Below are 109,513 nucleotides of genomic sequence, written 5' to 3'. Positions count from 1 at the left end.
CAATGATCCCACGTCGGCCGAACAGTCGGACGATGCGGTTTCCGACCCAACGACTTCCTGGCTTCTGCCTGCGCCTCCTCGGGGCGCTCTGGCGAGAGTGGGGATCATCGTCGCCGGGGCCGCTATCGCCCTTCTGTTCGCCATCGGGATCGTGACGGCGGGCATGGTGGTTCCATCCCTTTTCGACCGGCTCGCTCCCGCTGAAATGCGCTGACCAAAAGGCTTAACGGGAGACGAGCCAATGAAGAACATGCACGTCGGCGTCCGCGTGGCGCGGCAGGTCAGAACCGCAGAACACGCCGTCGATCAGGCAATGATCGAGGTCTGCCGGCTGGTCCAGACGGCGCTGGAAGGTCGGGTCGAGGCGCGCCTAGCGGCGGAAGTCGGACAAGACGCCCTGGCCAATATGGTTCGGGGCCTGAACCACCTTACCGAGGTTCGCGGCGCGGTCATCGCCAGTCACGGCGAGCTGGCCCAAGTCGCCGACGACCATCAGGTCGGCTGGCATATGGACGGTGCGCACGAAGACAAGACGGTCAAACCCACTGGGTTCGCACCGGTTCTCGCCGTCGCCGCTTGATCGCGGCCATCGGAATGGGGTCGCCGCTGTCCTTGTTTCTGATGTGCCTGACCTACGGCGTCATGGCGCTTCTGCTCTGGAAGGGTCGCATGCCGGAGCGGATCGCCTTGGTCGCTTTGGTCGTGCTCAACTGGGGCACGCCATTGGTCGACCACCTGTTCATCGGGCATTTCCGGTGGGGGGTGGCGATCCTTTCGGTGTCCATGTTCTGCCTGCTGGCCTGTCTGGCGCTCCGTTACGACCGATGGTGGCTGCTTCTTGCCGCCGGAGCCCAGCTTATCGCGGTCTCGACCCATCTGGCCGGCATCGCCGGTTCTGACGCCCTGCTGTGGTCGATCGTATCGACCCGAATGGTCGTCTGGTTCGAGCTTCTGCTTCTCGCCCTCTTCGGCGTCTGGGAGGCCCAGTGCGCCCCCTACGCCCATGTCAAACCAGCGCGGGGATCGATCCGCGCGCTGCAGAAAGTCTGAATGTCATGAATACCCAAACCACCCCCGCCTTCATGCCGCTGTTCCGCTCGTGGCTGGAAACAGCTAATCTGGCGAAACAGGTTGGATCGTCATCGCTGTCCGCCAGCGGCGAGAACCTGCTCGTCGAACTGGATCTGGCGCCGATGGAAGCGGCGGAAACCACGCTTCTCGATCACGCCCCGACCTCGGCCGTCGAGGCGGTCTGCATGATCGAGATTATCCGCCAAAGCCTGTCCGACGCCGGCCGCTCGGACGGACGAGATGCTCGCGCCTTGGATGCCATCCAGTCGTGGCTGGCAGGCGCGGCTCTCGAGGGCGCCGACCATCGCGATGAGGTTGAGCAGTTGCTGAAAAGCGCCAGCAACCGGGCCTGATCAGCCGCGCAGGCCCTTGGCCACGGTCAAAAGGGCGTCGCGCTGGGCGGCGTCCTTGATGCCGCGGAAAGCCGCCAGCAGTTCGGCGACCCCGGGAGCGGCCAGCGCCAGCTCGTCGCCCTCGGTCGTTTCCAGTTCGCCCAGCAGGGCCGCGCCGGTCGATTTCAGCACCGAAGCGATCTGCAGCAGGCGGGCGGCCGAGACGCGGTTCACGCCCCGCTCGTACTTCTGGATCTGCTGGAAGGTCACGCCTGCGCCGGCGGCCAACTGCGCCTGGGTGATGCGCAGTTCCTCACGACGGGTGCGGATGCGTCCGCCGATGGCGATGTCTACGGGATCAACTGCGTCGTTCATGTCGGCCTGCGGGCATAGATAATGCGGCGCCATGGCCCCAAAACACCGACTCCGTCAAGCCAAAGCTGCTTAGCTAGGGATTGCTACGTGCGTTGCAGGTGACGATTCAACCATGAGGATATATTTCGGCGATCTAGACGCCGCCTCCCGCGCGAACCGCGCTCGGAGAAGTGGTGCCGCTTAGGTGACTCGAACACCTGACCCCATCATTACGAAATTCACTCTAGCAGGGTGGTTAAACCCAGCGCCTGCATGGCTTTCTGACAGCCCTGGACTGGGTCTTTTCCGGCTTTCCCAGCCACCTCCCAAACTGGGCCGAGTTCGCCCCTGAGGCGCTTCCTAGTTAGCGCCCGTTAGCTTGGGAAAGGTGAAAATTTCGACCCGTGCCATACCGACTGAACGTGTCGGATTCAGAACGTCCGACGTTGGGCTTCCACCGTCGCAACATCAGGCGCTTCACCCGGCACGACGATGTTACGGATGTGGAGCTCACGGTCGCGCCTCCAGTGAAGATATTCGTCTAGCGTCTTGGCGAGTTTTGATCGGTTGCAGGCCCGGCAGCACAGGGTGAGGTTGCCCGGATTTCCGCTCCCTCCCCGGGCGACGGGGGTTAGGTGGTCTAGTTCTCCACCGCCTTTCAAGTCAGCCTCGCAATAGCGGCACTTGTCCCCGAGGAGCACTCGCAACCCCTGACTGAGCGGGTCACGGCGATGGCGGCCCGATTGCCGGAATGCCAGAACTGGCGCTCTGACTGCCCGCCGAGGCTCCGGTAGGTGAAGGTTTTCGGGTTGCCGTCATCGATCTTCACGCAACGGCATCAGGATTTCATCGCCTTCATCGCCTCAGTGCGGAGGGCGGCCGGCATCACTCAGGTCGAGCTCGCTGAGCGGCTGGGGAAGCCTCAGAGCTTCGTGTCAAAGGTGGAGCGGGGGGAACGCCGCCTGGACGTGATCGAGTTTTGCCAAGTTGCCGAGGCGCTGGGCAGGATCCGGCAGGGCTACTTCGTCAATTCGCCGGCAATGGTCGCCGATGACGATCCAGCTGCTAGGGCGCTAGACGCACCCCCTTGGCACACTTCCTGCGGCTTCGCGGCGAGCGACCCGGCACAGCCGGCTTAGATCGCCGTCGAGGCGTGAAGGTCAGTGAGAAATTCCGACCCCGGCGCTAGGCCTGTTACAAGTAGTCGATCTCGCGCGCGTGTCGCAGCGACGTAAAGCAGATAGCGCTCGGTTTCGTAGACGTCATCCAGGTCTGAGGCCTCGACGATTGAGTCGATGCGCTCGGGAAGTGGCAGTACGTCATCGTCACAGGCCATGACGATCACCCAACGAAACTCCAGACCCTTCGCCAGATGCATGGTTCCTATCGAGATGCGGCCCTCGATGTGTGCTTGCCTGTCGGAGATTTCGATACAGGCTAGGCCGGCTGCAGCCACGGCTTCGCGAGCACGCGTCAGCTCCTGACGCGAGCGGACAAAGACCCCGACTTGTTCGGCGGTAACGCCGGCTGCCAGCGCAGACTGGAGGTGCTCGGCGACAGCCGATTGCTCTTCCTGTTCCGAGCGGAACAGCCGGATTTCCGGTGCCGGGCCGTCGAAGACTGAGATCGTGCCGCGCCGGTCCTCGTCTCGTCCATCCACATCGCGCAGCACCGGCGGCAAGAGCGCGTCGGCTGCCTCCCGTATTTGCTGTGAGGTGCGGTAGTTGACCTTGAGCGTGGTCGAGCGGCCACGAATGTCGGCGCCCAGGTCCCTCCAGGAGTAAGGCTGCTGGAAGATGCGCTGGCCCAGATCACCGGCGAAGAACAGCCGATCCGCGCCCTCCGGCGGCACGATCGCGCACATCAGCCGCAACTCCGCGACACCCAAGTCCTGCGCCTCGTCGACAACGACATGGCCGAACGGCTTGTCGGCTCGATCGGCATAGTGGTCAGCCAAGCGGTTAAACGCCATGGGCCAGGTCAGCAGGGCCTGCTCCGTCAGCTTGCCGCGCGCACTCTCAAATATAGGCCAAAGAGCTTGCCGCTGGCGGGAACCCAAACGGCTCTTGCGGCCAAGGCGCGGGACGACGTCATAGTCGTCCGCAGATTTGACTTCGCGCGGGTCGATGACCTGAGACCATTCTACCAGCAAGAAGCGGGTTGAGAATCCCTTCAGGCCTAGTTCGGCAGCCGCCTCCGCCAACGCGGCCTCGACCTGCTGCTCTGAAGCGATCCTCGGCTTGCGGCCGAAGGCGAGTTGGAACAGCTCCATCGCCAGGGCTTGGAATGAGGCGACAGTGATCCGTGGGGCGACTGACCGATCGGGTCCCATCAGCACGGCCAGCTTGGCTTCGAGATGGCGGGCCAAAGGCTCGGAGAAAGTCGTCAGCAGGACGCGTGCATCGGCATCCGCTCGCGCGGCCTTCACGGCGCGGTGCAGGGCGACGACCGTCTTGCCCGTTCCAGCCGATCCCGCTACCCGGGCCGGGCCGTTGTATCGACGCTCGACCACCGCGCGCTGCGAGGGGTGCAGGAATACCGACCATTTGTCCCAAGGCGCATCCAAAGCGGTGGCCAGTTCGTCCGCATTCTCGAAGGCGACGAAACGGCGACGGGCGTCCGGATGCTGATATGGATCAGGAGAAACTGGTTCGAGCTGCGGCTCGGGCGGCTTGAACCGACCGGTCGAGGCGTATTCCAACAGCGCCTCGGCAGCCTCCCCGGGCAGGTGCTGCACCAGGTCGAAGAAGGCGTCCTCGGTGGTGCGGCGCACCGGCGCGGTCCAGTCGGCCGGCACGCCGACGGCCAGAAGCACCTCATCGTCCAGACCATCGAACAGGAACCGCGCCGGCGCTTCATGCACGGTCGCGATGGCGGGTTCGGGTTCCGCCCACATACGTGCCAGATCAGGCTGAGCCTCCTCGACCCGCTCCAGACTCTCGACGATCTGAACAGCGCCCGTGCGCGGGTGGGTTTCGATCCGCCGCCGCTCGGCCCAAGCGTAGGCTTCATCGTGATGATCGACATAGGCGACCAAGAGGCTCGCGCCTGTTTTGTGCAAGATCAGGCGGATGTCGCGATTGACCCGGGCCGACCAGAAGTTTGGATCCTTGGACTTGTCGATCCGATGCATCTGCAACCCCGGCGCAGACGGGTCGAGCTGCAGGTCCATGACGCTGACCTTCACTGCCTTCTGGTCTTGCGCCGGCAGGCGGGCGAGGGCGTCGGTGAAGCTAGCGGCGAGGCGGAAGTCCACCTAGATTACGATCCACGATCGGCCAGAAGTCCACAATGGATTTGGCGCTGCTTTCAACATAGCTCGAAGCTCGGCGAAGTTCGGATCGTTTGGTCGTATCACCTTATAGCTGAAAAAATTCTTTGCTCGCCTTCGCATCTGCAAAATCGCTGGCCTTGGCGGGTGGGCGTCCGTTACTTCAATCGTCAAATTGTGGTGATGACGCACGACGGACCTTTGAACCGCGACATTGGACGGGTCATTCTCATTGACTAATGTGAAACTTGGAAGCGAAACCTGATCATAATCTAAGCCAAAATAGCTTTCCCATACCGGTCGAGGCGGCTGAACTTGACTTTCTCGCCCCTTACCTTGTTCGAGGGTGAGTTCCATAACTAGAGTTTGTAGCTTTGACTGTTGGGCACCCTCTGCTGGCGGAATTTTTGGCGGTCGGTATTTGGAAGAGAGAAACTGGAGATCATCGAGAGACATCTCAGTTATGCACAGCGCCCTTACGGCAGCCCGGACTGCCTCCAAGCGTGTTTTCCCGTCGAATTTTACGATCGCCTCAATAAGGTGGTCACGCGAATTGATGGAGACGTTTGCAGAGCCCACGAACGCGCTTCGATCGAATGCGAACATCTTCGCGTGGAGCTTTCGCGCGCTAAAAATATGGACGCCGGCTTTCCTAAGCTCGGCCAGTGATGACGGGTGAGTTGCTCCGGATCTGACGGTTGGAATCGTTGCGTCAACAACTAGGAAGCTACCTGCTCGAAGAGGAAGCAGCTCATGCCCACCCCTTCCAAAGTAGGCGACTGCCGCCATGGAGGGCTCTTTCGCAGCCCGCGCTGCTTTCGTGATGGTGGCCCATACACGAGGAGTGACAAGTTCAATCTTACTCACACCCTGAACACCTTCATCACCTCGTCGCCGAAGTGGTTGATCACCTTCACCGCGATCCGGCCGCTGCTCGGCCGGTCGAACGGCCGCGACACGTCGCGATACAGCGTCGACCAGGCGATCTCGTCGATCTCGGCCTTCAGCGCGGTCTTCAACGACTTGTAGGGATCGTTGGCACCCAGGAAGTAGGCGTGGCGAACGAAGAAGCTTTCCTCGTCATAGTCGGTGTCGATGAACCAGGCGGCGATCGACTTGGTGTCGCCACTGCGGATGTCGCCGGTGTTGGGGTCGAACACGTCCACGCCCAGCACCTTCACCTGAAGCTGGTCGCCGGCCACTGTCTCGATCTCGACGTCGGGCTCGCCGAAGACGATGAACAGGTTGCCCTTGCCGGTGTTCTTCAGCTCCCCTGCCATATGCAGGTCAGGATTGATCTTGGCGCGCAGGATTGGCAGCGGGCCGAGGCGGTTCAGCTCCGACGCATGGGCCTCGAAGTTGAAGGCGGCGGCGATCATGACATCGAAGCGGGCGTCGGTCGCCTCGCGGGCGGCGGCGGTCAGGTCGGGGCGGCTGGTGGTGCCGAACTCCGGGCCGATGAAGATGGCGGCGCGGCGCTCGACCTGTTCGCCCTCAGGCCCTTCCAGGAACCGACCCTCAGCGGCGATGTATTCGCCGGGCCATGGGGTCAGGCTGGTGAATTCGATCCGGTCGGCCTTCGCCCCCTGCTGCACGCCACTGGTCTTCAGGTTCTCCAGCACGATCTGGGCGAAATCGGCGGGCGGGGCGCTGGCCAGGTTGCGGCGGCGCTTGCCCTCGCTGGCCTGAACCTCGTCCCAGGCGGCGTCGGCGTCCGAGGGCACCACGCGGTGCGGCGACAGGCTCTCGACCGTGAATGGCCCGGCGACCCGCACCCTGGCCTTGTCCTCATAGGGCCGGTCATAGAGCAGTTCGACATCGGCGCGCTTGGCGATGCTGGCGTCGATCTCCTTCTGCCGGGCGATGCGGGCGTTCCACCAGTCGCGGTGTAGCGTGATGGCGGGGTCGTCCCAGCCGATCTGCGCCTCGCGAGGGATTTCCCACTCTTCGTAAGTGCGCCCCGTCTGGCGGTTCAACGCCTCGCGCAGAGGCTCCAGCTTCGCCTGCCACTGCTCCCAGATCACGTCGATCTCGGCGTTGTTTGCGACCGCTCCCGACGTAACCGTCTTGGCACGCTCGTAGACAAACCCTTGGCGGATATCGCCTTGAGCATTCGTCATGGGCTGGGCGACGCCCGAAACCTCCTGTTCCTTTTTCCGGCCCTCCGGACTGTCAGCCATCAAGTAATATGGATATCGCGCGCTCATCAGCCGGGTCCGGGCCAAGGCCAAGGCGACGCGGCTGGTATCCATGGTGATCCAGCGGCGGCCCCAATGCTCGGCGACGTAAGCCGTGGTCCCTGATCCACAGGTGGGATCGAGCACTAAGTCGCCCGGATCAGTCGTCATCAGCAAACATCGCTTCACAAGCTCGACGTTTGTTTGCACCACATAAACTGGCGATGCAGCGCCTCCGATGCCGTCCCACCAGTTAGATATCTGTTTGATGGAGGGAGACGGCGAAAACCGAATGAAGCGGACATCCCGGTCTAGCGGAGCCAATCGTCCCGCCAAGCCTAACCGCGTCATACCCGGCGTCGCATCGTCGTCCTCAACAACAGTATGCTTCCAGCAATTTCCCGCCGTAATCGGGAAGATGCGGCCCTCATAATGGAAGGGATGTGACTGGTTCCGACGATGGCCGCCGCTCTTAAGCGGATTGAGGCCGTAAGCTCGGGCCGAAGGGTGGCGCTGACGGAAGCTCAGATAGTCGTTTCGGTAGTCGATACCGTCACGTTCAGACAGAGCGCCGATTGAAAGCCTTTCTCCAGAATTCAGCTCTACATATGGGAAATCATCGAATATTTCTCCGTCTTCTCTAACATCCCATATTGGTCGGAATTTTATTCTTTGAGCATTCTTTGCATAAAAAATAATGTAATCATTTACAGCGTTTATGGTATTGCTTGTTTGGCTGCCTTTTTTCTTTGCCAGAATTTCAGCAATAAAATTCTCATTTCCAAAGACTTCGTCCATAACCGCTCGCACGCGATGGACATTCTCGTCGCTGATCTGCACGAACACTGACCCCGTCTCGTGCAACAACTCCCGCATCACCGTCAGCCGGTCGCGCAGATAGGTGAGGTAGGAGTGGATGCCGTCCTTCCAGGTGTCGCGAAAGGCCTTCACCTGTTCCGGCTCTCGACTGATGTCGGTCTGTTTGCCGTCCTTGACGTCGCGGCTTTGGGTCGAGACCTGCCAGTTCGAGTTGAACTTGATGCCGTAGGGCGGGTCGAAATAGATGCACTGCACCTTACCGGCCAGACGCTCCCGCTCGGCCAGGGACGCCATGACCTGAAGGCTGTCGCCTAGAATCATCCGGTTCGACCAGTGTTGGTCGTGCTGATAGAATTCGGTCTTCGCCTCAGCGTCGATGCCGTTGAAGTCGGCGAACAGGTCGATGGTGTCGGGCTGGGCCGCCTCGCCCTTCGCCGCCTCCGACCGTCGCTTCAGGTCGTCGATGATCGCCTTGGGGTGGATCTTCTCCTGGATATACAGCGGCGGCGTCTGGACGATCAGGTCCGACCAATCCTGGGTGTCCTTGCCGCGCCAGACCAGTTGCGCGTCGCCCAGTTCGACCTCGCCGGTCGCGGCCAGTTGCTGAACTTGCGCCTTCGTCAGCCGGATGCGCGCGCCGTTCCAGACGATCTGGGGGTCCAGGTCCTCGTCCCGCTCGCGCCGCTCGCCCTCCGCCAACGGTCGCGCGCGCGGATAAGCCACCGGCTGGGCCGGATTCATCTCCTCCAGATACTCGGCCGTCGACTGCAACTCCGCCGTCGGAATATTCTTCCGCGTCGCATCGTCGTGAACCAGGGTCGAAACCTGTTTGGGGCCTTTGGGCGGACGGGCCATCAAGCGGCTTCCCTTGTTTGAGTGTTCTGGCGCGAGATGAAAAGCCGCTGACGCGAGGCCTCCATCAGTATCTTGTCTGTGTAGCGGAGCGCTCGCGGGCCCGCGCCGAAAACATCTGACAGAGCGGAGACAGCTTCATTGATCTGAATCGCCTGCTCCAATGTCGGGACGCGCCCAACCTTTTCATCGCACAGACCCAGTTCGCGGACCGACGCCGCCAGGTGGAGATCTGGTTTGACCGCCAGCCCGAGATCGGTGAGCAGATGTAGGACCGTGATGTGGCCCCATCCCCGCCCCAGCTCTCCCTGAAGCTTTGGTACCAGCCGTGAAAGCGGCACGGACCGGAGATGGCGCGCGGGCCGTTCGCGGTCAACCGAGACCCAATCCCGCAGAAGCTGGGCGGCGCTCTGAATTCGAAACAAGCGATGCATAGCCACGATGGGGCGCACGCGCGCCTTGTCGAACAGGTCGCCTTCGCCGCGATAGAAGTCTTTTCGGTCTTGGCGCCCCTCAAAGGACAGCTGCATCACCGTCGCATCCAGGCCGATGCGGGCCCAGGCGCCTGCCATGTGCGGTTCCAGCATGGCGATGTTGTTCTCGGCAGCCTTAACGCGCGTAGCTGCGTAGAGCGGCTTGTCCCAGACCACCCGCCAAACCTTCTCCGCGTCCGCCTCCGCCGGATCGACGACGGCGTCTCGCAGGCGTTCCGCCTCGCGATGCCCGGCTGAACCGCGCAAGGCGACTTCCCAGTCCTGAAGGCGTGACATCGCAGCGGCCATCGCGTGCGCGTCGGGCTTTATGACGGCGTCTCTCGCTCCGCTCACGACAGGCCCTCCAGAACATGCCGGACAGCGGCGGCATAAAGTGCGATCCGCTCGGCTAGCCAATCCGTCGCTCGATCCCAAGTGGAACGGTCCGCCAAATCGATTTCCAGGCGCGAGGCGAAGGGATATGCCGCTTCGCCCAATCCCACACCCAAGCGAGCCGCGAGTGCAGCGGCGTTGGGAATGAGCACCTGCTCCAAAGTGGCCTCGCCCCGACCGCGCCCGCCGCGCAAGAACACGCCGACACTGTGTTCGCCTACCCAGGCCGAGATGACGACATCGGCGACCCCCGTCGGAACCCAACGCCCCGGTGACGAGGCGGGGGTCAGCCCTGAGCCGGGATGCCGCTGAACGGCATGATCCCAAAACGCCTGTCGGCGCGCGCTGGCGGGCGATTGCTCGGCCACCTCATTGGCGACTTCCTGAAGGCGGCGATCCCAGTCGTTCGGCCGTTCCAGCACCTCGAACAGGGGCGCGAACGCCGAGTCTCCGATCCTGACGACCCTCAGCTTGACGGCGAAGAAGCTGGCTCCGTCGCTAGCGTGTTGGTTCAGCCAGCGAACCGCCGAAAGATGCTCGTCGCGAAACGCTGGCGCGACCCAGACGACCGTCTTGGCGTCCAAGCCCGTCAAATAGGTCAGTATCTGGCCAAGATGCCGATGGTCGCCTTCCTCGAGCTGGTTCTCGATCAGAACGCGGTCGTTCGTCCGGACGTCGCGCGCCAGAATGTCGGCCGCGAAGCGCCCCACACGGACCTCCTGCCCTTCCAGTTGCAACTCGAGACCAAGCTCTCGACCTAGGCGGTCGAGGTTTGACGCCAGCCACGGGGTGAACACGGTCGCCTCGTGCGTCCACGCCGCGCGCACGGCGACGTCCTCCAGCGTTCCGAAGATGACCTCGGTCATGGCTTTTGCATGCGCCCGACGAGCACATCGAACTGATCCTGCGCAGCGTATATGTCGCGGAACTCCTCGAACGCCCAGCGCCCCTGAGTGCCCAGGCCGTTCACACCCGGAACCCAAAGCGTCTTCATCGTTTCGGCCTTGAGCTGCGCGTCGACGCCCCGATAGCCCTTGGTCTCCAAGATCAGATTGAGCGGTTCGTCGCCGCCGTCGTCGATGCGCACGATGAAGTCGGGGACGTAACGGCGCGGCACGGCGCCATCGCGATAAGGCACCTCGAACTGCATGCCCTGGTTTTTCACATAGGCGATAACGCGCGGATGGCGCTCCAGCACTCTGGCCAGTTCCGCCTCCCAGTCGCTGTCGAGGACGACATGGCTGACATGGCTGCGATCCGGCTCGGTCGTCCAAACGCCCTTGGTCGTGTTGAAGTTGACGAAGCGGGTCGATCCACGCGGGTTGTAGGCGTCCAGGATCGCCTTGATCCGCTTCTCTCCCTGAACACCTCGCTGGCAGGCCAAGAAGATCAGTTCAGCCGCCTTGCCTTCCAGCTCCGGATAGCGGATCGCCCCGATCGGTACGCCCTTGGCCGTCAGGTAGCCCTCGCTGATCCAGCGCCGCGCGATCCGCTGGAGATCGCCGAACAGGTTCATCGGCGGGTCCTGCCCCTCGTCGCGATAGCGGGTGAACAGCAGCCGCTTGGCGATGTGGTAGGACAGCTCGCTGGGCCGGGTGGACTCGATGATCTCGGGCGTCAGTTCGACGCCTTCACCGACGATCCCCTCGTTTTGCACGATCGACGGGCCGACATTGCCGGGATTCAGTTCGAGCCGGCTGTCGTCCGTAAACTCGGCTGTGATCCGTTCATCCGGCAGGTCGTAGCGGTAACCCTCGACGCGCGGGAAGATGATTTCTAGCTCAGGCTTGTCGACCAACCGCTCTTTGACCGCCTGGACCCGCGTGGACTTCGCCGGCTTCTTGACCTTGGCGACCACAGGCTCGGCGGTGAAGTTGAACGGAATGCCGAGGATGTCGGCATACTCCACATCAAACAGACCTTGGGCGTTCAAGTCGTAGGACTGGCGACGGAGGCCCCGGCCTACGACCTGTTCGCAAAGAAGTTGGGTCCCGAAGGCGCGCACGCCCATGATGTGGGTGACCGTATTGGCGTCCCAGCCTTCGGTAAGCATTGACACCGAGACCACGCAGCGAATTTGCTCGCCCAGACGCCCCTTGCGGCCCACCGTGTTCATGACCTCGCGCAAAACGTCCGTGTCGGTCAGTCCTTCGCCAGCGCGCTGGTCACCGGTGCGTTCGATCAGTTCGCGTTTGAACTGCTCGATCTCCGAACCCATCAAGTCGCGGTAGCTTGCGTCCAGAGCCTCGCCCGCCTCGAGCGCCTCGGAGTCTACCAGCAGGGTGTTGAATCGCGTCAGGCGGTTGCCATGCTGGTCGTAGTTGCGGAACAGCTCAAGGTGACCGGCGTGGCGGAACCGCATCTCGCCATCCTCATCGGGCCGCTCGAAGCCCGAAATCCACTCATAGACCAGCTTGGACGTCGCGGTGTTGTTGCAGACGACGATGAAGACCGGCGGCGTCTCCAGTCCTGCTTTCTCCCACTCGTCGAAGGTCTTCACATAGTGGCTGTAGAGGGCGTAGAGCGCCGTCTGGAGTTCGGCCGGGAAGGTCGCCGCCAGTGGGTCCAGGTCGCCCGACTTGCCTGCGCCCTTCTTGGGCATCCGCTTACCGATATGCTCCCACAGCTCGCGATAGATGGGGGCGTCGCCCGTCACGGCGTTGTCAGCGACCGGGATGCGCGGAAGCTTCACGATCCCGCACTCGATGGCGTCCATCAGCGAGAAGTCGGATACCGTCCAGGGGAACAGCGTCCCTTCCCGATAGCCGGAGCCTCGCAGGAAGAAGGGCGTGGCGGAAAGGTCATAGACCATCTGCACGCCGACCTTGCGCTTTAGCGCTTCCAGGCCGGAAATCCAGAGGCGCGCCGCCTCGGTATTGCGCTTGGCTTCCTCTCGCTCCTCGGCGGTGACCGGCGTCTCGGCGTCGCCATCCGGTCGTTCGCGATAGCAGTGGTGCGCTTCGTCGTTAATCACCACGACGTTCTTGAAGCCGAGCAGTTCGCCGCAGGCGCGCTTCAGCATGGCGCCTTCTGTCTCTAGCGTCTGGACCGGCTCGCCACGTCCCTGCAGGAAGGCGCGCCCGACCTTGCTCAGCTCCATCGTCTCCTTGCGCTTGAACACGTGGTAGTTGGTCAGCACGACCTTGGCTTTGCCCATGTCCGCCAGAAGGTCCTGGGGGACGAGTTCCCGACGGGCGTAGTAGTTGTCCGGGTGACTGGGCAGCAGGATCTGAAGCCGATCCCGAATGGTGATGCCCGGAGCCACGATCAGGAAGGCGCGGCTGAAACGGTCGCTGTTGGGCACCCGGACGGCGTTGAGGGTCTGCCACGCGATAAGCATGGCCATGACCGTGGTCTTACCGGCGCCGGTCGCCAGCTTCAGCGCCATGCGCATCAGGTCTGGATTGGCGGACTTGTTGGCCTGCTCGATATTGCGCCAGATCGGTGCGTGCTGCTTCTGGCGCGGTGCGACCTCGGTCAGCCAGATGGCCGTCTCGACCGCTTCGAGCTGACAGAAGAACGGACGCACCGTCTCGAAGTTATGGTGACGCCAGAACTGGAGAAGGCGCTGGGTAACGGGCGAGACGCCCCAGTCTTGGGGGTTCGGCAGACGACGCCAGTTCGAGACGTGAGTCCGAATCTCGTTGATGTTCTGGAGGGTGTAGGCTTGCCCCTCTTCGTCCTCCTGGCTGAACAGGTCTTCCTGTTTGGCCTTCTTGCTCTGCTTCTTGGCTGCTGGGACCGGGGAGATGAGCTCAGAGCGACGCCGGCCGTCGATCGGCGGTAAGTTGAGAGGCTGCCCCTTATCGTCGAGCGCGTGATGCCGGTCCGGCTCCTTGTAAGGGGAGTTCAGAATCGGATTCTCGAAAAAGCCGTCAGCCAACTGGTAGTCCCCCTCGTCGCCAGCAGTTAGCCGGCCTCCCCAAGCGGGCGCAACCGGTCCGCGAGTATCCGCTTCAGAATGCTCTCACAAACCTCATCTTCAAAGATAGCGGCCCAAAGCCCTCCCACCGCATACCCAAGCAACTCCCCAGCGGAAGCACCTTCCGGCTTATCCCGGCCGGGCGTTAAAGCTAGCGCTGCTCTGGAAAGGTGGTGCCGCTTGCGTGACTCGAACACGCGACCCCCGCATTACGAATGACCCACCAAGGCTAGAGGCACTCTGGCGTGGGAACTCGATATAGACTGGGATTTGCGCGCTTTCGCCCGCTTCCGTCGTCCGATCCTGCTGGAAGTGGTGGTGCCGCTTAGGTGACTCGAACACCTGACCCCATCATTACGAATTCGACGGAAGCAAATCCGTCAAATTCAGCCAGCGCATGGCTTCTGGCACCATTTCGCTGACGGCAAAAGGCCCTTACCCACACACTACCCATTCTGGGCCGAGTGTTCAGCTTGGGCGCTTCCTAAGTTACGATCGTTAGCTCAGTCGGACTTCAAATTTCGACCTGCGCCATACCTGCAAGGCCCAACGGACCGGAAGCTCACTTCGGTGAGCGGTCGCGCTTCGGGGACGGCTTCGAGCCAGCCGCAGAAGGCGTAAATTTGCGCCCTTTCGCGCCAAGTCCAATCGACTTTGCCAACTCAGACCGACGGGCTGAGTAGGCGGGCGAGACCATCGGGTAGTCAGACGCTAGCCCGTAGCGATCGCGGTATTCATCAGGCGTGAGCCCGTTGGTCGACAAGTGACGCTTCAGCGACTTGTAGGTTCGGCCGTCCAAGAAACTGACCAAACCTTCGTCGGTGATCGACTTCCGGATCTGGCCAGCACTTGCACGAGCGTAGATTTCGACCGCTTCCGGTTCAGGCTGGCCGACGTTCGCAAGGGCAGCATGAGTGGAATAGATCAGGTCTCCGATCCGCTCGGGCGGAAGGTCATTGTTGGACACGTAGTTGGCTACGATCCCGACGGTCATGTCGAGAAGCGAGGGTGTCGGCTGATCGGTCATGTGGGGCTCCCCTCTAGGCGCTGGCCGAACCCCAGACGGATCGACACTCCAAGTCTACCGTAAGCCGACACTTTCAATGTCTGCAATGGGTGGAAAGCGGACCTGAGTGAGTGCAATGCTTCAAGCTATGCAGGCTACGCCGCTGCAACTCATTGGAGAATCTGCCGTGCGGAAATACCTGATTATCGGCACTGCCGCTTTTCTAGCCAACTGCGATCAAGCGCCGGAAGTTTCGACAGTGGCAGCACTACTGCGGGACGGCCTTCCGGCTGCCTGCTCACATCAGGCGACCATGGCGGCACTCACTTCCGAAACGAGCAAATATAAGGGCACCGTAAGCTCCATCACCTTCGCGGGGCGAGACGCGTCTCTTTCCCAAGTCACGTGCGACGCAACGATAGGGGATGTGTCGATAACCTATCAGGTCAGAGAGAACTTGGCTCTGCCGGGCACTGTCACGGTCATCGTCAACCATCCACCGGCTTCTCCTGTCTCTTCTCCTGCAAACAGCGCTCCACCGGCTCTGCAGCCACGCCCGACGTTGGTGTCGGCGCGGGGGTACACCTTCAACGTCCCTACCAATTATCCTGCGGCATACTCCCTCTGGCGTCAGCAGACGGCCAGCCTTCCAATTCAGGGCCGTCCTTGGGTTAGATCGCTGAGCGGGACCGCTGCGGAGGTTAGAAATGTGCGCGTGAACGGAGACGAGTATCTGTATGGGTGGGTCTGCGAGCCCCACAACTGTGGTGGGAACGAAGCCGCCCTGCTGTTGACTCGCGATCAAGGCAGAGTGATCGGCCTCGTGCGACTCACCAATGAAAGGCGCGAAATCAACGACTATCAAGTAGGAACGCCAACTGGGCCGGAAACCCGCTGTTTACAGTTCTTCCTTGAGGATCGTTCTGACGCCACAACTTGCTTCTGATCCGGATGAAGCGTGTAGAGCAGGCGAATCGGGACTAGTCCAAGCTGTCCGCCGTCTACCTTGTGGCCCGCCGCAAAAGGCGTTGTGGGGCCTCTACGGGTCGATTACAGCCTTTGGCATTGCCGCCCAAATCTGACGCTCAGCTTTGTGTAAGAGCTTGGCCTGGCCTCACACATCGGCATCGTCGTCGTGGGGGTAAGTTGCTTCGTAGTGCTCGGATATTGTGCGTCCATCGGCAGCCTTCCAGTAACGACCAGGCTGAACTGCATACGGTGCGCCCGAAACAATCTGCTGAGCTCGGGTGAGCGATACAACCTCGTCCCTCAAACGAACTTTCTTGGCCTCGACGATTTCGATCACGTCGCCAGTCTCGACGTGGATCAGTTCAGATCCGATCGCCAAGCCCATTTCCTCGAAATTGAGAGGGGGCCTGCGCTTCTTCTGTTCGAAGCTCCGTTCGGCTTCATAGGCGCGAGGCTCGTCCTTCTTTACCTCACGCTCTGCCGCAGCCTCGGCTTCCGGTGTCAGATCGGTGCCTGGAAATGCGTTGAGTAGTTCAATCAGCCGGAACGGCTCCACCGAGAAAAACTCACGAGCAGGATTCACCCTTTCGCGACCGAACGCGATGTGGAGAGCCTTCTCGACCTTCACGGCGTCATGCACTCGTCTCGCTACAGCAACGCGGAAAGGCAGGGGCACACCGGTGGCTCGGCTCAACTCGGCGACACGTCGTTCAACCGTATCACCGGAGGTTCTGCCGATCTTGACGATGCCCGGCATGGCCTCGTTGGTCAGAACGTACACGATGCCTTCGATCGTGAGAGAGATTGGTGTTTCGTACATCATGCCGCGATCATATGAAGGGGGTTCAAGCTATATCCATAGCTGTCTCGCAGTGAAATTAACGAGAAACCGTGAAGAGTGCGTCTCACGTAGACACACGTTGTGGCTGTGGTTAGTTTCCTAGCGTTCACCCTCAGTGGACCGGCGGCTCAGCAGCCTACCCAGCTTTTCCCGCAAGGGGTTGGGTCGCCATTTATCCCCCAATCATTGTGCTAGACTCACGCTAAGGCTGTGCTAGATCGCGGTCCTGCCGGGACAGAGGGTCCCGCCGCTTACCGATCTTGGGGGATCTCTTGAATAAGCTTCTCGCGCCCGTGGTGTGCGCTTCTCTTGCCGTGTCCGCTTGCGCAACAAGCTACTCCGTCAAGCCTGTCGCAGCTGAAGGCCAGACAATTCGTTATGTGTCCGGCCAGGCAACGACCTTTGCCGAAGGCCGCAACGGCTCCGTGCAGGTCACGCCCCTAGGGGTGAATGAGAAGGGTCGCCTAGTCTTTGGCGTTGCAGCGTTCAACAACGGCAAAGAATCCGCGACCCTGGGCGTCGAAAACATGACTGCCACGGCTGGTGGTGCGCCCCTTCGCATTTTTACCCATGCAGAGCTTGAGCGAATGGCGAAAAACGACGCCACGATCGCGATGGTCGCTATGGCCGTAGCAGGTGCTGCGTCTGCGTATGCGGCAACACAGGGTCCGACTTACACAAGCACGATGACGACGCCACGCGGGGTCTACACGTATCAAGCGACCGATCACCTGGCGCAGGCGGCGGTCGCTGGGGCGGCTGTCGCTGGTACAGCTCTCACAATGAAGCAGATCAACGACAACCTCGACGGCACGCTAGCCGCTCTACAGGGTCAGATTCTTCAGACCACCACCATCGATCCAGAAACGTCCTTTGGGGGGCAGGTCGTCACGGACCGGGTGGCGATCCCAAGCGAGGGGTCCTTGGACGCTCTTCTAACCGTCTCGTTCAACAGCGACGTCTATCAGTTCCGGTGGGATGTCTCGAAGGCTCAATAAGGCCGCTAGTGCCCTACTAAGTTTGGCTGGCTTAGCCTGCTCAGTTTGGCCCATGGCTGCCATCGCTCACTCCGGCGGCTTGAATGCCGAGGGTTGCCACAACGATCGCCGCAACGGTGGCTATCATTGCCATCGCGGAGGCGGAAGTAGATCAGCGCCCTCTAGTCGCCAGGGTTTCAGCTCGGCACCTTCTGGCGGCAGGGCGTTCGCAAACTGCTCTGCGGCTAGGGCGGCCGGAGCGACGCCGGTAAGACGAGGTGATCCTGGATACGGGCCTCACCTTGATCGAGATGGTGACGGCGTGGGGTGCGAGCGGGGCTAGAACGGCTAGAGCAACAAGCGGAGGTTCAGAATGGTACGACCTTTTTGAAATAAAAACCTCTAGGGCGCAGAGATAATCAACCTTTATTTCGCTGCAGAAGATAAAAACCTTATCAAACACAATTATCAAAAATCTGTACGTCGAATGTATCGGACGAGTCGTGAAACTAATCAACTTTCTTGTTTGAATTCGAGTTATAATTGTGGTTCGTTTTAGTGTTGTGATGCGGGCACTTGTATTTTTTGCCGTAGCTGTGATGGCTTGTGCTACTGAGGCTCAAGCTCAATCGTCATGGATCTATGTGATCGATGGAACCGACCACATAACTGGTTTGAACAATAATTCTCGGACGAAAGTTGGAGCCTATTACCGAGCTTGGTTCGTCCGCGTCGTGAAAGTAAGAGAACTCGGTTACGACTACACTTTGATGCATTATGAGGCCGATTGCTCGGCTAATCGCATGAGGCGTTTGGCGTTTGCCGCCTACAAGCTCGACGGATCGAATGAGTTTGGTTCTTCAGAGATTGAGCCTTGGGAAGCCATTTTCCCGGAGTCCATCGCCGAAGCGATGAAAGACGAGGTCTGCAATCCCGCCCTGCTCGAAGAGCCTGGGTTCGACAACGCTAAGGCCTTCGCTCAATGGGGGCGGGCAAGTCTGCTAGCCGACTAAGACTCTAGCTTCCGAAGCGATGGGCGAGATTTCGGCAGCCCCACGCGGTGTCTGATCCCGGCGTCGGCTTTCTACAAGTTCACCGACGCCGAGCTCGGCCAGAAATGAAAGGCCGAGCGGGCTGTCTCGATGACGGGGGAGGCCTGGATACAAACCGCGCTACTGACCGTAGCTAATAAGATCGAGGGGGGCTCACAGCACATGCCGGTCCTCGGGTCTTAGGTGCTTGCTTCCATTAGATCGCTAAACCGTGTCGTGTAGCGGGGCGACCGATTGTTAGCTCTGGTGGACCAAGCAGTTGTCTTGCTGATCCCGCCTGGGCGTACGGTGCCTCGGCCAAAGCGCGCGTTTACAGCATCCAACGCCGCCATCAGCCTCTCTGAACGCACAGGGTCGCTCGTCGGCAGCAAGTTGGAAGTCGCTTCAGCCACGGCCTGAAGGTCCAGCAGGATCACCCCACACTTGGCGTAGCGAAGGCATGGTCTCCACATCGAACGGCCCGCGCGGACGGCCTGACGGATGATGGCAAAGCTGTCGTTGGTCGGCTCAATCTCAAACGACCGCTGGCCGTTGTACCAAGGTTCGCCCGAGTGCGGGTTGGTGTGAAAGAACACCTGCATCGCCGTGGCGGCCAGACCGTGTGTCCGGCACTTTTCAGCGGCTCTTGACGCATGAGCAGTAAGCGCTTCCCTCATGTCTTCCCAGGTCTCTACAGGGCGTCCGAACATGCGAGTGACGGACACCGTCTGCTTCTTCGCCGGAGCCAGCGTCAGAGGCATGCAGGACACCCCATTGAGTTCTGCATGGGTTCGCTGGCCGGTGACGGTCATCAGCTTCCTGATCGACGCCGAGGGCAGGCTGGCGAACTGATCCACCGTGAAGATGCCGAGCCCGTTCAGCTTGGCCTGCGACGCTCCGCCGACGCCCCAGATTTCTGAGATAGGCATTTCGGTGAAGGCCTGACGACGGGTTTCTAAATCGCTGAAATCGGACACGCCGATGTCCGTGCCCTTGGCGTGTTTGTTGGCCAGCTTGGCGAGCGTTTTGGTCGGGCCGATACCGACGCAGGTGGGGATCTTGGCGATCTGTCGAACCCGGTCGCGGACACGCCGGCAGTAGTCCACCCGCGCGAACTGAGTCAGGTCCAGGAACATCTCGTCGATGGAGTAGGGCTCCACGCGCTGAAAATGCTCTGACAGCACCTCAAACACCCGCCGGCTCATGTCCCCATAGAGCGCGTAGTTGGACGATTTGGCGATGACGTTGCGGAACTCAGGCCTTCGTTTCGACAGGTGCCAGACCTCGCCCATCTTGATCCCGAGCGCCTTGGCCTCTGCTGATCGGGCTATGGCGCAGCCGTCGTTGTTGGAGAGCACGATGACCGGCTTGCCCCTCAGCGTCGGATCGAAAGCCCGTTCGCACGAGACATAGAAATTGTTGCCGTCGATCAGCCCGAACATCAGACGTCTGTTCGCACCAAGGCGGCGATCATGGCCCACACCTCGGTGTCCTCGCTGATCGGCTGGGGCGCGTAGTTGGATGGCTCTAGCCACCACTCGCCATCCTTCTCGGTCAGGATCGCCAAGACAACGTCACCGTGAACGAAGGCGACGCAGACCTTGCCGGACTTGGGCTCCCCGTCGGTGTTGACCACCAAGATGTCGCCGGAGTGGATGCCGCGCTTCCGCAGGCCGTCACCCTTCACCCGCACGGCGTAGCGCTGTGGGCGTCTCAGCTCCAATAGCTCGGCAAGGTCAGGGACGGCTTCAACGTGATCCTGGGCAGGACTCTGAAAGCCGGTGGTTTCGTCCCCTCTGTATGCCTTAGCGCCCATGACGAGAACATATGCAGAACATTACCTTGTGTGGAAAGGCGTCTTGATGATGACCTGTGGACGGAGCATCCAGTTCGGTTGAACAAATCCACTTGCGAAACCGCGTTATTGCGCAGTTAGTCCAAGCCATGAGCGAACACGAAAAGCAGCTGGACGTCGCCATTGGCAAGGCCATCGGAGACCGGCGTGAAGCGGTTGGAATGACACAGCGTCGGTTGGGGGACGCGATCGGCGTCACCTTCCAGCAGGTGCAGAAATACGAGGGCGGCAGGAACCGGATCGCCGCGTCGAAACTCGTGCTCGCCGCCAAGGCGCTGAAGTGTGACGTGGCCGAGCTTGTCGGAGAGGATCGCGGCGATCACCCCGGAAGCGCCCGCTTGATCAGAGCCTGGTCCAGCTTGAACGAGAAGCAGCGCGAAGCCGTCACCACCATGATCGAGGCCTTCGAATAGGAGGCGCACGGTGTGCAACAACTATGCTTCACACGTTCCTGCGTCGCAGATCGCCGATGCCTTCAGCCAGACGGCTTTCCCGCTTCGCTTTGACGGTGGCGCGATCCCGAACATCGAGCCGAACGACGACATAAAGATCGGCGACACAGCCTCGATCGTGACGTGGGATGAAGGCCCGCTGCTGACTTCGATGCGGTGGTCGTGGCGATCTCCGCAAGGTCGTCCGGTGTTCAACTTCCGAAGCGACGGGCGAGATTTCAGCAACACCGCTCGGTGTCTGATCCCGGCGTCGGCCTTCTACGAATTCACGGATGCTGAGCCTGGACAGAATCGGAAGACGAAGTGGTCGTTCTCTATGGTAGGCGACAGCTGGTTCTGGATCACCGGGATAGTGAAAGACGGCGGTTGGGCCATGCTGACCACGGAGCCCGGACCTGACGTGTCGCCCTACCATGATCGGCAGATCGTCGTGCTTCCGCCTCCGGCCGGTCTGGACTGGCTGACGTTAAAAGGCCCTGCGACCGAGATACTGACGCCGTCGTCTGCTGGCTCGCTACACGTTGTGAAGGCATTTCCCTAAGCGCTTACACCGCGCGCATCGGCTTCTGGCAAAGCATACAAATCCTAAACCAACGGCTGTCAGGTTCGGCGGATGCTCCGGATCGTGTTTGCTACTGTGGGTCTCTCGTTGCTGGCGGTATCAGCAGTTCGCGCAGATCCATGCGAGGGACGGCTTCCGACAAGACCTGGCGAGGTGTTCGCCGGGACGGTCCGGTATGTCGGAGACGGCGACAGCCTGTGTGTCGGTCGGACTGCTGACCCCAATGAATGGATCGAAGTCCGCCTGGCCGATTTTGACGCGCCGGAACTTCGCGAGCCAGATGGTCGGCGAGGTCATGAAATTCTGACACGTCTGACGCGGGGACGTCAGGTCAACTGCGTCGCCACAAGGGGCCGTAGCGGTCGAGTCAACTCGCACGACCGGGTTATCGCAACGTGTCGGTTGAACGGCCAAACCCTCGGCAATCTGCTTAGGTCACGAGGCGCCCCGCAAGGCGGCAACTAGAGACGTGGTCGCTTTTCGGGAACGGTCGCGGCCGAGCGTCCGTGAGAACGGACGGGATGGTGCCAATCCAGAAGCGTCGCTAATCACAGGTTGCGAGCCCCAGCATTTGATGCGACAGCGTTTATATAATCTGGAGAGCCGCCAATGACGCTGAAAACAATCTTCATCACGACGTTTGCCGCGCTCATCGCAACCTCGGCGTCGGCCCAGGTTGGTGTGAATGGGCACTATCGATCCAACGGGACGTATGTCGCCCCTCACCACCGAACAAATCCGAACAGCACCGTAAATGACAACTGGACGACGCGGCCGAACGTCAATCCATATACCGGACGCGCTGGGACACGGTCACCTAGCTACGGTTCGACGCCGTCTTATACCGCACCTAGAACAGCCTATGGCTCGTCTTACGGCTCTTCATCTTCGAGCTCGCGTAGCTCCAGTTGGGGTTCATCCTCGTCGCGCAGCTCATCCTACGGTTCTGGATACAATCCGCGCTACTGAGCGCGCGCGGTCTAATCCGAACAGTTGAGGTATTGTGTGGGTGTGCGACTTTTCAGGGCCGAGGCGAAGCGAATGCAGGCGCTTGCGGATGCCGAGCCAGAACCACAAGCCAAACGAGCCTATATTGATAAGGCCGAGGAAATGAATCAGTGGGCAGAGGTAGCTTCGCTCCAGCGCAAGCTCGAGAAGGCTATCAGAGAGCATAAGAAAGCTGGCGGCAAATAGGGTCCAAATCCTGGCGAGGAGACATCTCTCGGCCTACTCGGGCAAAAAAATAATAGATTCCGCCCCACGAACTAGCCGAAGCCAGCGCGCGGGGCGGGAGTGAGGTTTAGGTGATCTGCTTTGCCGCTCCGGCCTCTACGGCCTTCAGCAACGTGTCATTAGCCAAATGCGAGTAGCGCTGAGTTGATTGGTAACTGGCGTGACCCAGCACCTTACCGACGGCGAAGAGATCAACGCCGGAGTTGACCATGAACGACGCCGCTGAGTGGCGCAGGTCATGGAGCCGAAGACCCGGCAGCCTGGCCTCCCTGATCGCCCGCTGCCAGCCGTGCTTTATGGACACGAAGGGGAGGCGGGTTTCAGGGTTGGGCACAAGCCACGGGCAGTCCTTGAAGCGCGGCAACTGTTCGATGATCGCCAGCGCGGCCGTCGAGAGCGGCACGTGGCGCGGCTTGCCGGTCTTGCTGGTCGGGATCAGCCACGACTGACGTTTGATATCCACGTTCTCCCACTTGGCGTCCAGCAACTCCCGTAGCCTTGCTCCGGTGAGGAGGAGCAGGCCGACGATGTGCTGAAGTTGTGGGTTCTGCGACGCCGCCACCGCCTCCCTCAACCGGCTCGCTTCCTCGGCTGACAAGAAGCGTTCGCGACCGTTCGCTAGCGGCTTACGTGGAATGCCCCGTGTCGGGTTTCTCTCCGTGCCCGGTACGTCCCAACCGGCCCCCAGCACAAATGATCGGCCTAGGATGACCCTCAACTTCTCCACCGACGCCGGGGCCAGACCGGCCTTGCGCTTTTCGCTCAGCCACAAGCCGACGGACTGACTGGTCATGTCCGTCAAGCGAGTCTTTCCCCACCGTGGAACGATGTGGTTTCGCATTGAGGCTTCCTGATCGGCGTATGACTTTAGGTGGACCTTGGCGAAGGCGAGGTGCCGCTCCGCCAACTCGCCGTAGAAGGGAATTGATCTGGCCAACGCCTTCTTTGCGCCAGGGTCGCCACCCATCACCACTTCTGACCGAAGTTCTTGCGCCTTTTTGCGGGCTGCGGCGCAGGTGACGTCATCGACACCGCCGATCTTGTACTGCCGCTGACGGCCGCTCAGATCGGTGTAGCGAATGTGGTAAGTGCCTTTTCCATTGGCGCGACGTTCCAGGATAAAGCCCGAAATAACAGTGTCATACCAATCGGTTTTCTTCTTTCCGACCTCGCAGCCGGCGTTGGCGACGAAAGCCTGAGTCAGGTGAGCTTTGGGCATAGTGAGTTTCCTTGTTATGGGTTGGGTTCGGACGAGCGCCATCACGCGGTGCCAGCAGGGGCGCAGCGGGGGGCGGTTTGCGGTGGAGTAGGAAGCCTGGAGCGGGATGGGCCCGCGTTGCCCCAGGGTGGCCCGCCTGGGCGGGGGCTGGGGTGGTCGGATAGCCGGGCTATGGGATGCCCGGAGCGGGCCTCAGGGGCTCGCGTTCTGCGTCGGCGGTGGCGGCGAGCGGGCCATCAAAACCGGCAAAACAGGCCGCCTCTTTCACCTGTTTTAGCGGGCCGGTTGTCGGGCGTCGGCGACGCGATCACCGACACCTAGTCAGCGATGACCCGCCACGTATTGCGCTGCGAATTCGGGCCTGACTCGATCCTCAGACTATTAGCCCAGCGGCTCCGATTCAGTTTGAGGTACCAGCCGAGTCTCTTCGTATTAACGGTGGAGCCGTCCATCACGCCGATCTCCTCCAGCACGTCGGCAAATCGGGCGTCTCTGGCGGCATACGGGACCACCTCACGCACCATCATGGGGTCATCGCGAAATAGCCGGGACCAGTGCTGCAGAAATTCGCCCAGCGTGTCCTGATCTGAGTCGTCCTGGACTTGCTGGATCAGGCTCGTTGCAGGGTCCGGCTCGCCGAGCCACAGGAGCGGTTGCCGGCAGGTCAATGACCATTCCTCAAAACTGCCGATCGATGGGACGTCGGAAACCGGTCTACCGGCCAGACGGTGAGCCTCGATAATGGTGAGGGCGGCCTGGACGATATGTGATCGCCTTTTCCGAACGTGGGCCACAGGATTAAACGAGTACTGCTGAAGCGTGGGTGTCTCACTCCGTGGGGCAAGACGGATCGACAGCACGCGGCGGCGCATATCTTGGCCGGGTTCTACGTTGTTGCCGGTGCCCATGAAGAGCACGTTGGTGCGCGCGGTGGCGGTTCGGCTTCTGCTGAGCACGCGCTCAGTGATGCTGGTGCTCGTCAGCGCCTTGTTCATGGGTCCGAGCGACTTCCAACCCGTTTGTACCTGCATGTCATCAAACAGCACCACAGCGGGTTTCTCGAGCAGCATCGCCAACAGTACCTTGGCTGCTTCTTCGGGCGTAGTCGGATAGCTCGTGTTGTAAGGCTCGCCAGCAGCAGCTGCCAACGCGATCAGCGCTGCTAGAAAGCTTTTCCCGCCACCGGAGCGAGGGGCGTTGATGTTGATGGCTGGGGCCAGCGGAAGGGATGCTCTTACGGCGGCGGTGAGGATCGCGGCGAGGGCGGCAGCTTGGTCGGCTTTAGTGGCGAACTGAAACTCCCGCAGAAGCCATTTTATGTAGGTAAGCTCACGTTCGGCATCCTCTCTTGTCGGATTTACTAGATTGTAATCGGCCTCGTCAAACCCTGCATAAGTTCCGGTCGCTTCGTCGTAACCTGCCTTGGACACCAGGATCCCATCTGCCCCATAGAAGGGCTGCCGGGACAAGCCGGTCAGAGGCTGGAGGTGGTGTCGATCCTGATTGTACCGCAGACTTTGAATTATGCTGGCGGGTGGGTCGCAACGCTCCCACTGGTTGCTCTTGGCCTTCCGATAATAGTCGATCTTCGACGCGAGGAAGGCGCTGACGGTCTGGTCGTTGACGAGTTCGGTCGAAATGTCATTCGGTGAGGGCTTGATGATGCGGACGATCGGGCCTCGCGCGTCGAAGTAGCTGCCGTCCGCCGCCAGCACTCGTTCTGACGCGGCCGCAGCACGGTGTGTTTCACCAGTCTGCATGTAGATGACGGCCTTTGCGCGGGCGACCTCTGGCGTAATGCCAAGGTGATCGATCAGGCTTTCCGCGTCGCGCTTTTCTGAATGATTGTGGGTGCAACGGAACAGGCCGATTGGGTGTCCAAAGCAGGGTTCCAGATATCCCGCTTGAGCTTGAACCTCCGAAGGATGCTCTGAAGCCCAAGGACATGTCACCCGGTGAAATCCGTCGCCAGCATCCTCGATGTAAAGGCCGTTCGCTTTGAGCGCGCTCACCACCGGATTTGCAGCGGGGGCGGGCGTATAGACGTCGTCGGCGAAGTCCTTCTCTATTGAAAGGTAGAGCGGTGGCGCTTCGGTTGGGCTCGACAAAACGGGCGAAACGGGTCTTGGCAGTATTTGATTGCCCGTTTCACCCGTTTCCGGCGCGACGTCGGGGAGGGCATTTTCCGCGGGTTCAGGCTGGCCCTTATCTGTCGGTTGGTTCGGATCGGTCGGACGTTCTGCAGTCATGGTGTTGGTCCTCAAGCGTCATTGGGATGTTCAGCACACGCCGGGATTGGCGGGGCACTTCGCGATTCGAGACGGCCGCTGCAGTCGGTGTCGCGTTCTCGCTGGGGAGGTTGTGGTCCCTCCGCATGGCCTTTGGAAAGCCCTCCGGACCGACTACCGGTTGCGGGTTTGGAGAGGTGCTAGCAAACGATCTTCCGCTCAACGTTTCCAATTTGGAATATCGTCACGCGCCAGCGTAAAGGGGTCCATCGGCGTTCGCCGGGTCGATTCGGGAGGCGAGATTTGGGTGGCAGCACAGACAAATCGCAGTTTGGCAGTTTGCGGGTGGCGTGGTTGGAGGCCTTCGTCTTGTCCGTCCAGTACGGTAAGCAAACAGCTGCGGCGTCGGAGATGGGCGTTACTCAAGGCACCATTTCGAAGCACATCGAGAATCTCGAGCTTTGGTATGGAGGCGGCCAGCACCGCGTCCTATTGCTACCCAACATGTGGCCTCCAACCCTGACCGATGATGGGAAGGCGTTCTTTCCAGTCGCCGAACGGGCGGTGGCGGGGTTGAGCGAACTGAAGGCGTCCAGACCAAGCCTAGACGCCCCCAGAAGCCCTCAGCCTGAGCTCGAGCTAGACGACCTAGTAAATAACAACGGCCTAGAGTGAATACGGCGCTGTCGGCGGCCAAATCCCGCCAACGCGACCACCACGACCACCAACCCCACGAGGCAGGCTAGGGGGTGAGCCACCGTCAGAGCAGACAGGCTGAGTGTTCCCAGGAAGACCAACGTCTGTCTCGGTCGTGTGATGAAGCTGACGATCAAAGCCAGCACCGCCAAGGCCACGGCGGCGACGATGACCGCCCTGAGCACGGCGAGTGCGACGCACAGGACGATCAGAAGAAGGAACCGGCTCATCATCGACCACCCACCTCGGTCCAGAAGTGGGCAAGGCAGAGATAGTGTAGGCCCATCTCCGTCGCTGGGCTGTTCTCGACGAAGACCACGGTGTCCCGCCCGCACCTGCCCCGATACACGATCTCGAACCAAAGCCCGAAATCCTTCAGGCTGTCGTAGGTCGGCTCCTCGGCATAGTCGTCGGTGATAGGCCAGCCCAACGCCGTATTGATCACGTCGGGGGTGTCGCCGCCCTGGACGACGACGATCCGGGTGTCTTCGCTAAGGTGCGACGGATGATCGGCGTAGGCCTGCCATCCACGATGAGCGATCAGGGCGCGCAGGTCGTCGTCTAGATCGGAGTCGCTGATGATGCCGGCGACGTCGGCGAGGGTGTTCAGGCAGATCATATGGATGGTGTCCTTCGGGCACAAAAAAGCCCTCGCGACGGGGTGTCGGAGGGCGCGGGTCGGATGGGTGTTTGACGCCTAGGCAGCGTCGGAAGTCGGAGGGCGGTCGGCAAAGCCCAGGCAGTTGAAGCGGAGGGTGTGGTTGGTGTCGGGGTGGTCTGCGACGAAGACGAGCATCCCGAAATCGTCTGTCAGGACGTAGGCCAGTTCCATCCAAGGGCCGTGATCATTGAACCACTCCCAGCCGGGCTGCTCGGCCTGATCGTAGCAGATGCTGAAGCCGACGGCCTCGTGGATGATCTCGGGCGGATCGCTTGGCTGGATCACCACGATCTGGAGGATTTCGCCAAGGGGACGGCGACGATCGGTGTCCACCTGCCAAACACGAAGTCCGATAAGGGCGCGAAGGGCAGGGTCGAGGGTAGGGTCTGTGAGCGCGGCCGTGACGGCGTCTCGGTCGGTGAGCGAAAGCATGGTCAGGGTGTCCTTTCCGGGCACGAAAAAACCCCCGCAGCGGAAGGCCACGGGGGTCGGTTGATGGGTGTGTTGGAAGGCGTCAGGTCGCCCTAGTGATCGGCCTAGAAGTCGATGACGGGCCTCGGCTTTTCAGGCTTCTGACCGAGGGCGGAGACGATGGTGTCGAAGGCCTGACGCCGACCAGCCGAGGCGTGATCTACCGAGCTGACGGGACGCTTGGCGAAATAGCCGACGCGGCGTCGTTGAGCCGATCCTTCAGGCGCTTTGAACGAGCGATGCCAGAGAGGGGCATGGTGCCGCTGTGAGAGACGGTGAAGTAGAAGCCGTCCTGCACCGTCCCGTCAGCCTTCCGGCCTCTGGAGGGGACCATTGTGCCGACGATCTGGTGGCTGTCGAACAGGAACTTGATCGTGGCTTGATAGCCCTTGTTGGGGTGTTCGACGCGCACGATCGGACTGGTGCCGAACTCGGCGTTTATGGCGTCCACCAGGATCTGATCGGCCTGCGCTTCGGTGATTAGATAGACTGGCTCGCGCTGGCTGACGTAGGTGCCGGGCGTCCGCGCGGGCGCTGAGGCACAACCGGCGACGACAAGAGCGCCAGCGACGAGGGCGGCATAGACGAGGCGCTTCATTGGACCCCGCCTTTGGCCGACTGAGCCCTCTCCACGCGCTTTCGCTGGCGGGTCGCTACATAGACACCTCCGAAGGTCGCGATCCCGACGGTGCCCCACAGAAGGAGGGAGCCATACCGGCTGACTTTCGCCAGATTGTCGGTGTAGCTCAAGGCATCTGCCATGTTCCGAGACGTAAAGTCGGGATCATATTTTTCCGATTTTGCATTGGCCTCGACGTTCGCATTGAAGCGCTGCACGGGCAGGTAAGCCTGAAGAAATAGGCTTCCGAGGATAACGTAGAATGCAGCTACGGCCGCTATTAATATGCGCACGGTGTTGTTGTTCATCTGATACGATCTCATGTGGTGTTGAGACGCGCAGTTATTTGCGCATCATATAAGATGCCGAGATTTGCGCTCGGCTTGATATCAGGCTGCGTTGTCGATGCAGGGCCTCTGCGCGGGCAGCAGCATCGACCCCAAGCTGACACCCCTACTTGATATTCATTTAATGGAATAAACTTGACCGCGCCGCGCTGTCAACGCATACTTCATGGACATCAGAGCGGTGATCGGCCGGAATGTGCGGCGGTTCAGGGTGGCGAAGGGGCTTACCCAAGAAGAACTGTCAAACCGCTGTGATTTTGACCAGCGCTACATCAGCCAGGTCGAGACGGGGCAGCGCAATCTGACCGTCCTGAGCCTCTACGAGTTAGCACAAGCGCTGGAGACGACACCAGTTGCTCTCATAACCCCTGACCAACATGTCGCTGGAGAAGGCTGATGGCTGGTCGTTTGGACGACGTAGATTGCGTCTATAACGGAAGAGAAGCGAGTTGAAGCCACACTCAACCCTGTTTCGAGCGAATCCAGTTTCCTAAATGACCGACACTGCGTGCAATAGGTCCTAATGCAGCTATCAAACAAAGAAGTGCCACGAGCATAGAAAGACACAAAACGGATTGGTTTAACGCGCTCAATGTTCCTGAAGAAGCGTTCGCTGTTTCGTTATCTAAAAATGGCATCTTAATGTGCCCGCTTAACGCGTAGACTGTAGCTTGTAGTGCACTACCCAAAGCACCTAGCGCTAAAACGGCTAGCACGTACGCCCAAATATTGTCTTTCGGGCTCTTGAACGAGGCGAATGCGGAAAAGTCTTCAATCCACTTGCGGTCATCGGCAGACTCCAACTTGGGAGCATCCTCGCGCCACTGATAGATCAACATACGGTCGCCGACATCACTAGCCTTCTTCCCACTTATTCGCTCGCCCGTCGGCGCTAGGTATTTCTGCCAAATACCAGGCTCCAGCCGTCGAGTCCTTTTAAACTGAACGTGCTGAACCAGCAGCTCATACCTAAAATCACGAATTAGAAAATATAGAACACGAACTATTCGGAACTCAGAGTTTTCTGACCATTTTACTACAGTGTCCGGAAAGCTACGCCGTTCGTTTAGCCTAAATTCATTTAGTTCGGTTCTATAAAATCTACTCAATAACCAGCTGTCCGCCGGAGAAGCGTAACTATAAAAGATCTTCCCGTTTTCTCGGCTGAGATGCACGCGGACTCGAAGGTATGCCGCTCCGCCCGGTGCTTGACGTAAACGTTCGCAGAATTCCGAACTAAATGTAATCACAGAGCCGTTTTGGCTGGCAGAGATCGGCACATACTCGATGGCGAAATCACGATTGGGCTTTAGGTCAAATATTCTGAATGCAGATCCATTGCTTCTTTTGACATCAAAGCTACCTTGATTATGAGAGGTGATTTCAACTGTATCGTTGAAAACAGCAGAGAGCGTTTCTCCGAACTTCAAAACCTCGCTTAAGTCTTCAATATCTGATATATTAAGCGCGGCCGGAATGTATAGGAACATTCTATTAAGATCATCGGGCTGTGTGATTTGAAAGCCAAAATCGATAGAACTTCGATCCTTTGGTAGATCACGCCAGACGTTGATGTGGAGTTCCAGAATCGGCAACTTGCCAATGACCGGTTCCGAGACAGATTCTGCCCATACTCCTAGACTTCCCCTCATTTCATGCCTTCCCTCACGCACAACCGCAGGGGGCGAGCCATCTCACGTATCCAAGATATGCTCAATCAAAATAGCAAAACCAAAAACAAGCTTATGGTCATCCCCCAGCAAACCAACGCCAAATGGTCACATTAACGCATGGAAAATGCCTTCGGTGTAATGTATCCCGTTGGGGTGTGATTCGGAGGTGATGCCTTGACGAAGGTTCGCGGCAAGATATTTGAACCGCAGGTTGCGTCAGCCGCTGCCGATGGAGACCACGTAGGCCAAAGACTGCGTGAGTTTCGGGAACAGGCGGGCCTCACGCAGAAAGACCTTGCGACTAGGCTCGGCATCGGCCAACCGGCCTTAGCCCGGGTTGAGCATCGCAGCGACATTCTTGTCTCGACACTCCGCGACTATTTAGGCGCACTGGGTGCCACATTAAGAATTAACGCTCGCTTTAACAACTCATCTCAGACGATTGAAAGCTTCCACGAAGCGGAAGCGACCATAGATCCTGATGACGGTGACCAGATGGTTCTTCCTCTAATGGGAGACGCCTTCGTCAAGCCGTCACGGGATGTAGTCTTTAGTATCAAACCAGAATACAGCCGAAAAATTATTGGCGGATCGAAAACAATCGAGCTAAGACGCCGTTTTCCGAAGACCGTGTCCGAGGGAACAAGGGCGCTGATATATGAGACTAGTCCTACACGCGCACTAATTGGGATGGCCGAAATTAGTGGTGTCAGCAGGATGTCCCCAGATGAACTGTGGGCAGCGTACTCGGAAGAAGCGTGCATTGCACGCACAGACTTTGATAATTATTTTTCCGGTGTTGAAGTGGGGGTTGCAATACGACTTTGCCGCGCAAGGCCTCTGCGTAGAACCATAGAACTGCCGGAGCTGCGATCGCGGTTTAGTTTTGAGCCTCCACAGTCATTCCTTTACGCGAGTGCGCAGATGCGGGACGCGATGGTAGATGAGTACGCCTAACTACCTAATCGACACGAATATATTTATAGGTCTGGAAGATCCTAAAGAGGTCTCCGCGAATCTTGCCGCGTTATTGAAACTGACAGGTCGCCATAACGTCGGCGTATTCGTCCATGAGGCGGCAGTGGATGACATCGAGCGCGATAAGGACGTCGCGCGCAGGAAAATCTCTCGTAGCAAACTCGATAAATTTCAACGTATCGCAAAAGTACGGGGGCTCAAGAAAGAGACTTTAGCGGCTAGTTTTGGACCGTTACCTAAGCCTAACGACCTAGTCGATGCGACACTTTTGCATTCTCTTGATATCGGGGTCGCGGATTTCTTGGTCACCGAGGATCGAGGTCTGCATGAACGGGCAAGGCGTCACGCATCCCACCTAGTGGAGCGGATACTATATGCTGCAGATGCAGTATCCTTACTTAAGTCGACATATGAGCCTGTAAACGTTCCGCTTCGATATGTCGAAGAGGTTGAAGCTCACTCCATTTCCCCGACCGACCCAATCTTTGAAAGCCTACGGGATGGATATCCTGGCTTTGACACATGGTGGCGCGAGAAGTGCGTCAAGCCAATGAGAAAGTGCTGGGTTGTCGTTGATGACGGGCCAGAGCTGGCCGGTTTGGTTGTAAGAAAAGACGAAACGCAGGAAGATACGGACGCGCGCTTGCCGGGACGTAAGATTCTGAAGATCTGCACCTTCAAGGTCAGGCCGGAAAAGCGAGGAGTAAAACTGGGGGAATTGCTTCTAAAACAAGTAATGTGGTTTGCACAATCTAACCAATATGACTTGGTGTATCTCACAACCTACAGGGAGCAGGCGACATTAATTGATCTTCTTCAGTATTACGGATTCGTCATCTCTTACGAAAAGCCGGATGGGGAGCTCGTTCTTGAAAAGATGATGTCGTCGAAGCCCTTGCAGCCGGACGGTGACCGGACGCCATTTGAGGCAGCCCGGGAAAACTATCCGCGATTCCGGGTCGACGACAGCGTTTCGGCTTACACAATCCCTATAAGAGCAGCTTTCCACGACATCCTCTTCCCAGATCTAGCGCAGCAGAGGCAGATAGACCTTTTCAGCCCCTCCATGCCGAGGCGTGCAGGCAATACTATTCGTAAAGTCTATTTGTGCCGCGCACCTGCATTGATCAAGGATCCCGGTGCCGTTCTAATTTTCTACAAAGGCAAATCCGACGAGCAACCATCTCAGGCCGTTACAGCCGTCGGCATTTTCGAAGACATGACTCTTGCCTCATCTGCTGAGGAACTTCGACGACTCGCGGGCGGCAGGTCCGTCTATAGCGATGCACAGTTGCGCTCATTCGCTGCGTCCTCCACCCACCCGGTGAAGGTCATAAATTTTCTCCTCGCGAGCTACCTTGAGCCAGCGGTCAAGCTTCCGAACTTGATGTCTATCGGTGCCTTCTCAGGCCATCCGCCTCAATCGATTGCTCGCCTTGCTCCTTCCAAACTCCGGGCGGTGCTTAAATCGGGCCACCTGGGGTTTGTGTCGTAATGCCTGCGTTGGCTCTCGTTGGCCTGTCCGGAGTCGGGAAATCTACGTTGTTGGCGTCAAGCCAAGATAAATCTCAATTTCTCCATGTTCAGGCTAGTGAACTAATCAAACTTGAGCAGGCCGCTCGGGGGGCGGAGATTGCATCAAGCGAAGCTCTCCGGCTTGGGCCGGTGATCGACAATCAGAGGCTACTCGTCGCCGGTTTCCGTCGGGCAACTCGAGGCGAGACCCGTCCTATCGTGTTCGATGGACACACAATCATTGATGGTTCTTCGGGAATTATCGAGATCGGATCAGACGTATTTGGGGACCTTGGCGTAAAACACGTCGTGATGCTTGTCGCGGACCCTGAAGAGATTTTGCGACGGCGAGCGTCGGATACAGGCCGAACCCGTCCAATGAGATCCATCGAGCAGATCGCTGCTCATCAGGACCGCGCAACAGAAGTTGCTAAGCAAATTGCTGACGATCTAAAGGTCGAGTTCGGCCTGGTTACCCAGTCAGAGCCTGAACGTATTTGGCACGCGATTGAGTCCCTTCGAACCTGATGTGTGTCACACCGACTGATCTTATCCGCCGTAAAACTTGGACGCATCAGCCGATAGCGTCCCACATTGTACCCACAACGTGCTTCCAGTCGGCAGGGGCTTCGGTTTCTTCGCCACGTCTGCTTCAGCTAAGCGAGGAAGGAAGGTCGTTGTGCCTAAATGCCCAAACACGCGACCCAACGACCTAGCAAGGCTTGAGGCACTTTCACTTGGGACCGGGAATGGATTGGGATTTGCGCGGTTTCGCGCGCTTCCGTCGTCCGTTCCTACTGGAAGTGGTGGTGCCGCTTAGGTGACTCGAACACCTGACCCCATCATTACGAATGATGTGCTCTACCGGCTGAGCTAAAGCGGCCCGGTTGCGACGGACGAAGCTGTCCGCGCGAGACGGGGTCTTTATACGGCCGGATCGCGCTTGCCAAGCGCGGTGTTCAAGATCGTGAGTAATGAGGTCTCGTCGGGCGATTTTGCCACAACGGGCGTCAGGCCCAGCGCGGCGAGCGGGGCCGCGGCGGCGGGAGAGATGCAGGCGAGGACGGCCTGGGCCAAGGGGGCGTGATGAAGCTTGGTGAGGGCTTTTCCGGCGCGGGGGGAGTGGATCAGAACGGCGTCGAACAGTGCGGGCGCTGCGACTGACGTTTCGATGGCGCGATAGACTGTCAGCGAATGGACCGACACGTTACGGGCGCCGGCGGTGGTGAGGGCAGCGGTGAAATCGCCGGCGGGGGTTTCCGCTTGAGGGACCAGGACGGCGGCGTTGGCGATGGCGCCGGCGATCAGGCGGGCGAGATCGCGCAGGTCGCCGGATGCGGAGTGGACATCGGCGAAGCCCGCATCATGGGCGGCCTGGGCGGTCGCATCGCCGACGGCGAAGACCGGACGGTCGCGGCGGGGCGTCAGGGCGGCGAAGGCGGCCACGCCGTTGATGCTGGTGAAGGCCAGGGCGGCGAACGGCGCCAGATCGGGGACGGGCGGCGTCAAGTTCTCAATGGTCAGAAGGGGCGCGACGATCGGCTCGAACCCCATGTCGCGCAGGCGGGCGGCGGTGCGCGCGGCGCCCGGTTCGGCGCGGGTGATCCAGACGCGTGTCGGCGTGACGTTCATCCGTCCAGGGTCGCGGGATCGACTTCCTGATCGCCGGCCGAGGCGTGGACCTCGCCGCCCAGGCGTTGGCCCATAGCGCGCGCGTCGGCTTCGGTCGGTTGGAAAAGATCGCCGACGCGGCGCCAGCGGGCGGACCCATCCGGGCTGAGCATTTCGGTGGTCAGGTGCAGCGCATCGTTGGCGATCAGAGCATAGGCGCCGACGGCGGTGCGGCACGACCCTTCCAGCGCCGTCATGGCGCCGCGCTCTGCGGCGATGCACAGGGCGGTCTCGGGGTGGTTCAGGGCGGCGACCCAAGGCTCGTCGATGTCGGCGGCGCGGGTCTGGATGGCCAGGGCGCCCTGGCCCGGCGCGGGCAGGAAGGCGTCCAGCGACAGTTTCTCGCGGATATGGTCGGTGACGCCCAGGCGCGTCATGCCCGAGACGGCTAGCAAGATGGCGTCGAAATCGCCATCGGCCGCGCGACGCAGGCGGGTATCGATATTTCCGCGCAGCATCTCGACCTTCAGGTCCGGCCGCAGGGCCAGCGCCTGAGCCTGGCGTCTCAGGCTGGCGGTGCCCAGGCGCGCGCCGAAGGGCAAGGCGTCGAAACTGTCGAAGTCGCGGCTGATGAAGGCGTCGCGGGCGTCCTCGCGCTCGGGGATGGCGGCGATGCACAGGCCCTCGGGCTGTTCGGCAGGGACGTCCTTCATCGAATGGATGGCGATGTCGATCCGGCCGGCCAGCAGGGCCTCCTCAATCTCCTTGGTGAACAGGGCCTTGCCGCCGACCTCCAGCAGGCGGCGATCCTGGATGCGGTCGCCGGTGGTGACGATTTCGACCAGAGGAACGGCGGCCTCGATCTCGGCCTCGGGCACGTTCAGGGCGCGGCCGATGGCGCGTTGCATCATGCCGGATTGGGCGAGCGCCAGCTTGGAGCGCCGGGTGCCGATGCGGAGAGGAAAGGTCATGAGCGTTGCGCACCGGTCGCCGGGTCGCTACCTCGACCCGATGGAGATGTCCGCCGACTATAGCAGCGGCGCCAAGTCAGCAACTGGACGGGATGTCCGGCCGTTGACGGTGCTGGGCCTTGAGACCAGTTGCGACGAGACCGCCGCCTCGGTCGTGCGCCTTACGGGCGGTCGGGCGGAGGTGTTGTCCTCGGTCGTTCACAGCCAGATCGACGACCATGCGGCCTATGGCGGCGTGGTGCCCGAGATCGCGGCGCGCAGCCATGTCGAAATGATCGCCGAGGTCACGCGCCGCGCGATGGCCGAGGCCGATATGGGCTATGACGGGCTGGACGGGATCGCGGCGACGGCCGGGCCGGGTCTGGTCGGCGGGGTCATGGTGGGTCTCAGCTTCGGCAAGGCGGCGGCGCTGGCGCGCGGCCTGCCGCTGGTGGCGGTCAACCATCTTGAGGGGCATGCGGTGTCGGCCCGGCTGGGGGCGGAGGTGGCCTATCCCTTCCTGCTGCTGCTGGTGTCGGGCGGCCACTGCCAGCTTCTGGAGGTGCGCGGCGTCGGTGACATGAGCCGGATCGGCGCCACCATTGACGACGCGGCCGGCGAGGCCTTCGACAAGATCGCCAAGGCCTTGGGGCTAGGTTATCCGGGCGGCCCGGCGCTGGAGCGGTTGGCCATGCAGGGCGACGGGTCGAAGATCGATCTGCCGCGCGCCCTCTTGGGCCGCAAGGATTGCGATTTTTCCTTCTCGGGCCTGAAGACAGCGGCCTTCCGCATCGCCCAGACCTGCGAGACCGAGCAGGACAAGGCGGACCTGGCGGATGCGGTGCAGAACGCCATCGCGCGCCAGTTGTCGGATCGGTCGGAACGGGCGCTGGCGGCCTATGCCGAAACCCATGAGCATCGGCTCTTCGTCGTCGCGGGCGGCGTTGCGGCCAACAAGACCATTCGCGCGACCTTGCAGGCGACGGCGGCGAAACACGGCTTCGACTTCCTGGCGCCGCCCATGGCTTATTGCACCGACAATGCGGCGATGATCGCCCTGGCGGGGGCGGAACGGCTGGCGCTGGGCCTTACCAGCGACATCGACGTGGTCGCCCGGCCGCGATGGCCGCTGGACGAAGCGCGCGCACTGTCCGATCCTTCGCACAAGCCGGGCCGCAAGGGCGCCAAGGCGTGAACGATAAACAAGCCTCGGGAGGGCGCATGGAATTCCGCACGGCAGGGGTCATCGGCGCGGGCGCCTGGGGGACGGCTCTGGCGCAGGTGTGCGTTCGGGCCGGACTGGACACGACCTTGCAGGCGCGCGAGCAGCAGTTGGTCGAGACAATGCGGGCGACGCGCGCCAACGACCTTTATCTGCCCGGCGTGCCGCTGGCCGACGACCTGAAATTCACCGCCGACCTGGCTGATCTGGGCGACTGCGACGTGATCCTGGCGGTGCCGCCGGCCCAGCATATGCGCGCGACGCTGACGGCGTTTGCGCCCCACTATCGCGCCGGCGTGCCGGTGGTGCTGTGCTCCAAGGGCGTCGAGCGCGGCACGATGAAGCTGATGACCGAGGTGCTGGCCGAGACCCTGCCGGACGCCCCCGCCGCCGTCCTGTCCGGCCCCAGTTTCGCGGGCGAGGTGTCGCGCGGCCTGCCGACGGCCGTGACCCTGGCCTGCGCCGATCAGACGCTGGGCGAGGCCCTGCTGAACACCCTGTCGGCGCCGGGCTTCCGGCCCTATCTGGCGACCGATTTGGTGGGGGCCGAGGCGGGCGGGGCGCTGAAGAACGTCCTGGCCATCGCCTGCGGCATCTCCGAGGGGCGTCAGTTGGGACGCAGCGCACACGCCGCCCTGATCACGCGCGGCTTTGCGGAAATGACCCGCCTCGCCGTCGCCATGGGCGGACAGGCGGAGACGGTGGCGGGCCTGTGCGGCCTGGGCGACCTGGTTCTGACCTGTTCCAGCCCCCAGTCGCGCAACATGAGCCTGGGTCTGGCCCTGGGGCAGGGGCAGACGGTCGAGCAGGCCCTGGCCGGCAAACGATCGGTGGCCGAAGGTTATGAGAGCGCGCCGGCGGTGCGCGAACTGGCCGCGCGTCTGGGCGTGGAAATCCCGATCTCTGAAGGCGTTGCCGCCCTGCTGGCCGGCGAGATCGACGTGGACGGCCTGATCGATGGTTTGCTGTCGCGCCCGCTGAAGGCCGAACGTGTCTGAAGCGGCCGAGGCGCCGGGCGAGCGCAAAAGGGTCTGGAAGACGCCGCCTGGCGTGGCGCTGTGCGCCGAGGGCGATATCGCCGATCCCGGCTCACGCGGCTTCGTGCTGCAGATCGGCGAGGCCTTCTTTCACGGCTTCGTGGTCAGGAAGGATGGTCAGGTCGCGGGCTGGGTCGATCGCTGCCCGCACGCCGGTTTTCCGATCGCGATGGAGATCGACCGGTATCTGACACCGGACGGCGCGCTGATCCTGTGCGGCTGGCACGGGGCGGTGTTCGAGCCTCTGACCGGCGAATGCAAGGGCGGCCCCTGCGCGGGTGGGCGACTGACGCCCTGGCCGGTGGTGGCGACGGGCGGGATCATCCGCACCGCCTAAAAAGACAGTCAGCGCGCCAGTTTGCCCTTGGCCTTGCCGGCGCTGAACACGACGTCGGGATCCGGTTTCTTGATGTCGATGCTGGTGTGGCTCAGCACCGACAGGATGTAGCGGCCGATGTTCAGGCGCGCCGTCTTCTTGTCGTCGGTGGCGACGACGGTCCAGGGCGCATAGTCGCGGTCGGTCTCGTCCAGCATCCGGTCGCGGGCGTCGGAATAGGCGTCGAACCGCGCCTCCGCCTCGGCGTCCAGCGACGACAGCTTGAACTTCTTCAGCGGATCCTCGCGGCGTTCCTTCAGCCGCTTGGCCTGCTCCTTGCGCGAGATGTCCAGCCAGATCTTGATCAGGATGATCCCGTCGTCCGTGAGCATGCGCTCGAAGCGCGGCGCATCGGTCATGAACTGGGCGTACTGCTCGGGCGTGCAATAGCCCATGACCGGCTCGACCCCGGCGCGGTTGTACCAGGACCGGTTGAAGATCACCGTTTCGCCCGCCGCCGGCAGGTGCGGGACATAGCGCTGGAAATACCACTGGCTGGTTTCGCGGTCGCTCGGCTTGGGCAGGGCGATGACGCGGGTCTGGCGCGGCGACATATGTTCGGTCAGGCGCTTGATCGCGCCGTCCTTGCCGGCGGTGTCGCGCCCCTCCAGCACGATGACCACGCGCGAGCCATGCTCGATGCTCCAGGCCTGGGTCTGGACGATGGCCAGCTGGATCTGCTCCAGCTCGGCGTCATAGGCGTCGGATTTCTTTCCCATGGCAAGAGAGTGGGCCGAGGGCCGGCAGAGAGCAAGGGCGAGGGAGCCGACTGCGAAGCTGGGCGTTAAGGCGCAGGGCCCGTTCGGCCTGCGAGGGGCCGAATGAAGCGCGATCTGGCGGACATGTGGAATCTGGTGTGGGAGCTGGCGCTGCTGGTCTGCGCCGGCTTTGCCTTGCTGAACTTTTTCGCTCCGCCCCAGGACCTGCCGTGGAAGCCGCTGGATCTGGATCGTCCGCTGGGCCGCGCGACCACCGCAAAGGTCGCCGCCTTCGACGTGCCGACCGCCGCCACGCCCGAGGCAGTCGAGGGCGCGACCGAGGCCTGTATGCAGGCGCTGCGCAATGCGGGGGTTAAGGTCGAACGCGCGCCCGACCGCGACGACGGCGGCTTCTGCGTGGTGCGCGGGGCGGTGCGGATCACGGGCGGCGAGGTGACGCCGCTGGCGCCGGCCGATGTCGTCATGCAGTGCCCGCTGGCGGTCCGCTATGTCATCTGGGATCGCCAGGTGCTGCGCCCGGCCTCGCGCGACATTCTGAGCTCCGCGCCCGCGCGGGTGGAAAACTATGGCACCTATTCTTGCCGCCGCATCTACGGCTCGCAGGATGAGGCCGAGCGGCCCAGCGAACACGCCAAGGCCAATGCGCTGGATGTCGCAGCGGTGACCTTGAAGGACGGTCGGACCGTCAGCGTGCTGAACGACTGGCGCGGCGACGGGCCGGCGGGCGAGCCGGGCGGCCGCTTTCTGCACGCCTTGCGCGACGGGGCCTGCCAGCTGTTTTCGACGGTCCTGACGCCCGACTACAACGCCGCCCACGCCAACCATCTGCACATCGACGGGGCCGCGCGGGGTCTCTGTCGTTAAGCCTGAATGCGTCTGGTGCGACTCGCTTTGCTGTTGACCGTCTGGAAAAGCCGGGTGACAACATCGCTGCAGTCCGGATTTCGCGTGGGGTCCAAACCCGCGTTTCGCTCCTTCGCCTGAACGAGCTGTCCAGATGGACTGTCGGGTCACCTCGAGAGGGATCCGCCTGGAAAAGCGCGTTTACGGAGACGCAGACATGGCGACCGGCACGGTCAAGTGGTTCAACCCCACCAAGGGCTACGGCTTCATCCAGCCCGATAGCGGCGGCTCCGACGTGTTCGTTCACGTCACCGCCGTTCAGAAGGCCGGACTTCAGGGCCTCGATGAGAACGCCAAGGTCGAATACGAGCTGGAAAACCAGCGCGGCAAGACTTCGGCGATCGACCTCAAGGTTCTTTAAGTCGATCCAGCCTTCAAGGCTTAGAGGCGGGCGCGGGAGTTTCTCCCGCGCCCGTTTTCTTTTTGAGCTATCGCGCTTCGCGCTACTTGGGCCCGTTCGATGCGTCCTGCGGCTGGGGCTCGGCGGCGTGGGCGGTCTTGGCGCGTTGCGACCGCTGCGCCAGGACGATGGCGCCCAGCACCAGGGCGCCGCCCAGGGCCTGAGCCGGCGTCAGGGTTTCGCCGAAGATCCACCAGCCCAGCAGGCCCGCGACGACCGGCTGGATCAGGATGGTCACGGCCGTGACCGAGGCCGGCAGTTTGCCCAGCGCCCAGGCCACGCCGCCTTGGCCGAAGACGTGCATCACGCCCATGGCGACGCAGGCGGCCCAGCCGGCCGGCCCGGCGGGGATGACAGCCTCGCCCAGCGCCAGGGCGACGATCAACAGAAGAGGCGCGCCCAGCAGCGTCGCCCAGAAGGTCACCCGCATCGCGCCGGCCGTGCGCCGCGCCGCCTGCACCGCCAGAAAATAGCCCGAGTACCAGACCGCCACCGACAGGGAGAACAGGTCGCCCAGCATCGGATTGGTCCCTTGGCCGCCATCGGCGCCCGCAGCCATGGCGAAGGCGCCGCCCATGGCCAGGGCCAGGGCCAGGATGAACAGCCGGTGCGGCCGCTCCTTCAGCACAAACCAGCCGAACAGGGTCACGACGACCGGCGTCAGGTTGCACAGCACCGTCGCGTTCGCGACCGAGGTCATGACGATGCCGTAGTGCCAGAAGCTGAGGTCCAGGGCGAAGAACAGGCCCGCCAGCAGCGCCCATTTCGATGGGGTCGCGATCCCGCCCGGCTCGCGCGCCGCCAGGATCGTCAGCAGGGGCAGGGCGAACAGGAACCGCCAGAACCCCGCGGCCGCCGGCCCCGTCTCGGTCAATCGCACCAGAATGGGCGCCAGGCCCAGCACGCTGGCCGCGATCAGCAGAACGATCAGCGCAAAGGCGCGCGAGGAAGGGCGAAAGGCCAGGGCGGACATGGCCCGGCTCTTACGACGCCCTGCGACCTGACGCCACAGGCGCCGTCAGACCACGCTTTACACGAGGGGGTCGATCCGCGACCGCAACACGACGCTGAGGCCCGGCGCGCGGTCGCGATAGTCGATCGTTCCGTCCAGCTGACCGACCAGGCTCTTGATCATCATCGAGCCGAAACCCTTGCCGGCCAGATGCCCGCCGGCGCCCTCGTCCTCCACCGTCATGCGGAAGAAGGCGCCGTCTTCCTGGAAGGCGATCCGCAGCGGACCAGGCTTGCCGCCATAGGCGTATTTCTGGGCGTTGATGATCAGTTCCGTCAGGATCAGGCCGATGGTGATGGCGCGCCCCGGCTCGATGCAGACGGGGTCCAGATCGGTTTCGATGGCGGCGGCCCAGTCGGGCCCCATGCTGGAGCCCAGATCGCCAATCAACTCGCCGATGTAGCGGCTCATGTCGATGGTCGTGACCTGATCGCTCAGATACAGCCGACTGTGGACCGCAGAGACGGCGCGCACGCGACGTCGCGCCTCGTTCAGCGCGGTTGCGGCCGAGCCGCCCGCCTGCTCTCGTGCTTGCAGGCCCAGGAAGCTGGACACCAGCGTCAGGCTGTTCTGAACCCGGTGGTTCACCTCGCGGATCAGATACTGCTGCTGTTCCAGCCGCAGGTCGCGCTCGGACAGGCGGTCCTGCAGCGATCGGTTCAGCCGTCGGATCTGATGGACTGCGGCGTAGTCGGCCAGCGCGTCCCTCAGCCGGGCGGCGGACTCCACGGCGGCGGGGCCCCAGCGGTGCGCGCGGCCCGAGACGGTGTCCGACCAGCTTTCGAACGAGGCGCGGGGCGTCAGAATGGCCTTGGGGCCAGTCTTCTCCGCCGTTGCGGGATTGCCGGCCCAACGCACCGTTTCCAGCACCTCCGAGCGGAACCACAGCAGCGACACCGGCTGATCCAGAGGCAGGGTCACCGCCAGCAGACCGCTGGCGTGTGTCTTCCAGGCCTCGGCGGCGGGCAGAACCGAGGCCAGGTTGTGCGACGAGACGGGGCGCAGGCCCGGCCGTCCCGCAGCCCAGGCGGCGATGGCGCGTACGCCGTCTTCGGGCGGCGTATGGCCAAAGGTCTGGATGTCCCCGTCGCTGACGATGGCCAGACCGTCCGCGCTGGTCAGTTGCATCAGGGCGTCAGCCTTTTCGCCCAGCGTCTCTCGCATCGGCCGGTCTGGCGACAGCCGTGAAAGCAGTTCGTCCTCCATCCGGCGCAGGCGCGTGCGCTCGCGATAGAGGTCGGCGTCGGTCTTGGACTTCAGCTGTCGCGCCAGATTACGCGCCAGGGCCGTGCAGCCCACGCGCAACTCATAGGGCAGCAGCTTAGGTGAGGCGTTGTGGCAGGCCACCAGCCCCCACAGGGCGTCATCGACGATGATCGAAACCGAAGCCGAGGCCCGAACGTCCATGTTGCGCAGATATTGCAGGTGGATCGGGGACACCGAGCGCAGGCCGCTGTCGCTCATGTCCAGCGGCGCCTCGCCAGGCGCGATGGGGCGCAGAGGCTGGGGCGTATAGCGGCTGTCGGGAATGACCCGCACGGGGTTGCGCAGATAAAGGGCGCGCGCCTGCTGCGGGATGTCTGTGGCGGGGAAATGATGGTTGAGGAAGGACCCGGACCCTTCGGCGCGGCTTTCGGCCACGACCTGACCCGCCTCGTCGTCCTGGAAGCGATAGATCATCACCCGGTCGAAACCGGTCAGGCGACGGAAGGCGTCCGCCGCCCGCTCGCACACCGTCTGGATCGTCACCGCCCGTTCCAGCGCGGCGCCGGCGGCATCCAGGTTGGCGATCAGATCGACGCCGAGGCGGGCCTGCTGCGAGCTCTGCTCGACCTCGATGATCATCAGATCGTTGATCGTGCCGGAAGTCGTTCCCGGCGCACGATGCACCACGACGTCGTATTCCAGACGATTGGTCGCGCGCCAGCGACAGGCGAAGCCGGCCTCCTGATGCGCGGCCATGGCGCGTACGGCCCGGTCGGCGACATCGCCCAACACGTCGGCGACGGTGCGATCGATCCAGACCTTGCGGCCCGTCAACTCCTCTATTGCGCCCGCCCCCTGGCGGATGGTCAGGGATTGCAGATCCAGCACCAGCATGAAGCCGTGCGGTTGGATCGATTGAGGAATGTGGATCGGCTCGCGATCGCACTCGTTCAGCGCGGCGTCGGCCAGGTCGAGCGTCTCGGTCATGCCGCGGCCTCCTGCGGCTGGGGTTGCAAGGTGCGGTGGGCGAAGGCGAAACCGTCGACGCCGCCCTTCACCACCTGATCGATCGTGACGTGGCCGCTAACGCAGGCCCGGTCCAGCAGGTCCATAAAGGCGCGCCAGCGTGCGCCGGTCTCTTCGCCATAGGGATCCAGAAAGCCGAGGCCGTCCAGATCGCGACCCTCGGCGGCCAGCCGGCGTCGAATGATCCGACCGCCCAGCATCGACCCTTCGGTCACATAGACCCAGCCCAGGGCTTCGCCGGCCGAGGGGGGCGAAGCCGGACGCGCCGGCGGAGGAACGCGCTGGCCCAGTAGCGTCAGGTCCTGGGCGATCCTGTTCGCGCGTGATCGCGGTTCGAAGCTGGCTTCCAGTTCAGCATTCAACGCCGCCGCCAGCGGATGGCTGAGCGGCTCCAGTCCGGCATGGAAGCGGTAAAAGGCCGCGACGGTCTCCGCCCGAGTGGCGGGGTCCGACAGACGCGGCTCGATCCGGGCCTGGACTTCCAGGGTTTCGTGGGCTGAGGCGGTGGCTTCCCGAAGAGCGAGAAGGGCAGGGGAAGCGATCATGGGGCTCAGATTAACACACTGTCTTGTCTTGTCGATTTGCACAGGCCAGAAGGCGCGGACCACCACGGAACGGCCCAGACCGCGTGGCGTTCACCAGCAACCTTCTCATCTCCCTTTGATCGGCAGATTTTCATGAAACTGCGCGTCCGCGCCGAACTCGTCTATCGTTTCGATCCGCCGACGGACGCCATCTACAAGATCCAGGTCGCCCACTGGCCGGGCCAGGACATTCTGGAAGAAGCCCTGACCTTCGACCCGCCGGTCGATTTTCACGAAGACGAGGACGTCGACTTCGGCGCCCGCACCCTGCGTTGCCATGTCGAGGGCGAGGTCAAGCTGACCTATGAGGCGGTGGTCGAAAACGGCGTGCTGAAGGGCCTGCCGCCTAGCGTATCCCAGCATGACTGGGGCGAACTGCCTGCCGAGGTCCTGCCCTATCTCCAGCCCAGCCGCTATTGCCCGTCGGATCAGTTCGGCCGCTTCGTGACGCGCGAGTTCGGCGACACGGCAGGCGGCGCGCGCGTGCTGGCGATCCTGAACTGGATCACCGAGAACGTCGATTACGAGCACGGCGTGTCGGACACCGAAACCACGGCGGCGCGCACCTTCATCGACCGGGCCGGCGTGTGCCGCGACTTCACCCACCTGGGCATGACGCTATGCCGGGCGTCGGGCATTCCTGCGCGCGCGGTCAGCGCTTTCGCCCACCAACTCAGCCCGCCCGACTTTCACGCCATCTTCGAGGTCTGGCTGGATAACGGCTGGTGGCTGGTCGATCCGACGGGCCTGGCGCCGGTCGAAGGCCTGGTGCGGATCGCCTGCGGGCGCGATGCGGCAGACATCGCCTTCCTGACGACGCAGGAGCGCTGTCAGATGGTGCGCCAGTCGGTGACGGTGGCGGCGGCTTAACGATTTTTATGTCCGCTCATCCCCGCGAAAGCGGGGATCTAGAGTTTTGGGCGCTCAGATGCAGATCAGAGTAGGCGTTACTCAATCCGATTTGCGATGTGAAAGGACTGGGTCCCCGCTTTCGCGGGGATGAGCGGGTTCAATGCGCCGCCTTCTGCGCCGCCTTATAGGCCTGAAGCTCGTCGATCACGTCCATCTGGCGCAGCACCTTGTTCTGCGGATCGATCAGGACATGGGCGCCGGCCGGAACCGGGATCTGGCCCCGCCCGCCGGTCATGGCCACGGTCTGAACGCGCCCGTCGATCTCGACCTCCAGCGGCATGGGGAAGACGCCGCCGTCGCCCGTCGTCCACTCCAGCTTCAGCACATCGCCGTCGCGGGTCTGGGTCAGCACCGGCAGGGCGGCGTTGTAGAGATAGCCGCGGAAGAACCAGCCGTAGTCCCGGCCCGTAACGTCGTTGATGATCGCGAGGAAGTCGCCAGTCGAACGATAAAGCGGCGCGAAGTTGCCTGGTCTGGGGTCGGCTCGCCCATAAACCAGACGCGTGACCGCATCGTGGAAGGCGGCGTCGCCAATCAGCATCCGCAGCGAATGGCTGATTAGCGAACCCTTGGAATAGATGTCATTGCCCGGCCCAACGTCGCCTTTGTAGACCTCGTCTTCGGTCTTGGGCGTGCCTGAAACGACGGGATGTTTGTTGATCAGACCCTCGCGCTGATTGGCCAGTTCGCGCTGCATATAGCGGTCGCCCAGCAGCCAGCGCGCATAGAGCGGCTGCATGTAGCTGCCCAATCCCTCGTGCAGCCACATGTCGTCGGCGTTCTGATTGGTCAGCTGATTGCCGAACCATTCGTGGGCAAACTCGTGCTGCAACAGCCAGTCATAGCCTCGCCCGTCGATCTTGTAGCTGTTGCCGTAGGCGTTGATCGTCTGGTGCTCCATGCCCAGGTGCGGGGTCTCGACCACACCCATCTTCTCATCGCCGAAGGGGAAGGGGCCGACGGTGGCTTCGAAGAAGTCCAGCATCTTTGGGAACTGGGCGAACAGGCCCTGGACCTGTTCGGGGGTGTCCGATTTCAGATGCCAGTATCGCATCGGGATCGTGTTGCCGAACCGGCTGGCGTAGTCGCCCGACACCTCTTCGTATGGCCCCACGTTCAAGGCGATGGCGTAGGTGTTGGGCGATTTCGCCGACCAGTTCCAGGTGGTCCAGCCGTCGCCGTGATCGACCTTGCCCAGGAAGCGGCCATTGGACGGCACCGACAGGGCGGATGGCACGGTGATGTGCAGATCGACCCGGCCCGGTTCGCCGTGCGGGCTGTCGATGCAGGGCCAGAAGATGTCGCAGCCCTCGCCCTGAACCGCCGTGGCGATCCACGGCTCGCCCGACGGCGCGGTGGACCAGACGAAGCCGCCGTCCCAAGGCGCACGGGGCGCCACGCGCGGCTGGCCGGCGTAGGCGACGCGCAGGGCTACCGACCGGCCCGTGGCCAGGGTCTCTGGCAGCTGCACCTTCAGCCGGCCTTCGAGGTTGGACCAGCGATCGACGGCGACCTCGACCCCGTCGATCTGGACCGAGGAGATGGTCAGCAGGGTGTCCAGTTCGACGACCAGAGCGGTCAGGGGCGCCTTGGCGGTGAAGTCCAGCACGGCGACCGCGTCGATGGCCTTGTCTTCGGGCAGGACCTTGATCGACAAATCGGCCTTGTCGAACTGCATCGCCTGCTGTTCCGGCGTCAGCGGCTGATCGGTGGCCAGGGTGAAGGCGGTCGATTCGCGCGGCGTCGGCGTCGGCGCCGGCTGGGCGACGGTGGCGCAGGCCGACAGCGTCAGGGCGCTGGCTGCGGCCAAAAGCAAAATCTTGATGCGCATGAACCGCTCCCCGTCTGAGGCGACAGGCTAGCGCGAGCGGGCAATGGCGCAAAGAAAAAGGCCGGTGTTTCCACCGGCCCTCTTCCAGAAATCTATGTCGCGGTCGCTGATCAGGCGGCGGCTTGTTCGGCCAGCTTGGCGCGAATCTGGCGCTTGATGCGCTGAGCGGCGATCGACAGCTGCTCGTCGCGGGCCTTGACGATGAAGACGTCCAGGCCGCCCTTGTAGTCCAGGGTGCGCAGCGCGGCGTTCGAGATGCGCAGGCTGAACGTCTGGCCCAGGGCTTCCGACGTGACCTTGACCGTCTTCAGCGACGGCAGGAAGCGGCGCTTGGTCTTGATGTTCGAGTGGCTCACGTTGTGGCCGACCATGGGGCCGATACCGGTGAGTTCGCAACGACGCGACATCGTCAGATCCTTAAGGTGCGGCGTCCAGCCCGAGCGTGGGAGAGGACGCATGAAACAGTTGCGCGCGGGAACCAGCCCGCGCGAGAGGGGGCCGTATAAGGGAAGAGGCGGTTCGGCGTCAAGCCGAGTCTGGACGCATCGTCCCCACGCCTCGTTCAGCCGTCATTCAAATGCCGCCCTGTATGGCCCATATGATGACGACCTCAAAAGAGACCCAAGCAGAACAGAAGGCTTCCATGTCCCGTCCGTCCTTGATCGATCGCCTGCCCAAGCGCGCGCTCGCCGTCCTGGCCCCGGTGATGGCCGGCGGCTTCATGCTGGCCTCGCCCGCCATCGCCCCGGCCCAGACTGCGGCTCAGTCCGAAGTCCTGCCCGGCTATTGGGAATACACCACCAGCGCGGTGGGCCAACGCGACACCGAGCAGAAGTGCGTGCGGCCCAGCGAGATCAACCGATTCTTCGGCGGCCTGTCGACCAACAAGTGGCGCTGCACCTATCCGACCCGCGTGGTCGGCAACGGCAATGCCCGCTTCGAGGGAACCTGCCAGGACCGCAAGGGCCGTCGCATCGCTGTTCGCCTGAATGGGACCTACACGGAAACCAGCTTCAGCTTCCGTGGCGGCGCCCAGATCGTGCGCGGCACCCCCTATATCCCCGCCAGCATAACCGCGCGGCGCATCAGCGCCCAGTGCCCGGCCAACGCCGAATACTTCTGACCCCGGCTCTGCGACGCATCAAAAAAAGGCCCCGGATCGCTCCGGGGCCTTTTCTTTAGTCCGAGACTCGAAGCTTAGGCGGCTTCGGCGGTCGGGATCGGCTTTTTGGCGCTGAGCGACTTGGCGAGCAGCTCGACGGCGGCATCCTTGTCGATCTTGTTGGCGGCGGCGACTTCGCGCGCCATGCGGTCCAGGGCCGATTCATAGAGCTGGCGCTCCGAATAGGACTGTTCCGGCTGGGTGTCGGCGCGGTGCAGATCGCGAACCACTTCGGCGATGGAGATCAGGTCTCCCGAGTTGATCTTGGCTTCGTATTCCTGGGCGCGACGCGACCACATGGTGCGCTTGATGCGCGCGCGACCCTTCAGGGTGGTCAGTGCCTTGGTCACGACGTCGTCGGCGGCCAGCGAACGCAGGCCGGCCGTGACGGCCTTCTTGGTCGGGACGCGCAGGGTCATCTTCTCGTGGTCGAAGGTCACGACATAGACCTCCAGCGACATGCCCGCGACTTCCTGGGTCTCGATCGCCGCCACTTTGCCGACGCCGTGCGCCGGATAGACGACCGCGTCGCCAACCTTGAACTCCAGACCAGTCTTGCTCGTCATAATCGTCCTTTCCCGGTCAGGGCCGGGCGAAACGAAGGCGCAGGAAACGCAAACAGGATCTCATCCGCCGGATCGCTCCGTCGGAGGGGATGATGTTGGGCGTCAAAAGCGGAAACGGATCACCAAACCTCTGGCCGATCCCGTCTAGGGCGGGATTCTGTCGCAAACACGGGCGGCGCGAAGATTTCGCGGACCGCCCGATCCAATGAAACAGAACCTATCACAAATCTGCGGAATTTCAAAACGTCCACAGGGCGGACGTGCAAATACGGCAAGGCTTGAGCGCCGCCAGTCCTTAAATCAGGAACCCTTGCCCGGCTTGGGGCTGAAGTATTTCTCGTATTTGCCGGTTTCGCGCTCGTACTGCTCGCGGTCGGCGGGGGGCGTGCCCTTGACGGTGATGTTGGGCCAGACCTTGGCGTATTCGGCATTGACCTGAAGCCATTTGCCGTCGGGCTCGTCCTCGGTGTCCGGCACGATGGCGTCGACCGGGCATTCCGGCTCGCACACGCCGCAGTCGATGCATTCGTCCGGCGCGATCACCAGGAAGTTCTCGCCCTCGTAGAAGCAGTCCACCGGACACACCTCGACGCAGTCCATGAACTTACATTTCACGCAGGCGTCGGTGACGATGTAGGTCATTGGGCGAGAAACGGGTGTCGGTCTGTGGGCGGGAGGCCTGCGACATGGCGGCCACGCAACCAACTGTCAACAGCGCGGCTTAAGGCGAGAGCCATTCGCAGCGCCTTGACAGAACGGCGCCTAATCGCAACTGTATTGATTGCATATCCGCCCCATCGACAGGAACTCCCCATGCGCACCCCCTTCATGAAATACGCCGTCGCCGCCGCCGCCGCCCTCAGCCTGATCGCAGGCGGCGCGGTCGTGGCTCAGGCCGCTCTGACCAAGAACCCCGCCGAAGTCAGCGCCGGGAACTACGATCTCGATTCCGGCCACGGCAAGATCACCTGGTCGGTCAATCACTTCGGCCTTTCGACCTATACGGGCCAGTTCGTGAACGTGAAGGCGGTGCTGAAGCTGGACCCGGCCAACCCGTCGGCTTCGACCCTGACTGCGACGATCCCACTGACCGACGTGGCGCCCAACGACGACCGTCTGAAGGCCCACCTGCAAACCGCCGACTTCTTCGACACCGCCCAATATCCGACGGCGACCTTCGTCTCGCGCTCGGTCACCGTCGACGCCGATGACGCCAACGAGGCGACCGTGGTCGGCGATCTGACCCTGAAGGGCGTGACCAAGCCCGTCACCATCGAGGTCGAGTTCAACGGCGCCGGAACCGTCATGGGCGCCTACAAGGCCGGCTTCGACGGCGAGGCGACCATCAAGCGCTCGGACTTCGGCATCAACTACGCCCTGCCGGCCGTCTCCGACGAGGTGAAGCTGCACATCGAAGGCGAGTTCGTCATCCAGAAGTAGGCCTGCCGCGCTGCGCGCGACTTGAGGCCGTTTAGACCGTAAGAGAATACAGGGCGCGGGCCTCCTCGGCCGGTCCGCGCCTTTCGCCAAGCCCCTCGACCTTCAGGCTGGTGACGTGTCCGTTCTGGGCGAAGGTCAGCAGGTCGCCGACGTGAATGCACCGGCTGGGCTTGTCGAGCCGCGTCTCTCGTCCCTGATGCGTCAGCCGCACCGCCCCCCGCTCCACCAGACCAGCCGCCAGGCCGCGCGTCTTCACGAACCGCGCGCGCCACAGCCAGATGTCGATGCGACAGGCGTTCTCGTTCAAGCCTTCGCCTTTAGACGCGGCCGACGACGCTTGGGTCGCGCAGGCGGCGCTTCGGTCAGGGCGGCCAGCGCCGCGAAGGGCGAATCCTTGACGATCTTCGGCGCTGCGCCCGGCTTGTCGGGAAGGCGGGCGCGTTCGACCTTCAGGGCGGCGATGATCTGTTTGGCCTGATCGGCGCGCCAGCCCAGATCGGTCAGGGCCTCGTCGGACAGCCGGCCGTGATTGGCGGCCCGCAGCTCGGCCATCTTCTCCAGTGTCTCGACCGGCGCCAGCCACCGTCCCGCCAATCGCATTCCTTGCGCGGACAACAGACGCGCCGAGGGCGGTTCCACGGGCGCGGGGATCAGATCGGGCGTCGCCGGGATCAGCGGCGCGGCGACGAAGGCTTGGGCGAAATGGCGCGCGCGCGGCTTCTGAAGACCGGGCAGCCACACCGAATGCGCCCCTATGCGGATGGCGAAACTGCGCAGCGTACGGCGCTCGACCTGACTGAGCGCGGCCAGATCGCGCTCGACTTCGCGCCGGTCGATCACACCCCCGGCCTCGATCAGGCGAAAGGCGACGCCGCGCGGCAGGCCCTTCAATGCCCCCGACTCCACCGCCTGACGCAGCCGTCGCAGATCGCGCAGCGCACGGCCCGCTTCCGCCGCCAGCCACGCCTCGATCCGGCGCTGGGCGCGCTCGCGGGCGGGCGTCGGTCCCAGATCGCCCAACAGGCGCACGGAGGGCGTAAAGGGATCGACCCCCTGCGGCGTCGCATTGATCTGCGCCGTCAGCACGCCGCGCCACAGCACCGCCCCGTCCGGCGTGACCGAAAACCCGTCGTCGGTCTCGGCCGCCAGACGCCCCAGCCGTCGATTGATCTCGGGCGTCACCGCACGCACGGCCGCCTGGCGCAGGGTGCGGTCTTCCAGGGCCGAAGAGCCCTTCTCCATCTGAAAGCGCACGCCCTCCAGCTGGCCGACGACCTGGCCCTCGACCGTAACCTCGCCGTCTTCTGCGACGCCTGCAAACGTGTCTTCGCGCACGTTCAGCGCTCGCATCAGGGCGGTAGTTCGGCGATCCACAAACCGGGCGGTCAGCCGCTCGTGCAACACGTCGGACAGCCGATCTTCCAGCGCGCGGGTCTTGTCGCGCCAGCCTTGCGCGTCGTGGACCCAGTCCGGCCGGTTGGCGATGTAGGACAGGGTGCGCACCGCCGACAGCCGCGCCGACAGCTGGTCGATCTGACCGTCGTCACGATCCACGAAGGCGAAGCGCGGCGCCATCCAGTCGTCGGTCAGCCGGCCGCGCTTGCCGGTCAGGGCGTGGAAGACGTCCTTGGCGAGCCGGGCGTGTTCATCCAGCGTCGTCTTCTGGAAGTCCGGCAACTGGCACGCTTCCCACAGCCGCATGACCGCCCCGCGCGAGCGCCCCACGCGCGCGATCTCCTCGTCCTTGATCAGGCGACGCAGCAGGGTCTCGTCCAGCGCCTCCGCCGTCAGGCTCAGCCCCGATCGTTGGGGCGTCACCGTCAGCGAGCGCAGCAGATCGGGCAGGGTGTCGAAATCCAGCCGGGCGTTCCGCCACTCCGCCGCCTCGATCGGATCGAACCGATGCTCGACCACCTGTTCGACCAGATCGGGGTCCAGATCCTCGGCCTCGGCCGTGACGCCGAAGGTGCCGTCGCGCAGATGCCGGCCGGCCCGCCCGGCGATCTGGCCGATTTCATGGGCGTAAAGCCAGCGGGTGCGCCGCCCGTCGAACTTTCTCAGGCCCGCGAAGGCGACATGGTCCACATCCATGTTCAGCCCCATGCCGATGGCGTCGGTGGCGACGAGGAAATCGACCTCGCCCGACTGATACAGGGCCACCTGTGCGTTGCGGGTGCGAGGAGACAGACTGCCCATCACCACCGCCGCGCCGCCGCGCTGACGCCGGATCAGTTCGGCGATGGCGTAGACCCGATCGGTCGAGAAGGCGACGATGGCGCTGCGGCGGGGCAGGCGAGTCAGCTTCTTGGAGCCCGCGTAGGACAGGGTGGACAACCGGTCGCGCGTTATGATCTCCACGTCCGGGACTAGGCGGCGGATCAGCGGCTCCATGGTTCCGGCGCCTAGGAACATCGTCTCGAACCGACCGCGCGCGTGCAGCAGCCGCTGGGTGAAGACGTGGCCGCGTTCGGGATCGGCGACCAACTGGATTTCGTCGATGGCCAGAAACTCGACCGATCGCTCCAGCGGCATGGCCTCGACGGTGCAGACGAAATAGTGCGGGCGCGGCGGGACGATCTTTTCCTCGCCGGTGATCAGGGCGACGGCCGCCGCGCCGCGCTGTTTGACGATCCGCTCATAGATCTCGCGCGCCAGCAGGCGCAGCGGCAGGCCGATCATGCCCGAGGCGTGACCCAGCATCCGCTCGACCGCCAGATGGGTCTTGCCGGTGTTGGTGGGCCCCAGGACCGCAGTCACGCGGGACGGGGCGAGGCCTGCGGACCGGTCGCTCATGTCGCGACTAAGGTGGCGACGAATCTCTTCGGGCTCAAGCGTCGCCGGCGCGCATTCCGATCCGGACCAGGGTGGACAGGTTCGCAGCCTGCATTTTCGTCATCACCTTTGCGCGAAAGATTTCCACCGTGCGCGGGCTGATCTCCAGCCGTTGGGCGATCTCCTTATTGGAGCAGCCGTCGATCAGGGCGTCGAAGACCTGACGCTCGCGCGGGGTCAGGGTGTCCAGTCGGGCCTTGGCGTCCTCGCGCGCGATCCGCTCGGCCTCAAGACTGGTCAGGGAGGCCAGGCAGCTGGAAACCGCGTCCAGCATTCGCTGCGGATCAAATGGCTTTTCGACGAAATCCACGACGCCCGCCTTCATCAACTGAACCGCCAGCGTCACCTCGCCATGACCCGTGATGACGATCACCGGCCAGGTGTCGCCGCGCAGGGTTTTCAGACGCCCGACCAGCTCAGAACCCTGAAGCCCCGGCATCCGCACATCGGTGATGACGCAGGCGCTGCGGTCTTCGGGCAGATTGGTCAGGAAGTCGTCGGCGCTGAGGAAACTGCGCGCCCGATACCCAGCCCCGCGCAGCATCAGCACCAGGGCGTCACGCATGGCGGGGTCGTCGTCGATGATGAAAACGGAGTGCGGGCTCATCAGATTTCGGACTCCGTGGGACGCGGCAGACGAAACGAGAAGGTCGCTCCACCCTGAGAATTCCGGCTAACGACCAAGGTCGCGCCATGGCTTTCGACGATTGAACGCGTGACCGACAGCCCCAGACCCATGCCGCCGGCCTTGGTCGTCGCCATCGGATGAAAGATGCTGTCGATCCTGTCTTCGGGGATGCCGTCGCCATTGTCGCACACCGCGATCTCATAGCCGTCCGCGCCCAGCGTCCGGCCGGTCACCGTCACGCGCGCGCCCTCGCGTCCGATGACGGCGTCCACGGCGTTGCGCACCAGATTGGCCAGCGCCTGCTGAATCTGAATGCGGTCGGCCAGAACCTGATCGTCGTCCTCTTCCACATCCAGGGCGATGGTCGTGTCGGTGTCCTGTCCCGTCAGGGCGAAGACCGGCGCCAGGTCCAGGACGATCAGCGAGGCGCGCTCTTCGGTGAAGGACCGCGAACCTGTGGCGACCTGTTCGCGCATGCGCCGAATGATGTCGCCCGCGCGCAGCAACTGGGTCTTGGCCAGGTCGATGGTCTTGGCCGGCCCTTCCGCGACCGTTCCCAGCCGGGTCAGTTCGGCCTGGCCGGCATGCAGATAAACGGTGGCGGCGGTCAGCGGCTGGTTCAGTTCGTGGGCCAGGGTCGCGGCCATTTCGCCCATCGAGTTCAAACGCCAGACGCTGCTGAGCTTGTCGTTCAGGTCGCGCTCGCCCTTGCGGATCGTCTCGGCCTGGCTTTGATCGCCCAACGTCAGGACGATGTGTTCGGGAGCGATGTCGTCGGGCAGGACGTTTGCGTGAAGCGTCAGCGGCGGCCCGGGCGTGTCTAAACTCCCGCTCGTCCAAGGCCCGGAGGATGGACCCAGCACCTCGCCGCCCTGACGGGCCTTCGCCAAGGCGGCGTCGTCGAAGCCGGGCAGCAGCGATCCGAAAGGCTGCGCCATCGCCGCCTCTCGATCCACACGCAGAAGATCGGCGGCGGCCGGGGTCACGCGGCGCGTGCGTCCTTCACGGTCCAGGGTCACGATCGGCGTTGTGGCCACGATGGTGTCGAGCAGCATCTCGCGCAGCGCCAGATCGCGCGTCAGGGCGCGGGCCTGTTCCAACGAGTCGATCAGCCGACGACAGACCTCGGCGATGACCCAGGCGATGACCGCGAAAAGCGCGGCGTTGGTCGCCGCATCCAGCACGCTTTCGCGATGCACCAGCCACAGATTGGCCCCGATGGCCAACAGGATCGCCAGCACGACTGCCCCCCTTTGCGCCAGCAGAGCCGTAACAATCACCGCCGGGACCAGCGGCAGATAGTAGAAGTTTCCAAACGGTTCGAGCGCGCTGCGAACCAGCGTCGCCACAAGAACAGCCAGACACGCGATCAAGACCCCGCTCCACCATGTCCTGGACCTGAAGATCATATCTTCGTGCTGTTCCTGGGTCGCTGGATATATTTCACCGGAGTGTGAATTCGGATGCGAAAACTCGCCTGACCTTAAGTCAACGGGCGTCGCCGCTTTTTTGACAACTTTTGTATAGGCGCATTTCGACTACGTGAACATACGTATTCGCTCAAATTCGGTTTGGAGTGGCTCGCCCCCCTGCCACCGACGCGGCTTGGACGCCGCGCGATACACCTCATGGGTTACGCAATCCTACATACGCTCCGGTTCAGATTTAATATTAATCATCGCCTCATCCTTGGGCTTCAGAATGCAGAAGCTTCAGGGATCACCATGTTTCGTTCGTCAGCCTTTTTTGTTGTCGCGGCAGTAGGCCTCGCAGCACCGATCACGTCCCAGGCCCAATCGTTCGGCCTCGATGTCGGTGTCGCCAGCCAGTATGTCGGCAAAGGGCTGGGCAAGAGCAATCAGGACGTTGCGCCTTTCGCCAAGGCCGAAGCCAGCTTCGGAGAAGGCTACGCCAGCGTCTTCGTCTCTGACGCCGCCGGATCTCAAGGCTACGACCTGGAAATCGTCAGCATGGTCGGTTGGCGACCCAAGGCGGGCGGTTTCACCTTCGATCTGGGGGTCATGAACCGCGACCTGCCAGGGTCGCGCGCCGGCGTCGACAAAAACTACTGGGAATATCAGGCGGACGCTTCACGCAAGCTGGGCCCCGTGGCGACGCGCCTGCGCGTCAACTATTCGCCCGACGGCTTCGCGGCGACGAAAGAGGCCTGGTGGCTGGAGCTTCAAGGCACGGTCTCCGTCGCCGCCAAGACAAAGATTTCCGCCGCCGTCGCCAACCGCATGGCCGACGGCGGTGTCGACTACAACGCCTGGAACGTCGGCGCCAAACAGAAGCTGACCGACGCGTTGGCCTTCGATCTGCGCTGGTACGACACCGACCGCCACAGCGCAGGCGAACCCTATGAGGGCCGCCTCGTCGCCGCCGCCACCTATTCGTTCTGAGTTACCGATCCACCGGGGGATGCTGAGTTGAAGTTGATTGAAAATATGCCCGTCGGCCGCAAGCTGTTCGCGGCCTTTGGTCTCGTTTTGGCGGCGATCGCCGTCATGGGCGTCGTCGTCGTCACGAGCCTGCTCCAGCTGGAGAAGGCCGGCGAAGTGCGCACGGTGGAAAACCAGGTCAATCGCGACACGGCGACGGCTGAGTTCTACATGGCGCGCCAGGAGAACGCCTTCCGCGGCTACCTTCTGTCTCAGGATCCCTACTATATCGAACGCGTCGATGCGCACCGCGCCAAGTTCCTGGCGGCCATGGACGAGCTGCGCGGCGAACTGCCCGCCGACCGCGCCGCCTTGGTTGACAAGGCGGTGGAAAGCAATGCGACTTGGTACAAGAATGTCGTGGAAGCCGGTTCTGCGATGGTCCGCGACGGTCGCGCGGCCCAGGCCGTTCAGATGGTCGGCCGCAACGGAACGGCCGACAACTACGTCGCGCCGGTCGAAGACACGATCGACCAGATCAAGAGCGCCAATGATGTGGCGCGCAAGGCCTCGACCGAGGCTCAGGCCGCCGCCAGCCGCACCGCGCTGATCGCCACGATCGTGGGCCTGATCTCGGCCCTAGTGATCGCCCTCATCGCAGGCTTCGTCGCGACGCGCTCCATCGTGCGCCCGATCTTCACGATGATCGGCTATATGCAAAAGCTGATGGCCGGCGACACCGACATCAAGGTCGCTAGCGCCGAGCGCAAGGATGAGTTCGGCAAGATGGGTCAGGCCATCGTGGCCTTCCGCGACGCCGCGATCGAAAAGGTCCGCGTCGAACAGGACGCCTTGGCGCAGCGCTCGATGTCCGAGCAGGAACGCGCCGAACGCGAGGCCGACAAGGCGCGCGAAGCCGCCGAGGACGCTCAGGCCATCGGCGCTCTTGGCGAAGGTCTTTCGGCCATGGCGAACGGAGATTTGACCTACCGGATCGACATCGAGTTCAGCGCCAAGACCGCGCAGCTGAAGACGGACTTCAACGCCGCGATCTCGCAGCTGCAGCAGGCCGTCTCGGTCGTGGTCAACAATGTCTCGGGCATCCGCTCGGGCGCCGGCGAAATCTCGCAGGCCGCCGACGACCTGTCGCGCCGCACCGAACAGCAGGCCGCCTCGCTGGAGGAAACCGCCGCCGCCCTGGATGAAATTACCGCCACGGTGAACAAGACCGCCTCGGGCGCCCGCCAAGCGTCGGACGTGGTTCAGGCCGCGCGCGGCGACGCCGAGAAGAGCGGCGTGATCGTGCGCGACGCCGTCCAGGCCATGACCGCTATCGAAGGCTCGTCCACCCAGATCAATCAGATCATCGGCGTCATCGATGAGATCGCCTTCCAGACCAACCTTCTGGCCCTGAACGCTGGCGTCGAGGCCGCTCGTGCGGGCGAGGCCGGTCGCGGCTTTGCGGTGGTCGCGTCCGAAGTTCGCGCCCTGGCCCAGCGTTCGGCCGAAGCCGCCAAGGAGATCAAGACCCTGATCTCGGCCTCGACGGGTCAGGTCGGCTCGGGCGTCAAACTGGTCGGCGAGACCGGCGAGGCCCTGCAACGGATCGTGGACCGCGTCGCCGAGATCGACAGCCTGGTCACCGAAATCGCGGCCTCGGCCCAGGAACAGGCCGTCGGTCTGGCCCAGGTCAACACCGCCGTGAACCAGATGGACCAGGTCACTCAGCAGAACGCGGCCATGGTCGAGCAGTCGACCGCCGCCAGCCATTCGCTGGCCCAGGAGGCGGAGAGCCTGCAAGCCTCGGTCGCTCAGTTCCGCGTCGGGTCTTCGCCGTCGCGCGCCGCTGCGCCCGCGCCGGTTCGCACGCCTGCGCCCGTCGCCAAGCCCGCGGCTCGCTCCAGTCACATGGTCGCCGCCCTGAAGACCATCGGCCGTGGCGGCGCCGCGCCCAGGCCTCAAGTCACCGCCGCCGAAGACGGTTGGGAGGAGTTCTGATGACCGAAACCCTGATCCTCTCCGACGTGTTGGACCTGAATGCGGCCGAGCCTCTGAAGGCCGAACTGCTGGCCCTGCGCGGTCATCCGGTGGTCCTGGACGCCTCTGCGGTTCAGCGCCTGGGCGGCCTGTGCCTTCAGATCCTGCTGTCGGCGCGAAAGACGTGGGCGGCCGACGGCGTCAACCTAAGTTTAGGGTCTGTGTCCCAATATTGGACGGAACAATGGGCGGCCTATGGCGCGCCGGACTTCAACACCGAGGGGGCGTTGGCATGACCAAGACCGTTCTGACGATCGACGATTCACGCACCATGCGCGACATGCTGCTGATGGCGTTGGAAGACGCGGGCTATACCGTGATCCAGGCGGTGGACGGCGTGGACGGTCTGGAGACCCTGGCGTCCAAGGGCGCCGACGTCATTATCACCGACATCAACATGCCGCGCATGGACGGCTTCGGCGTCATCGAGGGCGTGCGCGCCGATCCGAACCACCGCACCACGCCGGTGCTGGTGCTGACGACCGAGAGCGATGTCGAGAAGAAGGCCCGTGCTCGCGCCGCCGGTGCCACCGGCTGGATCGTCAAGCCGTTCGACCCCGTCAAGCTGGTGGACGCCGTCCGCCGCGTCGCCGCCTGATCGCTGAAGCCCGCCGGACGCCGACCCAATGGACGCCTTCGAAGCCATCAAAGCCACCTTCTTCCAGGAGTGCGACGAACTGCTCGCGGACCTGGAAGCCAAGCTGATGCTGCTTGAACAGGGTCAGACCGATCTGGAGACGATCAACGCCGTCTTCCGCGCCGTCCATTCGGTCAAGGGTGGGGCAGGGGCCTTCGGGCTGGAGGCCCTGGTCCGGTTCGCCCACGTCTTCGAGACCCTGATGGACGAACTGCGCGCGGGCCGTAAGCCGTGCGACGCGATCACCATCAAGACCCTGCTGCGCGCCTCCGACGTGCTGGCCGATCATATCCAGGCCGCGCAAGGGTTGATCCCGCCGGTGGACGAGGCGCGGTCCGCCGCCCTGGTCGCCGAAATGCAGGTCCTGACCCACGGCGGCGAGGCGCCGGTCGAGATCGAGGAAGACGAAGACGACTTCGGCTTCACCCCCATGGCCTTCGACATGGCGCTGGACGAGCCTGCGTCCCTGCCCATCGTCGACCTGGGCGCAGACGCGCCGTCGGTCGGCTGGCGCATCGTGTTCAAGCCGATGGGCCGGATGTACGTCAACGCCAACGAGACCAGCCTGCTGCTGCGCGAACTGGGCCGCCTCGGCCCGGTCACGGTCGTCGTGGACGACAGCGAGACGCCGACGCTGGACGCGCTGTCGATTGAGGACGGCTGCCTGACTTGGACGATCGATCTGGCCGCAGCCGTCGATGAGGCGGCCGTGCGCGAGGTCTTCGACTTCGTCGAAAGCGACTGCGACCTGACCATCACGCCCCTGGGCGCCGGCGGCGCAACCGACATCGGCGCGTTCGACGACGAACCGGCCGCCGTCCTGCCCGCCAGCGACGATCTGGATATCGCCGCCCTGCTGGCCAAGGCCTCCGGCGCCGCCGTCGAGCCGGCGGCCGAGGTCGTGCCATTCGCCCCCTTGGAGCTGGAGCGCACGCCGGCCCCGATCGCGGCTGCACCTGCCGTAGAGCCGGTGGCCGCCTCTGTCGCCGCACCCGTGGCGGCGACCCCCGCGCCGGCTTCCGCTCCTGTCGCGCCCGCGCCGGTGACGATCCGTGTCGATCTGGATCGTGTGGATCGCCTGATCAACGTCGTCGGCGAACTGGTCATCCAGCAGGCGATGCTGTCGCAGCGCGTCTTGGAAAGCGGTCTGGCCCGCTCCTCGGGCATCGCGCTCGGCCTCGAAGACCTGGAACTGCTGACCCGCGAGATCCAGGACAGCGTCATGGCCATCCGCGCCCAGCCGGTGAAGTCGGTGTTCCAGCGTATGCCGCGCCTGGTGCGCGAAGTCGCCGACATGGTCTCCAAACAGGTCCGTTTAGTCACGGCCGGCGAGGACACAGAGGTCGACAAGACCGTGGTCGAACGCCTGGCCGAACCCATTACGCACATGCTGCGCAACGCCATCGACCACGGGCTGGAAACGCCCGAGGAGCGCGTCGCCGCCGGCAAGCCGGCCGAGGGCACGGTGCGTCTCGCAGCCCTGCACCGCTCGGGTCGGATCGTCATCGAAATCTCCGACGACGGCCGCGGCATCAACCGCGAACGCGTCAAGAAGATCGCTGTCGACAAGGGTCTGATCGCCGCCGACGCCCCCCTGACCGATGAACAGATCGACAATCTGATCTTTGCGCCTGGCTTCTCCACCGCCGCCGTCGTGTCCGACATCTCGGGCCGGGGCGTGGGCATGGACGTGGTCAAACGCTCGATCCAGGCTCTGGGCGGCCGCATCTCCATCAGCTCGGTGCCGGGCAAGGGCTCGACCTTCACCCTCAGCCTGCCGCTGACGCTGGCGGTGCTGGACGGCATGGTCGTCACCGCCGCTGAACAGACGCTAATCGCGCCGCTGCCGGCCATCGTCGAGAGCCTGACCCCGCAGGCCGTCGACCTGCACTTCGTCGGCGGCGTGGATCCCGTCATCCGCTTCCGCGATCGTTTCCTGCCGCTGATCGACGTGGCCCTGATCATGGGCTTCCGCGAACGGCCGATGAACCCTACCGAAGGCGTCGCCGTGGTCGTCGAAACCGAAGGCGGTCAGCAGGCGGCCCTTCTGTTCGACGCCATTCAGGGCCAGCGCCAGGTGGTCATCAAGAGCCTGGAAACCAACTACCAGCAGGTCGAGGGCGTCGCCGCCGCCACCATCCTGGGCGACGGGCGCGTGGCCCTGATCCTGGATGTCGACGTGCTGGTCACCGACATGCGCCGCAAATCCGTCCGTCCCGACTTCAAGCTCGCGAGCTGAACCATGACCGAAGCCAAAGATCTCCAGCGTGAACTGATCGCCTTCCGCATCGGCAGTCAGGAATTCTGCGTCGACATTATGTCTGTGCGCGAAATCCGCGGCTGGACGCCGGCGACGCCTCTGCCCCGTTCGCCGGGATACATGAAGGGCGTCATCAACCTGCGCGGCACGGTCCTGCCGATCATCGATCTGGGCGCGCGCTTCGGCCTGACGACCTCGGAACCGACGGCGCGCCACGTCATCATGGTCGCCCATATCGGCGGCCGGATGGTCGGCCTGCTGGTCGACGCCGTGTCCGACATCCTGCAGATGAGCGAGGCCTCGGTCCAGCCGACGCCCGACGTCGCCAGCGATCAGGTCAAGACCTTCGTCAAGGGCATCTTCTCGATCGACGGCCGCATGATCAGCCTGATCGAACTGGATTACATCCTGCCGCAAGTCGAGGCCGAAGCCGCATGACCGCCGCCGCCGGCCGGGGATCGATCGTCGAAGGCGAGTTCGTCTTCACCGCCGAGGATTTCCGCCATATAGCCCAGATGCTGCACGCCCACGCGGGCATCGCCCTGAACGAGGGCAAGGCCGCGCTCGTGTATTCGCGGCTGGCCAAGCGGTTGCGCACCCTGGGTCTGACCAGCTTCCGCGACTACTGCGCCCTGGTCGAGCGCGTGGACGGCGTGGACGAGCGTCAAAAGATGACGGCGGCCCTGACCACCAACGTCACCCGTTTCTATCGCGAGCCGCACCATTTCGACGACCTGCGCGACCGGGTCATGCCCGAACTGGCGGCGCGCGCCCGCGCCGGCGGCCGGGTCCGTCTGTGGTCGGCGGCCTGCTCGAACGGGCAGGAGCCCTATTCGATGGCCCTGACCGTGCTTCAGGCCCTGCCCGAAGCGGCCGAGCTGGATGTGCGAATCTTGGCCACCGACATCGATCCCAACATGGTCGCCCAAGGCCATGATGGCGTCTATTCCGAAGAGGCGCTGGAGCCCGCGCCCGTCACCCTGTGGCGCAAATATTTCGACCGCGCCGATCGCGGCCAGTGGGTCGCGGGCGCGCAGCTGAAGCGTCTGGTCAGCTTCAAGGAGCTGAACCTGATCGGCGACTGGCCGATGAAGGGCAAGTTCGACGTCATCTTCTGCCGCAACGTCGTCATCTACTTCGACGACGCGACTCAGGAGCGGGTGTGGAAGCGGTTCACTCCGCTGATGAACCCCGGCGCGACCCTTTACATCGGTCACTCCGAACGCGTCTCCGGCCCGGCGACCAGCCAGCTTCAGACCGCCGGCCTGACCACCTATCGCTTGGGGTCTGCATGAGCCGCGTCCGCGTCCTCGTCGTCGACGACAGCCTGACCATGCGCGGGCTGATCTCGGCCGCCCTGAAGTCGGACCCTGAGATCGAGGTCGTCGGCACCGCCGCCGATCCCATTGAAGCGCGCGCCGCGATCAAGGCCCTGAATCCCGATGTCCTCACCCTGGATGTCGAGATGCCCAATATGAACGGGCTGGAGTTCCTGGAAAAGATCATGCGGCTGCGGCCCATGCCGGTGGTCATGGTCTCGACCCTGACGGCGGCGGGCACGGACGTGACCCTGGCCGCGCTGGAAATCGGCGCCGTGGACGCGGTGGCCAAGCCGGCGGTCGCCAGCGTCGATGCTTTCCACGACCTGATCGGCAAGGTGAAGACCGCCGCCCGGTCGCGCGTCCGCGCCCGCGGCGACACGCCCGCCGCCGCCGAGGCGCCGCGCGCCTATCATGCCGATCCCAATCAGATTCTCGCCATCGGTTCGTCCACCGGGGGGGTCGAGGCTCTGCTGACCGTGCTCAGCGGCTTCCCTCTGGATTGCCCCGCGACCGTCATCACCCAGCATATGCCGGCGACCTTCACCGCCAGCTTCGCCGCCCGCCTGGACCGCGTCTGCGCCCCGACCGTGACCGAGGCGGTGGACGGCGCCCCGCTGAAGCCAGGCCACATCTATCTGGCCCCCGGCGGCGCGACCCATCTTGAGGTGTCCGGCGGCCTGACGCCCCGTTGCCGCCTGATCGCCAGCGATCCCGTCAACGGCCACCGTCCGTCAGTCGATGTGATGTTCGAATCCGTCGCCCGGCTGAAGCGTCCGATGACCGGCGTCATCCTGACCGGCATGGGCCGCGACGGCGCCAAGGGCTTGCTCGCCATGCGCCAGGTCGGCGGCCGCACCCTGGGCCAGGACGAGGCGACATGCGTCGTCTACGGCATGCCCAAGGCCGCCCATGAAATCGGCGCCGTGGAGCGGCAATTGCCGTTGCACCGCCTGTCCCCCGCCATTCTCGAACTGTGCGCCGATCCGGCTGCGCGGTCAGTCGCCTAATCGGGAGCGTAACCTATGCCCGCCGCCGCCTCACTTCACTGCCTGGTCGTCGATGATCAGATGACGATGCGCTCGCTTGTCCGCACCAGCTTGCAACAGCTTGGCGTGCGCGAGATCCGCGAGGCCGCCGACGGCGAAATCGCCTTGCGTGAGATCGTGTCCAAGCCCGCGCACCTGATCATCTCCGACTACAATATGCCGAACCTGGACGGCCTGGGCCTTCTGCGCGCCGTGCGCGCCCACCCGCCGACCTCCAAGACCGCCTTCATCATGCTGACGGGCCGCGCCGACCGCGAGCTGGTCCAACGTGCGGTGCAGTTCGGGGTCAACAACTATTTGGTCAAGCCCTTCACCGTCGCCCAGCTGAAGGGCAAGCTGGAAGCCGTTTTCGGTCCCCTGACATGAGTTTCGCCGCCCTGAAGGACACGGTCGAAAAGCGCGTTCACGTCGGTCAGGGCGAGCACTTCATCACGTCCGATCCCAATGTCGTGCTCAGCACCATCCTGGGGTCCTGCGTCGCCATGTGCGTGCGCGATCCGCTGGCGGGCGTTGGCGGCATGAATCACTTCCTGCTGCCCGAAGGCTCGGGCGCGGGCACCGACGCGGGACGTCGCTACGGCGCCTATGCGATGGAGCTTCTGATCAACGACATGCTCAAGGCCGGCGCCCGTCGCGATCGGCTGGAGGCCAAGCTGTTCGGCGGCGGCCGCATGTTCGACAGCCTGCGCGACGTCGGGCGCAGCAACGCCGACTTCGCCGAGAAATTCCTGCGCGACGAAGGCATTCCCGTCGTGGGCGGCAGTCTGCGCGGCGACGGCGGTCGGCGCCTGCACTACTGGCCCGTCACCGGCCGCGCCCTTCAACGCGCCGTCACCGACGTCGTCGCCCCCAAACCCGTGCCCGTCATGGCCCCGGTCGATACCGGCGCCCTGGAACTGTTCTGAGCATGAGCGCCCCTCCTGAACACGCCGATCTGCTGGCCGCCGTCGCCGACGAGCTGATGCTGGTGCGCGAAGGCATCGACGGGATCGAGGCCCTGGTCAGTGATCTGGTCCGCCGCGCCCCGCCCGAGGAACGTCCCAACGCCCTGACCCAGGCCCAGGCCCTGGACGCCCTGACCCAGCGCCTCGAGGCTCTGTCCGGCGTCCTGCGCATGCTGGGCGGCGGCGCCAGCCCGTCCGAGGCCGTCAGCCGCCTGTCGCTGGCCGACATGGCCGGCCGCCTTCGTCCCGCCGCCGGCGAGCATCGCCCGCAATCGAACGCCGACGCCGGCGACCTCATGCTGTTCTGACGCCATGGCCAAGAGCGATCGGGTCAATCTGGCGCACACGACGGTCCTTCTGATCGACGACCAGCCCACGTCGCTGGATATGCTGGGTTCCATCGTCCAAGGCTTCGGCTGCAAGGAGCAGATCAAGTGCGCCTCGGCCCAGGCGGCCGTCGAACTGCTGGCGCGCCGCTCGGTCGATCTGATCCTGATCGACTGCATCATGCCGGACATGGACGGCTATGACTTCGTGCGCTGGCTGCGGCGCGACGCCCCCACGCCGACCCGCTATGTGCCCGTTATCATGATCCTTGGTCACGCCTCCCAGGCCAAGGTCCACCAAGGCCGCGACTGTGGCGCCAGCTTTATCGTCGCCAAACCTCTGTCGCCGTCTCTGCTGTTGAAACGGATCATCTGGCTGGGCGGTGAGGACCGCGATTTCGTCGAGTCCGAACACTACATCGGCCCCGACCGCCGGGTGCACAACTACGGACCGCCTCCCGGCACCGATGGTCGTCGCGAAAGCGACCTGACCGGTGATCTGGGCGAGGCGGTCGAGGAAAACATGGATCAGGACGAGATCGACATGCTGATGAAGCCGATGAAGGTCAGCCTGTGACCGAGCCTGTCGCCGCGCCCAAACCCTCCACCGTCCGCCGCGTCCACACCTCGCTCCAGCGTCAGATGGCGCGGCCCGGCGGCCGTCTGATCATCGAGGCCGAATCCCGCGCCAACCAGGCGCTGGATGAACAGCGCGACCATGTCTTCACCCTCCTGACGGCCAATGTCGACGCCATCGAGGCCCTGTGCGCGACCCGCCCGCAGGATGCTCCGGCCCAAATCTACGCCTTCGCCTCCGCCATGGTCGACATGGCCGGCTACCTCGATGTCCCGACCTTCTTCGAGGCCGCCTTCAGCCTGTGCGAGATCGCCGACCGGATGAAGAGCGCCGGCAGCTGGTCCTGGCCGTCGGTCGAGGTTCACGTGCGCGCGCTTCGCCTGACCCTGGCCGCCCAGGGCCAGACCAGCGCCGACTCCGACCGCCTTCTGGAGGGCCTGCGCGCCCTGACCGCTCACATTCCGCCCGTCGGTTAACGACCGTTCCGTTCTCGCGGAACAAGGGCGAAACGAATCAGGACCGAATCGCTGACATCGCCCGTTTCGTCTTTTGTTCACCGCGATATCTTGTAGGTTAAGGCCCCTTAACCACAAACGCTCACCACCGCAGTCGACCGACCGCCGCCCGACTTTTTCGTCGCCCCGACTTCCCCCCGCCGCCCCGACCCGCTACGGCGTCGATCGTGGCCCCGTAGCTCAGCTGCATAGAGCAAGGCTTTCCTAAAGCCGAGGTCGGAGGTTGGAGTCCTCCCGGGGTCGCCATGGCACTGTCGGGTGCATTCTAATCGTCGAGGGGCAGCTCGCTCTCGAATGGAATCCGGTCAATCGCCTCCCACGGGCCGTCCAGGTAGCGCCAGACGAGCAGGCCTTCAGCGAGAATGTCGAACGGCTCGAACTCAAATTGAAGGTACTCAAGCAGCTGTTTGGCGTCTGCGGGCTCAACCTTGTTCTGGATCGTGATGTGCGGTCGGAACGGGGTCTGATCCTGGCGGGTCAGCCAGGGCGAAAAGGCCTCCGCGAGCTGTCTACGCAGTCGGTCCAGATCGGCGGACGCCAGGCGGTAGGCCACGCCACGCCCCAAAGACCACGGGCCGCATACATCGAGACGGATGGGCGCCTGGCGACGGCACGCCGACTTCAGCGTCTCCAACACGAAGCCTTCCTGCGCCCCAGGGAGCGCGTGGAACAGTGTCAGGTGGGCTGGGACGACGTTGCGGTGGCGGGGGAAGTGCGCCTGGCGCAAGCCGTCGAACCAGTCGAAGGCGCCGTCGTCCAGGGCTGCGGTGATAATGAGCGGCGCAGGATCTGCCACGATCAAGCCTCCCGCCTAGCCAGACCGCGCCGCCAGGCCTGGGCGGACGCGCGATGGAGCGTCGCATGGCGGCGCGCCAGACGATCAATGTCGTGGTCATATCCACCGCCGATGACTCCGACGAGCGGCGCGACCGCCAGACAGGTTTCCAGCACATAGGCGTCGCGCTCAGCCAATCCCTCGTCGCTCAGCGACAGCCGCCCGAGCCGGTCGCTTTCGTGCGGATCGACGCCGGCGATGTAGAAGACGAGATCCGGCGCAACGCGTTGAAGCAGGTCGGGCAGAACGTCTTTGAGCCGGGCGACATAGGCCGCGTCGCCTGTTCCGTCGGGCAGGTCGATATCCAGATCACTGGGCCCCCTGCGCACTGGAAAGTTCTTTTCGCCATGCATGGAAAAGGTGAAGACGCGGGGCTCGTGCTCGAAGATGAAGGCGGTCCCATCGCCTTGGTGGACGTCCAGATCGACCACCAGGACCTGTCCGACCTCGCCATTATCGATCAGGGCTCGCGCGGCCACGCCGACGTCGTTGAAGACGCAGAAACCGGCGCCGCCCATCGGGCCGGCGTGATGGCTGCCGCCGGCCGTGTTGCAGGCGAGGCCATGGCGAAGGGCGAGACGGGCTGCGGTCAGCGTGCCGCCGACGGCGGCCTGCGTGCGTTTGACGACGCTTTGGGTGATGGGCAGGCCGATGACCCGTTACACCTTCGGCGGAACACGGGCGTCCAGGACTTGGCGCACATAGTCGGGGTCATGCACGGCGGCGAGTAGTGAATAGTCCGCAGGTTCGGGCTCCCATAGTCCCTCCGGTCCGATCAGCCCTTCCGCTCTCAGCACCTCCACCAGGCGCGCATACTTCTGCATCGGAAAGCGATGACCCGAAGGCAGTTCGGCGTTGTACGCCGGGTGGTAAACGATCGGTGGGAAGGGGCCTGATTCAGACATGAGTTCCGCAGACAACGCGCCGGCCTTTATGAGGCTGCATTGGGAAAGGTAGTCGAACCCTCTCGCCGAAGGCCTCAGTCCGCCAGTCGGTACCCCACGCCCGGTTCGGTCACGAGCAGGACGGGCTGGGCCGGGTCGGCCTCGAGCTTGTGCCGGAGTTGGCCGACGACGACGCGTAGATACTGCACGTCGTCGGCGTGACCGGCGCCCCAGATGGTCTTGAGCAGGTCGGCGTGGCCCAGGACCTTGCCGGCGTTGCGGGCGAGGTAGGCCAGGACGTCGTATTCCTTGGGGCGCAGCTTCACCCGCTCGCCGGCGCGGGTGACGATGCGGCGGTCCAGGTCAATGACGACATCGCCGGCCGTAACTACCCCGCCCGCGACCGGCGTCAGCGCGCCCTGACGTAGACCCGCGCGGATGCGCGCCAGCAGTTCGCCGACGCCGAACGGCTTTTCGACATAGTCGTTGGCGCCCAGGTCCAGGGCCGTGATCTTCTCGGCCTCGCGGTCGCGGGCGGACAGGACGATGATCGGCCCCTGATAGAAGTCGCGCGCCCTCGTCAGAACGTCCTTGCCGTCCATGTCGGGCAGGCCGAGGTCCAGAACCACGGCGTCGGGGCTCCACAGGGCGATGGCGCGCAGGCCCTCCTGACCGCTGTCGGCGCGGCGCGGTTCATAGCCGGCGGCGTCCAGGGCGGGGGCCAGGAAGCGGTGGATCTGCGGCTCGTCGTCGATGACCAGAACCTGGGGGCGAACGGCGGACATCACAGCAGATCCGGGTGGGTGGCGATGGACTTGGGCAGGCTGATCAGGATGCGGGTGCCGCCTTTGCCGTCGTCGTCGTCCTGGATCGGGCTGGCGGCGGCGATACGGCCGCGCATGGCCTCGACGAAGCCCTTGGCGATGGCCAGGCCCAGGCCGGCCCCCTTGGCGCGGTCGGTGGATTCTTCCATGCGGCGGAACTTGTCGAACACCCGTTCCAACTCGGCGGTCGGGATGCCACGTCCCTCGTCCTCGATGGAGATGACGACGGCGCCGCGATCCTCATAGGCCGCCAGTTCGATGGTCGTGCCGTCGGGGCTATAGGCGATGGCGTTTTCCAGGATGTTGACCACCGCCTGTTCCAGCAGGCCTGGATCGGCCTCGACCATGCTGAGCTGGGCCGGAAAATCGCGCGTGACCTTGCGCCGGCCCAGGCGGCGCGACACCCGGTCGGCGGCGGCGTTCAGGATGTCGCGCACATCGGTCCAGTCGGTGCGCACGTTCAGGCCGCCGCCCTCCAGCCGGGTCATGTCCAGGAGATCGCCGACATAGCGCGACAGGCGTTCGGCCTCTTCGCGGATGCTGAGCAGCAGGTCGTCACGGACCTCGGGCTTCAGGGTCGCGCCATAGTCGATCAGGGTCGTCGCCGAGCCCAGGACGGTGGACAGGGGCGTGCGCAGGTCGTGGCTGACCGAGTTCATCAAGGCCGCGCGGAAACGATCGGCGCGGCGCAGGGTCTCGGTCTCCAGCGCCTGACCGGCCAGATCGGCGCGCTCCAGCGCCACGGCGCCCTGGTCCAGCAGGGCCATGGCCAGACGTTCCTCGTCCGACCCCGCCGCCACCGCCGAGGCGTCGACGCCCGCCACGCCGGCCCGGCCGCGCACGCCCTGCAGGGGCTGAAACCGCCAGTGGGTCTGCGGCAGTGTGCCCGTGCCGTGGCCCGTGACCTCGCCGTGGGTCCAGGCCCAGCGCGCGGCGGCCATGGCGTCGGGGGCCAGGGTCACGCCCTCGGGACTGGCCGCCGTCAGAACGATGTCCTCGCCGTCGGGTAGCAGGACGACGGCGCTTGCGCCGGCGGCGGCCGAGGCCTGTTCGGCCAGGCTGCGGGCCGTGGTCGCGCGATCCTGGCCCGCCGACAGGGTCTGGCTGGCGGCCAGCAGGGCCGAGACGGCGGCGGCGCGCCGCTGGGCGGCTCTGGCCTGTTCGCGCACCCGCCCCGCCAGGGCGCCTGTGCCTAGGGCCACGCCCCAGAAGAGCAGCAGCGTCAGGAAGTCAGTCGGTGAACCGATCAGGAAGCTGTAGCGCGGCTGAAGGAACAGGAAGTTGTAGGTCAGAAAGGCCAGGGTCGCCGCCGCCAGCGCGGGTCTGAGGCCGTTCAGCACCCCGGCCGCCACCACCGCCGCCAGATAGATGACCCCCAGATCGACCCGCTCGAACCGGGTGTCCAGCAACAGGGCCGCCCCCGTCGCCGCCAGGACGAACCCCGCCCCGGCCGGATAGCCGCGCCAGTCCATCGCCGCCCGGACGCCCGACTTGGCCGCCGGTTCGGGCGCGGCCAGATCGCCCTCGGTCACGACGTGGACGGCGACGCCCTGGGCCTTGCGCAGCAGTTCGGTCGCCAGGGCCCGGCCGGTCCATTCGGCGAACCGCCCGCCGCGCGTCTTGCCGATGACGATCTGGGTGACGTTGTTGCGGTGAGCGTGGTCCAGAACGGCGCGCACGACGTCGTCGCCGCTGATCGTCACGGGCCGTCCGCCCAGCTGCTCGGCCAGCTTGAAGGCCTCGGCCAGCCGTCCCGCCGACCGGGCGTCGGCGCGCGATCCGCTGGGCCGCTCGACATGGGCGACCGACCAGGGGGCGTCCATCATCATGTCGGACATTCGCCGCCCGGTGCGAACCAGCGAGGCGGTCATGGCGTCGCCGCCGACCAAGACCAGGATCCGCTCGTTCGCCGCCCACGGCCCCGACACACCCCGCTCGCGCAGGTGGGTCAGCAGCTGGTCGTCCACCGTCTGGGCCGCGCGCCGCAGGGCCAGTTCGCGCAGCGCCGTCAGGTTTTCGATTTTGAAGAAGTTCTCGGACGCCACCCGCGCCGTTTCGGGCACATAGACCTTGCCTTCAGCCAAACGCACCCGCAGGTCTTCGGGCGTGATGTCGATGACCTCGATGTCGTCGGCGCCGGTCAGGGCGCTGTCGGGCACCGCCTCGCGCTGGCGCACGCCGGTGATGCGCAGAATGACGTCGGACAGGCTTTCCAGGTGCTGGATGTTCAGCGTGGTCCAGACGTCGATGCCGGCGTCGCGCAGCTCCTCCACATCCTGCCAGCGCTTGGGATGGCGCGAACCGGGCGCGTTGGAATGGGCGTACTCGTCGACCAGCAGCAGTTCGGGCCGTCGCGCCAGGGCGCCGTCGAGGTCGAACTCCATCAAGGCGCGGTCGCGGTGCTCGATCGGCGCGCGCGGCATGACGTCGAGCCCGCGCAGCAGGCTCATCGTCTCCTTGCGGCCGTGGGTCTCGACCACGCCGACGACGACGTCCAGACCCTCGGCCTTTCGACGGCGCGCGGCGCGCAGCATCTCATAGGTCTTGCCCACGCCTGGCGACATGCCCAGAAACACCTTCAGTCGCCCGCGCTTGCGGCGCGGAGCGGCTGAAGTCGCGGGCGTTTCGGGCGCCGTTTCGGGCAATCAGCCCTCCGCGCCGAAGCGGGCGTCCAGCGCGCGGTTGGTCATCAGCACATTGACGTGCGGCTGGCCGATGAAGCCGAGGAAGGCCCCCTCGATGTGCGCGTCGATGATGCTCTGGACCTGCTGCACGGGAACGCCTCTGGCGCGGGCGATCCGCGCGGCCTGAAGCCGAGCGTAGGCCGGAGACACGTCCGGGTCGAGACCGGAACCCGAGGTCGTCACCGCATCGGCGGGGATGATACCCGGACCGTCCTCAGCGCGGATGGCCTGGGCGCTTTCGGCGACGCGAGCGATCAGGTCCGGGTTCAGCGGCCCCATGTTGGAGCCGGACGAGGCGGCGGCGTCATAGCCGTCGCCCGCCGCCGACGGGCGCGGATGCAGATAGGTCGCGCCGACGAAAGGCTGGCCGATCAGGGACGAGCCGACGACCCGCCCGCCGGCGTCGCGCACCAGGCTGCCGTTGGCCTGGTCCGGGAAGGCGACCTGGGCGATGCCGGTGACGGCCAGCGGATAGGCCAGGCCCAGCAGCAGGGTGAACAGGGCCGTCATGACGAGGGCCCGGCGAAGTTGGTTGACCATGGTCGTCGCCTCAGAAGGTCGCCTTCAGCGTGGCTACGGCGCGCGCGCCGTAGATGTCGCCGAAGTCGTGTTGGTCGGTGTCGTGATAGCGCAGGTCCAGCGCCAGAGTGTCGGTCAGCTGATAGGCCGCGCCCAGGTTCCAGGTGGTGTAATCCAGGTCCGACGACACCCACTGACGCCCGACGGCGCCCGAGACGGTCCATTTGTCGGCCGGACTGACCGCGCCGTTGACCTCGGCATAGGTCGCCTCGTCCTCGGCCGCGCCGAAGAAGTCGGGTGAGTAATAGACGGCGGCGCCCAGGGTGGCCGGACCCACGGCGCGTGAGGCGGCGGCTTTGAACTCGACATAGTCATAATCGGCGCCGTCCGGCTGACCGGCGTAGAGATAGCCGATCACGCCGAAGTCCAGCGCATAGCCGGCGACCTCGGGCCGATAGCCGGCATACAGATCGACCTCGGCGTCCGTGTCGTCGCCGAAATCGACGTTGGAGGCCCAGCCGCCGGCGTAGAAGCCGTTCCTGGTCAGATCGACGCCGGCCGAGATCGCGGGGTTTTCCTGGGTCTGGCTGACGCCGCGGAAGACATAGTCGGAGGTGACGGCGACGTTCGCCGACACGTCCTGGGCCTTGGCTTCGCTGCACAGGCCCAAACCGGCGAGCCCGACGATACAGGCGGCGGCGAACCAGGCGTCATTGCGGCCCGAGGCCCTGGAGAAGGATTTACGCATTGGATTTCTCTATTCGAACAGGATGAATGGCCATGGGATTGGAGCGGGTGCGCGGATCGGTCTGCTGCAGCGTCGCCACGCCCCACATCACGGCGATGACCAGCACCGCCACGACGAGTTGCAGGATGCGAGAGACCTCCCGACGCATCACGCCAGACCCAGGCCGGAGATGAGCAGGTCGATCAGTTTGATGCCGACGAACGGGGCGATCAGGCCGCCCAGGCCGTAGATCAGCAGATTGCGACCCAGAAGCGCGCCGGCGCCGATGGCCCGGTATTTGACGCCCTTCAGCGCCAGCGGGATCAGGGCGACGATGACCAGGGCGTTGAAGATCACCGCCGACAGGATGGCGCTCTCAGGGCTGTGCAGACGCATGACGTTCAGCGCGCCAAGCGACGGCAGGGCCACCACGAACATCGCCGGGATGATCGCGAAATATTTGGCCACGTCGTTGGCGACCGAGAAGGTCGTCAGGGCGCCGCGCGTGATCAACAGTTGCTTGCCGACCTCGACGATCTCGATGACCTTGGTCGGGTCGCTGTCCAGATCGACCATGTTGCCGGCCTCGCGTGCGGCCTGGGCGCCGGTCTGCATGGCCACGCCGACATCGGCCTGGGCCAGGGCCGGGGCGTCGTTGGCGCCGTCGCCGCACATGGCGACCAGGCGACCCTTGGCCTGTTCGGCCTTGATCAGGCGCATTTTGTCCTCAGGCGTGGCCTCGGCGAGGTAGTCGTCCACTCCCGCTTCCGAAGCGATGGCGGCGGCGGTCACCGGATTGTCGCCGGTGATCATGACGGTGCGCAGGCCCATCCGGCGCAGGTCGGCGAAGCGCGCCTTCACGCCCGGCTTGACCACGTCTTTCAGGTGGATGACGCCGACTAGGACGCCGTTCTGGGTCACGGCCAGGGGCGTGCCGCCCGAACGGGCGATCCGGTCCACGGCCTGGCGGAACTCGGCCGGGGCCGCGCCGTCGGTCAGGTTCAGATCCTTCAGTACCGCATCGACCGCGCCCTTCCTCCAGCTGTCCTTGCCGGCGTCCAGGCCCGACTGGCGGGTGACGGCGGTGAAGGGAATGGCGACGGCGCCGGCCGGCTGATCGACCGAGACACCGGCGTTGCGGCCCAGCTCGACGATGGAGCGGCCCTCGGGCGTCTCGTCGGCGAGCGACGCCATGACGGCGGCGGCCAAGGCGGCCTCGGGGCGCACGCCCGGAACCGGGATGACTTCGGTCGCCATGCGGTTGCCGAAGGTGATGGTGCCGGTCTTGTCGAGCAACAGGGTGTCGACGTCGCCTGCTGCCTCCACCGCACGGCCCGAGGTGGCCAGCACGTTCACCTTCAGCAACCGGTCCATGCCGGCGATGCCGACGGCGGAAAGCAGGCCCCCGATCGTGGTCGGGATCAGGGTGATGAACAGGGCGCCCAGCACCATCGGATCCAGATCGACGCCGGAATAGGCGCCCAGGCCCACCAGGGTCACGACCGCGATCAGGAAGATCAGGGTCAGGCCGGCCAGCAGCACGGCCAGGGCCAGCTCGTTCGGCGTCTTCCGGCGGTCCGCGCCCTCGACCATGGCGATCATGCGATCAAGGAAGGTCGAGCCGGGCTTGGCGGTGATGCGCACCTTGATCCAGTCCGAGACGACGGTCGTGCCGCCGGTGACGGCGGAACGGTCGCCGCCGCTTTCACGGATCACCGGGGCGCTCTCGCCGGTGATGGCGGCCTCGTTGACCGAGGCGACGCCCTCGATGATTTCGCCGTCCGAGGCGATCACATCGCCGGCCTCGACCAGAATGATCGACCCGACTTCAAGCTCAGAGGCGTTGGTCGGGACCACGCTGCCGGTCTTCGGATCGACGATCAGCTTGGCCTTGGTCGTGACGCGGGTGGTGCGCAAGGAATCGGCCGCCGCCTTGCCCCGCCCTTCAGCGATGCTTTCGGCGACGTTGGCGAACAGGACCGTGGCCCACAGCCACAGCGCCAGCTGCACCGCAAAGCCCGCCGACTGACCGCCCGCGATGGCCGCAGCCGCCGAGAGCGTGGACAGAAGCGCCACGATCCAGGTGGTGAAGATGACCGGATTGTTGATCAGCTTTACGGGGTTCAGCTTGACGAAGGCGTCGCCCACGGCGCGTCCGATCATCTGTCCCGAGAGGCCGCCCGCAAGAGGCGACGCACGGCCGCCCTCGCGGGGATCCAGAGTTACTTGTGTCATGTCAGGATGTCCGAAGGATCAGGCGCCGGCGACCGCCGCGAGCACCTGGAAGTGCTCGACGATCGGTCCCAGGGCGAGGGCGGGCAGGAACTGCAGGCCGCCGAGGATGAGGATCACGCCGATCAGCAGGCCGATGAACAGGCCGTTGTCGGTCGGCAGGGTGCCGGGGCTGGGCGCCAGCTTGGGCTTGACCACCAGGCTGCCGGCGATGGCCAGGACGGCGACGGCCGGAACGAACCGCCCGAACAGCATCCCCAGACCCAGGGTCGTGTTCCACCAGGGGGCGTTGGCGGTCAGGCCCGCAAAGGCTGAACCGTTGTTCGCCGCCGCCGAGGTGTAGGCGTACAGGATCTCGGAAAGCCCATGCGGTCCCTTGTTCAGCAGGCCCGCCAGCGCCGTCGGAAAGACGGCGGAGATCGCCGAGAACCCCAGCACCGCCAGCGGCAGGATCAGCACCGCGATCATGGCGAACTGGATCTCGCGCGCCTCGATCTTCTTGCCCAGATATTCCGGCGTCCGCCCGACCATGAGGCCGGCGACGAAGACCGACAGCAGGGCCATCACCACCATGATGGCGATGCCCGAACCGATCCCGCCCGGCAAGATCTCGCCAAGCTGCATCAGGAACATTTGCAAGGCTCCGCCCAGCGGCATGTAGCTGGCGTGCATCGAGTTGACCGAGCCGTTCGAGGCGCCGGTCGTGACGACGGACCAGACGGTGGAGGCCGGCGCGCCGAAGCGGACCTCCTTGCCCTCCATGTTCACCGAGGCGTCCACCTGGGCGGCGACCAGGGACGGGGCCGGCTGGGTCTCGATGAAATACATGGCGGCCGAAGACACGGTCAGGATGATCAGGGCCGCCGCCGCCAGGGCGCGGATGTCGCGTCCCGCCATGGCCGTGCGGCCGAAGGCGAAGAAGGCCGCCCAGCCCATGACGTTGATCGCCACGGCGGTCAGCAGATTGGTGATGGCGTTCGGGTTCTCGAACGGATGGGCGCCGTTGACGTTGAAGACGCCGCCGCCGTTGATGCCCAGCTGTTTGATCGCCACCTGGCTGGCCGCCGGGAACAGCGGCAAGGTCTGGGATCCGCCCTCGATGCCGGTCGCCGTCACATGGGCCGCCAGGCTCTGAACGATGCCGAGACCTGACAGGGCCACAGCCAGGATCAAAGCAGCGGGCAGCAGGACATACAGCGTCGTGCGCGTCAGATCGGCCCAGAAGTTGCCCACCCCCTCGCCGCGATTGGCCACAAAGGCGCGCGCCAGCGCCGCCGCGATTGTCGCGCCCGTCGCCGCCGAAACGAAGTTCTGCACCGTCAGGCCGACCATCTGGGTGAAGGTCGACAGGGTCGCCTCGCCGCCATAGCTCTGCCAGTTGGTGTTGGTCACGAAGCTGACGGCGGTGTTGAAGGCCAGATGCGGCGACACGCCTGCGAACCCTTGCGGGTTCAGCGGCAGCACGCCCTGCAGACGCAAGATCGCATACAGCAGGACAAAGCCCGCCAGATTGAAGGCCAAAAGGGCGCCGGCATATCCCAGCCAGCCCTGGCTGCGTTTCGGATCGACGCCGGCGGCGCCATAGAAGACGGCCTCGACCGGCTTCAGCACCGGGTCCAGCCAGGTCCGCTCGCCGTTCCAGACGCGCGACATATAAACGCCGATGGGCCAGCCGAGCATTACGGCCAGCCCAAGGGTCAGGGCGATCTCGCCCCATCCTTGCATGTTCATGAAATCCGTCCCGGTTCCTCAGAACCGCTCGGGCCGCAGCAGCGCCGCGACCATGTAAACGGCGACGACCAGCGCCCCCGCCCCCCAGAGCATGGCGATCATCGTCACACCCGTTTCAACGCTGTGGCCAGCAAGGCGAAGACGGCGAACGCCCCCGCACCCACCGCCAGAAAAATCACATCGGCCAATCCGGCCTCCTCGCTCAAGTTCGAGCGGGAACAGACCACCGGGCGGCATAATGGCGCGATGCGAGTCCGGGCCGCCGACCTAAAGGATTCATAAAACTAAGGAAGCTGGGTCGGTCGCAGCGCTGGCGACATTTGAAGCGCCCGCAACCCGACCTTCTGAAGCAAGGGCGTGCTTGAGGATGCGCCGCGCAGCGCCCGGCCGTTTGGCTTCAGATCAAATAAGAAAAGCGCGGCCTTGCGGCCGCGCTTCCAGGTGTCTTCGTCGAGATGATCAGCCCCGACGGTTGTCGTAATCGCGGCGTTCATAGCGGATCTGGGCCGAGAGGCGGTCGAAGCGACGGTCCAGGTCCTGGCGTTCCCAGGCGGTCAGGCCGCCGCGGCGGTAGTTGGCTTCCAGGCGCAGCAGGCTGTTGAACTCTCCGCGCAGACGGGTGGCTTCGCGGCGGCTCAGCTGGCCGTTGCGGACGCCCTGATCGATGCGGCGATCCAGGTTGGCCTGGCGGGCGTTGATCGACTGCCACGAGCCATAGCTGGCGTGATGGGGCGGGGCCGGGCGGTGGTGATAGGATTGGGCGAAGGACGGGGCGGCGACCGAGGCGGCGGCTAGGGCGATGGCGGGGACGATGAGCTTGCGCATGGCGATCTCCTCAAATGTTCTGCCGGTCAGGGTGACCAGCGATGAGGCGATTTGAGCACCCGGCGACTGAGCCGGTTCTGAACAGGATCGATCAGGTTTGGTTCATCTGGATGAAAAAGACGTCACACCGCCGTCTTCTGATTTGGTCTCCGGTTTGGAGCAGCGTTCGCTTTAAACTATACGACGTATTCAGCGCCCGTTCAGATGATCGGGACTAGATCGGTCGCCATGTTTCGTAAACCCGCCCCTCTCCTGATCGCCCCTCCGGCCCTGGCCCTGGCTCTCGGTCTGGCCTTCGCGCCCGTCATGACGACGTCGGCGCAGGCCCAGTCGCGCGATCAGGACCAGCGCTCGCAGGACCGTGGTCCACGCGTCAGTCCCGACGAGGCCCGTCGTCGTGGCGGCGAGGCCGGCGGCGGTCGCCCCATCGACACCCAACCGCGCCGCGACGGCAACTATTCCGTCCTGGTCGAACGCGACGGACGCGTGCGGGAGGTCGTGGTTGACGGCCAGACCGGACAGGCGCGTCCCGACAACAACAATCAACGTCGCAGGCCGAACTGATGCGCGTGCTTCTGGTCGAGGACGACGCAGATCTGTCGCGTCAGCTTAAGGCGGCGCTGGGCGACGCGGGCTATGCCGTGGACCATGCGCCGGACGGCGAGGAAGCCCACTATCTGGGCGAGAACGAGCCTTATGACGTCATCGTCCTTGATCTGGGCCTGCCCAAGATCGACGGCGTGTCGGTGCTGGAGCGCTGGCGGCGAGAGGGCAAGACGACGCCGGTTTTGATCCTGACGGCTCGCGGCGCCTGGTCGGACAAGGTGGCGGGCTTCGACGCCGGCGCCGACGACTATCTGACCAAGCCCTTCCATACCGAGGAGTTGTTGGCGCGTCTGCGGGCGCTGCTGCGCCGCTCGGCGGGCATCGCCTCGGCGACCCTGTCGTGCGGCGGCTTGCGGCTGGATCCCCGCGCGGCGCGGGCCAGCGTCAATGGCGAGCCCCTGCGCCTGACCTCGCTGGAATACCGGCTGCTGCACTACATGATGATGCATCAGGGCCGGGTCATCAGCCGCACCGAACTGGTCGAACACCTCTACGATCAGGACTTCGACCGCGATTCCAACACCATCGAGGTCTTCATCGGCCGGGTGCGCAAGAAGGTCGGATCGGACCGGATCGAGACCGTGCGCGGCCTCGGCTATCGGCTGACGCCGCTGGCGGGCGAATCCGACCCGGCGTGACCGAGGCGACGGCTTCGAAACCCAACGCCGACGCGCTCCACGACTGGGGCCGCTGGTTCGGTCGCCCCGGTCGCTCCCTGACGCGCCGGCTGATCTGGCTGGCTTCGGCCTGGATCGTGGTCGCTCTGGTCATTTCAGCGCTGGTGCTGACCCAGGCCTTTCAGGAATCCGCCCTGCGGCGTCTGGGCGCCATGCTCAACGAGACGATCGACGAGATCGTGGTCGGCGCCAGTCGCACGCCGCAGGGCGAAGCCATTCCGCAGATCCAGGACGCCAGAACTCTGCGGCTGCTGTCGGGCAAATACTGGCAGATCATGGAGGTGCGCCCCGACGGGCGGCTGGTCAGTCTGGCGCGTTCGACCTCGCTGTGGCGCTATGATCTGGCCCTGCCCGCCGACCTGCCCGCGCGCCTGGATGCGGCTTTCGGCGACGTCATCACCTTCAATACCACCGGCCCCAAGGACGACGCCGAGACGCGCGAGCCGCTGCGCGTCGCCGCCAGCATGAAGTCCATCCCCCGGCACGAACATCCGGTCATCTTCATCGCCGCGCTGGATCGCTCGGACGTCGATGCGGACACGCGTCAGTTCGCCCGCGTGACCTGGATCGCCCTCCTGATCTTGGGGCTCGGACTCGTATCGGCGGTCTTCATCCAGGTGCGGATCGGCCTGCGCCCCCTGTTCGACCTGCGCGATGAGATCGCGGATGTACGTAAGGGCAGGTCGGCGCGGATCGGCCGCTCCTATCCGCAGGAAATCCAGCCCCTGGCCGAGCAGGTGAACCGCCTGCTGGATCACAATCAGGAAGTCGTGGATCGACAGCGCACCCACGTCGGCAACCTGGCCCATGCGCTGAAGACGCCGATCTCCGTCATGCTGGCCGAGGCGGGGACGAGCGAGGGCGATCTGCCCGAGTTGGTGCGGCGCCAGACCAAGATCATGCAGGGCCAGGTCGATCACCACCTGCGCCGCGCCCGCGCCGCCGCCCGCGCCGCCCACGGTCTGGGCGAGACGACGCCCGTCGCCGAGGTGCTGGACGAGCTGGCGGTGATGATCGAACAGGTGTTCCGTGACAAGAACGTCGAGATCGACTGGCGCGCGCCCGACAGCCTGTCCTTCCTGGGCGAGCGTCAGGATTTGCAGGAAATCCTGGGCAATCTGATCGAGAACGCCGCCAAGTTCTCCAGGCGCCGGGTGCGCGTCTCGGCGGGTGGCAGCGGCTTGGGGCAGATGATCCTGGTGGTCGAGGACGATGGTGCGGGGCTGCCGGCGGATCAGCGAGACACGGTCATGCAGCGTGGCGCGCGGCTGGACGAGAGCGCGCCGGGTTCGGGCCTGGGCCTGTCGATCGTGGACGACCTGACGCGCGCCTACGGCGGGCGGTTGATGCTGTCGGACAGCGACATGGGCGGGCTGAAGGCGGTGCTCGAACTACCGGCCGCCCAGGTCGACTAGGGCTGCCGGTCTCCGCCCCGGCGGTAGCATTCGCAGGCCGCCCGCTCCAAGGCGGCGCGATCCAGCACCGTGATCCGGCCGCGCGAATAGGCGATGGCCCCCGCCTTCTGAAGCCCCTGCGCCGCCTCGTTCACCGTGGTCCGCTGCGAGCCCAGCATGGAGGCCAGATACTCCTGCGTCAGGTTCAGGGTGTCGCCCTCGACCCGGTCGTGGCAGCGCAGCAGCCATTTGGCGAACCGCTGGCCGGCGTGGTGCAGGGCGTTGCAGGCGGCCGACTGCTCCAACTCGCCCTGAAGCCGCGCCATGTATTCGGCGACGGCGTCGCGAACGCCCGGCCGTTGAGCCGACAGGGCGCGGAACTTGGCGGCGTCCACCCGGCGCGCCGTTCCGACGACCTGGGCCACGCTGCGGGTGTGGGCATGGTGCGGCACGACCGAGGCGACGACGCCCAGCACGCCTTCGCGCCCGATCATCACGGTCTCCACGGTCCGGCCGTCCTCCAGCACTGCGACCGAGGAGCAGAAGCCGCTGTCGATGAAATGCAGGTGTTCGATGGCGTCGTCAGGCTCGCTGAACACATGGCCGGGCGCGAATTCCACCGGAGTGGCGATGGCGAGGAGAGCGTCGCGATCGTCGGGGTTCAGCCCTTGGATCAATCGGTTGCCAGGCGAGAGGCGGTTCATAAGTTCGCGCATAAGGCGATCTGAGCGCGGCGTCTGTCGAAACTCGACACAGCGTTGCTATATGTCACGCGGCTTTCTGGGGAAAAGTCGTGTCTTTACCGCGTTGTGTACGCGATCGGGCAGAGCGCAGCCGAGGCTCAGCGGGTGACGCGGCCGACCAGGCGCCCGGCTTCCAGCACTTCGACGCCCACGCAGGAGGCATGGCGCGCCAGCTGCGACCGCGCGGCTTCCAACGCCGTGGCGTCGTCGGCGCCGTCGAAGAAGTCGAGCATCGGACGGCGATCCGCCTCGTCGAAGAAGTGAAACTCGTAAATGTTCAAGCGAACGGCTCCCAACGATGCGAACCGTAGCGGCATACGCCCGCCGGCGTCTGTCGGATGTCGACACAGGGTGGAAGCGGAGCCTTTGCCTCGGCCGGCGCGTTGAGGGCGGCCTGACGTGGGAGACATCATGAAAGCCGCCAAGACCCTTCGCCTGCCGCCGCTGGTGACCCTGATCGAATGGGCGGCGCGGGTCGGCTATGGGGCGCGAGGCTTCGTTTACCTGTCGGCTGGGGCGCTGACCCTGCTGGCGGCGACGGACCGGATCGGCGATGCGGTGGGGACCAGCGGGGCGGCGGGCTGGCTGGCCGAGCAGCCGTTCGGCAAGGTCTGGCTGGTGCTGCTGGGGCTGGGCCTGTGGGCCTTCGTCGGTTGGCGGGTCTTGCAGGCGGTGTTCGACGCGGATCACGAGGGCCGCGACCTGAAGGGCTGGACAACGCGCGCGGGCCAGGCGGTCAGCGGCCTGTTCTACGGCGTGCTGGCGTCGGGGGTGTTCGAATATCTGGACGAGTTCGGCGAGGCGACGAACGCCTCTGCGGCCCAGGCCGAGAGCGTAGCCGAGAACCAGGAGAAGGCGGCCATGCTGCTGGGGATGCCGTTCGGCGAGGTGCTGCTGATCGGGGCGGGGCTGGTGGTGCTGGGCGTCGGCGTCGGCAATATCGTCAGAGCCATCCGCGACGACTTCGACGACGCCCTGGCCTGCCCCAAGGCCTTCTGCGGCACGGCGACGGCGCTGGCGCGGGCGGGCTATGCGGCGCGCGGGTTCGCCTATCTGCCGCTGGGGGTGTTTGTGGTTCTGGCGGGGCTGCATGCGCGCTCGGGCGAGGTGACGACGACGGCGGCGGCGCTGGATGCGCTGGAGGCCCAGCCGGGCGGATCGTGGATCCTGGGGCTGACGGCGGCGGGGCTGATGGCCTTCGGCGCCTTCGCCTTCGTGGAGGCGCGCTGGCGCCGGATCCGCCCACCCAGGGATTTGAGCCTGGGCTGAGACTTGTCGCGCGGCGCGGCGTCGCCATATCCTTATGCAACACACGCTGTTCCAGAAGGCCGCGCCATGAACGCTCCGCTCAAGACCCTGAAGATCGACTTCGTCTCCGACGTCGTCTGCCCCTGGTGCGTGGTGGGGCTGGGCGGGCTGGACACGGCCCTGGACGCGCTGAAGGACGAGGGGATCGCCGCCGACATCGCCTTTCAGCCGTTCGAACTGAACCCCCAGATCGCGCCCGAGGGCGAGAACATCGTCGAACACATCGGCCGCAAATACGGCGCGTCGCCTGAGCAGTCCGCCGCCAACCGCGCCATGATCCGCGAGCGGGCGGGCGAGGTGGGCTTCGACATGCGCATGACCGACGACAGCCGCATCTGGAACACCTTCGACGCCCACCGCCTGCTGCATTGGGCGCACGAGACGGCGCCGGACAGGCAGAAGGCGCTGAAACAGGCGCTGTTCACCGCCCACTTCACCGAGAACCGCAACCTGACCGACGCCGGGGTTTTGACCGTCGCCGCCGAAAAGGCCGGGCTGGACCGGGCCGAGGCGGGCGAGGTGCTGGCCTCGGGCCGCTACGCCCAGGCCGTGCGCCAAGCCGAAGATCTGTGGCGCGCACGCGGCATCACCTCGGTCCCGGCCGTGGTCGTCGAGGGCAAATATCTGATCTCGGGCGGCCAGCCGGCCTCGGTGTTCGAAGAGGCCCTGCGCAAGATCGCGTCGGAGGTCTAGGCCGTCTCCTCCCTGCGCAGCGGGGAGGCGGCGCGGCGCCGCCTGGCGCCGTGACGGAGGGGTTCCTTCTGTAAAATCGACGTCTGTGAGGCCTCAACAGCCCCTCCACCCCGCCCAGAGGGCGCGGTCCCCCTCCCCATCGCAGGCGATGGGGAGGAGACGGTCAGTCCGGCGGTCGGGGGACAAAAACACCGTCTATTTCGTCTAATTCGTCTGATCTCGGGGCCGGTTTCAGGTCGTCGAGCGCTTCGAGGCGGGCCATCAGGGCGTCGCGGCCGGCGTAGTCGCCGCGGTTGAGGGCGCAGGCCTCGCGGGCGATCAGGCCGACCTGTTCGGCGACGGCGGCGGCGCGTTCGCCCAGGTCGGGTTCCTTGGGCGGCGCCGGGGGCGGCGCCGGCGGCTTCGGCGGGGGCTGAGACGAAGGTGCGGGCGGGGCGGCGGCCATGCGGGTCAGGTCGGCGTGCAGCCGCACCCAGCGCGCGGCCTCCAGCGCGCGCCCGGCCTGAAGCGCCCGGTTCAGCCGCACCAGGGCGTGGGCCGCCATGGCGCCATAGTTGGGCAAACCGTCGGCCGTCTCGGCCTCCAGGTCGATCGGCTCGCGCAACGGATCGGGCTGATCCTCGCGCCGCCAGCCCTCATCCTTGGCGCGGGCGCGAAAGGTGCTGACCGCCATGCCATAGACGGCGCTGACCTCCTCGGCCGTGGACCCGGCCAGATAGGCCGTGCCCGCCGCCTCCCACGCCTCTTTCGACAGGCGGCGATAGCCCCGGTTCTGCACCCGGTCGGCCGCGCGCGCGGCGGGGTCCGAGGTGACCAGATCCGGCAGCCGCAACAGATGCATCGGCAGGCCGTGCGCGCGCCAGAAGGCCGCCTCGGCCTCGGGCGAGGAATCGTGATGCAGGGCGTCGCGATACGTCTGCTCCAGACCCGCCTCGCGCAGGATGCGGATCTGATCCAGCGCCTGCTGGGTCATCGCATCGTAAAACGGATCGCGCGGCCCCTCGAACCCGCCGTCGTCATAGCTGTGGTCGTCGTCCATGCCATCCCCGGCCTGTCGCCCGCGCCCGACACAGGACGCCCCGCCAGTCTAAGGCCGCCCCGAAGCGCGATCGGGTAGAAGGCGGCGATTTCGTGAAAGGCGAGGGATTTCAACGGCCGGGGCAGGGACGTCGTGCATAGGTACGGGGGCTAGCTATGCATTGCCTTTCCCGTTGGGAGAGGGCTTGAAGCCCGCAGAGCGTCAGCGATGCGCCTTGGCTGACCCGCAGGGCGGCGCGAAGCCGCCAAAGGGTGAGGGTCGTGCGTTACCGGCGAGGTCCAACCCTCACCCTTTCGCGCAAGTCTGATCGCCTGACGGCTCTCAGGCGCTCAAGCCCTCTCCCAACGGGAGAGGGAAGGCTTAAGCCCGCTTCTTCGGCGCAGGCGCGGCGTCGGCGGCGGTGACCAGATGGCCCTTCCAGCCGGGGGGCGGCAGGAACTTGCCGGACTTCTCCTCGCGCGTGCCTTCGCGTGCGATCCGGGCGGCGTCGCGTCCGGCCTTCAGAACGGTTTCTCGGTCGAAGAGCGTCTTCATTGCGGTCCCCAATCTAACAGTTCGAGGCCGTCGTCGCTACTCGCATAGACCTCCCACGCGTCCACCAGCGGTTTGTAGGTCGTCTCCAGATAGTCGAGGCTGAGCTCGAAGCGGCGACGCAATGTGTCCTCGGGAATGCCGTGACCGCCCTGGGCCACGCGGCGCGCCACGCGGGCGACGGAGAAGTCCGCCGAGGGCGGGCGCAGATAGATCAGTTCGACCCGGTATCCCGCCGCCTTGAACCGGCGAATGCGCGGGGCGTGGGAGCGGGTGGCCAGGGTCGTCTCCAGCACCACGTCGGCCCGCTCGACGAACAGGGCGTCCAGCCGCTCCAGCACCAGCCGCCCCGCCGCCAGATCGCGCGCTGCGCCTTCGCCCGCCAGACCCCGCGCGACCTCGTCCGGGTTCACGAACCGAAACGCCTCCGCCCGCTGACGCAGGAAGCGGTTGATGAAGGTGGTCTTGCCGGCGCCGTTGGGTCCGGCGAGGAGGACGAGGGTAGGCATGCGTTTAATCTGGCCCGGAAATGGCGACGTGCGCCTGCCACTTTCTAGTCCAATGGACGTGCAGAAACGGTTCTCGCTATCGCAACTTGGTCCTAAACAACATTGTTGAGAGCTTCGGACACGCGTCCGTGGTTCACTCCGAAATGTTCCGCAATGTCTTGTTGATGAGCTTGAGGATTAGCGCGCGCGTAATCTCGGATTTCTTGGGCCAGTTCGGGGGTTAGCTTCTGGCTTCGAACGGGTGCTCGCGCTTTAGCGGGAGGGTTTCGATGCATCTCGTCTGCAAGTTCCCGCAGCTCGTCCATATTATGGAGGTTTGCCAATTCACGGAGACGCTCGCGGATTTCTGGTATGCTACGCTTGTTCGACGCCATAGATGAACCCTTCCACAACCTCAGAGCAGCGAAGGCTGCCTGGAGTTGTAATCGTTAAGCTTCTCCAGTTGTCTTCTGCAAGGGGGAATCCATACGACGCGTGGTTCATCAACACGGTCATGTTCCCAAACCAACCAAGCATATCCCGTCGCGGTTGAGGCCTTATCGTCTAATCTGCCTTTGACCATTGGCACTCGTTCGACGAACTGCGCGAACTTGGTTGGAGGATTGGTCTTGAACAGCCGGTTGTATCGCCCAACACTTTCTAAAAAGACGGTGCGGACAAGCATAGCGACGCCCCTGCGCGCTACATCAAACGACCGGTGCACAAAGTCCTCTGCTAATCGGAACGGGGGGTTTGTTATCACCCAGTCCACTCCATTGGTCTCATAAGGGTAAGACAGAAAGTCTCGCACTGGCGCATATCCGTAGTCGTATGCGTCCGAGCAGCGGACTTCGCCAAAATATTCTTTTAGCACCTTAGCCATGTGCCCTGCTCCGCATGCCGGCTCCAAGCAGGTCAACGTTTGCAGTTCATTCGTTCCAATCACGTGCTCAAGGAGCGCCCGCGTTGCCCAAGGAGGGGTAGGGAAATCATCGGGACTGTCTGCAGCTTCTACGCGCTGCGACATAACCGCGTGGGATGTATTTTGCATTTGGAACTCACAGGCCTCTGGCGCGCAAACAACTGCACCGATTTGGTTGACGCGCTGTTAACCATGCGTTGTGGTGGATTTAGGTCGCTACACCTTCACCTCCACCACGCCGCCCCCAGCCCTGAATTTCGCGCTCATTTCGGCCATGCCGGCTTCGGCTTCCGACAGGGAGGCGCCGGCGTCGTTCTGGGCCGCCGCGGCGTCGCGGATGTCCTGGCTGATCTTCATCGAGCAGAACTTGGGACCGCACATGGAGCAGAAGTGGGCGGTTTTGTGGGCCTCCTTGGGCAGGGTGGCGTCGTGGTATTTGCGGGCGGTTTCTGGGTCCAGCCCCAGGTTGAACTGATCCTCCCAGCGGAACTCGAATCGGGCGCGTGACAGGGCGTCGTCGTGCAGGCGGGCGGCAGGGTGGCCCTTGGCCAGGTCTGCGGCGTGGGCGGCGATCTTGTAGGTGATGACGCCGTCCTTGACGTCCTGACGATCCGGCAGGCCCAGGTGCTCCTTGGGCGTGACGTAGCAGAGCATGGCCGTGCCGAACCAGCCGATCATGGCCGCGCCGATCGCGGATGTGATGTGGTCATAGCCCGGCGCGATGTCGGTGGTCAGGGGGCCAAGCGTATAGAAGGGCGCCTCGTGGCAGTGCTTCAGCTGCTCATCCATATTCTGTTTGATCTTGTGCATCGGCACGTGGCCGGGGCCCTCGATCATGACCTGGCAGCCCTTGGCCCAGGCGATCTTGGTCAGTTCGCCCAGGGTGCGCAGCTCGGCGAACTGGGCCTCGTCATTGGCGTCGGCGATGGAGCCGGGGCGCAGGCCGTCGCCCAGGCTGAAGCTGACATCATAGGCGCGCATGATGTCGCAGATGTCCTCGAAATGCTCGTAGAGGAAGCTCTCCTTGTGGTGGGCCAGGCACCATTTGGCCATGATGGAGCCGCCGCGTGAGACGATGCCCGTCACCCGCTTGGCCGTCATCGGCACGAAGGGCAGGCGAACGCCCGCGTGGATGGTGAAATAGTCCACGCCCTGTTCGGCCTGTTCGACCAGGGTGTCGCGGAACACCTCCCACGTCAGGTCCTCGGCGACGCCGCCCACCTTCTCCAGCGCCTGATAGATGGGGACGGTGCCGATGGGGACGGAGGAGTTGCGGATGATCCAGTCGCGGATGTTGTGAATGTTGCGGCCCGTCGACAGGTCCATGACGTTGTCGGCGCCCCAGCGGGTGGCCCAGACCAGCTTGTCGACCTCGTCGTCCACGGAGGACAGGACGGCCGAGTTGCCGATGTTGGCGTTGATCTTCACCAGGAAGTTGCGGCCGATGATCATCGGCTCGACCTCGGGGTGGTTGATGTTGTGCGGGATGATGGCGCGGCCGCGCGCGATCTCCTGCCGCACGAACTCGGGCGTCACGAAGTCGGGGATCGAAGCGCCGAAGTCCTCGCCGTCGCGAATGCAGGGCGCGTTTTGCTCGCGGCGCAGGTTCTCGCGGATGGCGACATATTCCATCTCGGGCGTGATGATGCCGGCCTTGGCATATTCGTACTGGGTGACCGGGCGGCCCTCGACGCCCTTGAAGACGCGGTGGTTGGAGGTGTCGAAGCGCGGGGCCAGGTGGCGGCCGGACGCATGGCCGTTGTCCTCGGGCTTGACCTCGCGCGGATTGGCGACCGGGGCGATGTCGCCGCGATCCAGCTGCCAGCTGGATTTGACGTGGGGCAGGCCGCGCTTGATGTCGATGGTCACGGTCGGGTCGGTGTAGGGGCCCGATGAGTCATAGATGGTCACCGGCGGCTCGTTGGCCGAGGGGTGGACGGCGACCTCGCGGAAGGGGACGCGGATGTCGGGATAGAGTTCGCCGGCGACATAGACCTTGCGGCTGCCGGCCCGTTCGCCGGTCGGGATGGTCCCGGTCTCCTTCATCACCTGTTCGCGCGCGTCTTTCAGAGCCAGATCCACATTCCCTTCGTGGCTAGCGCTCGCGACGCGGTCGCTCTCTGCTTGAGCCAGTTCGAGCTCTTCGGGCAGGGCGGGCGGGGTGACTTGGATGTTCATGGCGGCCTCAAACGGTTTGAGGTCCGCCGACGTCGGGCGCGAGGGTCCTGTAGCGTGGACCAGAAGCGTACTCATCCCTTCGCCGGCATGACCCGGATCAGGTTCGACGGGTCAGAGGAGAAACCTCTATCTCAGCCGCTCGATTGCGACCCCCCGGAGAACGCCTGCAGGCTAACCCGCGTCGCAGCGGATGTCGAGTTGTCCGAAACCGCACATAAGTCGTTGTAGGCGCGGCGGATTTATTGGGCTATGCGCAAAGCTTGGGCCGGATGCCGGCGTCGGCGGAGTGAAACGAGGATATGAGCCTGAACCTGGAACGCGTCCTCTACACCAGCCGCGCGCGGGGGAACGCCGACAGCCTGTTGATGCAGGTGGACATCCTGGCAACCTCGCAGCGAAACAATGCGCGCGACGACCTGACCGGCGCGCTGCTGATCCACGACGGACGGTTCCTGCAGGTGCTGGAGGGCGCAGCGCAGGATCTGGACCGGCTGATGACGCGGCTGGCGGGCGATCCGCGTCATGACGAGGTGGTGGTGATCGAGCGCAAGCCGATCCCGGCGCGCGGCTTTTCCGGCTGGGCCATGGCCAGCGTGCGCGTGACCCCGGCGCTGGAGGAGACGCTGCGGGCCACGGTGGACGGCGCCGGCGCGCCCCAGCAGACGGTCGAGCGGATGCAGGACGCGGTGCTGGCCCAGGCGGCCTGAGCGCCCCCTAGGGCGCCGACCAGCCCTTGACCGAGACGGCCGCCGCGCGCGGATCGGCGTCGAAGCGGAGGTAGGCCTTGGCGTGGCCGTGGCCGGGGACATAGTCCAGGCTGGCGGTCGCGGTCTGGTCGCCCAGAACCCCTTCGATATCCACGGCGGCGGCGGTGTCGTCGCCGTCGTTCTGGACCCGGACGGTCGCGACCTGGCCTGCGGCGGTGACGTCCACGGCGACGATGCGGGCGCTGAGCGCGGGCGGGGCCGTGGGCTGCAGCGCCTCCCACACCACGATGCCGATGGCGGTCAGGGTGATGACGGCGCCGAGCAAGGCCATGCCCCATTGCAGCAGAGGGCGGGTCGACGCGGCGGGCTTCTTCTTCGTGGGCATGGGTCAGACCAACAGACGGGCGGCGGCGGCGCCGATGGCGGCGGGGAAGCCCAGGACGACCATGGTCTGGACCACGCCGGCGACGGCATGGCCGTCGGTGCGGCCGAACAGGAACAGGGTGAACAGGCTGACGGCCAGGGCGATGGCGTAGCCGGGCAGGGTGAAATGCAGGAAGGCCTTGATCGGATGATCGGCCTCTTCCTGACCGGCGAAGCCCGCCTTGAAGACGATCAGGTGCAGCAGAAGGATGGAGACGGCGATCAGGGCCAGGATGTGGGCGGGCGTCGCCTTATAGGCGATCAGGATCATCTCCTCGGTCGGGGCGACGTTCAGGGCGAAGAACAGGGCGCCGGCCGCCATCAGGAACAGTTCGCCGAAATAGGAGGCCTGATCCTCATCCGTGTCGCCTCCGCCATCCCCGCTGAGCTGACGCCGGGCCAGAAGCGCGCCCATGGCGCCGGGAATGGCCTGAAGCGCGACCATGCCCAGGCCCTCGCGCGGCGGCGCGTCCCATTCGACGACGCCGAACAGGATCAGCAGCACCGAGGCGGTGATGAAGCCGACCGCCAAGGCCACGGCGGTGTCCAACGCATCGTTGACCGGCCCGCGCCGCTTCGAGAAGCCGGCGTAATAGGCCAGGCCGTAAAGCAGCGGCAGGCCGGCGACGATGAAGGTCAGCAACCGCCAGCGGTCCATGATCACGCCCTGCGCCCACATCTCCATCGTCATCAACAGCGGAATGTTGAACACCAGGGCGCCGGCGAAGGCGCGGCCCAAATCGCGGACATAGGCGCGCTCGCGTTGCAGATCCAAAAAGGGCGCGGCGGCGATCATGCGGCGGCAACGCTTGGACGCCGGCTTTGGCTCCGAACCGCTTGTCGAACGGCGTTCAGGCGGCGTTCATTCGCAGCCAAGCTTGGTATCAGTTCTAGGGAGAGGGAACGATGAAACAGATCAAGATGACCGCTGTGATCGCGGTTCTGGCGTGCGCGGGATTGACGGCCTGCGCCTCAGTGGAGGTCGGCGGCGAACCGATGGCCCTGTCGCCCGCCATGGCCGAACAGGCGCGGATCGGCAGCGTCACGACCACGACCGGCTGGCTGGATGCCGAGGACGACTTCGCCGACACCTTCAACGACGAGGTGCTGAACGAAATGGGGCTGTGCGCCGGCGGCCGGCATCGGCTGAACCTGAGCATCCACGTCGAGGCGCTGAGCCGGGCGCCGCGCCTGGCCATTCTGGCCGGCGATCGCGCCGAACACCGGATGCGGGCGACGGCGGAACTGCGCGATCCGGCCCAGGGCGGTCAGGTGGTCGGGCGTTATCCGCTAGTCGTGACGGTGGATGCGGGGGCCGGAGTGCTGGACGCCCTGATGGACCGGCAGGCGGTCACGTCCCACGCCTTCGCCCAGGCCCTGTGCGACGCCGCCTTCGTCGCGCCGACGCGTGTGGCCGAGGCCGGCGCGCCGGGCTGAGGCCGAGGGCGGGGCGAAGGGGCGGGCGGCCTGGGCCGGCGCTTTTGAATGTCACGGGCGCGGGCTATCAAGACGGCGAACAGGAAACCGTCCCATGCATCTCGCCCGTTTCGCCCGTATCCGCCTGGCCCATCTGCCGACGCCGCTGGAGCCGCTGCCCCGATTGTCGGAGGAGCTGGGACTGGATCTGTGGATCAAGCGCGACGACTGCACCGGCCTGGCCGGCGGCGGCAACAAGACCCGCAAGCTGGAGTTCCTGCTGGGCGCCGCGTTCGAACAGGACGCCGACACCCTGGTGACGCAAGGGGCGGTGCAGTCGAACCATGTGCGCCAGACCGCAGCGGCGGCGGCCGCCCACGGTCTGGCCTGCGAGATCATTCTGGAAGAGCGGACGGGGTCCAAGGCGACGGACTATGTCGGCAACGGCAATGTGCTGCTGGACCGGCTGTTCGGGGCGACCCTGCGCACCGTGCCGGGCGGGACGGACATGGTCGCCGAGCTGGAGAAGACGGCGGCCGATTTGCGGGCGCGGGGCGGCAAGCCCTATGTCATTCCCGGCGGCGGATCGAACCCGGTCGGGGCTTTGGGTTATGTCGATTGCGCGCGCGAGATCGTGGTCCAGGCGGATGAGATGGATCTGGAGGTCCACCGCATCGTGACGGCGACGGGCAGCGCCGGCACCCACGCCGGTCTGGTCGCCGGGCTGGCGGTCATGGGGGCGGACATTCCCGTGCTGGGCATCGGAGTGCGGGCGCCCAAGGACAAGCAGGAGGCGAACGTCTTCAAACTGGCCGAGGAGACGGCCGCCCTGCTGGGCCAGCCCGGTCGCGTGACGAGGGAGATGGTTGTCGCCGACTGCGACTATGTGGGCGAGGGCTATGGCCTGATCGACCAGGGGGTGATCGACGCCCTGACCCTGGCCGCGCGTCTGGACGGGATCGTGCTGGACCCAGTCTATTCCGGCAAGGCGATGAAGGGGCTGATCGCCCTGGCGCGCGCCGGCCGGTTCAAGGGCGAGACGGTGGTCTTCCTGCACACCGGCGGGGCGCAGGGGCTGTTCGGCTATCAGACCGAGATCGAAGGCGCGCTGTAGGCGCGCCGTCCGTCATGGACCCGCGCGAGGCGACGCTGGCCCTGCTGGCCGCCCGGTCCGAAAACGCCACCGTCTGCCCTAGCGAGGTCGCGCGGGCGGTCGCGGGCGAAGACGGCGCGTGGCGCGAGGCGATGCCACAGGTTCACGCCGCGGTGGATGCCCTGGTGGACGAGGGTGCGGTGCGACTGAGCTGGAAGGGGCGGCCGCTGGTGATGCGTGCGGGGCCCTATCGGATCGCGAGGGCTCGAGGCGGTGAAGACGGGGGCGGCGGGTGACGGTGCGCGAGATCGAACCTGTCCCGCCCGCGCTGTCTTTGGCGGCGGTGTTTCTGCGGTTCCTGCGGTTCGGGTTGCTGGCGTTTGGCGGGCCGGTGGCGCAGATCGCGATGATCCGGCGCGAGCTGGTCGATCAGGACGGGTGGATGTCCAGCGCGCGGTTCAACCGGCTGCTGGCGGTGTTGCAGGTCCTGCCGGGGCCGGAGGCGCACGAGCTGTGCGTGCATATGGGCATGCGGGCGCGGGGGCGGATCGGCGGCCTGCTGGCGGGCCTGGGGTTCATGCTGCCGGGGCTGATCCTGATGCTGGGGATCGGCTGGGCCTATGTGGCGCTGTCGCCGGTCGTGGGCCTGCTGGCCGGGGCGTTCCTGGGGGTTCAGGCGGCTGTGGTCGCGGTGATCGTGCGCGCCGTCTGCAAGATCGGATCGCATATTCTGGAGGATCGCTGGCTGTGGGCCGTCGCCGTCGTCGGCTTTGCGGCGACCCTGGCCGGGGCGGCGTTCTGGATCGTGCTGGCGGCGGGCGGGGCGGCCTATGTGCTGGTCCGGGCCGGGAGGGTGGCCTTGGCCGTCGGGGTCGTGGCGCTGGCGGTGGTCGCAGCCTTGGCGATGCACGGGCTGGGGGATGGCGGGCCGGTGTTCGGACAGGCGTTGGCGCAGGGGGGCGACGTGGGCGCAGCCGCGATGTTCTGGACGGGGCTGAAGGCGGGGCTGCTGACGTTCGGCGGCGCCTATACCGCCATTCCCTATGTGCGCGCCGATACGGTGGGGCGCGGGCTGATTGACGATGGGGCGTTTCTGGACGGGATCGCCTTTGCGGGGGTGATCCCGGCGCCGCTGGTGATCTTTTGCACCTTCGTCGGCTTTGTGGTCGCGGGATGGGGCGGGGCGCTGGCGATGACGGCCGGGGTGTTCGCGCCCGCCTTCGCCTTTTCGATGATCTTCTATGAGCGGCTGGAGGCGGTGGTCGAGGACCGGCGGCTGCACGATGGTCTGGCCGGGGTGGCCGCCGCCGTCGTAGGAATCATCGCCGCGACCAGCGTGGAGCTGGGATGGGCGACCTTGCAGCGGGCGCCGTCGATGGCGGCGGCCGCAGCGATCTTTGCGGGCGCCCTGGCGGTGGCGTGGGCCTGGAAGAGCCGCTACGCCGTGCCGGCAGTTCTGGCCGCCGCCGCGGTCATGGGATGGGGCGTGATGCGATGAGCAAGATCATGGGCGTGATCGGCGGCATGGGACCGGCGGCGACGGTGGCGTTCCTGGCGCGGGTGCAGGCGCTGACCCCGGCGGACGGGGACGCCGATCACATCCGGGTGGTGATGGACCTGAACCCCCAGGTGCCCGATCGCAACACGCGGCCGGGCGAGGCCGAGGCAGTGCTGGGGCAGATGGCCGAGGGGCTGGCGGCGGCGGGGGCCCAGGTGATCGCCATGCCGTGCAACACCGCCCACGCCCAGGCGGGCGGGATCCGCGCGCTGTGCGCCGCGAAGGGCCTGGGCTTCATCGACATGATCGCGGCGACGGCGGATGCGGCGGCGGCCCAGGTTGGCCTTGGGGGCGCCAAGCGGATCGGCGTGCTGGCGACGCCGGGGGGCGAGCGGCTTTACACGCAGGCGCTGGCGGCGCGCGGCGTCGACACCGTGCTGCTGGAGGGCGCGGACCGCGAGGCCTTCATGGCGCTGGTCTATGGGGTCAAGCGCGGCGATGTCGGCGAGGCGGCGCGGGCAGGGATGTTGCGGCTGGCCCAGGCCCTGGCGGACGGGGGCGCGCAAGGGCTGATCGCGGGCTGCACCGAGGTTCCGCTGCTGCTGAGCCCCGAAGACGCCGCCATACCCCTGACGGATTCGGCCGAGGTGCTGGCCCAAGCATGCGTGACGGCGTGCGTGGAGGCGTGTCGGGTCTGAGGCGCGGTTGCGGCTTGCTCCGCGCGGCCGGCCTGCCTAGTCATGGGCGGTGTCTATTCAGTCCCTGATCATCGATTGCGACCCCGGCGTGGACGACGCCGTGGCGCTGTTTCTGGCCTTCGCCGCGCCCGAGCTGGAGCTGCTGGCCGTCACCACGGTCGGTGGCAATGTCCCCGGAGCCAAGACCCAGCGCAATGCGCGGATTATCCGTCAGATCGCCGGGCGCGAGGAGGTGCCGGTGTTCGGCGGGGCGGAGCGGCCGCTGAAACGTCCGCCGGCGGGGGCGGGCGAGTTTCACGGCGTGGAGGGTCTGGGCGATCTGGAGCCGTTCGAACCGACGGGGATCGTCGGCGACGGGCCGGCGGCCAACGCCATCGTCGATCTGGTGATGAGCCGGCCCGAAGGCTCGGTCGCCATCGCCGTCCTGGGGCCGATGACCAATCTGGCGCTGGCGATGCGGCGTGATCGGCGGCTGGCCGAACGGCTGGGGCCGGTGGTCGTCATGGGCGGGGCGCGGTCGGAAGGCGGCAATGTCACCGCATCGGCCGAGTTCAACATCTGGGCCGATCCGGATGCGGCGGCGGTGGTGTTCGGATCGGGCTGTCAGGTCGTCGCCTTCGGCCTGGACGCGACCCATCAGGTGCGCGCGACCGAGGACCGGATCGCGGCGATAGAGGCCATCGACAGCGAGGCCGCGCGGGCGGCGGCGTCGACGCTGCGGTTCTCGCAGCGGGTGGAGCGCGAAATCGTGGGTTGGGATGCAGCCCCCTTGCATGACCCTTGTCCCATCGCCTGGCTGATCAAGCCCGACCTGTTCGAAACCAAGCCCTGCCGGATCGAGGTGGAGACGGGTTCGGACCTGACGCGCGGGCATACGGCGGTGGAGTTCCGGATCGATCCGACGACGGCGCGGCATCGCTGGGCGGTCGCGGCGGACGCGCAAGGGGTGTTCGACCTGATCGTCGCCAAGCTGGAGGCTCAGGCTCTGAAGGCTGAGGCGCTGGAGGCCGGCGCATGAGGATCACCGTCGTCGGTTCGATCAACCTGGATCTGGTGGCCACTGCGCCCCAACTGCCGGCGCCGGGCGAGACGGTGACCGGGGCGACCCTGGCGCGCCATCCCGGCGGCAAGGGCGCCAATCAGGCGCTGGCGGCCGAGAAACTGGGGGCCGAGGCCAGCCTGATCGGGCGGGTCGGCAACGACGCCATGGCCGGCGAGGCCCTGGCCCTGATGGAGGACCTGGGCGTCGATCTGGCCGGGGTGGAGGTGGATGTGGCGGCCCCGACGGGCGTCGCCCTGATCGCCGTCGATCCGACCGGCGAGAACCAGATCGTGGTCGCGGCCGGCGCCAACCACATGGTCACGCCTGAACAGCTGCCCCAGCGGATCGAGGGCGCGCTGATCGTGCAGCTGGAGCTGCCGATCGAGACGGTGGAGGCGGCGGTGGGCCGGGCGACGGGCTTCGTCTGCGCCAATCTGGCGCCCGCCGCGCCGGTGTCGGAACTGCTGCTGCGCCGCGCCGACCTGATCGTCGTCAACGAGACCGAGGCGGCCTTCTATGGCGACGGCCTGCACCGGGGCGGGGGACGGGTGGTCGTCACCAAGGGCGCCCGAGGCGCGGCCATGTATCAGCGCGGCGTCGAAATGGCCTGGGCGAGCCCGCCGGCCGTCGAGGCGGTCGATGCGACGGGCGCAGGCGACGCCTTCGTCGCCGCCATTACTGTCGCTTTGCTGGAAGGCATGGACCCGGCCGAGGCGCTGCGCTTCGCCTGCGCCGCCGGAGCCTTCGCGGCCACGCGGGCAGGGGCGCAACCGTCCGCGCCGGAGCGGGATGAGGTCGAGCGGTTGCTGGCCCTCTAAAGTCGTCAGCCCTCTGCGCAATCCCGCGAAAGCGGGGATGAGCGGAAGAAGAGAGATCGGCGGCCATGTGACACTGTAACGCCAAAACGGGTTGGCGTCGGCGTGCGGGCGGGGGTAGGTCTGGGGTTCGGGATTTGTGGGGACTTCAGACGATGATGATGCGTGGACGTGGGTTTGGGCTGGTTCTGGCGGCGGTGCTGCTGAGCGGCGTGGCGGGTGGGGCGTTGGCCCAGAACGCGGGGGTCCAGAACGCGGCGCCGGCTGCGGGGCCGATGGTCTATCAGCAGCCGCCGGCGCCGATCGCCGACATCCTGGACGCCAAGCCGACGCCGTCGTCGATGCTGAGCCCGGACCGGCGGACGCTGGTGCTGATGGATCGGTCCAACCTGCCCAGCATCAAGGCCCTGGCCGAGCCGATGCTGCGGCTGGCGGGGACGCGGATCAATCCGAGGAACAATGGCGCGGCCGAAAGCCGGGTGGCGTGGCTGACGGGTCTGAGCCTGCAGGCGGTGGACGGGGGGCGACCTCGCGTCGTGGCCCTGCCCGACGGCGCGCGGTTCACGGCGCCGCGGTTCTCGCCGGACGCCAAGTCGCTGGCCTTCGTGCTGGACCGGCCGACGGGGCTGGAGCTGTGGGTGGTGGACGTGGCCTCGGCGCGGGCGAAGAAGCTGACCGATCCGGTGGTCAATATGACGGGCGGGACGGGTTATGAGTGGCTGCCCGACAGTTCGGGCCTGCTGGTCGAGGCGGTGCCGGCGGGACGCGGTCCGGCGCCGGACGTGACGGCGGCGCCCACGGGGCCGAACATCGAGGAGACGGCCGGGCGGGTCGCGCCGGTTCGGACCTATCAGGACCTGTTGTCGAACCCCGGCGACGAGGCCCTGTTCGACCATTATTTTACCAGCCAGCTGACGCTGGTCCCGCTGAACGGCCGTGCACGGACGATCGGGGCGCCGGCGGTCCATCTGGACGCGTCGGTGTCGCCGGACGGCCAATACATCCTGCATGAGATCGCCAAGCGGCCCTATTCCTATGCGGTGCCGGACGACCTGTTCCCGACCGAGATCGTGGTGACGGATCTGAACGGTCGCGTGGTGCGCACGGTCGCCGACCTGCCGCTGAGGGACGATGTGCCGACCGCCTTCGACGCGGTGGCGCCGGGGCCGCGCGCGGTCGGCTGGCGCGCCGATGCGCCGGCGACCCTGACCTGGGTCGAGGCGCTGGACGGCGGCGACATCCGGCGAGAGGCCGAGTTCCGGGACCGCGTCTTCATGCAGGCCGCGCCGTTCACGGCCGAGCCCGTCAAGCTGATCGATCTGAAGGAACGGTTCGGCGGGATCGTGTGGGGCAAGGACGATCTGGCCATCGTCAACAGCCGCTGGTTCAACACCCGGCATGAGACGCGGTTCGTCGTCGATCCGTCGAAGCCTGGCGAGGGCCGGGTGCTGCTGGAGCGGAACTATCAGGCGCGCTACGACAATCCGGGCCAGCCGGTGACCCAGCCGAATGCTCAAGGGCGGTCGGTGATCCGCTTCGATCCGCAGGGGCGCATCCTGATGTCGGGCGCCGGGGCGACGCCGCAGGGCGAGTTCCCGTTCCTGGCCGCGATGGACCCGGCGACGGGACGCAGCGAGCGGCTGTGGACCTCGGCCAACACGGACTACGAATATGTGGTCGGCTTCCTGGATGCGGACGGCAAGCAGGTGGTGACGCAGCGCGAGACGCGGCTGGATCCGCCCAATCTGCAGATCCGCGATCTGACGACGGGCCAGACGACGCGGCTGACCAACTTCCCCGATCCGGCGCCGCAGCTGGCCGAGGCGACGCGGCAACTGGTGACCTATGAGCGGGCCGACGGGGTCAAGCTGTCGGGGACGCTGTATCTGCCGGCCGGTTACGACAAGGACCGCGACGGGCCGCTGCCGATGCTGATGTGGGCCTATCCCGCCGAGTTCACCGATGCGGCGGTGGCGGGCCAGACGGTGGACGTGCAGAACCGGTTCGTACGGCCCGGCGGGTCCAGCCATCTGTTCCTGCTGACGCAAGGCTACGCCATCTTCGACAATCCCTCCATGCCCATCATCGGCAAGGATGGGGCCGAGCCGAACGACACCTATGTCCAGCAACTGACGGCGGACGCCCAGGCGGCGGTGGATGCGGTGGTGCGGATGGGTGTGGCGGACCGCGACCGGATCGCCGTCGGGGGGCACAGCTACGGCGCCTTCATGACGGCGAACCTGCTGGCGCACAGCGATCTGTTCCGCACCGGGATCGCGCGGTCGGGGGCCTATAACCGCACCCTGACGCCGTTCGGCTTCCAGTCCGAGCAGCGCAACTACTGGGAGGCGACCGAGGTCTATACCGAGATGTCGCCCTTCACCTATGCGAACAAGCTGAACGAGCCGATCCTGCTGATCCACGGCGAGGCGGACGACAACTCGGGCACCTTCCCGGTGCAGTCCGAGCGCTTCTATGCGGCGCTGAAGGGACTGGGGGCGACGGCGCGTTACGTCACCCTGCCGCTGGAGGCGCATGGATACCGCGCGCGGGAATCGGTGGGCCACACGTTGTGGGAGATGACCCGTTGGCTGGACCAGTATGTGAAGAACGCCCCGCCGAAGCCGGCGGCGAACTGAGCAATCAGGGCTGGGACGCCGCGGCCTCCGCCGCGGCGTTGACGGCCGCCAGACGGGCGTCCTGTTCCGACTGGGGCGGGACGCCGAAGACGGCGCGCAGGCTGTCGGGGATCAGGGCGCGATCGTAGGGATCGAGTGTGGCCGGGGCGTCGCGGATCTTGCGGGTCTGGGTGCCGTAGATCTGCGGCTTTTCGGTCATCTGCAGATAGCGATCCAGCGTCGCGGCGGCGATCCAGGCGCCTTCGGGCGAGCCCTTGGCGACGGCGGCGACGGCCAGGCTATGGGCCAGCAGATAATCCGCGGGCGTAGAGCCGTGCTGGAAGACGAAGGCGGCGGCCCGGTAGTCCTCGCCGGTCTGGAGCGCGCCGGTGTCGAGCAGGGCGCGGGTCTGGACACGGCGTTCGGCGTCGGCGGCGAGCATTTCTGCGACGCGGGCGCGGTCTTTGAAGAAGTCCGGGGTCAGGTTTTGTCTTACCGCCTGATCGGCGGCGAAGATGGCGGCCATCTCGGCGTTGTTTTGAGGCGGAGTCTCTTGAGCCCAGGCCGGAACGGCGAAGGCCAGGGCGACGGCCGACATCGCGGCGGCGCAGGACAGGCGAGACGGGCGCATGGGAGATCTCCGCTGAAGCTTGAGGGGGCATTGGTCTGCGGATTTGCGGCCGAAAGCGGGCGGCGGGATTACAGTGTCGTCAGGGTCTGACGATCAGCCGCACGACCTCGCCGGCGTGGAGGCGGTCGAAGCCGGTGTTGATGTCGTCCAGGGGAATGACGCCGCTCATCAGGCGATCCACCGGCAGGCCGCCCTGGCGATACAGGGCGACATAGCGGGGGATGTCGCGGCTGGGGACGCAGGTTCCGATGTAGGAGCCTTTCAGAGTGCGCTCTTCGCCGACGAGGGAGACGACATTGACGGCAAGGGCCGCATCGGGCGGCGGCAGGCCGGCAGTGACTGTGGTTCCGCCGCGTTTGGTCATCTTCCACGCCGCCTCCAGCGCCCGGACCGCGCCGGCCATCTCGAAGGCGAAGTCGGCGCCGCCGTTCGTCAGGGCGCGGACCTGATCGACCGCATCGGGGTCGGCGGCGTTGACGGTTTCGACCGCGCCGAGGGTGCGAGCCAGGGCGAGCTTGTCCTCGGACAGGTCGACGGCGACAACGGGGCTGGCGCCCGAGGCCAGGGCGCCCAGCACGCTGGCCAAGCCCACGCCGCCCAGGCCGATGACGACGACGCTCTGGCCCGCCTTGACGCCGGCGGTGTTCACCACGGCGCCGACGCCGGTCAGGACGGCGCAGCCAAACAGGGCCGCCTCTTCGAACGGCAGGTCGGGATCGATCTTGACCAGGGAGCGTCGCGAGACGACGGCCCGTTCGGCGAAGGCGGAGCAGCCGAGGTGGTGGTTGACCGGCTCGCCCTCGCGGAAAATGCGGCGGGCGCCGGACAGAAGCTCGCCCCGGCCGTTGGCGGCGGCGCCGGGCTCGCACAGGGCGGGACGGCCACCGGCGCACGGATTGCAATGACCGCACGACGGCATGAAGACCATGACGACGTGATCGCCGATGGCGAGATCGGTGACGCCGTCCCCCAGCGCCTCGACCACGCCCGCCGCCTCGTGCCCCAGGGCCATGGGCAGGGGACGAGGGCGGTCGCCGTTGATGACCGACAGGTCCGAGTGGCACAGGCCCGCCGCCTTGATCGCGACCAGCACCTCGCCGGGGCCGGGCGGGTCCAGCGTCACGGTCTCGACCGACAGGGGGCGGCTGTCGGCGTAAGGGTGGACGGCGCCCATGCGGGACAGGACGGCGGCGCGGGTCTGGAGGCTCATATCGGTCGGCCCTCTGGGGCGCTGTCGGCCAGCGCGTTCGTGATCAGACTCCTACCGATAGGCGCTTGACCTAACGTCGTCCAAGCTAGAGCGTCGGTATCGAGAGCGACGGTTCGCGTCGCCGAGGGAGACGACGATGCCGAAACGAGACGAGGGCGCGCTGGCGCAACGGGCGACCTACAAGGCCTTTCACATGGTCTCCACCCGCTGGGCCGACAACGACCAGTATGGCCATATCAACAACGCCAAATTCTACGAGTTCGTGGACTCGGCGGTGAACGCCCACCTGCTGATCGCCAATGCGCTGGACGAGTCCATCGGCCTGGTGGTGGATTCGGGCTGTCGCTACACCTCGTCGCTGAAGTTCCCCGATGTGATCGAGGTCGGCATCAAGGTCGATGCGATCGGCACCTCCAGCGTCACCTACGGCTTTGCGGTCTTCAAGCGCAGCGTCGACGTGCCCGCCGCCATCGGCCATTTCGTCCACGTCTATGTCGACGCCGAAACCCGCCGGCCCAAGCCGTTGCCGGCGCGGCTGAGGAGCGTGGTGGAGAACCTTCGCGCGGCGTAGGGGCTGTCGCCGTTTTCCGCCGTTCCACGTCCAATTCCTAGATTCCGATGTCTTCCGACCCCGCTGATCTTGATGACGCCTTCTATCTGAACGTCTCGGACGCGGATGTGGCGACGACCGGGGACGATCCCCGCGCCAGCCTGGAGCTGATTGTGTCCATGCGCATCGCCTTCGTGGCCCGGGCATGGATCACGCGCGCCAATGCGCTGTTTCGCGGTCGAGGCTATACGGCGGCCCAGCGCGCGCACCTGTATGTTCTGGCGTCCAAGCCCAAGGGGCTGACGCAGGCGGAGTTGGCGGCGATCCTGCGGATATCGGAGGCGTCGCTGTCACGCCGTATCAAGCTGTCGATCGAAGAAGGTCTGGTGTCGCGTCATCCGTTTTGCGGCGATGGACGGGCAAACCTGATCCGGCTGGAGCCCAAGGGGCTGGATGCGCTGAACGCCTCCGATCGTGTCGCGCGCGAGGATCGCACCCGACTGCTGGCGGGCGTGACGGACGAGGAACTGGCCATCACCGCCAAGGTCCTGAAGCTGCTGACGGATCGCGTCCCGCAGACGCCTGAACGGTCCGACGCCTGACGGCATCGGACCGCCCTGAACGTCAGTCGCCCGCCAAGACCCAGGTGCGTTCGTTGGTGGGGTCGAAGACGAACCGGAACTTGCGCATCATGGGCAGGCCGATATTGGGGGTTCCGCCCTCGATGAAGCGCAGCTTGGGGCTGTCGACCACGACGCCGCCGACCTTGACCGGACCATCGGCCTGGGCCTCGTACACCGGCTGGGTTCCGGCGGCCGAGGTCGCGATGCCGATCTTGCGCGGCTCGCCCTTCAGCTTGATCTGGCTGACCAGAGACAGCGGCAGGAGGAAGGCGCTGTCGTTGCCGGTGTCCAGGGTCGCCTCGACCGAGGCGCCCGGCAGATCCAGGGCGACGACCGGCAGCCGTTCGTCGTCGGAATAGGCGTGTCCGGGGCCTTCGGGGCGCTGGGGCGCATCGGGCGCCATGATGCGAAGTTCGCCTTTCGCCAGGTTCATCTCGACCAGTTTTCCGGGGAAGCTGTTGGGGCCGAAGATGCCGACTTCGTCCTCGTCCCTGAACTCGAAGACCGTGGCGGGGCCCTCGGTGATCGCATAGCCGCCCAGGGTCACGCCCTTCAGGCTGGTCGTATAGCCGGGCACCATCAGCCCCGTGCTGCCGTCCCTGGACTGCGACGGGCCCACGTTCGGCATGCCCATGTCGTCGGCGTAAGACTTGTAGATCAGGTTGCCGTTGGTGCCGGTGTCGAAGACGACAGGCGCAGGATGGCCGCCGTTGATCCGCATCATCAGAAGCGCCCGGCCGTCCGAAACATAGAGCGGGATGCGGGCCACAGCGGCCGCCGGCGCGGGGGCGGTCGCCAGAGGGGGCGCCTGAATGGGCGCTTGAGAGACAGGCGCGGCTTGCGCCGCAGCAAGGCCAGCCGATAGGCTGACTCCGGCCAGGCAGGCCGCCGCCGTGGCGCGTTTGAACAAGGACCGGATCATGCATTCCTCCATGGACGTCGATAGTCCGATTAGGACTATCGAGCCGGATCGGGTCAAATGAACAATCGGCAAGGAAGCCTGACGGAGCTGGAAGGCGCCATCCTGTCGGAAATCCATCATCGCGGCGCCACGACAGCCTTCAAGGTCCGCAAGGCGTTCCAGGAGTCGATGTCTCTGGAATGGAGGGGCAGCGCGGGCGCCGTCTATCCGGCCATTCGACGATTGACGGATCGTGGTGTGATCGACGCGGCCGAGACGGGTTCGGGCCGGGGCACGGTTCTTCTGTCCCTGACGGCGCAGGGAGTCGCGGTGATGGAAGACTGGATCTGCGACGCCGAGCGCGCCGCCAGCGTCGGTCTGGACCCCTTCCGCCTGCGCTCAGGCATGTGGGACCGTCTGCCGCCTGTCCGAAAGGCCGAGGCCATGGCGGCCCTGAGGCGCACGGTGGAGGCGGAAATCGCCGCCTTGCGTCAGTATGTGGTGTCGCTGGACCCGATCGAGCGTCCCCGCATCGAACTGGCGATCAGCCTGCAGCTCAGCCGCCTGGACTGGCTGGACGGGCAACGCGCGTCATAGACCTCGCGCCCGCCCCTAGGCGTCGAGAATGACCTGGCCGTCTTCCTTGACGAAGGGCTTGGCGAGATGGTCCGGCAGCAGGTCCAGCACCGCCTCTGAGGGGCGGCACAGCTTCACACCCAGGGGGGAGATGACGATGGGGCGGTTCATCAGAATCGGGTGGGCCGCGATGGCGTCCAGCAGTTGGTCGTCAGACAGACTTGTGTCGTCCAGGCCGAGCTCGGCGTAGGGCGTGCCCTTTTCGCGCAGGATATCGCGCACCGATCCACCCATCCGCTCGACCAGTTGGGCCACCAGCGCGCGGCTGGGCGGGGTCTTCAGATACTCGATCACATGCGGTTCGATCCCGACGTGGCGGATCAGGGCCAGGGTGTTGCGCGACGTGCCGCAGGCGGGGTTGTGATAGATGACGACGTCCATTGGCCTCAGTCGCAGCAGGGGGCCAGTTCGGCCAGCAGGGGTTGGCAAAGCTCGGCGCGGCCCTGGCAGCAGTCCTTCAGCAGGAACAGCACGACCTCGCCCAGTCGATCCAGATCGGCGCGGTAGATGATCGACCGGCTGCGCCTCTGGGACGCGATCAGTCCGGCGCGCGACAGCACACCCAGATGCGCCGACATCGTATTGGTCGGAACGGCGAGCCGGTCGGCGATCGCTCCGGCCGGCAGGCCGTCCGGCGCATGGCGGACCAGCAGCCGGAAGGCGTCCAGTCGCGTGGATTGCGCCAGGGCGGCGAGCGCCAGAATGGCCGGTTCGGATTCCATTATTCCAAGATACTGGAAATGTAGTGTCGTGCAAGATAGAGGGGGCTCTGCGGTCGTCGGTCGGCCGAGATGGAGCCGCCCATGATCGTCGCCTTTCTGATCTTCGCGGTCACCATCACCCTGGTGATCTGGCAGCCGAAGGGCCTGCAGATCGGCTGGAGCGCGATGGGCGGTGCGGCGGCGGCGCTGTTGCTGGGCGTCGTCACCCTGGCCGACATCCCCGTAGTCTGGGACATCGTCTGGAACGCCACGGCGACCTTCGTCGCGATCATCATCATCAGCCTGTTGCTGGACGAGGCGGGCTTCTTCGAATGGGCGGCGCTGCATGTCGGGCGATGGGGCGGCGGCCATGGGCGCCGGCTGTTCGTCCTGTTCGTCCTGCTGGGCGCGGCGGTGTCGGCGGTCTTCGCCAACGACGGGGCGGCGCTGATCCTGACGCCCATCGTCATCGCCATGCTGTTGGCGCTCGGCTATGGCCCCAAGGCGACGCTGGCCTTCGTGATGGCGGCGGGCTTCATCGCGGATGCGGCCAGCCTGCCGCTGGTGGTGTCCAACCTGGTCAATATCGTCTCGGCCGACTTCTTCGACATCGGCTTCGACCGCTATGCGGCGGTCATGGCGCCGGTGAACCTGGCGAGCATCGCCGCGACGCTGATCGTGCTGTTCATGGTCTTCGGGCGCGATATTCCCAAGGGCTATGACGTCGAGCGCCTCGCCGCGCCGTCCAGCGCGATCAAGGACCGCGCGACCTTCCTGTGGGGCTGGATCATCCTGGCGTTTCTGCTGGTCGGCTTCTTCGTGCTGGAGCCGCGAGGGGTGCCGGTGTCCGCCGTCGCCGCGACGGGCGCGGTCATCCTGCTGGTCGTGGCGGGGCGCGGTGCGGTCATCAGCACGACGAAGGTGCTGCGCGAGGCGCCGTGGCAGGTCGTGATCTTCTCACTGGGGATGTATCTGGTCGTCTATGGGCTGGGCAATGCCGGTCTGACACGCCAGATCGCAGGCCTGCTGGACGGATTCGCACAGGGCGGGGTCTGGGGCGCGGCCTTCGGAACCGGGTTCCTGACCGCCTTCCTGTCGGCCATCGCCAACAATATGCCGACAGTCCTGATCGGCGCCTTGTCGATCGACGCCTCGGGCGCGACGGGCGCGGCGAGGGAGGCGATGATCTACGCCAATGTCATCGGCAGCGACCTGGGGCCGAAGATGACGCCCATCGGCTCATTGGCCACATTGCTGTGGCTGCACGTCCTGGCGCGAAAGGGCGTGAAGATCGCATGGGGGTATTATTTCAAGGTGGGCGTGGTGCTCACCCTGCCGGTCCTGGGCGTCGCCCTGGCGGCCCTGGCCTTACGCCTGAGCGTCTAGGGCCTCAGTCGTCCAAACGGCCGATCAAGAACAGGGCGCCGACGGCGGTCAGGGCGCCCAAGGTGAAGGCGGTGACGATGGCGCCGGTGGCGACGGCGGTGGAGACGGTGACCGGGCGGGCTTCGTACCACTCGACAATGTCGGCCTCGTGCAGGTCCTCGTCCATATAGCCTTCGGCTTCATAGATGGTGTCGTCTGCGGTCATGGCTTTACGCTCCGTCTGTCTTGCCCGGATCAATACGCCCAAACGGTACAGGTTCCACCCCTGTCGCCCCCGATCGGCGTATCGTGACAGGATGCCGCTCTTCGTTTAGGAGGCGCGGCTCAGGTTCAGAACGCTCAAAGACGATCCCATGGCCGGCCACTCGAAATTCAAGAACATCATGCACCGCAAGGGGCGCGCCGATGCGCAGCGCTCCAAGCTGTTCTCCAAACTGTCGCGCGACATCACCGTGGCGGCCAAGTCGGGCCTGCCGGATCCGGCGGCGAACCCGCGCCTGCGCCTGGCGGTCAACAACGCCAAGGCCGAAAGCCTGCCCAAGGACGTGATCCAGCGCGCGATCAATAAGGCCGCCGGCGGCGACGTCGATACGATGGAAGAGGTCCGCTACGAGGGCCGGGGTCCGGGCGGCGTGGGCATCATCGTCGAAGCTTTGACCGACAACCGCAATCGCGCGGCGTCCAACATCGGGGCGGCCTTCAAGAAGAACGGCGGCGCGCTGAGCGAGATGAACTCGGTCGCCTTCATGTGGGACAAGGTGGGCAAGATCACCTACGCCGCCGAGGCCGGTTCGGAAGACGCCGTCATGGAGGCCGCCATCGAGGCCGGCGCCCAGGACGTCGAGAGCGACCTGGTCAAGCCCGACATCTATGAGGATGCGCCGGGCCACACGATCTGGACCGCCTTCGAGGATCTGAACGACGTCGCCGAGGCCATGTCCAAGGTGCTGGGCGATCCCAAGTCCACCGCCATCGTCTGGAAGCCGCAGTCCGAAGTGCCGGTGACCGGTGAGGCCGTCGGCACCCTGTTCAAGCTGCTGGACGCGCTGGACGCCGAGGACGACGTGTCGGCGGTCTATTCCAACGAGGACATCTCCGACGAGGACGCGGCTAAGTACGCGGGCTGATCCCGAACGACCGCGAGTCGTTCGCACGGAACCGGGTCGTGCGCCGGGCGTAACGAGGCTTCACCGTTACGCCTGGAGCCCCCTATGGACATCACCCAGCTGATCCTCGACGACCATGCCGAACAGCGTCGGCTGTTTGCGATCATCGAACAGATCGACCCCAAGGACACCGATGCGCTGAGCGCCGTCTGGTCGCGGTTGTCGGCGTTCCTGGATGTGCACGCCGAGGCCGAGGAACGGTTCTTCTATCCCGAGCTGCTGAAGCAGGGCGAGGGCGCCAACGACGCCGAGGACGGCACGGTCGAGGGCGAGACCGAAGACGCCATCGAGGATCACAACAAGCTGCGCGACGCGGTCAAGGCGGTCGAAAAGCACAAGGTCGGCACCAAGGCCTGGTTCGACGCGGTGGGCGAGGCGAACGTCGTCAACTCCAAACACATGGGCGAGGAAGAGCGGCAGGGGCTGACCGACTTCCGCATGAACGCCGACGTCGAGACGCGCCATGAGCTGGCGGTGAAGTTCGCCGCCTTCGAGGCCGAGTACATCACCGGCGTCAAGCCGGTGAACAAGGACCCCGAGACCTATATCGAAAAGCACGGCTGAGGCGGGCGCTGCGACCACGATGTCGCAGCATCGTCCGTCCAAGGAACATCCGCGCTCGGCCCGTCGTTGAGCGCGGATGAATCTGGGTAGTCTGGAAGGCGCCGTCCTGCCGATCCTCGGCGCGGTGATCGCGGGCGGGGTCATCGGCTTCGAGCGCGAATGGCGGGGCCGGGCGGCGGGCCTGAGAACGCACATCCTGGTCAGCCTGGCGTCGGCCTTGCTGATGCTGGCGGCCATGTCGCAGGCCGATTGGGCGTTCCGCGCCCTGCCCGACGAGAACATCGTCACAGACCCGACGCGGATGGCGCACGGCGTGCTGACGGGGATCGGGTTCCTGTGCGCAGGCGTGATCTTCCGCACCGGATTTTCGATCCATGGGCTGACCACGGCGGCGTCGCTGTGGATCACATCGGCGATCGGCATTCTGTTCGGGGCAGGCCTTTATGCGCTGGGGACGGCGGCGACGGTGGTCACGGCGCTGATCCTGATTGGGCTCAGGCTTATCAACGGGCGTTTGCCCGCGCGCACGGTGGTCGACGCCGAAGTGTGCTGGGAACGGCGCGAGGCGTCGCCGGAGCCGGCGATCGAGGCGGCGCTGAAAGCCATCGATGCGGACGCGCGACACGACCGGTTCGAGCTGATCGATGGACAGACCGTTCGACGGACCTGGCGATTGAAGGCTGCCGAGGAAAGCCAGCTGAAGCAGCTGGCGGAACAGCTGTGCGCCATACCGGGCGTGGTCGCTTACAGCCTGGACCCGCGCGACGACTGAAACCGTTCATTGCCCGATAACCCTCTTTGCGGCATGAGGGGAACGGATGGCGAACGAACCTGTTAGAATCATCGGCCTGGACCCCGGTCTGCGACGCACCGGCTGGGGCGTCGTCGTGTCGGATGGCGCGCGCCTGAGGTGGGTGGCGCACGGGGTGGTGGCCCCGCCCGAGACCGCGCCGTTCAGCGAGCGTCTGCTGCATCTTTTCGAGGCGCTGGGGACGATCTGCGCCGATCACGGTTGCGAGGAGGCGGCGGTGGAAGAGGTGTTCGTCAATGTGAACCCGTCCTCGACGCTGAAGCTGGGTCATGCGCGGGCGGCGGTGATGCTGGCGCCGGCCAAGGCGGGTCTGACGGTGGCGGAATATTCGCCGAACCTGATCAAGAAGGCGGTGGTGGGCGCAGGCCATGCGGACAAGAGCCAGATCGCCTTCATGGTCAAACGGCTGCTGCCGACCGCGGGCGACGTGAAGGCGGATGCGGCTGACGCGCTGGCCGTCGCGATCACCCATGCGCAGCTCAGGAAGCGGTCCTTGCTGGAAGCGATGCACCGGGGGGCGGCGTGATCGGGCGGTTGAGAGGCGTGCTGGCCGAGGTCGGCGAGGCGGAATGCCTGATCGACTGCGCGGGCGTGGGCTATGTCGTGTCGTGCGGGGCGCGGACGCTGGGGCGGCTGCCGGCGCCGGGCGACGAGGCGACGGTGCATGTCCATTCCCAGTGGAGCGAGGATGCGGGGCCGCGCCTGTATGGATTTCTGACGCGCGACGAGCGGCGGGCCTTCACGACCCTGCTGGCCATTCAGGGCGTGGGGCCCAAGGCGGCGCTGGCGGTGCTGGACGTTCTGCCGCCCGGCGAACTGGCGTCGGCGGTGGCGCGCGAGGACAAGGCGGCGGTGGCGCGGGCCAACGGCGTGGGACCGAAGCTGGCGTTGCGGATCGTGACCGAGCTGAAGGGCAAGCCCTTGGGCGACGTCAGTTTTGCGCCTGTCGCACCCGGCATGCACGTCGAGATCGCACCGCCCGTTCCGTCCATCACCGGCGAGGCCGTGTCGGCCCTGCTTGGACTGGGCGTCGCCGAGGTCAATGCGCGCCGGGCCGTGGATCAGGCGTTGATCCGTCTGGGCGAAGAGGCGGAGCTGTCGGCGGTGATCCGCGCGGCGCTGCAGGAGTTGGGCCGATGAGAGCCGCATCGACATGACCCGCGTCATCTCCCCCGAGGCCGAGACCGGCGAATCCTTCGACCGCGCGCTGCGGCCGCAGACGTTGTCGGAATTCGTCGGACAGTCGCAGGCCAAGGGCAATCTGAAGGTCTTCATCGATGCGGCGCGCGGGCGGGCCGAGGCGCTGGATCATGTGCTGCTGTTCGGACCGCCGGGACTGGGCAAGACGACGCTGGCGCAGATCGTGTCGCGCGAGCTGGGCGTGGGGTTCAGGGCGACCTCGGGCCCGATCCTGGCCAAGGCGGGCGATCTGGCGGCGATCCTGACCAACCTCGAGCCGCGCGACGTCCTGTTCATCGACGAGATCCACCGCTTGAGCCCCCAGGTCGAGGAGATCCTGTATCCGGCCATGGAGGATCATGTGCTGGACCTGATCATCGGCGAGGGGCCGTCGGCGCGTTCGGTGCGGATCGACCTGGCGCCCTTCACCCTGGTCGGGGCGACGACGCGGGCGGGCCTGCTGGCGACGCCTCTGAGGGACCGGTTCGGCATTCCGCTGCGGCTGGAGTTCTACACATCCGACGAACTGACCGCGGTGGTGCGCGGCACGGCGCGCAAAATGGGCGCAGCCATCGACGAAGGCGGCGCGCGCGAGATCGCGTCGCGGGCGCGGGGAACGCCTCGGATCGCCGGGCGCCTGCTGCGCCGGGTGCGGGATTTCGCCTCGGCGGAAGGGGCCGAGACGATCTCGAAACTGGTGGCGGCGCGGGCGTTGGCGCGGCTGGAGGTGGACGAGGCCGGGCTGGACAGCCTGGACCGGCGCTTCCTGAAGGCGTTGATCGAGAACTATGGCGGCGGGCCGGTCGGGATGGACACCTTGGCGGCCGCCATCGCCGAGGCGCGCGACGCGGTCGAGGACGTGATCGAACCCTATCTGCTACAACAGGGCTTCATCATGCGCACGCCGCGCGGCCGCATGGCCTGCGCCAAGGCCTATGCGCATCTCGGCCTCAGCGCGCCGGCGCAACCCGCCGCTGGACCCGTGCCGGGCGACCTGTTCGAATAGGCGTTGCCAAGCGGGGCGGGCGGGGGTTTGCTGGGAGTGAACCGGAGCCGTCGTCCCATGATCCTGCGCACCCTGGCCGTGATGGCGTTTGCGGCCGGCCTGACCGGTCTGGCGCCGCCTGCGAGAGCGGATGCCCCCGTCTTCACCGACAAGGCCTGTCCCAGTGATTGGCCGACGGGCCTGCGCGAGGTGCGGTGCGGGACCCTGAGGGTGGACGAGGCGCGCGACGGCTCGGTCAGTGACCGGCGCATCGACATCGCGGTCGTCATCTTCAAGGCTAGCGCGCCCTACAAGGACGCCGCGGGCCAGGCGCTGCCGCCGATGGTGATGTTCCACGGCGGGCCGGGCGGGGCCCTGACGCCGGGGGCGGGGCGGATGCTGGCGGCGCTGCGTCGCAATCCGGAGGCCTTTGCGGTGGATCAGGACGTGATCCTGTTCGACCAGCGGGGCGGCGGCGCGAGCAACCCGTCGATGGACTGTCCGGGCGTCGAACTGACCGATGCGGGGCCGCCGTCCGACAAGGACCGCGACGGGCTGATC

General features: G+C 65.2%; 120 protein-coding genes, 2 tRNA genes and 1 riboswitch (2 of these 123 running past the window's edge). Of the genes, 63 read left to right on the top strand and 59 right to left on the bottom strand.

Translation table 11 applies throughout. The features are described 5' to 3' along the window. The 4 genes in view from BLR19_RS09970 to BLR19_RS09955 are tightly spaced (at most 27 nt apart) and all read left to right on the top strand, a layout consistent with a single transcriptional unit that may run on beyond the window. Window positions 1-214: the 3' end of a helix-turn-helix domain-containing protein gene (locus tag BLR19_RS09970; protein ID WP_066628679.1), read on the top strand. It extends 233 nt beyond the left edge of the window; only the last 214 of its 447 coding nucleotides appear in the window; its start codon lies beyond the left edge, outside the window; its stop codon occupies window positions 212-214. Between the two features lie 27 nt (window positions 215-241). Next, window positions 242-580: a hypothetical protein gene (locus BLR19_RS09965; RefSeq protein WP_091750252.1), complete on the top strand. Its 339-nt coding sequence runs from the start codon at window positions 242-244 to the stop codon at window positions 578-580. A gap of 14 nt (window positions 581-594) precedes the next feature. Beyond that, window positions 595-1,050 carry a hypothetical protein gene (locus BLR19_RS09960; protein ID WP_091750491.1) on the top strand — a complete coding sequence of 152 codons (456 nt, stop codon included), beginning with the start codon at window positions 595-597 and terminating at the stop codon, window positions 1,048-1,050. Between the two features lie 5 nt (window positions 1,051-1,055). Further along, window positions 1,056-1,424, top strand: a complete 369-nt coding sequence (locus BLR19_RS09955; protein ID WP_091750249.1) for a hypothetical protein — start codon at window positions 1,056-1,058, stop codon at window positions 1,422-1,424. Here the strand turns inward: BLR19_RS09955 and BLR19_RS09950 are convergent, their stop codons facing one another. Together BLR19_RS09950 and BLR19_RS15095 are read right to left on the bottom strand one after the other, a co-directional pair. After that, on the bottom strand, window positions 1,425-1,778 hold the full coding sequence (locus tag BLR19_RS09950) for a helix-turn-helix domain-containing protein (RefSeq protein WP_091750488.1): 354 nt from the start codon (window positions 1,776-1,778) through the stop codon (window positions 1,425-1,427). Between the two features lie 410 nt (window positions 1,779-2,188). Continuing rightward, window positions 2,189-2,458 (bottom strand): HNH endonuclease, encoded by a 270-nt coding sequence (locus tag BLR19_RS15095; protein WP_176758324.1) that lies wholly within the window; start codon window positions 2,456-2,458, stop codon window positions 2,189-2,191. A 108-nt stretch (window positions 2,459-2,566) separates the two neighbouring features. Between BLR19_RS15095 and BLR19_RS09940 the strand changes: the two genes are divergently transcribed. Further along, entirely contained in the window at window positions 2,567-2,896 is a 330-nt protein-coding gene (locus BLR19_RS09940) for a helix-turn-helix domain-containing protein (protein WP_091750485.1), read from the top strand. Here the strand turns inward: BLR19_RS09940 and BLR19_RS09935 are convergent. From BLR19_RS09935 to BLR19_RS09910, 7 genes are all read right to left on the bottom strand, one after another. After that, window positions 2,893-5,013 (bottom strand): 3'-5' exonuclease, encoded by a 2,121-nt coding sequence (locus BLR19_RS09935; protein ID WP_091750245.1) that lies wholly within the window; start codon window positions 5,011-5,013, stop codon window positions 2,893-2,895. The two genes, BLR19_RS09940 and BLR19_RS09935, sit on opposite strands and share 4 nt — an antisense overlap. After that, a complete protein-coding gene (locus BLR19_RS14665) occupies window positions 5,014-5,817 on the bottom strand; it encodes a phospholipase D family protein (RefSeq protein ID WP_143007360.1) in 804 nt (267 codons plus the stop codon). 74 nt (window positions 5,818-5,891) lie between these two features. Beyond that, window positions 5,892-8,879 (bottom strand): site-specific DNA-methyltransferase, encoded by a 2,988-nt coding sequence (locus BLR19_RS09930; RefSeq protein ID WP_091750242.1) that lies wholly within the window; start codon window positions 8,877-8,879, stop codon window positions 5,892-5,894. After that, window positions 8,879-9,658: a hypothetical protein gene (locus BLR19_RS09925; protein ID WP_143007359.1), complete on the bottom strand. Its 780-nt coding sequence runs from the start codon at window positions 9,656-9,658 to the stop codon at window positions 8,879-8,881. The genes BLR19_RS09930 and BLR19_RS09925 overlap by 1 nt, the downstream gene beginning before the upstream one ends. Window positions 9,659-9,699: 41 nt before the next feature. Further along, window positions 9,700-10,608: a hypothetical protein gene (locus BLR19_RS09920; protein WP_091750236.1), complete on the bottom strand. Its 909-nt coding sequence runs from the start codon at window positions 10,606-10,608 to the stop codon at window positions 9,700-9,702. Then, on the bottom strand, window positions 10,605-13,625 hold the full coding sequence (locus BLR19_RS09915; protein ID WP_091750234.1) for a BPTD_3080 family restriction endonuclease: 3,021 nt from the start codon (window positions 13,623-13,625) through the stop codon (window positions 10,605-10,607). Before BLR19_RS09915 ends, BLR19_RS09920 begins: the two co-directional genes overlap by 4 nt. Before the next feature lie 601 nt (window positions 13,626-14,226). After that, complete coding sequence (locus tag BLR19_RS09910) at window positions 14,227-14,691, bottom strand: Ros/MucR family transcriptional regulator (protein WP_091750232.1); 465 nt, start codon at window positions 14,689-14,691, stop codon at window positions 14,227-14,229. Between the two features lie 115 nt (window positions 14,692-14,806). Here BLR19_RS09910 and BLR19_RS15090 point away from each other — a divergent pair, with 115 nt between their 5' ends. Further along, window positions 14,807-15,616 carry an Ivy family c-type lysozyme inhibitor gene (locus BLR19_RS15090; RefSeq protein WP_091750229.1) on the top strand — a complete coding sequence of 270 codons (810 nt, stop codon included), beginning with the start codon at window positions 14,807-14,809 and terminating at the stop codon, window positions 15,614-15,616. A 168-nt stretch (window positions 15,617-15,784) separates the two neighbouring features. Here the strand turns inward: BLR19_RS15090 and BLR19_RS09900 are convergent, their stop codons facing one another. After that, window positions 15,785-16,462: a GIY-YIG nuclease family protein gene (locus tag BLR19_RS09900; RefSeq protein WP_091750227.1), complete on the bottom strand. Its 678-nt coding sequence runs from the start codon at window positions 16,460-16,462 to the stop codon at window positions 15,785-15,787. A 290-nt stretch (window positions 16,463-16,752) separates the two neighbouring features. Here BLR19_RS09900 and BLR19_RS09895 point away from each other — a divergent pair, with 290 nt between their 5' ends. From BLR19_RS09895 to BLR19_RS14660, 3 genes are all read left to right on the top strand, one after another. Next, window positions 16,753-17,478 carry a hypothetical protein gene (locus BLR19_RS09895; protein WP_143007358.1) on the top strand — a complete coding sequence of 242 codons (726 nt, stop codon included), beginning with the start codon at window positions 16,753-16,755 and terminating at the stop codon, window positions 17,476-17,478. Further along, on the top strand, window positions 17,459-17,800 hold the full coding sequence (locus tag BLR19_RS15085) for an excalibur calcium-binding domain-containing protein (protein ID WP_091750221.1): 342 nt from the start codon (window positions 17,459-17,461) through the stop codon (window positions 17,798-17,800). Before BLR19_RS09895 ends, BLR19_RS15085 begins: the two co-directional genes overlap by 20 nt. 202 nt (window positions 17,801-18,002) lie before the next feature. Continuing rightward, complete coding sequence (locus BLR19_RS14660) at window positions 18,003-18,470, top strand: surface-adhesin E family protein (RefSeq protein ID WP_143007357.1); 468 nt, start codon at window positions 18,003-18,005, stop codon at window positions 18,468-18,470. 218 nt (window positions 18,471-18,688) lie between these two features. Here the strand turns inward: BLR19_RS14660 and BLR19_RS09880 are convergent, their stop codons facing one another. Together BLR19_RS09880 and BLR19_RS09875 are read right to left on the bottom strand one after the other, a co-directional pair. Continuing rightward, window positions 18,689-19,930 (bottom strand): Y-family DNA polymerase, encoded by a 1,242-nt coding sequence (locus tag BLR19_RS09880; protein WP_091750215.1) that lies wholly within the window; start codon window positions 19,928-19,930, stop codon window positions 18,689-18,691. Next, on the bottom strand, window positions 19,930-20,304 hold the full coding sequence (locus BLR19_RS09875) for a LexA family protein (protein ID WP_091750212.1): 375 nt from the start codon (window positions 20,302-20,304) through the stop codon (window positions 19,930-19,932). Before BLR19_RS09875 ends, BLR19_RS09880 begins: the two co-directional genes overlap by 1 nt. A gap of 128 nt (window positions 20,305-20,432) precedes the next feature. On the opposite strand from BLR19_RS09875, the gene BLR19_RS09870 reads away from it, so the two are divergent. Continuing rightward, the gene (locus tag BLR19_RS09870) at window positions 20,433-20,756 is read left to right on the top strand and encodes a helix-turn-helix domain-containing protein (protein WP_091750209.1); all 324 of its coding nucleotides are present in this window, start codon (window positions 20,433-20,435) and stop codon (window positions 20,754-20,756) included. 10 nt (window positions 20,757-20,766) lie between these two features. Beyond that, a complete protein-coding gene (locus BLR19_RS09865) occupies window positions 20,767-21,336 on the top strand; it encodes an SOS response-associated peptidase family protein (protein WP_091750207.1) in 570 nt (189 codons plus the stop codon). A 1,321-nt stretch (window positions 21,337-22,657) separates the two neighbouring features. Here the strand turns inward: BLR19_RS09865 and BLR19_RS09855 are convergent. Both BLR19_RS09855 and BLR19_RS09850 read right to left on the bottom strand, forming a co-directional pair. Beyond that, window positions 22,658-23,809, bottom strand: coding sequence for a site-specific integrase (locus BLR19_RS09855; RefSeq protein ID WP_176758323.1), 1,152 nt, complete (start codon window positions 23,807-23,809; stop codon window positions 22,658-22,660). A 317-nt stretch (window positions 23,810-24,126) separates the two neighbouring features. Further along, window positions 24,127-26,058, bottom strand: coding sequence for a hypothetical protein (locus tag BLR19_RS09850; RefSeq protein ID WP_143007356.1), 1,932 nt, complete (start codon window positions 26,056-26,058; stop codon window positions 24,127-24,129). A gap of 324 nt (window positions 26,059-26,382) precedes the next feature. Between BLR19_RS09850 and BLR19_RS15080 the strand changes: the two genes are divergently transcribed. Next, complete coding sequence (locus tag BLR19_RS15080) at window positions 26,383-26,712, top strand: LysR family transcriptional regulator (RefSeq protein ID WP_369818852.1); 330 nt, start codon at window positions 26,383-26,385, stop codon at window positions 26,710-26,712. Between the two features lie 250 nt (window positions 26,713-26,962). On the opposite strand, the gene BLR19_RS09840 is transcribed toward BLR19_RS15080, so the two are convergent. The 4 genes from BLR19_RS09840 to BLR19_RS09825 form a co-directional block, all read right to left on the bottom strand. Then, on the bottom strand, window positions 26,963-27,352 hold the full coding sequence (locus tag BLR19_RS09840) for a hypothetical protein (RefSeq protein WP_091750191.1): 390 nt from the start codon (window positions 27,350-27,352) through the stop codon (window positions 26,963-26,965). A 78-nt stretch (window positions 27,353-27,430) separates the two neighbouring features. Next, window positions 27,431-27,826, bottom strand: a complete 396-nt coding sequence (locus BLR19_RS09835; RefSeq protein ID WP_143007355.1) for a hypothetical protein — start codon at window positions 27,824-27,826, stop codon at window positions 27,431-27,433. A gap of 199 nt (window positions 27,827-28,025) precedes the next feature. Continuing rightward, complete coding sequence (locus tag BLR19_RS09830; RefSeq protein ID WP_091750185.1) at window positions 28,026-28,463, bottom strand: hypothetical protein; 438 nt, start codon at window positions 28,461-28,463, stop codon at window positions 28,026-28,028. Continuing rightward, on the bottom strand, window positions 28,460-28,792 hold the full coding sequence (locus BLR19_RS09825; RefSeq protein ID WP_091750182.1) for a hypothetical protein: 333 nt from the start codon (window positions 28,790-28,792) through the stop codon (window positions 28,460-28,462). Before BLR19_RS09825 ends, BLR19_RS09830 begins: the two co-directional genes overlap by 4 nt. Window positions 28,793-28,997: 205 nt before the next feature. Between BLR19_RS09825 and BLR19_RS09820 the strand changes: the two genes are divergently transcribed. Continuing rightward, window positions 28,998-29,228, top strand: coding sequence for a helix-turn-helix domain-containing protein (locus BLR19_RS09820; RefSeq protein ID WP_091750179.1), 231 nt, complete (start codon window positions 28,998-29,000; stop codon window positions 29,226-29,228). 64 nt (window positions 29,229-29,292) lie between these two features. On the opposite strand, the gene BLR19_RS14650 is transcribed toward BLR19_RS09820, so the two are convergent. Further along, a complete protein-coding gene (locus BLR19_RS14650) occupies window positions 29,293-30,483 on the bottom strand; it encodes a hypothetical protein (protein ID WP_143007354.1) in 1,191 nt (396 codons plus the stop codon). A 195-nt stretch (window positions 30,484-30,678) separates the two neighbouring features. On the opposite strand from BLR19_RS14650, the gene BLR19_RS09815 reads away from it, so the two are divergent. From BLR19_RS09815 to BLR19_RS15075, 3 genes are read left to right on the top strand one after another with little or no spacing between them, the layout of a single operon-like run. Continuing rightward, window positions 30,679-31,461, top strand: coding sequence for a helix-turn-helix domain-containing protein (locus BLR19_RS09815; RefSeq protein ID WP_091750176.1), 783 nt, complete (start codon window positions 30,679-30,681; stop codon window positions 31,459-31,461). Next, window positions 31,448-32,977 carry a PIN domain-containing protein gene (locus BLR19_RS09810; RefSeq protein WP_091750173.1) on the top strand — a complete coding sequence of 510 codons (1,530 nt, stop codon included), beginning with the start codon at window positions 31,448-31,450 and terminating at the stop codon, window positions 32,975-32,977. Before BLR19_RS09815 ends, BLR19_RS09810 begins: the two co-directional genes overlap by 14 nt. Then, entirely contained in the window at window positions 32,977-33,525 is a 549-nt protein-coding gene (locus BLR19_RS15075) for an ATP-binding protein (RefSeq protein WP_091750170.1), read from the top strand. Before BLR19_RS09810 ends, BLR19_RS15075 begins: the two co-directional genes overlap by 1 nt. A gap of 279 nt (window positions 33,526-33,804) precedes the next feature. On the opposite strand, the gene BLR19_RS09800 is transcribed toward BLR19_RS15075, so the two are convergent. From BLR19_RS09800 to hemC, 3 genes are all read right to left on the bottom strand, one after another. Beyond that, window positions 33,805-33,880, bottom strand: a tRNA-Thr gene (locus BLR19_RS09800). Between the two features lie 41 nt (window positions 33,881-33,921). Beyond that, complete coding sequence (locus BLR19_RS09795; protein ID WP_091750167.1) at window positions 33,922-34,629, bottom strand: uroporphyrinogen-III synthase; 708 nt, start codon at window positions 34,627-34,629, stop codon at window positions 33,922-33,924. Then, a complete protein-coding gene (gene hemC / locus BLR19_RS09790) occupies window positions 34,626-35,579 on the bottom strand; it encodes a hydroxymethylbilane synthase (protein ID WP_091750164.1) in 954 nt (317 codons plus the stop codon). Before hemC ends, BLR19_RS09795 begins: the two co-directional genes overlap by 4 nt. A gap of 46 nt (window positions 35,580-35,625) precedes the next feature. Here hemC and tsaD point away from each other — a divergent pair, with 46 nt between their 5' ends. Genes tsaD through BLR19_RS09775 form a run of 3 tightly spaced genes read left to right on the top strand, consistent with a single transcriptional unit; the run spans window position 35,626 to window position 38,154 of the window. Beyond that, window positions 35,626-36,753 carry a tRNA (adenosine(37)-N6)-threonylcarbamoyltransferase complex transferase subunit TsaD gene (gene tsaD, locus BLR19_RS09785; protein WP_176758329.1) on the top strand — a complete coding sequence of 376 codons (1,128 nt, stop codon included), beginning with the start codon at window positions 35,626-35,628 and terminating at the stop codon, window positions 36,751-36,753. A 26-nt stretch (window positions 36,754-36,779) separates the two neighbouring features. Beyond that, window positions 36,780-37,778 carry an NAD(P)H-dependent glycerol-3-phosphate dehydrogenase gene (locus BLR19_RS09780; protein WP_091750158.1) on the top strand — a complete coding sequence of 333 codons (999 nt, stop codon included), beginning with the start codon at window positions 36,780-36,782 and terminating at the stop codon, window positions 37,776-37,778. Further along, window positions 37,771-38,154, top strand: coding sequence for a Rieske (2Fe-2S) protein (locus BLR19_RS09775; protein ID WP_091750155.1), 384 nt, complete (start codon window positions 37,771-37,773; stop codon window positions 38,152-38,154). The genes BLR19_RS09780 and BLR19_RS09775 overlap by 8 nt, the downstream gene beginning before the upstream one ends. An 8-nt stretch (window positions 38,155-38,162) precedes the next feature. Here the strand turns inward: BLR19_RS09775 and ppk2 are convergent, their stop codons facing one another. Continuing rightward, window positions 38,163-38,912, bottom strand: coding sequence for a polyphosphate kinase 2 (gene ppk2 / locus BLR19_RS09770; RefSeq protein ID WP_055753901.1), 750 nt, complete (start codon window positions 38,910-38,912; stop codon window positions 38,163-38,165). Between the two features lie 102 nt (window positions 38,913-39,014). On the opposite strand from ppk2, the gene BLR19_RS09765 reads away from it, so the two are divergent. Further along, window positions 39,015-39,776 carry an extensin-like domain-containing protein gene (locus BLR19_RS09765; protein WP_091750152.1) on the top strand — a complete coding sequence of 254 codons (762 nt, stop codon included), beginning with the start codon at window positions 39,015-39,017 and terminating at the stop codon, window positions 39,774-39,776. Between the two features lie 196 nt (window positions 39,777-39,972). Further along, window positions 39,973-40,176, top strand: a complete 204-nt coding sequence (locus BLR19_RS09760; protein ID WP_017505920.1) for a cold-shock protein — start codon at window positions 39,973-39,975, stop codon at window positions 40,174-40,176. 82 nt (window positions 40,177-40,258) lie between these two features. Here BLR19_RS09760 and BLR19_RS09755 read toward each other — a convergent pair whose 3' ends face one another. The 3 genes from BLR19_RS09755 to BLR19_RS09745 are packed head-to-tail and all read right to left on the bottom strand — an operon-like array spanning window position 40,259 to window position 44,004. After that, a complete protein-coding gene (locus tag BLR19_RS09755) occupies window positions 40,259-41,188 on the bottom strand; it encodes a DMT family transporter (protein ID WP_091750149.1) in 930 nt (309 codons plus the stop codon). 57 nt (window positions 41,189-41,245) lie between these two features. Continuing rightward, window positions 41,246-43,420 carry a histidine kinase dimerization/phosphoacceptor domain -containing protein gene (locus BLR19_RS09750; RefSeq protein ID WP_091750143.1) on the bottom strand — a complete coding sequence of 725 codons (2,175 nt, stop codon included), beginning with the start codon at window positions 43,418-43,420 and terminating at the stop codon, window positions 41,246-41,248. After that, window positions 43,417-44,004, bottom strand: coding sequence for a biliverdin-producing heme oxygenase (locus BLR19_RS09745; protein ID WP_091750140.1), 588 nt, complete (start codon window positions 44,002-44,004; stop codon window positions 43,417-43,419). Before BLR19_RS09745 ends, BLR19_RS09750 begins: the two co-directional genes overlap by 4 nt. A 132-nt stretch (window positions 44,005-44,136) precedes the next feature. Between BLR19_RS09745 and BLR19_RS09740 the strand changes: the two genes are divergently transcribed. Further along, window positions 44,137-44,913, top strand: coding sequence for a transglutaminase-like domain-containing protein (locus tag BLR19_RS09740; protein WP_091750137.1), 777 nt, complete (start codon window positions 44,137-44,139; stop codon window positions 44,911-44,913). A gap of 139 nt (window positions 44,914-45,052) precedes the next feature. Here the strand turns inward: BLR19_RS09740 and BLR19_RS09735 are convergent, their stop codons facing one another. Then, on the bottom strand, window positions 45,053-46,786 hold the full coding sequence (locus BLR19_RS09735) for a M1 family metallopeptidase (RefSeq protein WP_091750134.1): 1,734 nt from the start codon (window positions 46,784-46,786) through the stop codon (window positions 45,053-45,055). 110 nt (window positions 46,787-46,896) lie between these two features. Next, window positions 46,897-47,193 (bottom strand): 50S ribosomal protein L28, encoded by a 297-nt coding sequence (gene rpmB / locus BLR19_RS09730; protein ID WP_026108540.1) that lies wholly within the window; start codon window positions 47,191-47,193, stop codon window positions 46,897-46,899. Between the two features lie 236 nt (window positions 47,194-47,429). Between rpmB and BLR19_RS09725 the strand changes: the two genes are divergently transcribed. Then, the gene (locus BLR19_RS09725) at window positions 47,430-47,909 is read left to right on the top strand and encodes a DUF3617 domain-containing protein (protein WP_038294089.1); all 480 of its coding nucleotides are present in this window, start codon (window positions 47,430-47,432) and stop codon (window positions 47,907-47,909) included. A gap of 74 nt (window positions 47,910-47,983) precedes the next feature. Here the strand turns inward: BLR19_RS09725 and BLR19_RS09720 are convergent, their stop codons facing one another. Together BLR19_RS09720 and fdxA are read right to left on the bottom strand one after the other, a co-directional pair. Further along, the gene (locus BLR19_RS09720) at window positions 47,984-48,514 is read right to left on the bottom strand and encodes a CarD family transcriptional regulator (RefSeq protein ID WP_055753908.1); all 531 of its coding nucleotides are present in this window, start codon (window positions 48,512-48,514) and stop codon (window positions 47,984-47,986) included. Window positions 48,515-48,814: 300 nt separating this feature from the next. After that, complete coding sequence (gene fdxA / locus BLR19_RS09715; protein WP_017505910.1) at window positions 48,815-49,156, bottom strand: ferredoxin FdxA; 342 nt, start codon at window positions 49,154-49,156, stop codon at window positions 48,815-48,817. A gap of 171 nt (window positions 49,157-49,327) precedes the next feature. On the opposite strand from fdxA, the gene BLR19_RS09710 reads away from it, so the two are divergent. Beyond that, window positions 49,328-49,954 carry a YceI family protein gene (locus tag BLR19_RS09710; RefSeq protein WP_091750131.1) on the top strand — a complete coding sequence of 209 codons (627 nt, stop codon included), beginning with the start codon at window positions 49,328-49,330 and terminating at the stop codon, window positions 49,952-49,954. Between the two features lie 31 nt (window positions 49,955-49,985). On the opposite strand, the gene BLR19_RS09705 is transcribed toward BLR19_RS09710, so the two are convergent. The 4 genes from BLR19_RS09705 to BLR19_RS09690 are packed head-to-tail and all read right to left on the bottom strand — an operon-like array spanning window position 49,986 to window position 54,787. Continuing rightward, window positions 49,986-50,261, bottom strand: coding sequence for an RNA-binding S4 domain-containing protein (locus BLR19_RS09705; RefSeq protein ID WP_091750128.1), 276 nt, complete (start codon window positions 50,259-50,261; stop codon window positions 49,986-49,988). Continuing rightward, complete coding sequence (locus tag BLR19_RS09700; RefSeq protein WP_091750125.1) at window positions 50,258-52,747, bottom strand: helicase-related protein; 2,490 nt, start codon at window positions 52,745-52,747, stop codon at window positions 50,258-50,260. Before BLR19_RS09700 ends, BLR19_RS09705 begins: the two co-directional genes overlap by 4 nt. Before the next feature lie 34 nt (window positions 52,748-52,781). After that, window positions 52,782-53,393, bottom strand: a complete 612-nt coding sequence (locus BLR19_RS09695; protein ID WP_091750122.1) for a response regulator transcription factor — start codon at window positions 53,391-53,393, stop codon at window positions 52,782-52,784. Continuing rightward, window positions 53,393-54,787, bottom strand: coding sequence for a sensor histidine kinase (locus tag BLR19_RS09690; protein ID WP_255366574.1), 1,395 nt, complete (start codon window positions 54,785-54,787; stop codon window positions 53,393-53,395). The genes BLR19_RS09695 and BLR19_RS09690 overlap by 1 nt, the downstream gene beginning before the upstream one ends. Before the next feature lie 351 nt (window positions 54,788-55,138). On the opposite strand from BLR19_RS09690, the gene BLR19_RS09685 reads away from it, so the two are divergent. The 14 genes from BLR19_RS09685 to BLR19_RS09620 all read left to right on the top strand — a co-directional run bounded on the left by BLR19_RS09685 (window position 55,139) and on the right by BLR19_RS09620 (window position 65,705). Continuing rightward, a complete protein-coding gene (locus BLR19_RS09685) occupies window positions 55,139-55,816 on the top strand; it encodes a TorF family putative porin (protein ID WP_091750119.1) in 678 nt (225 codons plus the stop codon). Window positions 55,817-55,843: 27 nt separating this feature from the next. Further along, window positions 55,844-57,793, top strand: coding sequence for a methyl-accepting chemotaxis protein (locus tag BLR19_RS09680; protein WP_091750115.1), 1,950 nt, complete (start codon window positions 55,844-55,846; stop codon window positions 57,791-57,793). After that, complete coding sequence (locus BLR19_RS09675) at window positions 57,793-58,068, top strand: STAS domain-containing protein (RefSeq protein WP_039246221.1); 276 nt, start codon at window positions 57,793-57,795, stop codon at window positions 58,066-58,068. The genes BLR19_RS09680 and BLR19_RS09675 overlap by 1 nt, the downstream gene beginning before the upstream one ends. Further along, window positions 58,065-58,430: a response regulator gene (locus tag BLR19_RS09670; RefSeq protein WP_091750112.1), complete on the top strand. Its 366-nt coding sequence runs from the start codon at window positions 58,065-58,067 to the stop codon at window positions 58,428-58,430. Before BLR19_RS09675 ends, BLR19_RS09670 begins: the two co-directional genes overlap by 4 nt. Before the next feature lie 28 nt (window positions 58,431-58,458). Then, complete coding sequence (locus BLR19_RS09665) at window positions 58,459-60,708, top strand: chemotaxis protein CheA (protein WP_091750109.1); 2,250 nt, start codon at window positions 58,459-58,461, stop codon at window positions 60,706-60,708. A 3-nt stretch (window positions 60,709-60,711) separates the two neighbouring features. Further along, entirely contained in the window at window positions 60,712-61,167 is a 456-nt protein-coding gene (locus tag BLR19_RS09660) for a chemotaxis protein CheW (RefSeq protein ID WP_039246217.1), read from the top strand. After that, a complete protein-coding gene (locus tag BLR19_RS09655) occupies window positions 61,164-62,024 on the top strand; it encodes a CheR family methyltransferase (RefSeq protein WP_091750106.1) in 861 nt (286 codons plus the stop codon). Before BLR19_RS09660 ends, BLR19_RS09655 begins: the two co-directional genes overlap by 4 nt. Continuing rightward, the gene (locus BLR19_RS09650) at window positions 62,021-63,058 is read left to right on the top strand and encodes a protein-glutamate methylesterase/protein-glutamine glutaminase (protein WP_091750103.1); all 1,038 of its coding nucleotides are present in this window, start codon (window positions 62,021-62,023) and stop codon (window positions 63,056-63,058) included. Before BLR19_RS09655 ends, BLR19_RS09650 begins: the two co-directional genes overlap by 4 nt. Window positions 63,059-63,073: 15 nt before the next feature. Beyond that, window positions 63,074-63,463, top strand: coding sequence for a response regulator (locus BLR19_RS09645; RefSeq protein WP_039246211.1), 390 nt, complete (start codon window positions 63,074-63,076; stop codon window positions 63,461-63,463). Next, complete coding sequence (locus BLR19_RS09640; RefSeq protein ID WP_055753918.1) at window positions 63,460-64,002, top strand: chemotaxis protein CheD; 543 nt, start codon at window positions 63,460-63,462, stop codon at window positions 64,000-64,002. The genes BLR19_RS09645 and BLR19_RS09640 overlap by 4 nt, the downstream gene beginning before the upstream one ends. Window positions 64,003-64,004: 2 nt before the next feature. Beyond that, the gene (locus BLR19_RS09635; RefSeq protein WP_045811565.1) at window positions 64,005-64,349 is read left to right on the top strand and encodes a hypothetical protein; all 345 of its coding nucleotides are present in this window, start codon (window positions 64,005-64,007) and stop codon (window positions 64,347-64,349) included. A 4-nt stretch (window positions 64,350-64,353) separates the two neighbouring features. Then, a complete protein-coding gene (locus tag BLR19_RS09630; RefSeq protein WP_045811566.1) occupies window positions 64,354-64,944 on the top strand; it encodes a response regulator in 591 nt (196 codons plus the stop codon). Continuing rightward, on the top strand, window positions 64,941-65,420 hold the full coding sequence (locus BLR19_RS09625; protein ID WP_091750100.1) for a hypothetical protein: 480 nt from the start codon (window positions 64,941-64,943) through the stop codon (window positions 65,418-65,420). Before BLR19_RS09630 ends, BLR19_RS09625 begins: the two co-directional genes overlap by 4 nt. Before the next feature lie 208 nt (window positions 65,421-65,628). After that, window positions 65,629-65,705: transfer RNA gene (locus BLR19_RS09620), tRNA-Arg, on the top strand. A gap of 19 nt (window positions 65,706-65,724) precedes the next feature. On the opposite strand, the gene BLR19_RS09615 is transcribed toward BLR19_RS09620, so the two are convergent. The 11 genes from BLR19_RS09615 to BLR19_RS09570 all read right to left on the bottom strand — a co-directional run bounded on the left by BLR19_RS09615 (window position 65,725) and on the right by BLR19_RS09570 (window position 76,720). Continuing rightward, entirely contained in the window at window positions 65,725-66,255 is a 531-nt protein-coding gene (locus BLR19_RS09615) for a 2'-5' RNA ligase family protein (RefSeq protein WP_091750479.1), read from the bottom strand. A gap of 2 nt (window positions 66,256-66,257) precedes the next feature. Further along, window positions 66,258-66,887, bottom strand: a complete 630-nt coding sequence (locus tag BLR19_RS09610) for a histone deacetylase family protein (protein ID WP_369818851.1) — start codon at window positions 66,885-66,887, stop codon at window positions 66,258-66,260. A 386-nt stretch (window positions 66,888-67,273) separates the two neighbouring features. Further along, on the bottom strand, window positions 67,274-67,963 hold the full coding sequence (locus BLR19_RS09605; protein WP_039246385.1) for a response regulator: 690 nt from the start codon (window positions 67,961-67,963) through the stop codon (window positions 67,274-67,276). Continuing rightward, a complete protein-coding gene (locus BLR19_RS09600; protein ID WP_091750096.1) occupies window positions 67,963-70,647 on the bottom strand; it encodes a sensor histidine kinase in 2,685 nt (894 codons plus the stop codon). The genes BLR19_RS09605 and BLR19_RS09600 overlap by 1 nt, the downstream gene beginning before the upstream one ends. Continuing rightward, the gene (kdpC, locus tag BLR19_RS09595; protein WP_091750094.1) at window positions 70,648-71,226 is read right to left on the bottom strand and encodes a K(+)-transporting ATPase subunit C; all 579 of its coding nucleotides are present in this window, start codon (window positions 71,224-71,226) and stop codon (window positions 70,648-70,650) included. Window positions 71,227-71,236: 10 nt separating this feature from the next. Next, the gene (locus BLR19_RS09590) at window positions 71,237-71,953 is read right to left on the bottom strand and encodes a TorF family putative porin (protein WP_091750091.1); all 717 of its coding nucleotides are present in this window, start codon (window positions 71,951-71,953) and stop codon (window positions 71,237-71,239) included. Next, window positions 71,946-72,101, bottom strand: coding sequence for a hypothetical protein (locus BLR19_RS14855; RefSeq protein ID WP_153923133.1), 156 nt, complete (start codon window positions 72,099-72,101; stop codon window positions 71,946-71,948). The genes BLR19_RS09590 and BLR19_RS14855 overlap by 8 nt, the downstream gene beginning before the upstream one ends. Then, on the bottom strand, window positions 72,101-74,167 hold the full coding sequence (gene kdpB / locus BLR19_RS09585; RefSeq protein WP_091750088.1) for a potassium-transporting ATPase subunit KdpB: 2,067 nt from the start codon (window positions 74,165-74,167) through the stop codon (window positions 72,101-72,103). The genes BLR19_RS14855 and kdpB overlap by 1 nt, the downstream gene beginning before the upstream one ends. 18 nt (window positions 74,168-74,185) lie before the next feature. Beyond that, window positions 74,186-75,895 carry a potassium-transporting ATPase subunit KdpA gene (kdpA, locus tag BLR19_RS09580; protein WP_091750085.1) on the bottom strand — a complete coding sequence of 570 codons (1,710 nt, stop codon included), beginning with the start codon at window positions 75,893-75,895 and terminating at the stop codon, window positions 74,186-74,188. Window positions 75,896-75,913: 18 nt separating this feature from the next. Next, window positions 75,914-75,997: a potassium-transporting ATPase subunit F gene (locus BLR19_RS14645; RefSeq protein WP_082503478.1), complete on the bottom strand. Its 84-nt coding sequence runs from the start codon at window positions 75,995-75,997 to the stop codon at window positions 75,914-75,916. Window positions 75,998-76,354: 357 nt separating this feature from the next. Continuing rightward, on the bottom strand, window positions 76,355-76,720 hold the full coding sequence (locus BLR19_RS09570) for a hypothetical protein (RefSeq protein ID WP_091750079.1): 366 nt from the start codon (window positions 76,718-76,720) through the stop codon (window positions 76,355-76,357). Window positions 76,721-76,948: 228 nt separating this feature from the next. On the opposite strand from BLR19_RS09570, the gene BLR19_RS09565 reads away from it, so the two are divergent. The 3 genes from BLR19_RS09565 to BLR19_RS09555 are packed head-to-tail and all read left to right on the top strand — an operon-like array spanning window position 76,949 to window position 79,418. Beyond that, window positions 76,949-77,284: a hypothetical protein gene (locus BLR19_RS09565; protein ID WP_055806585.1), complete on the top strand. Its 336-nt coding sequence runs from the start codon at window positions 76,949-76,951 to the stop codon at window positions 77,282-77,284. Further along, window positions 77,284-77,964, top strand: a complete 681-nt coding sequence (locus tag BLR19_RS09560; protein ID WP_017505887.1) for a response regulator transcription factor — start codon at window positions 77,284-77,286, stop codon at window positions 77,962-77,964. The genes BLR19_RS09565 and BLR19_RS09560 overlap by 1 nt, the downstream gene beginning before the upstream one ends. Further along, window positions 77,961-79,418: a sensor histidine kinase gene (locus BLR19_RS09555; protein ID WP_091750076.1), complete on the top strand. Its 1,458-nt coding sequence runs from the start codon at window positions 77,961-77,963 to the stop codon at window positions 79,416-79,418. Before BLR19_RS09560 ends, BLR19_RS09555 begins: the two co-directional genes overlap by 4 nt. Here BLR19_RS09555 and BLR19_RS09550 read toward each other — a convergent pair. Both BLR19_RS09550 and BLR19_RS09545 read right to left on the bottom strand, forming a co-directional pair. Continuing rightward, on the bottom strand, window positions 79,415-80,113 hold the full coding sequence (locus BLR19_RS09550) for a Crp/Fnr family transcriptional regulator (protein WP_091750073.1): 699 nt from the start codon (window positions 80,111-80,113) through the stop codon (window positions 79,415-79,417). The two genes, BLR19_RS09555 and BLR19_RS09550, sit on opposite strands and share 4 nt — an antisense overlap. A 125-nt stretch (window positions 80,114-80,238) precedes the next feature. Further along, complete coding sequence (locus tag BLR19_RS09545) at window positions 80,239-80,421, bottom strand: hypothetical protein (protein WP_091750070.1); 183 nt, start codon at window positions 80,419-80,421, stop codon at window positions 80,239-80,241. A gap of 130 nt (window positions 80,422-80,551) precedes the next feature. On the opposite strand from BLR19_RS09545, the gene BLR19_RS09540 reads away from it, so the two are divergent. Together BLR19_RS09540 and BLR19_RS09535 are read left to right on the top strand one after the other, a co-directional pair. Continuing rightward, complete coding sequence (locus BLR19_RS09540) at window positions 80,552-81,409, top strand: DUF1206 domain-containing protein (protein WP_091750476.1); 858 nt, start codon at window positions 80,552-80,554, stop codon at window positions 81,407-81,409. Window positions 81,410-81,475: 66 nt separating this feature from the next. Further along, window positions 81,476-82,141 (top strand): DsbA family oxidoreductase, encoded by a 666-nt coding sequence (locus BLR19_RS09535; protein ID WP_091750067.1) that lies wholly within the window; start codon window positions 81,476-81,478, stop codon window positions 82,139-82,141. Window positions 82,142-82,304: 163 nt separating this feature from the next. Here the strand turns inward: BLR19_RS09535 and BLR19_RS14850 are convergent, their stop codons facing one another. From BLR19_RS14850 to thiC, 4 genes are all read right to left on the bottom strand, one after another. Next, window positions 82,305-83,180: a hypothetical protein gene (locus tag BLR19_RS14850; RefSeq protein ID WP_091750064.1), complete on the bottom strand. Its 876-nt coding sequence runs from the start codon at window positions 83,178-83,180 to the stop codon at window positions 82,305-82,307. Between the two features lie 360 nt (window positions 83,181-83,540). Then, on the bottom strand, window positions 83,541-83,714 hold the full coding sequence (locus BLR19_RS14845; RefSeq protein WP_161639517.1) for a hypothetical protein: 174 nt from the start codon (window positions 83,712-83,714) through the stop codon (window positions 83,541-83,543). Next, window positions 83,711-84,220: an AAA family ATPase gene (locus BLR19_RS09525; protein WP_091750061.1), complete on the bottom strand. Its 510-nt coding sequence runs from the start codon at window positions 84,218-84,220 to the stop codon at window positions 83,711-83,713. The genes BLR19_RS14845 and BLR19_RS09525 overlap by 4 nt, the downstream gene beginning before the upstream one ends. 1,117 nt (window positions 84,221-85,337) lie before the next feature. Beyond that, a complete protein-coding gene (gene thiC / locus BLR19_RS09510) occupies window positions 85,338-87,167 on the bottom strand; it encodes a phosphomethylpyrimidine synthase ThiC (protein WP_091750473.1) in 1,830 nt (609 codons plus the stop codon). 188 nt (window positions 87,168-87,355) lie between these two features. After that, a riboswitch (TPP riboswitch) is annotated at window positions 87,356-87,465 on the bottom strand. Between the two features lie 133 nt (window positions 87,466-87,598). Here thiC and BLR19_RS09505 point away from each other — a divergent pair. Then, complete coding sequence (locus BLR19_RS09505) at window positions 87,599-88,006, top strand: BLUF domain-containing protein (protein ID WP_091750051.1); 408 nt, start codon at window positions 87,599-87,601, stop codon at window positions 88,004-88,006. Between the two features lie 7 nt (window positions 88,007-88,013). On the opposite strand, the gene BLR19_RS09500 is transcribed toward BLR19_RS09505, so the two are convergent. Both BLR19_RS09500 and BLR19_RS09495 read right to left on the bottom strand, forming a co-directional pair. After that, window positions 88,014-88,391: a hypothetical protein gene (locus BLR19_RS09500; RefSeq protein WP_017506465.1), complete on the bottom strand. Its 378-nt coding sequence runs from the start codon at window positions 88,389-88,391 to the stop codon at window positions 88,014-88,016. Window positions 88,392-88,394: 3 nt separating this feature from the next. Further along, window positions 88,395-89,225 (bottom strand): TIGR02587 family membrane protein, encoded by an 831-nt coding sequence (locus BLR19_RS09495; RefSeq protein WP_091750048.1) that lies wholly within the window; start codon window positions 89,223-89,225, stop codon window positions 88,395-88,397. A gap of 110 nt (window positions 89,226-89,335) precedes the next feature. Here BLR19_RS09495 and BLR19_RS09490 point away from each other — a divergent pair, with 110 nt between their 5' ends. The 8 genes from BLR19_RS09490 to BLR19_RS09455 all read left to right on the top strand — a co-directional run bounded on the left by BLR19_RS09490 (window position 89,336) and on the right by BLR19_RS09455 (window position 97,630). Continuing rightward, a complete protein-coding gene (locus BLR19_RS09490; protein WP_091750045.1) occupies window positions 89,336-89,866 on the top strand; it encodes a hypothetical protein in 531 nt (176 codons plus the stop codon). A gap of 94 nt (window positions 89,867-89,960) precedes the next feature. Continuing rightward, complete coding sequence (locus BLR19_RS09485) at window positions 89,961-90,959, top strand: D-cysteate sulfo-lyase (RefSeq protein ID WP_091750042.1); 999 nt, start codon at window positions 89,961-89,963, stop codon at window positions 90,957-90,959. 14 nt (window positions 90,960-90,973) lie between these two features. After that, the gene (locus tag BLR19_RS09480; RefSeq protein WP_091750040.1) at window positions 90,974-91,234 is read left to right on the top strand and encodes a DUF3253 domain-containing protein; all 261 of its coding nucleotides are present in this window, start codon (window positions 90,974-90,976) and stop codon (window positions 91,232-91,234) included. 2 nt (window positions 91,235-91,236) lie between these two features. Beyond that, on the top strand, window positions 91,237-92,436 hold the full coding sequence (gene chrA, locus BLR19_RS09475; protein ID WP_091750468.1) for a chromate efflux transporter: 1,200 nt from the start codon (window positions 91,237-91,239) through the stop codon (window positions 92,434-92,436). Continuing rightward, window positions 92,433-93,134: a cysteate racemase gene (locus BLR19_RS09470; RefSeq protein ID WP_091750037.1), complete on the top strand. Its 702-nt coding sequence runs from the start codon at window positions 92,433-92,435 to the stop codon at window positions 93,132-93,134. The genes chrA and BLR19_RS09470 overlap by 4 nt, the downstream gene beginning before the upstream one ends. 49 nt (window positions 93,135-93,183) lie before the next feature. Next, the gene (locus tag BLR19_RS09465) at window positions 93,184-94,152 is read left to right on the top strand and encodes a nucleoside hydrolase (RefSeq protein WP_091750034.1); all 969 of its coding nucleotides are present in this window, start codon (window positions 93,184-93,186) and stop codon (window positions 94,150-94,152) included. Further along, entirely contained in the window at window positions 94,149-94,994 is an 846-nt protein-coding gene (locus tag BLR19_RS09460; RefSeq protein ID WP_091750031.1) for a ribokinase, read from the top strand. The genes BLR19_RS09465 and BLR19_RS09460 overlap by 4 nt, the downstream gene beginning before the upstream one ends. A gap of 152 nt (window positions 94,995-95,146) precedes the next feature. Continuing rightward, entirely contained in the window at window positions 95,147-97,630 is a 2,484-nt protein-coding gene (locus tag BLR19_RS09455) for a S9 family peptidase (protein WP_176758321.1), read from the top strand. A 4-nt stretch (window positions 97,631-97,634) separates the two neighbouring features. Here the strand turns inward: BLR19_RS09455 and BLR19_RS09450 are convergent, their stop codons facing one another. Then, window positions 97,635-98,240 (bottom strand): DUF6624 domain-containing protein, encoded by a 606-nt coding sequence (locus tag BLR19_RS09450; RefSeq protein ID WP_091750028.1) that lies wholly within the window; start codon window positions 98,238-98,240, stop codon window positions 97,635-97,637. A gap of 79 nt (window positions 98,241-98,319) precedes the next feature. Continuing rightward, complete coding sequence (locus BLR19_RS09445; protein ID WP_091750025.1) at window positions 98,320-99,450, bottom strand: zinc-dependent alcohol dehydrogenase family protein; 1,131 nt, start codon at window positions 99,448-99,450, stop codon at window positions 98,320-98,322. 136 nt (window positions 99,451-99,586) lie between these two features. Between BLR19_RS09445 and BLR19_RS09440 the strand changes: the two genes are divergently transcribed. After that, entirely contained in the window at window positions 99,587-100,021 is a 435-nt protein-coding gene (locus BLR19_RS09440) for an acyl-CoA thioesterase (RefSeq protein ID WP_091750023.1), read from the top strand. A gap of 47 nt (window positions 100,022-100,068) precedes the next feature. Then, window positions 100,069-100,602 (top strand): MarR family winged helix-turn-helix transcriptional regulator, encoded by a 534-nt coding sequence (locus tag BLR19_RS09435; RefSeq protein ID WP_091750019.1) that lies wholly within the window; start codon window positions 100,069-100,071, stop codon window positions 100,600-100,602. A gap of 22 nt (window positions 100,603-100,624) precedes the next feature. Here the strand turns inward: BLR19_RS09435 and BLR19_RS09430 are convergent, their stop codons facing one another. After that, the gene (locus tag BLR19_RS09430) at window positions 100,625-101,545 is read right to left on the bottom strand and encodes a retropepsin-like aspartic protease (RefSeq protein ID WP_176758320.1); all 921 of its coding nucleotides are present in this window, start codon (window positions 101,543-101,545) and stop codon (window positions 100,625-100,627) included. 57 nt (window positions 101,546-101,602) lie between these two features. Here BLR19_RS09430 and BLR19_RS09425 point away from each other — a divergent pair, with 57 nt between their 5' ends. After that, on the top strand, window positions 101,603-102,121 hold the full coding sequence (locus tag BLR19_RS09425) for a PadR family transcriptional regulator (RefSeq protein WP_091750013.1): 519 nt from the start codon (window positions 101,603-101,605) through the stop codon (window positions 102,119-102,121). Between the two features lie 15 nt (window positions 102,122-102,136). On the opposite strand, the gene arsC is transcribed toward BLR19_RS09425, so the two are convergent. After that, window positions 102,137-102,541: an arsenate reductase (glutaredoxin) gene (gene arsC / locus BLR19_RS09420; protein ID WP_091750010.1), complete on the bottom strand. Its 405-nt coding sequence runs from the start codon at window positions 102,539-102,541 to the stop codon at window positions 102,137-102,139. Window positions 102,542-102,546: 5 nt separating this feature from the next. Continuing rightward, entirely contained in the window at window positions 102,547-102,882 is a 336-nt protein-coding gene (locus BLR19_RS09415; protein ID WP_091750007.1) for an ArsR/SmtB family transcription factor, read from the bottom strand. Between the two features lie 81 nt (window positions 102,883-102,963). On the opposite strand from BLR19_RS09415, the gene BLR19_RS09410 reads away from it, so the two are divergent. Further along, a complete protein-coding gene (locus BLR19_RS09410) occupies window positions 102,964-104,247 on the top strand; it encodes an arsenic transporter (RefSeq protein WP_091750462.1) in 1,284 nt (427 codons plus the stop codon). Window positions 104,248-104,251: 4 nt separating this feature from the next. Here BLR19_RS09410 and BLR19_RS09405 read toward each other — a convergent pair whose 3' ends face one another. Beyond that, window positions 104,252-104,452 (bottom strand): hypothetical protein, encoded by a 201-nt coding sequence (locus tag BLR19_RS09405; RefSeq protein ID WP_055753936.1) that lies wholly within the window; start codon window positions 104,450-104,452, stop codon window positions 104,252-104,254. Window positions 104,453-104,600: 148 nt separating this feature from the next. Here BLR19_RS09405 and BLR19_RS09400 point away from each other — a divergent pair, with 148 nt between their 5' ends. From BLR19_RS09400 to BLR19_RS09370, 7 genes are all read left to right on the top strand, one after another. After that, a complete protein-coding gene (locus BLR19_RS09400; RefSeq protein WP_055753937.1) occupies window positions 104,601-105,374 on the top strand; it encodes a YebC/PmpR family DNA-binding transcriptional regulator in 774 nt (257 codons plus the stop codon). 84 nt (window positions 105,375-105,458) lie between these two features. Continuing rightward, window positions 105,459-105,977 (top strand): hemerythrin domain-containing protein, encoded by a 519-nt coding sequence (locus BLR19_RS09395; RefSeq protein ID WP_055753938.1) that lies wholly within the window; start codon window positions 105,459-105,461, stop codon window positions 105,975-105,977. A gap of 76 nt (window positions 105,978-106,053) precedes the next feature. Continuing rightward, window positions 106,054-106,749 carry an MgtC/SapB family protein gene (locus tag BLR19_RS09390; protein WP_091750004.1) on the top strand — a complete coding sequence of 232 codons (696 nt, stop codon included), beginning with the start codon at window positions 106,054-106,056 and terminating at the stop codon, window positions 106,747-106,749. A gap of 46 nt (window positions 106,750-106,795) precedes the next feature. Further along, window positions 106,796-107,314, top strand: coding sequence for a crossover junction endodeoxyribonuclease RuvC (gene ruvC / locus BLR19_RS09385; protein WP_055753940.1), 519 nt, complete (start codon window positions 106,796-106,798; stop codon window positions 107,312-107,314). Next, on the top strand, window positions 107,311-107,928 hold the full coding sequence (ruvA, locus tag BLR19_RS09380; protein WP_055753941.1) for a Holliday junction branch migration protein RuvA: 618 nt from the start codon (window positions 107,311-107,313) through the stop codon (window positions 107,926-107,928). Before ruvC ends, ruvA begins: the two co-directional genes overlap by 4 nt. A gap of 13 nt (window positions 107,929-107,941) precedes the next feature. Further along, window positions 107,942-108,973 carry a Holliday junction branch migration DNA helicase RuvB gene (gene ruvB, locus BLR19_RS09375; RefSeq protein WP_091750001.1) on the top strand — a complete coding sequence of 344 codons (1,032 nt, stop codon included), beginning with the start codon at window positions 107,942-107,944 and terminating at the stop codon, window positions 108,971-108,973. A 57-nt stretch (window positions 108,974-109,030) separates the two neighbouring features. Then, on the top strand, window positions 109,031-109,513 hold the beginning of the coding sequence (locus tag BLR19_RS09370; protein WP_091749998.1) for an alpha/beta hydrolase. The gene runs 984 nt beyond the window's last position; 483 of the gene's 1,467 nt are visible here — the first part of the coding sequence; its start codon is at window positions 109,031-109,033; the stop codon falls past the right edge of the window.

This window comes from Brevundimonas sp. 374 (genome assembly GCF_900102995.1).
Lineage (GTDB): Bacteria > Pseudomonadota > Alphaproteobacteria > Caulobacterales > Caulobacteraceae > Brevundimonas > Brevundimonas vesicularis_C.
Note: the sequence above shows the minus strand (reverse complement) of the source record. Positions and strands in the feature narration are given on the sequence as shown.

Bases quoted from the DNA above. Each gene is read 5' to 3' on its own strand.
- BLR19_RS09485 (WP_091750042.1), top strand. From the start codon at position 89,961: ATGCATCTCGCCCGTTTCGCCCGTATCCGCCTGGCCCATCTGCCGACG.
- BLR19_RS09590 (WP_091750091.1), bottom strand. From the start codon at position 71,953: ATGCGTAAATCCTTCTCCAGGGCCTCGGGCCGCAATGACGCCTGGTTC.
- BLR19_RS09955 (WP_091750249.1), top strand. From the start codon at position 1,056: ATGAATACCCAAACCACCCCCGCCTTCATGCCGCTGTTCCGCTCGTGG.
- BLR19_RS14645 (WP_082503478.1), bottom strand. From the start codon at position 75,997: ATGATCGCCATGCTCTGGGGGGCGGGGGCGCTGGTCGTCGCCGTTTAC.
- BLR19_RS09750 (WP_091750143.1), bottom strand. From the start codon at position 43,420: ATGACCGAGACGCTCGACCTGGCCGACGCCGCGCTGAACGAGTGCGAT.
- BLR19_RS09445 (WP_091750025.1), bottom strand. From the start codon at position 99,450: ATGAGCCTCCAGACCCGCGCCGCCGTCCTGTCCCGCATGGGCGCCGTC.
- BLR19_RS09550 (WP_091750073.1), bottom strand. From the start codon at position 80,113: ATGCGCGAACTTATGAACCGCCTCTCGCCTGGCAACCGATTGATCCAA.
- BLR19_RS09450 (WP_091750028.1), bottom strand. From the start codon at position 98,240: ATGCGCCCGTCTCGCCTGTCCTGCGCCGCCGCGATGTCGGCCGTCGCC.
- BLR19_RS09565 (WP_055806585.1), top strand. From the start codon at position 76,949: ATGTTTCGTAAACCCGCCCCTCTCCTGATCGCCCCTCCGGCCCTGGCC.
- BLR19_RS09835 (WP_143007355.1), bottom strand. From the start codon at position 27,826: ATGCTTTCGCTCACCGACCGAGACGCCGTCACGGCCGCGCTCACAGAC.
- BLR19_RS09505 (WP_091750051.1), top strand. From the start codon at position 87,599: ATGAGCCTGAACCTGGAACGCGTCCTCTACACCAGCCGCGCGCGGGGG.
- BLR19_RS09710 (WP_091750131.1), top strand. From the start codon at position 49,328: ATGCGCACCCCCTTCATGAAATACGCCGTCGCCGCCGCCGCCGCCCTC.
- BLR19_RS09635 (WP_045811565.1), top strand. From the start codon at position 64,005: ATGAGCGCCCCTCCTGAACACGCCGATCTGCTGGCCGCCGTCGCCGAC.
- BLR19_RS09630 (WP_045811566.1), top strand. From the start codon at position 64,354: ATGGCCAAGAGCGATCGGGTCAATCTGGCGCACACGACGGTCCTTCTG.
- BLR19_RS09540 (WP_091750476.1), top strand. From the start codon at position 80,552: ATGAAAGCCGCCAAGACCCTTCGCCTGCCGCCGCTGGTGACCCTGATC.
- arsC (WP_091750010.1), bottom strand. From the start codon at position 102,541: ATGGACGTCGTCATCTATCACAACCCCGCCTGCGGCACGTCGCGCAAC.
- BLR19_RS09810 (WP_091750173.1), top strand. From the start codon at position 31,448: ATGAGTACGCCTAACTACCTAATCGACACGAATATATTTATAGGTCTG.
- BLR19_RS09700 (WP_091750125.1), bottom strand. From the start codon at position 52,747: ATGAGCGACCGGTCCGCAGGCCTCGCCCCGTCCCGCGTGACTGCGGTC.
- BLR19_RS09695 (WP_091750122.1), bottom strand. From the start codon at position 53,393: ATGAGCCCGCACTCCGTTTTCATCATCGACGACGACCCCGCCATGCGT.
- BLR19_RS09830 (WP_091750185.1), bottom strand. From the start codon at position 28,463: ATGAAGCGCCTCGTCTATGCCGCCCTCGTCGCTGGCGCTCTTGTCGTC.
- tsaD (WP_176758329.1), top strand. From the start codon at position 35,626: ATGTCCGCCGACTATAGCAGCGGCGCCAAGTCAGCAACTGGACGGGAT.
- kdpB (WP_091750088.1), bottom strand. From the start codon at position 74,167: ATGACACAAGTAACTCTGGATCCCCGCGAGGGCGGCCGTGCGTCGCCT.
- BLR19_RS09675 (WP_039246221.1), top strand. From the start codon at position 57,793: ATGACCGAAACCCTGATCCTCTCCGACGTGTTGGACCTGAATGCGGCC.
- BLR19_RS09640 (WP_055753918.1), top strand. From the start codon at position 63,460: ATGAGTTTCGCCGCCCTGAAGGACACGGTCGAAAAGCGCGTTCACGTC.
- ruvB (WP_091750001.1), top strand. From the start codon at position 107,942: ATGACCCGCGTCATCTCCCCCGAGGCCGAGACCGGCGAATCCTTCGAC.
- BLR19_RS09880 (WP_091750215.1), bottom strand. From the start codon at position 19,930: ATGTTCGGGCTGATCGACGGCAACAATTTCTATGTCTCGTGCGAACGG.
- BLR19_RS09400 (WP_055753937.1), top strand. From the start codon at position 104,601: ATGGCCGGCCACTCGAAATTCAAGAACATCATGCACCGCAAGGGGCGC.
- BLR19_RS09930 (WP_091750242.1), bottom strand. From the start codon at position 8,879: ATGGCCCGTCCGCCCAAAGGCCCCAAACAGGTTTCGACCCTGGTTCAC.
- BLR19_RS09780 (WP_091750158.1), top strand. From the start codon at position 36,780: ATGGAATTCCGCACGGCAGGGGTCATCGGCGCGGGCGCCTGGGGGACG.
- BLR19_RS09925 (WP_143007359.1), bottom strand. From the start codon at position 9,658: ATGGCCGCTGCGATGTCACGCCTTCAGGACTGGGAAGTCGCCTTGCGC.
- kdpA (WP_091750085.1), bottom strand. From the start codon at position 75,895: ATGAACATGCAAGGATGGGGCGAGATCGCCCTGACCCTTGGGCTGGCC.
- BLR19_RS09460 (WP_091750031.1), top strand. From the start codon at position 94,149: ATGAGGATCACCGTCGTCGGTTCGATCAACCTGGATCTGGTGGCCACT.
- BLR19_RS09920 (WP_091750236.1), bottom strand. From the start codon at position 10,608: ATGACCGAGGTCATCTTCGGAACGCTGGAGGACGTCGCCGTGCGCGCG.
- thiC (WP_091750473.1), bottom strand. From the start codon at position 87,167: ATGAAGGAGACCGGGACCATCCCGACCGGCGAACGGGCCGGCAGCCGC.
- BLR19_RS09415 (WP_091750007.1), bottom strand. From the start codon at position 102,882: ATGGAATCCGAACCGGCCATTCTGGCGCTCGCCGCCCTGGCGCAATCC.
- BLR19_RS09720 (WP_055753908.1), bottom strand. From the start codon at position 48,514: ATGACGAGCAAGACTGGTCTGGAGTTCAAGGTTGGCGACGCGGTCGTC.
- BLR19_RS09765 (WP_091750152.1), top strand. From the start codon at position 39,015: ATGAAGCGCGATCTGGCGGACATGTGGAATCTGGTGTGGGAGCTGGCG.
- BLR19_RS09425 (WP_091750013.1), top strand. From the start codon at position 101,603: ATGAACAATCGGCAAGGAAGCCTGACGGAGCTGGAAGGCGCCATCCTG.
- BLR19_RS09745 (WP_091750140.1), bottom strand. From the start codon at position 44,004: ATGATCGCTTCCCCTGCCCTTCTCGCTCTTCGGGAAGCCACCGCCTCA.
- BLR19_RS09560 (WP_017505887.1), top strand. From the start codon at position 77,284: ATGCGCGTGCTTCTGGTCGAGGACGACGCAGATCTGTCGCGTCAGCTT.
- BLR19_RS09655 (WP_091750106.1), top strand. From the start codon at position 61,164: ATGACCGCCGCCGCCGGCCGGGGATCGATCGTCGAAGGCGAGTTCGTC.
- BLR19_RS09755 (WP_091750149.1), bottom strand. From the start codon at position 41,188: ATGTCCGCCCTGGCCTTTCGCCCTTCCTCGCGCGCCTTTGCGCTGATC.
- BLR19_RS09740 (WP_091750137.1), top strand. From the start codon at position 44,137: ATGAAACTGCGCGTCCGCGCCGAACTCGTCTATCGTTTCGATCCGCCG.
- BLR19_RS09435 (WP_091750019.1), top strand. From the start codon at position 100,069: ATGTCTTCCGACCCCGCTGATCTTGATGACGCCTTCTATCTGAACGTC.
- BLR19_RS09670 (WP_091750112.1), top strand. From the start codon at position 58,065: ATGACCAAGACCGTTCTGACGATCGACGATTCACGCACCATGCGCGAC.
- BLR19_RS09850 (WP_143007356.1), bottom strand. From the start codon at position 26,058: ATGACTGCAGAACGTCCGACCGATCCGAACCAACCGACAGATAAGGGC.
- BLR19_RS09665 (WP_091750109.1), top strand. From the start codon at position 58,459: ATGGACGCCTTCGAAGCCATCAAAGCCACCTTCTTCCAGGAGTGCGAC.
- BLR19_RS09875 (WP_091750212.1), bottom strand. From the start codon at position 20,304: ATGGGCGCTAAGGCATACAGAGGGGACGAAACCACCGGCTTTCAGAGT.
- BLR19_RS09840 (WP_091750191.1), bottom strand. From the start codon at position 27,352: ATGATCTGCCTGAACACCCTCGCCGACGTCGCCGGCATCATCAGCGAC.
- ruvC (WP_055753940.1), top strand. From the start codon at position 106,796: ATGGCGAACGAACCTGTTAGAATCATCGGCCTGGACCCCGGTCTGCGA.
- BLR19_RS09795 (WP_091750167.1), bottom strand. From the start codon at position 34,629: ATGAACGTCACGCCGACACGCGTCTGGATCACCCGCGCCGAACCGGGC.
- BLR19_RS09870 (WP_091750209.1), top strand. From the start codon at position 20,433: ATGAGCGAACACGAAAAGCAGCTGGACGTCGCCATTGGCAAGGCCATC.
- BLR19_RS09725 (WP_038294089.1), top strand. From the start codon at position 47,430: ATGTCCCGTCCGTCCTTGATCGATCGCCTGCCCAAGCGCGCGCTCGCC.
- BLR19_RS09685 (WP_091750119.1), top strand. From the start codon at position 55,139: ATGTTTCGTTCGTCAGCCTTTTTTGTTGTCGCGGCAGTAGGCCTCGCA.
- BLR19_RS14665 (WP_143007360.1), bottom strand. From the start codon at position 5,817: ATGGCGGCAGTCGCCTACTTTGGAAGGGGTGGGCATGAGCTGCTTCCT.
- BLR19_RS09650 (WP_091750103.1), top strand. From the start codon at position 62,021: ATGAGCCGCGTCCGCGTCCTCGTCGTCGACGACAGCCTGACCATGCGC.
- BLR19_RS14850 (WP_091750064.1), bottom strand. From the start codon at position 83,180: ATGGACGACGACCACAGCTATGACGACGGCGGGTTCGAGGGGCCGCGC.
- BLR19_RS09410 (WP_091750462.1), top strand. From the start codon at position 102,964: ATGATCGTCGCCTTTCTGATCTTCGCGGTCACCATCACCCTGGTGATC.
- BLR19_RS09820 (WP_091750179.1), top strand. From the start codon at position 28,998: ATGGACATCAGAGCGGTGATCGGCCGGAATGTGCGGCGGTTCAGGGTG.
- BLR19_RS09760 (WP_017505920.1), top strand. From the start codon at position 39,973: ATGGCGACCGGCACGGTCAAGTGGTTCAACCCCACCAAGGGCTACGGC.
- kdpC (WP_091750094.1), bottom strand. From the start codon at position 71,226: ATGGTCAACCAACTTCGCCGGGCCCTCGTCATGACGGCCCTGTTCACC.
- BLR19_RS09395 (WP_055753938.1), top strand. From the start codon at position 105,459: ATGGACATCACCCAGCTGATCCTCGACGACCATGCCGAACAGCGTCGG.
- BLR19_RS09900 (WP_091750227.1), bottom strand. From the start codon at position 16,462: ATGATGTACGAAACACCAATCTCTCTCACGATCGAAGGCATCGTGTAC.
- BLR19_RS09910 (WP_091750232.1), bottom strand. From the start codon at position 14,691: ATGACCGATCAGCCGACACCCTCGCTTCTCGACATGACCGTCGGGATC.
- BLR19_RS09965 (WP_091750252.1), top strand. From the start codon at position 242: ATGAAGAACATGCACGTCGGCGTCCGCGTGGCGCGGCAGGTCAGAACC.
- BLR19_RS09960 (WP_091750491.1), top strand. From the start codon at position 595: ATGGGGTCGCCGCTGTCCTTGTTTCTGATGTGCCTGACCTACGGCGTC.
- BLR19_RS09500 (WP_017506465.1), bottom strand. From the start codon at position 88,391: ATGCCCACGAAGAAGAAGCCCGCCGCGTCGACCCGCCCTCTGCTGCAA.
- BLR19_RS09470 (WP_091750037.1), top strand. From the start codon at position 92,433: ATGAGCAAGATCATGGGCGTGATCGGCGGCATGGGACCGGCGGCGACG.
- BLR19_RS09455 (WP_176758321.1), top strand. From the start codon at position 95,147: ATGATGATGCGTGGACGTGGGTTTGGGCTGGTTCTGGCGGCGGTGCTG.
- BLR19_RS09495 (WP_091750048.1), bottom strand. From the start codon at position 89,225: ATGATCGCCGCCGCGCCCTTTTTGGATCTGCAACGCGAGCGCGCCTAT.
- BLR19_RS09490 (WP_091750045.1), top strand. From the start codon at position 89,336: ATGAAACAGATCAAGATGACCGCTGTGATCGCGGTTCTGGCGTGCGCG.
- BLR19_RS09605 (WP_039246385.1), bottom strand. From the start codon at position 67,963: ATGTCCGCCGTTCGCCCCCAGGTTCTGGTCATCGACGACGAGCCGCAG.
- ppk2 (WP_055753901.1), bottom strand. From the start codon at position 38,912: ATGGGAAAGAAATCCGACGCCTATGACGCCGAGCTGGAGCAGATCCAG.
- BLR19_RS15085 (WP_091750221.1), top strand. From the start codon at position 17,459: ATGTCTCGAAGGCTCAATAAGGCCGCTAGTGCCCTACTAAGTTTGGCT.
- BLR19_RS09570 (WP_091750079.1), bottom strand. From the start codon at position 76,720: ATGCGCAAGCTCATCGTCCCCGCCATCGCCCTAGCCGCCGCCTCGGTC.
- BLR19_RS09440 (WP_091750023.1), top strand. From the start codon at position 99,587: ATGCCGAAACGAGACGAGGGCGCGCTGGCGCAACGGGCGACCTACAAG.
- BLR19_RS15075 (WP_091750170.1), top strand. From the start codon at position 32,977: ATGCCTGCGTTGGCTCTCGTTGGCCTGTCCGGAGTCGGGAAATCTACG.
- BLR19_RS09855 (WP_176758323.1), bottom strand. From the start codon at position 23,809: ATGCCCAAAGCTCACCTGACTCAGGCTTTCGTCGCCAACGCCGGCTGC.
- BLR19_RS09825 (WP_091750182.1), bottom strand. From the start codon at position 28,792: ATGAACAACAACACCGTGCGCATATTAATAGCGGCCGTAGCTGCATTC.
- BLR19_RS09950 (WP_091750488.1), bottom strand. From the start codon at position 1,778: ATGAACGACGCAGTTGATCCCGTAGACATCGCCATCGGCGGACGCATC.
- BLR19_RS09645 (WP_039246211.1), top strand. From the start codon at position 63,074: ATGCCCGCCGCCGCCTCACTTCACTGCCTGGTCGTCGATGATCAGATG.
- BLR19_RS15090 (WP_091750229.1), top strand. From the start codon at position 14,807: ATGCTTCAAGCTATGCAGGCTACGCCGCTGCAACTCATTGGAGAATCT.
- BLR19_RS09535 (WP_091750067.1), top strand. From the start codon at position 81,476: ATGAACGCTCCGCTCAAGACCCTGAAGATCGACTTCGTCTCCGACGTC.
- BLR19_RS14855 (WP_153923133.1), bottom strand. From the start codon at position 72,101: ATGCGTCGGGAGGTCTCTCGCATCCTGCAACTCGTCGTGGCGGTGCTG.
- BLR19_RS09660 (WP_039246217.1), top strand. From the start codon at position 60,712: ATGACCGAAGCCAAAGATCTCCAGCGTGAACTGATCGCCTTCCGCATC.
- BLR19_RS09430 (WP_176758320.1), bottom strand. From the start codon at position 101,545: ATGATCCGGTCCTTGTTCAAACGCGCCACGGCGGCGGCCTGCCTGGCC.
- BLR19_RS09390 (WP_091750004.1), top strand. From the start codon at position 106,054: ATGAATCTGGGTAGTCTGGAAGGCGCCGTCCTGCCGATCCTCGGCGCG.
- BLR19_RS14845 (WP_161639517.1), bottom strand. From the start codon at position 83,714: ATGAAGACGCTCTTCGACCGAGAAACCGTTCTGAAGGCCGGACGCGAC.
- fdxA (WP_017505910.1), bottom strand. From the start codon at position 49,156: ATGACCTACATCGTCACCGACGCCTGCGTGAAATGTAAGTTCATGGAC.
- hemC (WP_091750164.1), bottom strand. From the start codon at position 35,579: ATGACCTTTCCTCTCCGCATCGGCACCCGGCGCTCCAAGCTGGCGCTC.
- BLR19_RS14650 (WP_143007354.1), bottom strand. From the start codon at position 30,483: ATGAGGGGAAGTCTAGGAGTATGGGCAGAATCTGTCTCGGAACCGGTC.
- BLR19_RS09405 (WP_055753936.1), bottom strand. From the start codon at position 104,452: ATGACCGCAGACGACACCATCTATGAAGCCGAAGGCTATATGGACGAG.
- BLR19_RS09480 (WP_091750040.1), top strand. From the start codon at position 90,974: ATGGACCCGCGCGAGGCGACGCTGGCCCTGCTGGCCGCCCGGTCCGAA.
- BLR19_RS09525 (WP_091750061.1), bottom strand. From the start codon at position 84,220: ATGCCTACCCTCGTCCTCCTCGCCGGACCCAACGGCGCCGGCAAGACC.
- BLR19_RS09735 (WP_091750134.1), bottom strand. From the start codon at position 46,786: ATGCGCATCAAGATTTTGCTTTTGGCCGCAGCCAGCGCCCTGACGCTG.
- rpmB (WP_026108540.1), bottom strand. From the start codon at position 47,193: ATGTCGCGTCGTTGCGAACTCACCGGTATCGGCCCCATGGTCGGCCAC.